Annotated in this window: 99 protein-coding genes, 4 tRNA genes and 1 pseudogene (1 of these 104 running past the window's edge); 27 read left to right on the top strand and 77 right to left on the bottom strand. The window is 60.1% G+C overall.

All coding sequences use genetic code 11. From position 1 onward, the window contains the following. The 3 genes from ygeW to dpaL form a co-directional block, all read right to left on the bottom strand. Nucleotides 1-125 carry the 5' end (the start) of a knotted carbamoyltransferase YgeW gene (ygeW, locus tag DWZ01_RS05360; protein WP_055287465.1) on the bottom strand. The gene continues 1,078 nt to the left of window position 1, outside the view, so 125 of the gene's 1,203 nt are visible here — the first part of the coding sequence; the start codon lies at nt 123-125; the stop codon falls past the left edge of the window. Between the two features lie 201 nt (nt 126-326). After that, on the bottom strand, nt 327-1,712 hold the full coding sequence (locus tag DWZ01_RS05355) for a YgeY family selenium metabolism-linked hydrolase (protein WP_117769415.1): 1,386 nt from the start codon (nt 1,710-1,712) through the stop codon (nt 327-329). Between the two features lie 74 nt (nt 1,713-1,786). Continuing rightward, entirely contained in the window at nt 1,787-3,001 is a 1,215-nt protein-coding gene (gene dpaL / locus DWZ01_RS05350; protein WP_117769413.1) for a diaminopropionate ammonia-lyase, read from the bottom strand. 277 nt (nt 3,002-3,278) lie between these two features. On the opposite strand from dpaL, the gene DWZ01_RS05345 reads away from it, so the two are divergent. The 3 genes from DWZ01_RS05345 (at nt 3,279) to DWZ01_RS05335 (ending at nt 5,476) form a co-directional block, all read left to right on the top strand. Then, the gene (locus tag DWZ01_RS05345) at nt 3,279-3,932 is read left to right on the top strand and encodes a transcriptional regulator (RefSeq protein ID WP_022094290.1); all 654 of its coding nucleotides are present in this window, start codon (nt 3,279-3,281) and stop codon (nt 3,930-3,932) included. Nucleotides 3,933-4,055: 123 nt separating this feature from the next. After that, a complete protein-coding gene (locus DWZ01_RS10805) occupies nt 4,056-5,045 on the top strand; it encodes a hypothetical protein (protein ID WP_117769409.1) in 990 nt (329 codons plus the stop codon). A gap of 149 nt (nt 5,046-5,194) precedes the next feature. After that, nucleotides 5,195-5,476: a hypothetical protein gene (locus DWZ01_RS05335; RefSeq protein WP_147332627.1), complete on the top strand. Its 282-nt coding sequence runs from the start codon at nt 5,195-5,197 to the stop codon at nt 5,474-5,476. Nucleotides 5,477-5,549: 73 nt separating this feature from the next. Here the strand turns inward: DWZ01_RS05335 and DWZ01_RS05330 are convergent, their stop codons facing one another. The 7 genes from DWZ01_RS05330 to DWZ01_RS05300 all read right to left on the bottom strand — a co-directional run bounded on the left by DWZ01_RS05330 (nt 5,550) and on the right by DWZ01_RS05300 (nt 15,708). Further along, nucleotides 5,550-7,667 carry a DUF262 domain-containing protein gene (locus tag DWZ01_RS05330; RefSeq protein WP_117769407.1) on the bottom strand — a complete coding sequence of 706 codons (2,118 nt, stop codon included), beginning with the start codon at nt 7,665-7,667 and terminating at the stop codon, nt 5,550-5,552. A 39-nt stretch (nt 7,668-7,706) separates the two neighbouring features. Beyond that, nucleotides 7,707-10,799: a type I restriction endonuclease subunit R gene (locus DWZ01_RS05325; protein WP_117848314.1), complete on the bottom strand. Its 3,093-nt coding sequence runs from the start codon at nt 10,797-10,799 to the stop codon at nt 7,707-7,709. A 1-nt stretch (nt 10,800) separates the two neighbouring features. Next, complete coding sequence (locus tag DWZ01_RS05320) at nt 10,801-11,364, bottom strand: hypothetical protein (RefSeq protein WP_117769403.1); 564 nt, start codon at nt 11,362-11,364, stop codon at nt 10,801-10,803. A 3-nt stretch (nt 11,365-11,367) separates the two neighbouring features. After that, nucleotides 11,368-12,642, bottom strand: a complete 1,275-nt coding sequence (locus DWZ01_RS05315; RefSeq protein ID WP_117848312.1) for a restriction endonuclease subunit S — start codon at nt 12,640-12,642, stop codon at nt 11,368-11,370. A 2-nt stretch (nt 12,643-12,644) separates the two neighbouring features. After that, a complete protein-coding gene (locus DWZ01_RS05310; RefSeq protein WP_117769399.1) occupies nt 12,645-14,441 on the bottom strand; it encodes a class I SAM-dependent DNA methyltransferase in 1,797 nt (598 codons plus the stop codon). 2 nt (nt 14,442-14,443) lie between these two features. Next, the gene (locus DWZ01_RS05305; RefSeq protein ID WP_117769397.1) at nt 14,444-14,650 is read right to left on the bottom strand and encodes a hypothetical protein; all 207 of its coding nucleotides are present in this window, start codon (nt 14,648-14,650) and stop codon (nt 14,444-14,446) included. Nucleotides 14,651-14,979: 329 nt separating this feature from the next. Continuing rightward, nucleotides 14,980-15,708 (bottom strand): 3'-5' exonuclease, encoded by a 729-nt coding sequence (locus DWZ01_RS05300; protein WP_117769396.1) that lies wholly within the window; start codon nt 15,706-15,708, stop codon nt 14,980-14,982. A gap of 469 nt (nt 15,709-16,177) precedes the next feature. Here DWZ01_RS05300 and DWZ01_RS10990 point away from each other — a divergent pair, with 469 nt between their 5' ends. Next, on the top strand, nt 16,178-16,303 hold the full coding sequence (locus tag DWZ01_RS10990) for a hypothetical protein (RefSeq protein ID WP_255412934.1): 126 nt from the start codon (nt 16,178-16,180) through the stop codon (nt 16,301-16,303). A gap of 487 nt (nt 16,304-16,790) precedes the next feature. Here DWZ01_RS10990 and DWZ01_RS05295 read toward each other — a convergent pair whose 3' ends face one another. Further along, a complete protein-coding gene (locus tag DWZ01_RS05295) occupies nt 16,791-18,182 on the bottom strand; it encodes an ATP-binding protein (protein ID WP_117769394.1) in 1,392 nt (463 codons plus the stop codon). 714 nt (nt 18,183-18,896) lie between these two features. Here DWZ01_RS05295 and DWZ01_RS05290 point away from each other — a divergent pair. Then, nucleotides 18,897-19,895 carry a hypothetical protein gene (locus tag DWZ01_RS05290; protein ID WP_117769392.1) on the top strand — a complete coding sequence of 333 codons (999 nt, stop codon included), beginning with the start codon at nt 18,897-18,899 and terminating at the stop codon, nt 19,893-19,895. 480 nt (nt 19,896-20,375) lie between these two features. Here DWZ01_RS05290 and xdh read toward each other — a convergent pair whose 3' ends face one another. From xdh to DWZ01_RS05265, 5 genes are all read right to left on the bottom strand, one after another. Continuing rightward, a complete protein-coding gene (xdh, locus tag DWZ01_RS05285; RefSeq protein WP_117769390.1) occupies nt 20,376-23,153 on the bottom strand; it encodes a selenium-dependent xanthine dehydrogenase in 2,778 nt (925 codons plus the stop codon). 12 nt (nt 23,154-23,165) lie between these two features. Continuing rightward, complete coding sequence (locus tag DWZ01_RS05280; protein ID WP_117848310.1) at nt 23,166-23,645, bottom strand: 4Fe-4S binding protein; 480 nt, start codon at nt 23,643-23,645, stop codon at nt 23,166-23,168. Between the two features lie 11 nt (nt 23,646-23,656). Continuing rightward, on the bottom strand, nt 23,657-26,656 hold the full coding sequence (gene ygfK / locus DWZ01_RS05275; protein WP_117769386.1) for a putative selenate reductase subunit YgfK: 3,000 nt from the start codon (nt 26,654-26,656) through the stop codon (nt 23,657-23,659). A 148-nt stretch (nt 26,657-26,804) separates the two neighbouring features. Continuing rightward, the gene (ssnA, locus tag DWZ01_RS05270; protein WP_117769385.1) at nt 26,805-28,160 is read right to left on the bottom strand and encodes a putative aminohydrolase SsnA; all 1,356 of its coding nucleotides are present in this window, start codon (nt 28,158-28,160) and stop codon (nt 26,805-26,807) included. A 195-nt stretch (nt 28,161-28,355) separates the two neighbouring features. Continuing rightward, a complete protein-coding gene (locus DWZ01_RS05265) occupies nt 28,356-29,750 on the bottom strand; it encodes a uracil-xanthine permease family protein (RefSeq protein WP_035137475.1) in 1,395 nt (464 codons plus the stop codon). 352 nt (nt 29,751-30,102) lie between these two features. Here DWZ01_RS05265 and DWZ01_RS05260 point away from each other — a divergent pair, with 352 nt between their 5' ends. Further along, on the top strand, nt 30,103-30,759 hold the full coding sequence (locus DWZ01_RS05260) for a transcriptional regulator (RefSeq protein WP_233506175.1): 657 nt from the start codon (nt 30,103-30,105) through the stop codon (nt 30,757-30,759). A 112-nt stretch (nt 30,760-30,871) separates the two neighbouring features. Here the strand turns inward: DWZ01_RS05260 and DWZ01_RS05255 are convergent, their stop codons facing one another. Next, nucleotides 30,872-31,249 (bottom strand): Rid family detoxifying hydrolase, encoded by a 378-nt coding sequence (locus DWZ01_RS05255; RefSeq protein ID WP_117769383.1) that lies wholly within the window; start codon nt 31,247-31,249, stop codon nt 30,872-30,874. Nucleotides 31,250-31,549: 300 nt separating this feature from the next. Here DWZ01_RS05255 and DWZ01_RS05250 point away from each other — a divergent pair, with 300 nt between their 5' ends. Continuing rightward, nucleotides 31,550-34,045 carry a U32 family peptidase gene (locus DWZ01_RS05250; protein WP_117848308.1) on the top strand — a complete coding sequence of 832 codons (2,496 nt, stop codon included), beginning with the start codon at nt 31,550-31,552 and terminating at the stop codon, nt 34,043-34,045. Between the two features lie 15 nt (nt 34,046-34,060). Then, entirely contained in the window at nt 34,061-34,720 is a 660-nt protein-coding gene (locus DWZ01_RS05245; protein ID WP_233504573.1) for an RluA family pseudouridine synthase, read from the top strand. A gap of 59 nt (nt 34,721-34,779) precedes the next feature. Here the strand turns inward: DWZ01_RS05245 and DWZ01_RS05240 are convergent, their stop codons facing one another. From DWZ01_RS05240 to DWZ01_RS05110, 27 genes and pseudogenes are all read right to left on the bottom strand, one after another. Then, nucleotides 34,780-35,526 (bottom strand): DeoR/GlpR family DNA-binding transcription regulator, encoded by a 747-nt coding sequence (locus DWZ01_RS05240; protein ID WP_117769379.1) that lies wholly within the window; start codon nt 35,524-35,526, stop codon nt 34,780-34,782. Between the two features lie 3 nt (nt 35,527-35,529). Next, nucleotides 35,530-36,609 (bottom strand): Gfo/Idh/MocA family protein, encoded by a 1,080-nt coding sequence (locus DWZ01_RS05235; protein ID WP_117769377.1) that lies wholly within the window; start codon nt 36,607-36,609, stop codon nt 35,530-35,532. A gap of 430 nt (nt 36,610-37,039) precedes the next feature. Beyond that, the gene (rplX, locus tag DWZ01_RS05230) at nt 37,040-37,345 is read right to left on the bottom strand and encodes a 50S ribosomal protein L24 (protein WP_006235043.1); all 306 of its coding nucleotides are present in this window, start codon (nt 37,343-37,345) and stop codon (nt 37,040-37,042) included. A 13-nt stretch (nt 37,346-37,358) separates the two neighbouring features. Beyond that, nucleotides 37,359-37,727 carry a 50S ribosomal protein L14 gene (gene rplN / locus DWZ01_RS05225; RefSeq protein ID WP_006235041.1) on the bottom strand — a complete coding sequence of 123 codons (369 nt, stop codon included), beginning with the start codon at nt 37,725-37,727 and terminating at the stop codon, nt 37,359-37,361. A 118-nt stretch (nt 37,728-37,845) separates the two neighbouring features. Next, nucleotides 37,846-38,106, bottom strand: a complete 261-nt coding sequence (rpsQ, locus tag DWZ01_RS05220) for a 30S ribosomal protein S17 (protein ID WP_006235040.1) — start codon at nt 38,104-38,106, stop codon at nt 37,846-37,848. Between the two features lie 16 nt (nt 38,107-38,122). Continuing rightward, entirely contained in the window at nt 38,123-38,338 is a 216-nt protein-coding gene (rpmC, locus tag DWZ01_RS05215) for a 50S ribosomal protein L29 (protein ID WP_006235039.1), read from the bottom strand. 107 nt (nt 38,339-38,445) lie between these two features. After that, a pseudogene (gene rplP, locus DWZ01_RS05210) lies at nt 38,446-38,841 on the bottom strand (50S ribosomal protein L16); the annotation flags it as partial. Further along, nucleotides 38,841-39,551, bottom strand: a complete 711-nt coding sequence (gene rpsC / locus DWZ01_RS05205) for a 30S ribosomal protein S3 (protein WP_006235037.1) — start codon at nt 39,549-39,551, stop codon at nt 38,841-38,843. The pseudogene rplP and the gene rpsC, both read right to left, overlap by 1 nt. 6 nt (nt 39,552-39,557) lie before the next feature. Further along, nucleotides 39,558-39,929 carry a 50S ribosomal protein L22 gene (gene rplV / locus DWZ01_RS05200; protein ID WP_006235036.1) on the bottom strand — a complete coding sequence of 124 codons (372 nt, stop codon included), beginning with the start codon at nt 39,927-39,929 and terminating at the stop codon, nt 39,558-39,560. Nucleotides 39,930-39,943: 14 nt separating this feature from the next. Continuing rightward, nucleotides 39,944-40,204: a 30S ribosomal protein S19 gene (gene rpsS / locus DWZ01_RS05195; protein ID WP_006235035.1), complete on the bottom strand. Its 261-nt coding sequence runs from the start codon at nt 40,202-40,204 to the stop codon at nt 39,944-39,946. 32 nt (nt 40,205-40,236) lie between these two features. After that, nucleotides 40,237-41,067, bottom strand: coding sequence for a 50S ribosomal protein L2 (rplB, locus tag DWZ01_RS05190; RefSeq protein WP_055250219.1), 831 nt, complete (start codon nt 41,065-41,067; stop codon nt 40,237-40,239). Between the two features lie 179 nt (nt 41,068-41,246). Further along, nucleotides 41,247-41,534: a 50S ribosomal protein L23 gene (gene rplW, locus DWZ01_RS05185; RefSeq protein ID WP_006235033.1), complete on the bottom strand. Its 288-nt coding sequence runs from the start codon at nt 41,532-41,534 to the stop codon at nt 41,247-41,249. Beyond that, nucleotides 41,535-42,161, bottom strand: a complete 627-nt coding sequence (rplD, locus tag DWZ01_RS05180; RefSeq protein ID WP_006235032.1) for a 50S ribosomal protein L4 — start codon at nt 42,159-42,161, stop codon at nt 41,535-41,537. Between the two features lie 46 nt (nt 42,162-42,207). Beyond that, nucleotides 42,208-42,828 carry a 50S ribosomal protein L3 gene (gene rplC / locus DWZ01_RS05175; protein ID WP_035137484.1) on the bottom strand — a complete coding sequence of 207 codons (621 nt, stop codon included), beginning with the start codon at nt 42,826-42,828 and terminating at the stop codon, nt 42,208-42,210. Nucleotides 42,829-43,287: 459 nt separating this feature from the next. Beyond that, nucleotides 43,288-43,914: a histidine phosphatase family protein gene (locus DWZ01_RS05170; RefSeq protein WP_117848306.1), complete on the bottom strand. Its 627-nt coding sequence runs from the start codon at nt 43,912-43,914 to the stop codon at nt 43,288-43,290. A 39-nt stretch (nt 43,915-43,953) separates the two neighbouring features. Beyond that, nucleotides 43,954-45,108, bottom strand: a complete 1,155-nt coding sequence (locus DWZ01_RS05165; RefSeq protein ID WP_117848305.1) for a cation diffusion facilitator family transporter — start codon at nt 45,106-45,108, stop codon at nt 43,954-43,956. 150 nt (nt 45,109-45,258) lie between these two features. Beyond that, nucleotides 45,259-46,473: a PTS transporter subunit EIIC gene (locus DWZ01_RS05160; RefSeq protein ID WP_117876610.1), complete on the bottom strand. Its 1,215-nt coding sequence runs from the start codon at nt 46,471-46,473 to the stop codon at nt 45,259-45,261. A gap of 40 nt (nt 46,474-46,513) precedes the next feature. Next, complete coding sequence (accD, locus tag DWZ01_RS05155; RefSeq protein ID WP_233506174.1) at nt 46,514-48,232, bottom strand: acetyl-CoA carboxylase, carboxyltransferase subunit beta; 1,719 nt, start codon at nt 48,230-48,232, stop codon at nt 46,514-46,516. Continuing rightward, nucleotides 48,225-49,568, bottom strand: coding sequence for an acetyl/propionyl/methylcrotonyl-CoA carboxylase subunit alpha (locus DWZ01_RS05150; protein ID WP_117769367.1), 1,344 nt, complete (start codon nt 49,566-49,568; stop codon nt 48,225-48,227). Before DWZ01_RS05150 ends, accD begins: the two co-directional genes overlap by 8 nt. A 10-nt stretch (nt 49,569-49,578) precedes the next feature. After that, the gene (fabZ, locus tag DWZ01_RS05145) at nt 49,579-50,001 is read right to left on the bottom strand and encodes a 3-hydroxyacyl-ACP dehydratase FabZ (protein ID WP_117848299.1); all 423 of its coding nucleotides are present in this window, start codon (nt 49,999-50,001) and stop codon (nt 49,579-49,581) included. Between the two features lie 9 nt (nt 50,002-50,010). Next, the gene (gene accB / locus DWZ01_RS05140; RefSeq protein ID WP_117769363.1) at nt 50,011-50,487 is read right to left on the bottom strand and encodes an acetyl-CoA carboxylase biotin carboxyl carrier protein; all 477 of its coding nucleotides are present in this window, start codon (nt 50,485-50,487) and stop codon (nt 50,011-50,013) included. A gap of 3 nt (nt 50,488-50,490) precedes the next feature. After that, nucleotides 50,491-51,741, bottom strand: a complete 1,251-nt coding sequence (gene fabF, locus DWZ01_RS05135) for a beta-ketoacyl-ACP synthase II (RefSeq protein WP_233506173.1) — start codon at nt 51,739-51,741, stop codon at nt 50,491-50,493. A gap of 36 nt (nt 51,742-51,777) precedes the next feature. Next, complete coding sequence (gene fabG / locus DWZ01_RS05130) at nt 51,778-52,551, bottom strand: 3-oxoacyl-[acyl-carrier-protein] reductase (RefSeq protein ID WP_117769359.1); 774 nt, start codon at nt 52,549-52,551, stop codon at nt 51,778-51,780. 30 nt (nt 52,552-52,581) lie between these two features. Beyond that, a complete protein-coding gene (locus DWZ01_RS05125) occupies nt 52,582-53,508 on the bottom strand; it encodes an ACP S-malonyltransferase (protein WP_117769357.1) in 927 nt (308 codons plus the stop codon). Beyond that, a complete protein-coding gene (gene fabK, locus DWZ01_RS05120; RefSeq protein ID WP_117769355.1) occupies nt 53,496-54,440 on the bottom strand; it encodes an enoyl-[acyl-carrier-protein] reductase FabK in 945 nt (314 codons plus the stop codon). Before fabK ends, DWZ01_RS05125 begins: the two co-directional genes overlap by 13 nt. Before the next feature lie 2 nt (nt 54,441-54,442). After that, the gene (locus tag DWZ01_RS05115; protein ID WP_006235019.1) at nt 54,443-54,679 is read right to left on the bottom strand and encodes an acyl carrier protein; all 237 of its coding nucleotides are present in this window, start codon (nt 54,677-54,679) and stop codon (nt 54,443-54,445) included. 51 nt (nt 54,680-54,730) lie between these two features. Further along, complete coding sequence (locus DWZ01_RS05110; protein WP_117769353.1) at nt 54,731-55,690, bottom strand: 3-oxoacyl-ACP synthase III family protein; 960 nt, start codon at nt 55,688-55,690, stop codon at nt 54,731-54,733. Between the two features lie 176 nt (nt 55,691-55,866). Between DWZ01_RS05110 and DWZ01_RS05105 the strand changes: the two genes are divergently transcribed. After that, a complete protein-coding gene (locus DWZ01_RS05105) occupies nt 55,867-56,643 on the top strand; it encodes a biotin--[acetyl-CoA-carboxylase] ligase (protein ID WP_117769351.1) in 777 nt (258 codons plus the stop codon). A 115-nt stretch (nt 56,644-56,758) separates the two neighbouring features. On the opposite strand, the gene rpsJ is transcribed toward DWZ01_RS05105, so the two are convergent. The 12 genes from rpsJ to DWZ01_RS05045 all read right to left on the bottom strand — a co-directional run bounded on the left by rpsJ (nt 56,759) and on the right by DWZ01_RS05045 (nt 74,705). Next, nucleotides 56,759-57,067, bottom strand: coding sequence for a 30S ribosomal protein S10 (rpsJ, locus tag DWZ01_RS05100; RefSeq protein ID WP_022094184.1), 309 nt, complete (start codon nt 57,065-57,067; stop codon nt 56,759-56,761). Between the two features lie 60 nt (nt 57,068-57,127). Further along, a complete protein-coding gene (gene fusA / locus DWZ01_RS05095; RefSeq protein WP_022094183.1) occupies nt 57,128-59,227 on the bottom strand; it encodes an elongation factor G in 2,100 nt (699 codons plus the stop codon). A gap of 19 nt (nt 59,228-59,246) precedes the next feature. Next, nucleotides 59,247-59,720, bottom strand: coding sequence for a 30S ribosomal protein S7 (gene rpsG, locus DWZ01_RS05090; protein ID WP_006235013.1), 474 nt, complete (start codon nt 59,718-59,720; stop codon nt 59,247-59,249). Nucleotides 59,721-59,793: 73 nt separating this feature from the next. Then, nucleotides 59,794-60,171: a 30S ribosomal protein S12 gene (rpsL, locus tag DWZ01_RS05085; protein WP_006235012.1), complete on the bottom strand. Its 378-nt coding sequence runs from the start codon at nt 60,169-60,171 to the stop codon at nt 59,794-59,796. Between the two features lie 552 nt (nt 60,172-60,723). Next, a complete protein-coding gene (locus tag DWZ01_RS05080) occupies nt 60,724-61,800 on the bottom strand; it encodes a DUF4179 domain-containing protein (protein WP_117769349.1) in 1,077 nt (358 codons plus the stop codon). Continuing rightward, on the bottom strand, nt 61,751-62,269 hold the full coding sequence (locus tag DWZ01_RS05075) for an RNA polymerase sigma factor (RefSeq protein ID WP_233506172.1): 519 nt from the start codon (nt 62,267-62,269) through the stop codon (nt 61,751-61,753). The genes DWZ01_RS05080 and DWZ01_RS05075 overlap by 50 nt, the downstream gene beginning before the upstream one ends. 308 nt (nt 62,270-62,577) lie before the next feature. Beyond that, nucleotides 62,578-67,056 carry a DNA-directed RNA polymerase subunit beta' gene (locus DWZ01_RS05070; protein ID WP_199412394.1) on the bottom strand — a complete coding sequence of 1,493 codons (4,479 nt, stop codon included), beginning with the start codon at nt 67,054-67,056 and terminating at the stop codon, nt 62,578-62,580. A gap of 6 nt (nt 67,057-67,062) precedes the next feature. Next, entirely contained in the window at nt 67,063-70,491 is a 3,429-nt protein-coding gene (locus DWZ01_RS05065) for a DNA-directed RNA polymerase subunit beta (RefSeq protein WP_233506176.1), read from the bottom strand. A gap of 349 nt (nt 70,492-70,840) precedes the next feature. Then, the gene (locus DWZ01_RS05060) at nt 70,841-71,749 is read right to left on the bottom strand and encodes a UTP--glucose-1-phosphate uridylyltransferase (protein ID WP_117786148.1); all 909 of its coding nucleotides are present in this window, start codon (nt 71,747-71,749) and stop codon (nt 70,841-70,843) included. Nucleotides 71,750-72,063: 314 nt separating this feature from the next. Further along, the gene (gene rplL / locus DWZ01_RS05055; protein WP_006235005.1) at nt 72,064-72,441 is read right to left on the bottom strand and encodes a 50S ribosomal protein L7/L12; all 378 of its coding nucleotides are present in this window, start codon (nt 72,439-72,441) and stop codon (nt 72,064-72,066) included. 102 nt (nt 72,442-72,543) lie between these two features. Then, nucleotides 72,544-73,065: a 50S ribosomal protein L10 gene (rplJ, locus tag DWZ01_RS05050; protein WP_055250258.1), complete on the bottom strand. Its 522-nt coding sequence runs from the start codon at nt 73,063-73,065 to the stop codon at nt 72,544-72,546. Between the two features lie 503 nt (nt 73,066-73,568). Then, nucleotides 73,569-74,705, bottom strand: coding sequence for a pyridoxal phosphate-dependent aminotransferase (locus tag DWZ01_RS05045; protein WP_117790127.1), 1,137 nt, complete (start codon nt 74,703-74,705; stop codon nt 73,569-73,571). A 93-nt stretch (nt 74,706-74,798) separates the two neighbouring features. Here DWZ01_RS05045 and DWZ01_RS05040 point away from each other — a divergent pair, with 93 nt between their 5' ends. Then, nucleotides 74,799-75,461 (top strand): hypothetical protein, encoded by a 663-nt coding sequence (locus DWZ01_RS05040; RefSeq protein ID WP_117790128.1) that lies wholly within the window; start codon nt 74,799-74,801, stop codon nt 75,459-75,461. A 1-nt stretch (nt 75,462) separates the two neighbouring features. On the opposite strand, the gene DWZ01_RS05035 is transcribed toward DWZ01_RS05040, so the two are convergent. From DWZ01_RS05035 to DWZ01_RS05015, 5 genes are all read right to left on the bottom strand, one after another. Beyond that, complete coding sequence (locus DWZ01_RS05035) at nt 75,463-76,026, bottom strand: DNA-deoxyinosine glycosylase (protein WP_117790129.1); 564 nt, start codon at nt 76,024-76,026, stop codon at nt 75,463-75,465. A gap of 3 nt (nt 76,027-76,029) precedes the next feature. Beyond that, a complete protein-coding gene (locus DWZ01_RS05030; protein WP_117848297.1) occupies nt 76,030-77,406 on the bottom strand; it encodes an alpha-amylase family glycosyl hydrolase in 1,377 nt (458 codons plus the stop codon). A gap of 153 nt (nt 77,407-77,559) precedes the next feature. Then, complete coding sequence (locus tag DWZ01_RS05025) at nt 77,560-78,756, bottom strand: MFS transporter (RefSeq protein WP_117583082.1); 1,197 nt, start codon at nt 78,754-78,756, stop codon at nt 77,560-77,562. Nucleotides 78,757-78,931: 175 nt separating this feature from the next. After that, on the bottom strand, nt 78,932-79,684 hold the full coding sequence (locus DWZ01_RS05020; protein WP_117583083.1) for a hypothetical protein: 753 nt from the start codon (nt 79,682-79,684) through the stop codon (nt 78,932-78,934). A gap of 165 nt (nt 79,685-79,849) precedes the next feature. Continuing rightward, nucleotides 79,850-81,223: a 6-phospho-beta-glucosidase gene (locus DWZ01_RS05015; protein WP_117583084.1), complete on the bottom strand. Its 1,374-nt coding sequence runs from the start codon at nt 81,221-81,223 to the stop codon at nt 79,850-79,852. A 175-nt stretch (nt 81,224-81,398) separates the two neighbouring features. Between DWZ01_RS05015 and DWZ01_RS05010 the strand changes: the two genes are divergently transcribed. Continuing rightward, on the top strand, nt 81,399-82,151 hold the full coding sequence (locus DWZ01_RS05010) for a MurR/RpiR family transcriptional regulator (RefSeq protein WP_158550125.1): 753 nt from the start codon (nt 81,399-81,401) through the stop codon (nt 82,149-82,151). A 62-nt stretch (nt 82,152-82,213) separates the two neighbouring features. On the opposite strand, the gene DWZ01_RS05005 is transcribed toward DWZ01_RS05010, so the two are convergent. The 4 genes from DWZ01_RS05005 to DWZ01_RS04990 form a co-directional block, all read right to left on the bottom strand. Next, nucleotides 82,214-83,878: a PTS transporter subunit EIIC gene (locus tag DWZ01_RS05005; protein WP_158551292.1), complete on the bottom strand. Its 1,665-nt coding sequence runs from the start codon at nt 83,876-83,878 to the stop codon at nt 82,214-82,216. 314 nt (nt 83,879-84,192) lie between these two features. Then, the gene (gene feoB / locus DWZ01_RS05000) at nt 84,193-86,604 is read right to left on the bottom strand and encodes a ferrous iron transport protein B (protein WP_117848296.1); all 2,412 of its coding nucleotides are present in this window, start codon (nt 86,602-86,604) and stop codon (nt 84,193-84,195) included. A 586-nt stretch (nt 86,605-87,190) separates the two neighbouring features. After that, nucleotides 87,191-88,654 carry a basic amino acid/polyamine antiporter gene (locus DWZ01_RS04995; protein ID WP_117583088.1) on the bottom strand — a complete coding sequence of 488 codons (1,464 nt, stop codon included), beginning with the start codon at nt 88,652-88,654 and terminating at the stop codon, nt 87,191-87,193. Between the two features lie 109 nt (nt 88,655-88,763). Continuing rightward, complete coding sequence (locus tag DWZ01_RS04990; RefSeq protein WP_117583089.1) at nt 88,764-89,540, bottom strand: dimethylarginine dimethylaminohydrolase family protein; 777 nt, start codon at nt 89,538-89,540, stop codon at nt 88,764-88,766. Between the two features lie 255 nt (nt 89,541-89,795). Between DWZ01_RS04990 and DWZ01_RS04985 the strand changes: the two genes are divergently transcribed. Further along, the gene (locus DWZ01_RS04985) at nt 89,796-90,446 is read left to right on the top strand and encodes a GntR family transcriptional regulator (RefSeq protein WP_117583090.1); all 651 of its coding nucleotides are present in this window, start codon (nt 89,796-89,798) and stop codon (nt 90,444-90,446) included. A gap of 112 nt (nt 90,447-90,558) precedes the next feature. On the opposite strand, the gene DWZ01_RS04980 is transcribed toward DWZ01_RS04985, so the two are convergent. Next, nucleotides 90,559-91,461 (bottom strand): alpha/beta hydrolase, encoded by a 903-nt coding sequence (locus DWZ01_RS04980; protein WP_117583091.1) that lies wholly within the window; start codon nt 91,459-91,461, stop codon nt 90,559-90,561. Nucleotides 91,462-91,707: 246 nt separating this feature from the next. Between DWZ01_RS04980 and DWZ01_RS04975 the strand changes: the two genes are divergently transcribed. The 10 genes from DWZ01_RS04975 to DWZ01_RS04930 all read left to right on the top strand — a co-directional run bounded on the left by DWZ01_RS04975 (nt 91,708) and on the right by DWZ01_RS04930 (nt 103,754). Continuing rightward, on the top strand, nt 91,708-92,271 hold the full coding sequence (locus DWZ01_RS04975; RefSeq protein WP_117583092.1) for a PTS glucose transporter subunit IIA: 564 nt from the start codon (nt 91,708-91,710) through the stop codon (nt 92,269-92,271). A gap of 180 nt (nt 92,272-92,451) precedes the next feature. After that, nucleotides 92,452-93,855, top strand: coding sequence for an asparagine--tRNA ligase (gene asnS, locus DWZ01_RS04970; protein WP_117848316.1), 1,404 nt, complete (start codon nt 92,452-92,454; stop codon nt 93,853-93,855). Nucleotides 93,856-94,113: 258 nt separating this feature from the next. Then, nucleotides 94,114-94,899 carry a hypothetical protein gene (locus tag DWZ01_RS04965; protein ID WP_117848294.1) on the top strand — a complete coding sequence of 262 codons (786 nt, stop codon included), beginning with the start codon at nt 94,114-94,116 and terminating at the stop codon, nt 94,897-94,899. 160 nt (nt 94,900-95,059) lie between these two features. Further along, nucleotides 95,060-96,040, top strand: a complete 981-nt coding sequence (locus DWZ01_RS04960) for an ABC transporter substrate-binding protein (protein WP_117848292.1) — start codon at nt 95,060-95,062, stop codon at nt 96,038-96,040. 204 nt (nt 96,041-96,244) lie between these two features. Further along, on the top strand, nt 96,245-97,168 hold the full coding sequence (locus tag DWZ01_RS04955; RefSeq protein ID WP_117655043.1) for an ABC transporter permease: 924 nt from the start codon (nt 96,245-96,247) through the stop codon (nt 97,166-97,168). Next, the gene (locus tag DWZ01_RS04950) at nt 97,161-97,955 is read left to right on the top strand and encodes an ABC transporter ATP-binding protein (RefSeq protein WP_117848290.1); all 795 of its coding nucleotides are present in this window, start codon (nt 97,161-97,163) and stop codon (nt 97,953-97,955) included. The genes DWZ01_RS04955 and DWZ01_RS04950 overlap by 8 nt, the downstream gene beginning before the upstream one ends. Nucleotides 97,956-98,112: 157 nt before the next feature. After that, the gene (locus DWZ01_RS04945) at nt 98,113-100,140 is read left to right on the top strand and encodes a bifunctional UDP-sugar hydrolase/5'-nucleotidase (RefSeq protein ID WP_117848288.1); all 2,028 of its coding nucleotides are present in this window, start codon (nt 98,113-98,115) and stop codon (nt 100,138-100,140) included. Nucleotides 100,141-100,269: 129 nt separating this feature from the next. Beyond that, entirely contained in the window at nt 100,270-101,037 is a 768-nt protein-coding gene (locus DWZ01_RS04940) for a mechanosensitive ion channel family protein (protein WP_117848287.1), read from the top strand. Between the two features lie 93 nt (nt 101,038-101,130). Beyond that, nucleotides 101,131-103,047: a BMP family ABC transporter substrate-binding protein gene (locus DWZ01_RS04935; protein ID WP_117848285.1), complete on the top strand. Its 1,917-nt coding sequence runs from the start codon at nt 101,131-101,133 to the stop codon at nt 103,045-103,047. Then, the gene (locus tag DWZ01_RS04930) at nt 103,044-103,754 is read left to right on the top strand and encodes a metallophosphoesterase (RefSeq protein WP_117848283.1); all 711 of its coding nucleotides are present in this window, start codon (nt 103,044-103,046) and stop codon (nt 103,752-103,754) included. The genes DWZ01_RS04935 and DWZ01_RS04930 overlap by 4 nt, the downstream gene beginning before the upstream one ends. A gap of 125 nt (nt 103,755-103,879) precedes the next feature. Here the strand turns inward: DWZ01_RS04930 and rplA are convergent, their stop codons facing one another. From rplA to DWZ01_RS04880, 10 genes are all read right to left on the bottom strand, one after another. Beyond that, nucleotides 103,880-104,587: a 50S ribosomal protein L1 gene (gene rplA, locus DWZ01_RS04925; protein WP_022093892.1), complete on the bottom strand. Its 708-nt coding sequence runs from the start codon at nt 104,585-104,587 to the stop codon at nt 103,880-103,882. Nucleotides 104,588-104,704: 117 nt separating this feature from the next. Beyond that, entirely contained in the window at nt 104,705-105,133 is a 429-nt protein-coding gene (rplK, locus tag DWZ01_RS04920) for a 50S ribosomal protein L11 (RefSeq protein WP_022093893.1), read from the bottom strand. Between the two features lie 120 nt (nt 105,134-105,253). Beyond that, on the bottom strand, nt 105,254-105,790 hold the full coding sequence (nusG, locus tag DWZ01_RS04915; protein WP_099432095.1) for a transcription termination/antitermination protein NusG: 537 nt from the start codon (nt 105,788-105,790) through the stop codon (nt 105,254-105,256). A 3-nt stretch (nt 105,791-105,793) separates the two neighbouring features. Then, the gene (gene secE / locus DWZ01_RS04910) at nt 105,794-106,132 is read right to left on the bottom strand and encodes a preprotein translocase subunit SecE (RefSeq protein ID WP_035137537.1); all 339 of its coding nucleotides are present in this window, start codon (nt 106,130-106,132) and stop codon (nt 105,794-105,796) included. A gap of 76 nt (nt 106,133-106,208) precedes the next feature. Then, nucleotides 106,209-106,284: transfer RNA gene (locus DWZ01_RS04905), tRNA-Trp, on the bottom strand. A gap of 13 nt (nt 106,285-106,297) precedes the next feature. After that, nucleotides 106,298-106,447: a 50S ribosomal protein L33 gene (rpmG, locus tag DWZ01_RS04900; protein WP_022093895.1), complete on the bottom strand. Its 150-nt coding sequence runs from the start codon at nt 106,445-106,447 to the stop codon at nt 106,298-106,300. A gap of 279 nt (nt 106,448-106,726) precedes the next feature. Further along, complete coding sequence (gene tuf / locus DWZ01_RS04895; protein WP_035137538.1) at nt 106,727-107,917, bottom strand: elongation factor Tu; 1,191 nt, start codon at nt 107,915-107,917, stop codon at nt 106,727-106,729. Between the two features lie 96 nt (nt 107,918-108,013). Next, nucleotides 108,014-108,090 (bottom strand) — tRNA-Met (locus tag DWZ01_RS04890). 3 nt (nt 108,091-108,093) lie between these two features. Next, nucleotides 108,094-108,169: transfer RNA gene (locus DWZ01_RS04885), tRNA-Thr, on the bottom strand. Between the two features lie 10 nt (nt 108,170-108,179). Next, a tRNA-Tyr gene (locus DWZ01_RS04880) sits at nt 108,180-108,261 on the bottom strand. A gap of 932 nt (nt 108,262-109,193) precedes the next feature. On the opposite strand from DWZ01_RS04880, the gene DWZ01_RS04875 reads away from it, so the two are divergent. The 5 genes from DWZ01_RS04875 (at nt 109,194) to DWZ01_RS04860 (ending at nt 114,655) form a co-directional block, all read left to right on the top strand. Continuing rightward, nucleotides 109,194-110,399, top strand: a complete 1,206-nt coding sequence (locus DWZ01_RS04875) for a tyrosine-type recombinase/integrase (protein WP_117848281.1) — start codon at nt 109,194-109,196, stop codon at nt 110,397-110,399. Nucleotides 110,400-110,594: 195 nt separating this feature from the next. Beyond that, complete coding sequence (locus DWZ01_RS04870; RefSeq protein ID WP_022093903.1) at nt 110,595-110,837, top strand: helix-turn-helix domain-containing protein; 243 nt, start codon at nt 110,595-110,597, stop codon at nt 110,835-110,837. Nucleotides 110,838-110,890: 53 nt separating this feature from the next. Continuing rightward, nucleotides 110,891-111,352: a hypothetical protein gene (locus DWZ01_RS04865; RefSeq protein ID WP_117848280.1), complete on the top strand. Its 462-nt coding sequence runs from the start codon at nt 110,891-110,893 to the stop codon at nt 111,350-111,352. Next, nucleotides 111,345-112,700, top strand: coding sequence for a relaxase MobL (locus tag DWZ01_RS10715; RefSeq protein WP_158556998.1), 1,356 nt, complete (start codon nt 111,345-111,347; stop codon nt 112,698-112,700). The genes DWZ01_RS04865 and DWZ01_RS10715 overlap by 8 nt, the downstream gene beginning before the upstream one ends. Next, entirely contained in the window at nt 112,697-114,655 is a 1,959-nt protein-coding gene (locus tag DWZ01_RS04860; RefSeq protein WP_158556997.1) for a type IV secretory system conjugative DNA transfer family protein, read from the top strand. Before DWZ01_RS10715 ends, DWZ01_RS04860 begins: the two co-directional genes overlap by 4 nt. 274 nt (nt 114,656-114,929) lie before the next feature. Here the strand turns inward: DWZ01_RS04860 and DWZ01_RS04855 are convergent, their stop codons facing one another. Then, nucleotides 114,930-115,238, bottom strand: coding sequence for a hypothetical protein (locus DWZ01_RS04855; RefSeq protein WP_147332626.1), 309 nt, complete (start codon nt 115,236-115,238; stop codon nt 114,930-114,932). Nucleotides 115,239-115,343 lie beyond the last annotated feature (105 nt).

The following is a 115,343-nucleotide window of genomic DNA, read 5'->3' as shown; positions in this document are numbered from 1 at the left end:
ACGATGTAGAGAGCCTTGAGCTCATCGGTAGTCTTGTCCCAGGTGTGCAGGAAGTCGCTGCCGTACATACCCTTAAAATCGAGGCCGTTCAGCTGCTCGACGAGCTCGGTAAACTTAGCGTCCATGGAAATGTCCTTTCTAAAGATGAAACGATCGCAATGAGTAGATGTGCTCCGGCATGCGCGTGTGGCTAGAACATGCAGAGCACCATGACGAGGACCCGCCACCGTTGAGGAAGCATGGGAGATAACGACCGCGGGCCCCAAGTCAACAGGGGGTGCCGGGGACACGAGCAGCCCCCGGCTCAACAAAATCGAGGAATGGGACTAATCAATCTTGTTGTTGGTCAGACCGGCGCGGAACACGGTGGCGTCGCCATCGGCCTTGCTCGGATCGTAGAGGTTCAGGGCAGCCACGTACATGGCAGCAGCGGTGACCAGGTCGTCCTTGTAGGTGACCTCGTTGGGAGCGTGAGCCTGAGACTCGGCACCCGGGCCAAAGCCCACGCAGGGGATGCCGTAGCGGCCCTGGATGGAAACGCAGTTCGTGGAAAAGGTCCACTTGTCGCACAGCGGGCGACCGGTGCGCTTGTCCATGCTGGGCTCGCAGCCGATGCGCTCGTCACCGAACATGGCCTTGTGGGCGTCGACGAGAGCCTTGACGTGCGGAGCGGTCTCCTTGTTGATCCACGTGGGGAAGTAAGCCTCGGTCTCGTAGACCTCGCCGGTCCAGGACGGACGGTCGTACATGTACATGGAGACCTTCACGTCGTCGCCGTACTTCTTGGCAGCCGGCAGGTTGCGGATCTCGTCCAGGCAGGACTCCCAGGTTTCACCGGCGGTCATGCGACGGTCGATGGAGATGGCGCAGGAGTCGGCCACGGCGCAACGGCTGGGGCTGGTGTAGAAGATCTGGCTGACGGTGCAGGTGCCGCGGCCCAGGAAGCGGGCATCCTCGAAGTGCTCGGGATTGTACTTGGGGTCGAGCATCTTGACGAGACCCTTGATGTCGGTCGACTCGTCGCAGCCGTTGTTGTTGAGGGCGCGGACGTCGGCGATGATGTCGGCCATCTTGTAGATGGCGTTGTCGCCGCGGTCGGGAGCGGAGCCGTGGCAGGAGGTGCCGTGAACGTCGACGCGGATCTCCATGCGGCCGCGGTGACCGCGGTAGATGCCGCCGTCGGTGGGCTCGGTGGAAATGACGAACTCGGGCTTAATGCCGTCCTTGTTGTAGATGTACTGCCAGCACATGCCGTCGCAGTCCTCTTCCTGGACGGTGCCGACGACCATGATCTTGTAGCCCTCGGGGATGAGGCCCATGTCCTTCATCATCTTGGCAGCGTAGGTAGCAGAAGCCATGCCGCCCTCCTGGTCGGAGCCGCCGCGGCCGTAGATGATCTCATCGGTCTCGTAGCCCTCGTAGGGATCGGCATCCCAGTTCTCGATGTTGCCGATGCCGACGGTGTCGATGTGGGAGTCGATGGCGATGATCTTGTCGCCCTCGCCCATAAAGCCCATAACGTTGCCCAGGCCGTCGACCTTGACCTCGTCATAGCCAAGGTTCTCCATCTCGGCCTTGATGCAAGCAACAACCTCACCCTCCTCGCAGGACTCAGAGGGATGGGAGATCATAGCGCGCAGGAAGCGAGTCATATCAGCACGATGAGACTCAGCAGCAGCCTTGATAGCGTCGAAATCGAGTTCTTTAGCCATTGTTCATAACCTTTCAAACGAAGGAATCTACCTTTGAGGTGGCGGAGCGATACCTATTTACTCCGCCCCAACGATTAGCAAGTGGGATATTCGCCTTCCCAAACAATGCGGCGATACTGGTCGGGATCCGTATCGCCCTCGGTGGAGAAGCAGAGCACGGAGCTCGTCTTGTCCAGGCCGATGAGTTCCTTGAGCTCGGCGTACTCGGGATCGAGCATGAGAGTCTCGACCAGACCGGTGGTCACAGCGCCGGACTCGCCGGAGATGACGCGCGGGTCGCCCTTCTCGGGAGCGCCCAGGGTGCGCATGCCGCGAGCGGTGACCCAGTCGGGGCAGGACACGAAGGCGGTGGCGTGGTTGCGCAGGATATCCCAGCCCAGGATGTTGGGCTCACCGCAGCACAGACCGGCCATGATGGAGGGCATGTCGCCGTCCACGATGCGCGGGTCACCGTCGCCGGCGGCAGCGCCCTTGTACAGGCAGGCGGCAGGCGCGCACTCAACCACGACGAAGGTGGGCGGGTTATCGGGATACAGGTTGGTGAAGTAGCCCACCACGGCGCCGGCGAGCGAGCCTACACCGGCCTGGACAAAGACGTGCGTCGGGCGGTTGATGGCCATCTCGCGCAGCTGCTCGGCAGCCTCGGAAGCCATGGTGCCGTAGCCCTCCATAATCCAAGACGGGATCTTCTCGTAGCCCTCCCAGGCGGTGTCCTGAACGATGACGCCGCGCTCGCAGGCGTCGGCCTCGGCGGCGGCCATGCGCACGCACTCGTCGTAGTTGACCTCTTCGATGGTCACCGTGGCGCCCTCAGCGGCGATGTTGTCGAAGCGGGGCTTGGTGGAACCCTTGGGCATGTGCACGACGGCCTTCTGACCCAGCTTGTTGGCAGCCCATGCCACGCCGCGGCCATGGTTGCCGTCGGTGGCGGTAAAGAAGGTGGCCTGGCCAAAGTCCTTGGCAAGCTGATCGGAAGTCAGGTAATCGAAGGTGCAGTCGGCAACGTCCTTGCCGGTCTCATCGGCAATGTAGTTGGCCATGGCAAACGAGCCGCCCAGAACCTTAAAGGCGTTGAGGCCAAAGCGATAGCTCTCGTCCTTAACGCACAGGTTGGACAGGCCTAGGCGCGCAGCCTGACCGTCCAGACGGGCAAGCGGAGTGACGGTATATTGAGGGAACGACTGGTGGAAGGCACGGGCCTTCTTCACGTGGTCGAGGCTCATGATTCCCAAGTGCTTGTCATCGCTCTTGGGCATCGTGTTGCCCGCCCACTGGATCTTATCGGCCATACGGTGAACTCCTTAAGTCCTCTCTTGCCGGCCCCCGCATACGCGTTTCAGCCCGATCCCATTCACACGGCTGAACTTTTATGTGGATGCCAAACAAAAAGTTTGTTAGTAATGTTCTATCACACTTTTTGATTGGCGTACCTAACGAATTGTTTGTTGCCGTAATCGGTACTTTTTCGCCGCCGAACGGTCATGAATTGCCTTGTTGATGGATTTGTTTGCGGTCAAGTGTGGTTTATGGCAAAGTGTGCCCAAACTAATTTTTAGGAAGGCACCCATGACCCCCGCACAGATTGAGTTTTACAAGCGCCTAGCACACGGCCTGGCGCTCCAATTTGGCCCCAACTGCGAAGTCGTCGTCCACGATCTGGAAACCGAGGACGTGGACCACTCCATCGTAGTGATCGAAAACGGCCACGTCAGCGGGCGCAAACTGGGTGACGGCCCCAGCCATATCGTGTTTGAGTCCATGCACGAGGGCACCACCGACGTGCACGACCGCGAGCCATACCTCACCAAAACCACCGATGGCAAGCTGCTCAAATCGTCGACGATCTTTATCCGCAACGACGAAGGCAAGCCCGTCGGCATTTTGGGCATTAACTTTGACATTACGCTCATGAAGGCTTTTGAGCGTTCGCTCGACGCCTTTACCGGCACCGGCGGCACGGGCTATACCGAGCCCGAGCCCATTACCAAGAACATCGGCGACCTGCTCGAGGACCTGCTGCACGAGTGCGAGCAGTTTGTGGGCAAGCCCGCGGCACTCATGACCAAAGACGAGCGCATTCGTGCCATTGGCTACCTCGACCGTCGCGGCGCCTTCCTCATTTCCAAGTCGAGCGAGCGCGCCTGCGAGTTCTTTGGCATCTCCAAGTACAGTTTTTATAGCTACCTCAATGAGGCCAAGGCGGCGGCCGGCGACAAGTAGGCGCTCGCCTGGATTGCCCCTCCCCTTTTGGGCGCGAGTTCTGGAAAGCACGAATCCAAGACCGAGCCACTTGGGAAGTTCCATATAATCGATGTCATTAGTATTTCGAAAGGATGGAACAGAATGGCGTTGAGCAAGGCATCATGCACCGGTCGCGGATTGATTCCGGCAATTGGTGGACATGTGCACCGCATGTTCGATGAGGGTGAAGACGACCTGTTTTCGCTGAGCCTTGACGATGTGATGGATGATCGCCCGTGGACCGCCGACGAACTCATGGGCGGCGGCGCGGCTCGCCCGTCAAGCCCCAATCCCGCACTTGCGCCTAAGACCGCATCTGCGCCGACTCCTGCGCAGTCGGCTGTTTCGACGCCCGCGCCTACACCCGCACCCACTTCGGCGCCCACGCCCGCTCCCCGCCCCGCAAGTGACCCATCCGAGACGGCGGCATTTCTCGCAGCAGCGACGCAGGGCAAATCGGCCGACAGCACTGTTATGTACAGCGCCCAGCAGTTGCCTGTTCCTGCGGCACGCAAGCCTCCGGTCGCAAGGCTCGATGAGCCCGTTGCCCATCAGGTTGCCTACGATTCCTGGGCTGCAACCGATCTGGATGAGACCTCTACCGGCATGCCGGCGCTCGACGTTCCAGTTAACCCGCTTTTTGCCGCCAACACGAGCGCCGCAGACTATGAGGGCGGTACGGCATATTCCGATTATTCCGATGGCTATGCTGGCAACAGTCGCATCGAGACCGAGGACTATGGCACCGCGTCGAGCGATTATCCCAACGATCCGTACGCTGCCACGCCCGCACCGGAATATGACCCGGAGGCCGCGTCCGCGCCGGCGTATACCAAAAGCACGGGCGAAGAGCGCTTCGCCGATTATTACGCCGAGGAAAAGGCACTGCGTTTCTCGGAATTTCCGCAGGCAGTCAAGGTTGCCTTTATCGCCATTATCATTGCCCTGCTCGGTGTCATTGCATTTGAGGGATTCCAGCTGTTCCGCGGCCCCACCCAAGCGGAGTCGGAGACCCAGCAAAAAGAGGACGATAACCAGTACCTGGACATCAACACCCTCAAGGGCGACCCCAACGACGGGGACGACGAGTAGCGAGGGCTGAAGGCGGCCACAGGATCCCGCATCCAGCACCAGCTTCTTAGTGCTGTTTTGTCATCCAGCTACACTTTTCCGAAGTTTTAAGGTGCCTATTTCGACACTTTTCCGGATTTTATACTCTGTCCCTCCAGATGCGCTTTACGGTGCAGGCGTTGGAAGAAGGGCCATGTGCCGCTGGCGGCCCACATGTTCTGCAGATCAAGCTGCTCGGAGACGGCTCGCGCGAGCCGTCCAGCTGGAAGCTTTTTGCCGACGGTGCGTGCGTTGCGGACGGATCCGGCGCCTTTGCCCGCGAGTGCTTCTGCGAGGGCGCCGAGGTGTTCCTGGACCTGTGTCGCGACGCCGTGCACGCGGCCGAGCTGCACCAGTGGAGCCAGAGGGAGTACGAGCTGCTGAGCGCGGCGCGCGGGATTGCGGGGGTGTAGGTGGGCAGATAAGCCATCGGCAATTCCGAGATGGCAAGGGCCGGGAATTAGATTCCCGGCCTTTAACCTAGCACTACTTTATAAGATCGAGCACCGCGGGAATGTCATCGGCATTACGAAGAGCAACATAGGTCGGTAGGCCTGGGCCAAATCCACCCTGCGTACGTTTGTCCTGGCACATGTCCTCTGGATCAATTAGGTCATCCACGCTCTTTGCCAGGCCGACGGCAATCCAGCCACCGTTGCTGGTCCTACCTTCTAACACGGCATGCAGTTTTCGCTTGCCCGACCTGAAGCCTACATAGTACTTGGCTATGTAGGACTCCCACGAAGGGTTACCACTCAGAACGGACTCGCGCACCTCATCGAAAAGCTTCTGGTTGAGCCCACCTTCGGCAAAGGTGGGGTGGTTCTCATGCAGAGTCCAGACAGGAGCCTCGTCAGGCTCCCCACGAGAAGGACGGTACTTGTCGACGACGTCTGCCGGAAGGTCGGGATACTTCCATATCTCGCACGCTTCTTTCGCCAGCTCGTCCGCGCGCTGCCCAATCTCTTCCTCACCCCATTTTTCATGCGAGACAATCGATTTGTTTAGGTAGAGCGGGCTGCACTTAAATCCGACGTCAGGCAGATTGAGCTTGTCCGAGAACGACCGGTTTGAGTACTCCTGGTTGTAGCCCGTCAGCGTAAGATTTCCCAAGTTGTTGCACAGCCTGTCGTGGACGTCTTCCCAGTTCTCACCAAGCGATTCCTTCCAGCCGTGCTCATCATCAATCGTCTGGGGCATGATGTGCTCGATCTGGTAATCGTCGGCTGAGATGGACTCCTTCGGGTGGTGCCAGTTCTCCATGCGTTCCAGGTAATAGCGCTTTTTAGAGAAGCGGTTGTAGCAGTCACGCGCCTTAAACTCCTCGACAAAATGCTCGTCTGTCGGAAAGTATGCGGTCATACCGCTGCTGTGGATAAGGAGCATCGCCGTAACGTACTCCTCGATATCGTCCTGCTGCTCGAGATTGCGATACATGCCGGCAAAGAAATTATTTAGGCCCGTGGTAAGTCTGCCGCAAACCGCTCGCCTGAACAGAAACGACTCGATAGTCTCGCAGATACGTAAAAACGCATTGCGGTCTAGTCCATTCCCCTCGTAAACCGAATAAAGCAACATTAAGAGGGGCCTTATCTGCTTCACGTCGAGGCTTACGATTCTGCCGAACACTCGGCGCAGTCCGTCGTCCTTCTCCTTACCAAGGAACAGACTGGCGTATCTATGTGCATACCCGCGCAGCTCCTTAAGCAGGCCCTCGGTGTCACCATCGTAGTCGTCGGCGAAATAGCGCTTAAACTCGTAGTAGGCCTCGTTCTCCTTCGGCATCCTATTGGGAACTTTAAGCCACAGCCAGTACCAGATAAATGCATTGAACTCGTCCTCGCCGCCTTTTCCGAACAAGCACTCGAGTGGATGCCAATAACCCTCATAAAGCTTGGTCTGTTCGTCGTTGGGAAGCGACATTAGAACGTAGTTACGGATGAGGTCAATGGGCGTGAGCGGCTTGCCCTTGGAGTTCATGGACTCAAATATGAGCTGGGCATTATCAACGCCAGCGGTGAGCTTAGTGTCGATGACCTGCACGCGGTTTAGCCCCGCCCAAAGCCTTGCCGGGTCAAATGATTTACCACGCATCTTCTCGCGGAAGAACGCATGGTTCTCGACAATCCGATCCGATTTTTCATCTGGCACGGGAGCCCCAGACACGATGGAGAACAGCGTCTCTTTATCGTCCTGCGAGAGCACCAGCTTGTAGCGTGCCAGACCGTTGTAGTCGTCATCGTTAAAGAGGTAATTTTTCCTCAGCGCCGAGATTTTGAGGTCGCCAAGGAAGCCAGCCTTGTCGGGGTTGCTCTCCAAATAGTCAGCCAAAGCTGCAATCATCAACGAAAACGTCGTCATGCGCTGCTGTCCGTCAATCAGAAGCACGCGCGAAATGCTCGTGGCAGAGCTCTCGGACTCGGGGATATAAAGCATTGACCCCACGAAGTGCGATACGCCATCACGACCCGCTCGCATGACGTCATCCCAAAGCACCTCGCACTCTTTTACACTCCACGAGTAAACTCGCTGGTACACGGGAATGACAAACTGCATCTTCGCCACGCCCATAAGGTCGAGTAGATTTGCCTCGGTTGCTTTCATTTGCGGTTGCCCCTTTTTCCAACATCAATCTCAGGAATCCTACTTGAATTTCTCAACCAGCAGCTGCCCGATGGCGCTCATCATGGCGCGATACTTCTCACTGTCCTCAAAGAGGCTGGTAAAGGAGTCCGTGTTCTCCACATAGGCGCGGCGAGCCTCCTCATCGAACACCTTGGGCAGCAGGCTTGATTCGAAGACCTGTCTGCCGTCGCGACGGATGGTGTCGGCGACCTGCGGGTTTTCGGCGATACGCTTCCACAGCGTGTCGATAACCACACGATCTCCCTCGGTGAAGTTGCCAGCCCACTGCTCGTTGAACTTATCCACGAGCACCTGCAGCGGGTCGCGCTTCTTATCGGGCGTCACGGTCTTGGCCGCGCCACCGGGATCGAGCACGCCGCCGCCAGGCTCAAGCGAAATGCTGCCCTCGAACTCCTGCTTGAGCTTGTAGAAGCGCATCTCGACCTTGTCGTCCACAGCCTCGACGGGGATCTTCTCGACCTTGAGGAGGTGGCGCAGATAGCTTAAATACACGTATTCCTTATGCAGGTCTCGGTCAAACATGCGCACGATCTGGGTGATGTAGGTGTACCACTTGCAGAAGCTACGCACCTTGCGACGAACCTGATAGCGTTCATCGTCGTTCAACTCGTTATAACGCGCGACCGCCGGCTTCAAAACGGCCGCGAGCTTACCCTGCACGTTGCTCTGCGATTTACCCTTGCCATCGGTGAAGACTATCTCGGCAGCGGCCTCAATGTCAGACTCGTCATAGAGCCCGTAACCGCGAATATCGGTCTGCACCTGATAGAGGAGGTCGGTGTTAATCTGCTCGGAAAGCGACGTCTCGGTGTAGAAGCGTTCGAAAGCCTTCTGGATGTCCTCGGGCTTGCTCACGAAGTCGAGGATGTAGGTGTCCTCCTTGTCCGGGTGGATGCGGTTGACGCGGCAGAGCGTCTGGACGGCCTTCACGTCCTTGAGCTTCTTGTCCACCACCAGCGTGTGCAGCAGCGGCTCGTCAAAGCCCGTCTGGTACTTCTCGGCAACAACAAGCACGTCCCCATAGTTGTGGAACTCGGCCTTCGTTTGGCTCTCGGCGACGCGTTGTCCATCGTGGCCGACGTTGATGACCGGCTCGGTGTACTCGGGACCGTCGGGGCCGTCAGCCGGGTCGCTAATGGCGCCCGAGAACGCCACCAGCACCTCGATATCATCGTAGCCCTTCTTCTGCATGTAGCGCTTGATCTCGTGGTAGTAGCGAACCGTCGCGAGGCGCGAGGCCGTGACCACCATCATCTTGCCCTTGCCGCGGATTTTGGTGCGTGTCACATTGCGGAATGTCTCCACGATGATCTCGGCTTTCTGGCCGAGGGCATAGGGGTGCAGCTCCTTATACTTGCGGAGCAGCTTGAGCGTGGGGCTGCTCGGTACGTCGGGATTGTCGGGGACCGTGCGTGCGAGCTCGACGGCCTCCGAATAACTCACGTAGTTGGCGAGGGGGTCCATAATGAAGCCCTCCTCTATCGCCTGGCGCATCGAGTAGACGTGGAACGGGCGGAAGGACCCGTCAGGCCACTCATCGCCGAAGATCTCGAGCGTCTGTTCCTTTGGCGTGGCGGTAAAGGCAACGAAGGTCAGGTTCTTGTGACGGCCGTGGCTCGCGAGCTCGTCGGCGAGCTGGTCCTCCCAATCGGCTGCGGCGTCCTCGGCTTCCGCCTCGATCTCAGCGTACTCCTCGAGCGCGTCGCGCTTGTCGGCAAGGGCGCTCTTGAGCTTGAGCGCGCTCGTTCCCGTCTGGGACGAATGTGCCTCGTCGACGATGATGGCGAAGCGCTTACCCTTGCTCTCGACCTGCTCGTAGATCACGGGGAACTTCTGAAGGGTCGAGACGATGAGACGAGCGCCGCCGTTGATGGCGTCCCGCAGGTCGGCCGAGGTCTTGTCCTTGCCGATGGTCACGACCGAGCCGATGGCGTGATCGAAGCCCGAGATGGTCTCCTGCAGCTGGCTGTCGAGCACTCGGCGGTCGGTGACGACGACCACGGAGTCGAACAGCGGGGTGTCATCCACAAAGAGGGATGCAAGGCGATAGGCCGTCCAGGCGATGCTGTTCGACTTGCCCGACCCCGCCGAATGCTGCACGAGGTAGTTCTTGCCCGTCCCGTTCGCGCGCACGTCGGCGATGACCTTACGCACGGAGTCGAGCTGGTGGTAACGGGGGAAGATGATGCGCTCCTTCTTGCGCTTCACCTCGTTGCCGCGCGCATCGAGCTCTGTCTCTTCCTTGACCTCCAGGTGGAGGAACTTGTTGACGATATCGAGCAGGCTGTCCTTCTGCAGGGCGACCTCCCACAAGTGGCTCGTGGCATAACCGTCGGGATTTGCGGGGTTGCCGGCGCCGCCGTCGTTTCCCGCCCCGGCGGAGCCCTGGTTGAACGGCAGGAAGAAGGTCTTCGCGCCCTCCAGCTTGGTGGTCATGTAGACATTTTCGAGATCGACGGCGAAAAAGGCCACCATGCGCGTGTTGAACTTGAGACAGCGACACCTCGGGTCGCGGTCCTCGCGCCACTGGCGCATGGCATTCTCAACGTCTTGGCCGGTGAACTGGTCCTTGAGCTCTATGCTCACCAGGGGGATGCCGTTCACGTCCAGGACCATGTCGATGGTCTGGTTGCCCGTCTCGGCGAAGTGGAACTGGCGGATGCAGCGGCAGACGTTCTTGGCATAGCGGTCGGCGGCGCTTTCGTTAAGCCCGCTCTCCGGCTTGAAGAATACGACCTTGAAAGGAATTCCTCGGTGCTTGAAGCCGTGTTTGAGCACCGCGACCATACCCAGGCGGTCGACGGCGTCGTTGAAGACCTTGGCGAACTTCGCCGTGGAATCGGAGTTGCACATGCGCTCGAAGCGATCCCACGCCTTGGGCTGCGTCGTCTGGATGAAGTTGACCAGGGTGGCGGCGTCGAGCGCACGGTCACGATGCTCCATGTAGCCGCCGCCGACCATCTGATAGGTGCCGTCCTCGACGTAGAGGAGCGAATGCCTGTCGTCGCACTTGAAGAAACCGCCCTCAGGCGAGCAGAGAAACGACTCGATGTCCTCTTCGAGGTTCTTTTCCTTTGTCTGCGCAGGCATGCTACAACCTCATCTCTCTCAACTCGCGACCAAAGAGAGCGAGCCACGGAAATATGCTCTTGTTTAGCACCATGTACATCTTCGCGCGCTGCTTTTCCGTCGGTGCCGTCCTCTTGTTGAACATATCCACCATGAACTCGTAATCGTTTCGACCGTCATAACCGTTGTACCTATTGGCCGGAAAGGCGCCCCTCTCGTAAAGGAAAGCGTAGAGGCGTCGAGAAAACAGATCCCTGTTCATGCCATCGAGTCGCACGCCCGGCTTCCTCGCCTCAAGGGCTTCCAGCAGCTTGATCGCTGCCTTCCAGCCCTCAACCTCGTTCTTGAGCTCATCATTTTCAAACTTAAGGATGCAGGTGGAGCCTATTGGCGAGAGCTCTTTCCCGTTGACGGAATTTTTGATTGTGAACTCATACCTGATGCCCTCATGCCCGCAAAGACACTCTCCGGAGGTGTTCCCATTGTCATGGCACCCCACCACGTGCCATTCGGAAACGGCAATATCCCACGTTTTCGACGACGACGCCTCCAGCACGATGCCCGGAAGACGATAGGAATCGCCCATTGGCTACACCTCCCGCTTTCCGGTGACGGTCTCGTAGATGAGCGACTGCTTGTACGCTTTGAGGTCGGTGATGATAGCCTGCTTGGCAGCGATATCGGCATCGATCTGGGTGCACTTCTCGTCCAAGTAGTCCGCAATGAGACGCTGTTCGGAGAGAGGGGGCAATGGCACAAACGCCCGAGCCAATACGTTAGCGGCAAGATTTGCGCTCGTTGCACCAATGGCAGTAGCCATGGCTTGATTGGTGGTAGATGAGCACGTAAGCGCATAGCTAAGCCACTCGGGAGCGCAGCAAATGGGTCTAGCGACAGTCAGCGAAGAAGCAACCGTGCCGCAGTTCTCCGTTCGGTTCAACGAGCATTTGCCAACGCTTCCGCGCAAACAAAAGACGACATCACCGCGCCGTAGCTTCACACCCTTAAGTGAATCGTACTTATCTTGCGAAATGTACTTCGAAAAGACGTCGGGAAGATAACGACCATTGAGGTCGCCAGACGTAATAAACGGAATTCCAGCCTCTTGAATGTCGTCGCCTGAAGGGTAGCTGTCACTTCTATCTCCGTTGAGAAATACAGCGAGACGCTTCACCATCACGAGGCCCCAGTTCGCATTCATTTTTCCTATCGCCGGGACTCCGCTTTCTTTCACTTTGAAAGCGTTACACGTACCGTAAACAATGGCTCGTTTAACCACATCGTTTTGATACGCCCTGTACTCTTCAATAGACTGCTCGGCGGTGGAGACGGCGCGGTCGATTTCGGCGCACTTATCGTCCAGGTATTCCGCGATGCGGCGCTGCTCATCGAGGGGAGGCATGGGTAGCACTTGGGCTGCAAAGTCCTCGAACTTGATTGTTTTGCCTTCGCGGATGCCCAACGTTAGTGAATTCATATGGTCAATAAACGACGGCGACTTAAACAAGTACTTATAGAACTGATAGTCGATTGGCTTTATTGAGCGAAACGTTTGGTAAGCAGGCGAACAGACCCCTTCGAAGTCGGAGCGCTCGAAGCCGCCCTGGAAGCTGCGCAGGCTGATTACAAAATCATTCCTGTGAACCGTACGGAATCTACTTAGGTCGGTATCGTCCTTAACGCGAACAACACCTTCAAGCCTATCCTGAGGCCACATGCCATGCTTCTGGGTCGCTGCCAAAAGCGTAAGGTCATCGTTGCCCCTGTCGTTGGTGAGTTTAAACAGGCGCTTAGCCCTATGCAATTTCCACCTCGAGGGGACCTCGCCGAGCCACTCGACGCCACTGTCCTTCATCTCCCGCATTGCTAACGCACCTCTCCGAAGAGGGCCTTGAGGCTCTTCTCGAGCGTCTTCTCGTGCTCGAGGATGCGCTTGGCGATCTCGTCAGCTGGCTCCAGCTCGGCGTACTTGTAGAACACGCGCGTGAACGGGACGGTGTAGCCCACCTTGGTCTTCTTCTTGTCCACCCAGGCGTACTTGTTGTACGGGCGTACCTCGCGCTCGATATAGGCGTCAATGTCCTGAGTGAGCGGGATGTCCTCGGTGTCCTCCTTGGCCTTGTCCGCCTGCATTTTCCCGCGTTTGTTAAGGACGGGTTCTCCGTCCTCGTCGACGACGGGGCTCTCCACGGCAACGCGGTTGAAGCCAAACTCGACCGTCTCCATCAGGCGCGCCTCGACGGAGACCTCTAGTCCGTTGGACCCGGCACCCGTCCAAGTGCCGTCGCGATACTCGGAGTACGCCTGGACGATAAGGTCGCGGCAGGACTTGGTGATGTCGTTCTTCTTGTCGCCAATGCCCTTGCGGCGCTTCTCGAAGCACCGGGAGGCGTCGATGAGCAGCACGTGGTCGCGATGCTCCGGTGCCTTCGCCTTGCTGAAGAGCCAAACGTAGGTGGCGATGCCGGTGTTGTAGAACGAGTCGCAGGGCAGCTGCACGATCGCGTCGAGCCAGTCGTTCTCCAACACGTATCGGCGGATGCTGTCCTCGCCGCTGCCGGGCTTGCCCTTGTAGAGCGGACTCGCGTCCTGGACAATCGCCATCACGCCGTCGTCCTTGAGCTTAGACAGGCCGTTGAGCACGAAGAGCATCTGACCATCGCCCTTGGCGGGAAGCTTCTCAACGGGGAAGCGTCCACCGCCGGCAGTCTTGAATTCCTTCTCCACCGAGGGGGCCTGAGGATTCCACGGGTCACCGAAGGGTGGATTGGAAATGCAGTAGTCGAACTTGAAGCCATCGAACTTATCGGCGGAGAGGGTATCTCCGAAGCGCATGTTGGCGTCGTCCTCGCCACGAATTAGCGCACTCGCCTTCGCGATGCCGAAAGTGAAGGGATTGAACTCCTGACCGTAGCAGGTTACACGGGCCTCGGCGTCGAGCTGGCGCAGGCGCTCCTCGGTGCAGCCGAGCATCTGCGAGGTTCCCATGGTCTGGTCGTAGACGGTCTTCGTGATGCGGTCGCCGTCGAAGACGTGCGGGTCCGCCTGAATGAGCAGGTCGGTCATGAGGTACACGATGTCGCGGCTCGTGAAGTGAGCGCCGGCGTCCTCGTCGTAGGACTCGGAGAAGCGCTGAATGAGGTTCTCGAAGATGTAGCCCATGTCCACAGCTTTGATCTTGTCGGGCGACATGTCGGCCTGCGGCTTGCAGAAGTCGCAGACGACCTGGTAGAGCAGCGGGGCGTCTGGGTCGGAGAGGCGTTCGATCTGGTCGGCGAACTTCATGCGTGCCAAGATGTCCTGCACGTTGTCCGAGAACCCGTTGATGTAGTCCTTGAAGTTGTCCTCGATGTTCTCCGGGTCGGCCTTGAGCGTCTCGAAGGTGAACTTAGAGGTGTTGTAGAAGGGGTAGCCGGAGGCATCGCGCAAAAAGCCGTCCTTCACGGAAAAGGCTTTGTATTTCTCAGCTGCGGCGAGAACGGCATCGTGCGTGGGCTCAAGGCAGTCGTGGAAGCGTTTGATAACGGTCATAGGAAGGATGACCAGGCCGTACTCATGAGGCTTGTAGGGGCCACGCAGGGTATCGGCGGCACTCCAAATGAGAGATGCCTTCTCTTGAATATTGGCGCCAACGGCCTTGATAAGATCGTCGCTATCCGCCACTGCTATTTCTCCTTCTTGGTCAGATATTCGATGAGGCTCATCTTTACCAGCGAGGTAAAGCTGATGCCAGAAAGCGCAGCGGCGTCCTTCGCCGCATCACGCATGTTTTTAGGTATGCGGATGGTCACGGCAACGTTCTCGCCATCCACAAGAAAGCTCTTGAGCTCGCCTGTCTTGGCCTCTCCGTCGACAAGCTCGGCGTATTTCATTGGCAACCCCCGCGATTGCATGATGCAATACAAATGTGCTTCTGATTCTAGCAAAGGAACAGAAGCCAATGACCATCTGACGCAGATAGAAGGGGAAGTCGAGAGTCAACGTTCTGCCCATTCGCGATGCCATGGAATCTTAGGTCCCGTAGGCTTGTCAGCCATTCGGTTAAACCTATAGATATGAATTTAGGACCGGTGACTTGAATCAGCGGTCATCCCGGGCCCATCGATATGCAGTGTACCCAGGGCTAGCAGGTTTAACAAATGGATTTTCGTTAGCGCGACCTCGACCGTCCCAACTGCCTCGGCTACCAACTGAACGCCCCCTACCTCCCCTCCGCCTTCAGCTTCAGCAGCAGGTCGCCCAGCTCGGGGCACTTGTTGGAAAGGCGCATCTGGGCTCGATCGCCCATCCCCCACCGCTGGCGGATCTCCTGAGCACGCGGACTCACGCGATAGCCCCCGTCCATCACCTGCTTGAGCAACTTGGCGGTCACGCGCGCGTCGGCTAGGGCACTGTGGGCGTGACCCGTCGACTCGTCAAACTCGATGCCAAACCACGTCGCCGCGTCATTCAAAGAGACGCACTCGTGGCTGCCCACGTCCATGATCGAGGTGTAAAACGCCTGCAGATCGGCCCAGTCCGTAGGAAATGCGGCAAGGTCGATTTGCTTTGCCTGGCACTCGGTCATAAGCTGTCGACGGTCCGTCCCGCTCCAGCAAACTATCTGGGCGGAGTAGCGGCCGATCCAATCGCTGAGCCTTTTGATCACCATGTAGAGCGGGTCGGCCATCGCGGTGTCCACGGCCGATATACCTGTGAGCTCGCGGACGGGAAACGCAACGCCTTCGGTAAATTCCGTCTGCACAAACTGCGAGAACTCGCCCATAACGTTGCCGTGGTAATCGAGCTTGACGGCGCCGACCTCGATAATCTCATTGCGCAGTCCACGGCGCTGGCGCTGCTTTGGCACCGGCGCAAACTCAAAGTCCAGCACAATCTGGCGCGCAAAGTTCGTCGTATCGATAGCCGAGATACCCGGCGTCTTTTTCAACTGACACGGTTAGGGCCTTTCTCCGTTGCCTGCCGCTTGCTACATAGGCGGCTACATTGCCGTAAGGATAGGTGGCCGCGCGGACATGAAAGCTGGGCGCAATACCATGCGCCAGGCACACGCCATGCAGACGGCCCCAAGAGAGTTGCCCGCTCTATTCAAATGCATGAAAAAGATTTAGGCCCGGTGACTTGAATCAGCGGTCATCCCGGGCCCATCAATATGCAGTGTACCTACAGAGGGCTGGTTAATCAAACGGGCTTTCGGTGACGAAGACCTGCGCGTCTAGCCCCAATCGCCCAGCGCCGTCTTCTGCCGCCCTTACGAAAGGCTGCTATTCGAGGGAATCACGTTGCTGTTATTATCGAACATATATTCGTATTTATGACCGCGCTTTGATAGAATGGCAGTTGTTGACGGCAGTTCCATGTGCCGGGCAGCGCCCTCCATGCGACGGGAGGTGATGCCCATGACCGATCTGATTGATTTCGTGAAGCTCCTGACCGCTTTGGTCTCGCTCCTCACGGCGCTTATCGGACTTTCCGAGGCACTTAAGCAGCGTACGAAGCAAAAGAAGAGGGGTCGACGCCGTTAAGGCATTGACCCCTTGAACTAAGTAACGGCGCTGCCCAGCTATCACCCTTGGGCTGCCGTCGACTTTATTCTACCTACGGTTGCCAGGTTTAACAAATGAATTTTCAGTAATGGAGCCCCGGAGCCCGCTCGCTCAACCACCTGGCCATCGGATTAGCCGGATTCTGGGACACGCCTTCCGTCCCAGGCCTCTACCGGAAAATGCGTCCCACCCTGAGGCTCAATTCCGGAACACGGTTTCCGTTTGAAGCCCCGATGGGAAAGCGTGTCCCGTTCCGAGAGCTCATTCCTGGATGCAGTTTCCGCTAGAGATGCCACCGGGAAAGCGTATCCCGTTTTGGAGCCAAATTCCGGGTCGTAGTTTCCGCCTGAGGGCCGATCCGGAAACGGCATCCCATTCTGAAGCCGAAATCTGGGACACGCTTTCCGCCAAGGGTTGCAAAAGGAAAGCGCATCCCATTCCGAGCATCACATCAGAGCGCGCTTGGTTATCTCCGCTCGCACATCTCGGCAAACGAAATCAGCTTGGCATCTCCCCTGCTCGCCGCAGCTTCCTGACATCCTTGCGTAAAGCCACGCTTCGAAAAGATCACGTAGCTTTTATGCTGCCGCCTAAAGAGCTCGCTTCGGTACACGAGCTTTTCCAGAACATCCTCGCCTACCGGTTCATTGCGCCATTTGCACTCCGCAAACAGCGCATCGCCCTCGCCATCGTCAACAATCAAGTCGATTTCTTCCTGCGTATGCGTACGATTATCCGTCCCCCACCAGCGCCCGACGCTCGCCGGAACCACATCGAGCTGGCCCGCCCGCGCGAGTTCGTACACGTATTGTCTGCATATGAGCTCAAAGACCGTACCCATGTAATCCGATACGTACGGCTCAATGCGCTTATACGCCATCTCGGCCATATCGTTTTGAATCAGCCCGATGTTCTGCGGAACAAACTTGTACCAGAACCTAAACATCTGATCGCTCAGCAGATACACGGCTCGCTTATTGCTCGTCTCGTTTAGGGGCAGCTCGCGCTCGACAATCCCAAGCGACGCCAGCTTATCCACATAGCTCTTTACGTTGCTCGCAGGGATTCCCGTAGAGCTCGCAATCTCCGAGATCTTCGAGCGCCCCTGAGCAATTGCTTGCACGATTGCATCATATTGCTCGGGATTGCGGCACTCTTGCAATAGCAGGTTACTCGGCTCCTCAAAGAGATAGCCCGTAGGAGTAAGAAAAAGACGTTTGATGTTGTCCTTGAGCGGTGCGGCAGGATCGACTTTCTCGATATATGCAGGAATGCCGCCCGTCATGCCATAGCAAACTGCAGCGTCTTCGCGACCCATGCTCTGCCACAGGCCGAGAGTCGTCATAAAATCGAGCGGCAAGATCTTAAACTGGGCCGTACGCCTACCGTATAGTGGGCTCTCGTAGCCCAACACCTGTTCCTCCATAAACGAAAGAGACGAGCCGCACAGGATAAGCATGAGCTTGGTCTCTTTGTACAAGTGATCGATCTTGTCTTGCAGCAACGAGCTGATCTCGGGATTCGATTGGGCGAGATAGGGATACTCGTCAATCACAACAATCAAACGTTCCGTGCGAGCCATGGTGGCCAATGCATCGAACGCCTCGTCAAAACTACGAAACGACACGCCTGCAGCACCAACCGAACCCGCAAGTATCGCCTGGCTAAAGCCGTGCAGGTTTGCCTCTGCATTGGTACGACGAGCTTGAAAGTAAATAGCCCTCTTGCCTTGGATGAACTCTGTGATAAGGCGCGTTTTACCCACGCGACGGCGGCCGTAAATCACAGGCATCTCAAAGGAGCCCGTGCCATACAGTCGATTGAGCTCGGACATTTCCGCTGTTCTTCCGATAAACATAGGGCCATCCTTCCTTTACGTTATAGCTAGCTATATTATACCTTCCTATAATATAGCTAGCTATAACGTAATTCGACAGGCAGCGCACGCAAAAGGGGCGGTACACCACCGCACGTGGACCGTTCCGGAAAATGCATCCCGTTCTGGAGCCAAAACTGGGCCGTAGTTTCCGCCAAGCATCCCATCCGGAAAGCGTGTCCCGTTCTGAGTGGCAATTCCGGGACACAGTTTCCGCATGCGGCCCGTTGGGAAAGTTCATCCCGCTCTGAAGGCTCGTTCCGGGATGCAATTTCCGTTTGAGGCCCGATCTGGAAACGGCATCCCACTCTGAGGCCGAAATCTGGGGTGTAGTTTCCGCTTGAAGGGCTGTCCGGAAAGCGCGTCCCATTCCGAGTGGCAATTCCGGGTCACAGTTTCCGCAGATACAAGGCGACAGTCCGCCGCCCTTATCACATGCCTTCAAATATGCGATCCAGAAACACAAAACAGCAGATAGAATGCTCTTTTTCAAAAAGTACACGTCCCGAAACTTACCAAGACTTCATATCCAGTTACCGTTCACGGTCGCCGATTACCGCCCACCGATTCAAACAAGAAATATGTTGCCAAAAGCAGGTCATCTACCTGCATGGTTAGATTTTGGTCAGCTTTTGGTCAGCTGAGCGGCAAGTTCCAGCTGATACGTTTTTGCTACCCAAAAGGAGGCGGTAGCTCATGACCCATTGCAATGACCAGCTCATCGACCAACTGCTCACTCAAGCCGAACAAGAGGGGCGCTGCCTGATTCCCCCGAGCACGGCGATCCGAAAAGCGCTCCTTCGGCGCACCGGCGGCACGGTTGTCTCGCCCATGCCGGGGTTGTTTGCGCGAAAAACGCGCTGGGATGAACTCAACCGAGCGCAACGCCATTGCGAAATCCTCCGCGCCCTTGCGATCATCCACCCCGATTGGACGTTCTGCTCGTTTTCGGCCGCCTGTCTGCTGGGGCTCGAGGTCTCGTGGCGACACCTGAATGTCGTGCATGTCTGCAGTACCACCAAGCCGTCGGCTCGTCCGGGCGCACATATTCAGCGGCACCAGATTGAGCCGGCCGGAGCAAAACGCAGAGCCGGCATATCGGTAACGCCGCCCATCCAAACGGTTACAGATTGCCTGTTGCAGACCGGTTTTGCCGACGGTATGCCCATTGCCGATTCGGCGATCTCAAAGCTCGTCCTTGTGCGGGAACAGCTGATGGAGGCCGTCGAGCAACGAGCAACTGCCCGCAATGGTCGCGCGATTCGTACGGCTCTCACAACGCTTCGATATGCCGACGCCCGCGCCGAGAGCGGCGGGGAATCGGTCGCCCGAGCCGTCATGATCGAGACGGGCTTTGCGCCCGATTGGCTTCAATACGAGCTGACGGACCCCTTCAATTCGGCCAAGCCCATACGAACGGACTTTGCCTGGGAGCGCCAGGCGCGGGAACTCACGCTGGGCGAGCTCGACGGGCTCATCAAATATACCGACCAGACCATGCTGGCCGGACGCACCACCGCCGAGGCGCTCGTTGCCGAACGACAGCGCGAGGCGCACCTATCGCTCTACGGTCACCCTCTGCTGCGCTTTACCATCAGCGAGGTCCGCTCGGCAGGAGTGCTCGCCAAAAAGCTACAGACGGCAGGCATCCGGCAGACCGCGCTGCCGACATGGCTCAACGAGGTGGACCTGTAGGAGCTGTTGAGCTTATGCCCGCCTGCCCATCAAACTGGGGCACACTTTCCAGTTGGCGGCACCGCGGAAACCATATCTCAGATTGAGTGCTCAGAATGGGATGCGCCTTCCATATGGCATACCTAGCGGAAACCGTGTCCCGGAATCAAGGCCCAGAACGGGACACGCTTTCCGGCTGAAGCGCCCAGCGGAAACTGCATCCCGGAATAGACGCTCAAACTGGGACGCAATTTCCGCTGAGGTTCCATCCGGAAACTGTGTCCCACTCCGAGCGTCAATTCTGGGATGAACTTTCCGCCAGAGGGTTCAGCCGGAAACGGCATCCCACTCTGAAGCGAAATTCTGGGACGCAGTTTCCGCATGCGGAGGCGCTCCAAACAAAAGGCCCCGACTCACGATGGAGCTGGGGCCAAAGGCGCAGCATATGCAGTTGATGTTGAGCGCGAACAGCTCGTCAGTAATGGCTGTCCGCGCCCTACCCTACCCGCGGTTGCGGACGCGGCTGTAGGGCGTATCCACCATGGGCAGATTTGGACGCAGCTTGCCGTCAAACGTGCGGTAGGCGTTCTGCACGGCGGGCGCCGTGGGGATCGTTGCGATCTCGCCGATGCCCTTGCCGCCGTATGCCACGGGCAACAGTTCGTCCTTCTCCACGTAGATGGCGTGGATATCCGGAATCTCGGGCGCGCGGAACAGCCCGAGCGTGCCGTACCTCGCCTGGGGCACGCAGTCCTTGAGCGGCCAATCCTCGGTAAGCGCATAGCCCATACCCATGAGCACGCCGCCTTCGATCTGACCCTGGATGGAGATGGGATTGACCACCTTGCCGGAATCGTGTGCGGCATAGACCTCGCTCACGCGGCCGTCGTCGTCCAAAATGACCACATGCGTGGCAAAGCCGTAGCAGATGTGACTCTTGGGGTTGGGAACATCCGCACCCAGCTTGTCGGTCGGCTCCAGGTACACGTAGCCAAACTCGCATCCCTCGAGTGCCTTGATAGCAGCCGCGGGATCTTGAGGATACATACCCTGGCCGGCGACGAGTTCCTGTGTGTGCAGCTGATAGGCGCGACCGTCGTCGTACTCGATCTTGATGCCATCACCATGGGCGCTCACAGGAGCATCGGGTGCATGCTTGCCGGCCTCGATGTCAAGCATGGCATCGCGCAGCAGGAAGGCGGCGCCGCGCACGGCCTCGCCGGTCACGACCGTCTGACGCGAGCCAGACGTGGTGCCGGAGTCGGGAGCGTTCTCGGTAGAGCACTCGCCATTGGCGATGCAGCGAAGCGGCAGGCCGCATGCCTCGGCAACGTCCTGCAAAAAGACCGTGTTGCAGCCCTGGCCGATGTCGGACGTGGCAGCATAGACCACGGCCACGCCGTTCTCGACGCGAATCTTGCAGCGGCCGGCATCGGGCAGGCCCACGCCCACGCCGGCGTTCTTCATGGCGCAGGCGATACCGGCGTGTCCGGGATGCGCATAGTAGGCATCCTTGACCTCGAGCAGCGTCTCCTTCAGCGCCGTGGAGCAGTCGGCAATCTGCCCGTTGGGCAGAACCTCGCCCGGCTCGATGGCGTTACGGTAGCGAATCTCCCACGGATCCAGGCCGACCTTCTCGGCCAGCAGGTCGATCAGGCTCTCGAGCGCAAACTCGGACTGGCAAACGCCAAAGCCGCGGTACGCGCCGGCGGGCGGGTTGTTGGTGTAGTAGCCAAAGCCGCGAATGTCGGTATTCTGGTACTTGTAGGGGCCGACGGCATGCGTACAGGCGCGCTCGAGCACCGGGCCGCACAGCGACGCGTAGGCGCCGGTATCAAAGTTGATCTCGCAATCCAGGCCGGTAAAGTTGCCCTCGGCGTCGCAGCCCAGTGTAAAGGTGCCGTCCATGGCGTGGCGCTTGGGATGGAACGCGAGCGACTCGGCACGCGCGAGCTTGCACTTCACGGGACGCTGGAACTTATATGCGGCGAGCGCGGCCAGGTGCTGGATGGACACGTCCTCCTTGCCGCCAAAGCCGCCGCCCACGAGCATGGTCTCGACGACCACGCGCTCGGGCTCGCTATCCCAGCCAAACATGTGGGCGCACTCTTTACGCGTGTCGTAGGCGCCCTGGTCGGTCGACTGCACCTTGACGCCGTTCTTGTACGGGAAGGCGACGGCGCACTCGGGCTCCAAGAAAGCATGCTCGGTAAAGGGCGTAGTAAAGCGCTGCGTCACGGTGAACGCGCTCTCCGCCAGCGCCTTGGCGGCGTCGCCACGCGTCACGTGACGGCTCTGGCATACGTTGTCCTTGAGCTCCACCGTGTTGCCAAAGGCAAAGAAGCTGTCGTGCAGGCGCGGAGCGTCGGCAGCCCTGGCCTCGGCGATGTTACGCACGGGTTCCAGAGGCTCGTAATCAACCTTGACGAGCTTCTTGGCCTTCTCGAGCGTCGCCTCGTCCTCGGCAACCACCAGCACGATGGCATCGCCCACGCAGCGGGTGATATCGCCCTGGGCGATCATGACGTCCCAGTCCTGGATAAGGTGGCCGACCTGGTTGACCGGCACGTCCTCGGCGCGCAGAATGCCCACCACGCCGGGCAGGGCCTCGGCCTTGGAGGTATCGATGGAGAGCACGCGGGCACGCGGGTACTTCGAGCGCACGGCGCTGGCATAGGTCAGGCCCGGCTGGTCGAGCTCGTCGATGTCGTCGGGGTACTTGCCCTCGCCGAGCACCTTCTTGCGCACGTCGATACGGAAGGCGCGCTTGCCCACGCCGTAGTCATCGCCGCGCTCCAGGTCCTCGTCGATCTGCTTTTCGCCGCGGAGCACCGCGGCTGCCAGCGAAATGCCCTCGATAATCTTCTTGTAGCCGGTGCAACGGCAGACGTTGCCGCGAATGGCGTACTTGATCTGTTCCTCGGTGGGCTCGGGGTCCTCGGCGATGAGTGCCGCACCCGCCATGACCATGCCGGGGATGCAAAAGCCGCACTGCACGGCGCCCACGGCGCCAAAGGCGTACACAAAGGCCTCGCGCACGTCCTCGGGCAGGCCCTCGACGGTTACGATGTTACGGCCGGCGGCAAGCGCGGTGGTCAGCACGCACGCCTTGACGGCCGCACCGTCCACGTGGATGGTGCAGGTACCGCACGCGCCCTCGGAGCAGCCGTCCTTGGCGGAGTGAATATGCAGGTCGTCCCGCAGGTAGCGCAGCAGCGGTTTGTTCTGAGTCGTCGTGCGCTCCACGCCGTTAACGGTAAAAGTGAATTCCTGTGCCATGGTGATTCCCTTCTACACGCCGGCGGCAATGCCGGTGCGGTCGTGAATGGCGCCATGCAGGCACACAACCGCGCACATGCCGCACGACAGGCAGTCCGCGCCGTCGATATGGGCGCAGTTGTCCTCGATGCGAATAGCGCCGGCAGGGCACTTTTTGGCGCACATGCCGCAACCGATGCAGCTCGTGTCGCAGATCTTGCGCGCAATGGCGCCCTTGTCGGTGTTGTTACAGCGCACCAGGATGTTCTGGTAGCCGGGAACGAAGGCAATCACGCGCTGCGGGCACGCCATGCCGCACAGGCCGCAGCCCGTGCACTTGGAGCGGTCCACGCGGGCAACGCCGTCGACCAGTGAGATGGCACCGTGGGGGCAAGCCGTGACGCAGGCGCCACAGCCAATGCAGCCTTCGCTGCAGCGGGCATCGCCGCCTGCGGAGGCGCAACCGCTTCCGCAGGCAACGTAGGGCACGTTATGTTGAATGGATTTGGCCATAAGAGACTCGCCTATTTCTTAAGAAGGTACGAATAGTTGTCGCGCACAGCCCTGATGGTCAGGCGGACGGCCTCGGGAAGACCGGTGTTGACGGCATCGACCGAGACGGTGCGGACCGTGCCGGCGACGCGAACCTTAAAGTGGTCCTCGTCCACGGCCAGGAAGCCCTCGTTCTCGGAGTTCTCCATGTCCTCCTCGCTCCAGAACAGGGTGAGCTTGTCCTTGTAGGGACGACCCTCCTGGTAAGGGCAGAACACGGCGCAGTTGCCGCACTCGTTGCACATGCCGTCGACATGGACGACCTGATGCTTGGCCAGGCCCGGCACCTTAATTGCCACGTTGGCGCGGTTGGGGCACACGTCGCAGCAGACCTCGCACACCGAGCCGCAGCCCAGGCAGCGGGTCTTGGTGCAGTTGCGTTTGTCGCGGCACAGCGACCCCTTGCGCTCGTAGCAGGTGTCCTCGCGGCCGGCCTGAGCATTCTGGTCGGCGTACTTGTTAAAGTCCACGCCGGCGATGGCACGGGCAACCTCGGCGGCATCGGCGATGGCCTCGACCACGGTGGCAGGACCGCGACGGCAGTCGCCCGCAGCCCAGACGCCCTCGACGCCGGTGGAGGTGGCGGCAAGGCGGCCGCGACGGTCGTGCTCGACGCCCGCGGCATCGTACAGGCTGGCGTCGATGCCCTCGCCCACGGCGCAGATCACCGTGGTGGCGGGAAGCTCGACGGTCTCGCCCGTGGCGACGGGGCTGCGACGGCCGCTTGCATCCGGCTCGCCAAGCTCCATAACATCGCAGGTCAGCACGGCGCCGTTGAGTGCCTTGGGCGCCAGCAGCTCGCAGAACTCAACGCCGTCGGCAAGAGCAAGATCAAGCTCTTCCTCGTCGGCGGGCATCTGCTTCTTGGTGCGGCGATACACCAGGCGCACGTTCTTCACACCAGCCAGGCGCTTGGCCACGCGGGCAGCATCCATGGCGGTGTTGCCGGCGCCGATGACCACGACGTCCTCGCCCAGCTCGAGCTTCTCGCCCTTCTTGGCGGTCTCGAGGAACTCCAGCACGTCGAGCTCGGCACCCTCGCCCAAGCCCGCAGAGCCGGGCATCCAGGCACCGGTGGCCACGACCACGTCGGTAAAGCCCTGGGCCTTGAGCTCTTCAATGGAATCCACGCGAGCGTTGAGCTGCACCTTGGCGCCAAAGGCCAGGCAGAGCTCGGCATCGTGGGAGATATCGTCGCTCGCAATACGGAACTCGGGGATCACGTGGCGGACCACGCCGCCGAGCGAATCGCGGGCCTCAAAGATAGTGACGGGCACGCCGGCACGCGTCAGGAAGAACGCCGTCGCCAGACCGGCCGGGCCGCCACCGATAACGGCAACGTTGTGCTCGCCGTCGTTGGCAATGGCCTGGGCGCGCAGCTTGGGCAGCACGGCGGTCATGGCCTCGCGGGCAGCCTTGAGCTTGCTGGCGCGAATCTGGGCACCCTCGGGCTCGTAGAACGCACGCTCGCAAGCGCGGCCGCAGGGATGCGGGCAGATGGTGCCGGTGATAAACGGCAGGGCGTTGCGCTCGATGATGATGTTGAGCGCGTCCTCGAAGCGGCCCTCGTCAACAGCCGCCAGATAGGCGGGAATATCCTGCTGGATGGGACAGCTCGTGCGGCACGGCGTGGTAAAGCAGTCGGAAAGCGGGCTCTTGCCGGCGACCTTGCGGTCGGGCAGCGGGCGCAGCGGCTTCTTGTAGAGCGGGTTGGTGAGCGAGTCGGTCTGAATCGCGGTCACGGCCTCGAGCGAGACGCCCGCAAACGGCTTGCCATCCAGGTCGGTAAACTCGCCGGCCATCTGGCTAAAGCGCTCGTAGCCACCGGGCTTGAGCACGTCGGTCGCCAGGGTGACGGGCCAAATGCCGGCATCATACAGGGCGCGGATGTTGTAGACCGTGGCACCACCGGAGTAGCTGATGCGCAGCTTACCGTCAAACTGCTCGGTAATGCGGCGGGCGGCCTCGATGGTCAGCGAGAACAGCGAACGGCCGGACATGTACATCTCGGTAGAGGGCAGCTCGTTTCTCGTCACGTCGACGGGGAAGGTGTTGGTCAGCTTGACGCCAAACTCCAGGCCGCGCTCGGCGCACAGGGCAATCAGGCGCTCGAACATAGGCACGGCATCGGCCCACTGCAGGTCCTCACGGAAGTGCGTGTCATCGAAAACGATGTAGTCAAAGCCCAGCTCGTTCAGACGCTGGCGGGCAAACTCATAGCCCAGCAGCGTGGGGTTGCACTTGATGTAGGTGTTGAGACCCTTCTCGGTAATCAGATAGGTCGCGATGCGCTCGATCTCCGCCGGCGGGCAGCCATGCAGCGTGGACTCGGTAATGGAGTTGGAGACGCGCGCCGGGATGGACTCGACAAACGCGGCATCGACATGCTCAAACTTGTCCAGGTTAGCGAGCGCCCACGTGCGGCACTCGTTCCAAACCTCGGAGCCGCTGGCGTCCTTCATGCCCTCAATGTACGCATCGACCTTGGGGCTCTTGATGCCCTCGAGGTCATAACCCACGGACATGTTGAAGACAAAACCATCCGGGCTGCCCAGGCCGTACTCGCGAGCGATCAGGTGGCAGGCAAACCATGCCTTCACGTACTCGGCAAAGGCCTGCGGAACCTCGAGCTCGGTCGACCACTCGCAGTTGTAGCACTCGTCCTGCGCCACGATGCAGGGCTTGTTCACACACTTGGAGAGCTCCTCGCCGTCCATAACCTGAACGGTCTTGAGCTCAAAGAAGCGGGAACCGGCCACGTAGGATGCCACGATGTTCTGGGCCAGCTGCGTATTGGGACCGGCGGCCGGGCCAAACGGAGTCTCGATGCGCTCGTCAAAAATGGGAAGCGCGCCCTCCTGGTTGGTCGTGACCATCTTGCGCACGCCAAAGACGGCGCCCTGAGTCTTGTGCTCCTCGATGATCCAGTTCATCAGCTGCGAAAACGGGATCGGCCTCATGATGTCGCTCATAATGAGCTCCTCTCTGTAACGCCCGGCGAGACCGCGCGACGGGCGCAAATACGGTGTAGCGCTAGCACAGCGCCGGCGACCCCGCGGAGGCCGCCTATACGCGCGTCGAACGCGGCGAAACATCCGACGCGCGTGAATCTACTTGTAATTAGTAGGTGCGTTCGTTGAGCGTGCTCCAGAGCTTCTTGGACTCAGCCATGGTCCACGCGTTGATCTTGTCCTCATCAATGCCAACGAACTCGCGATCCTTGTACAGGACGCGGCCGTTGATGATGGTGGTGCGGCAGTTTTTGCCCATCATGCCAAAGAGCATGTGGCCGTCGATGTTCTCCTCGCTCAGCGGCGTAAAGGGCTTGTAGTCCATGACGATGACGTCGGCGGCAGCGCCGGCCTCGAGCACACCGAGTTTGCGATCGAAGTACTTGCTGGCCATCTTGGCGTTGTTCTCGAACAGCATCGTCATTGCCTCGCACCAGCCCACGTTGGGCATAGCGGCGTTGTGACGCTGAATGATCAGGAAGACCTTGAGGCTCTCGAGCATATCGTGGGTGTAGGCATCGGTGCCCATGCACACGGGGATGCCGCGGCGGAAGAACTCGAGCACGGGGGCGCAGCCCACGGCGTTGCCCATATTGGATTCGGGGTTGTTGACGAGCCAGGTGCCGGACTCCTTGACGATATCCATCTCGGCAGGCGTCACGTGGATGCAGTGGCCCAGCATGGTGTCGGGACCCAGCAGGTTGTGCTGCAGCAGGCGCTCGACGGGGCTGATGCCGCCGCGGTTGAGGCGGGAATCCCACACGTCGTTCATGCCCTCGCACACATGGATGTGGAAGCCGGTCAGGCCGTTGTTGGCCTCGGCCATCTTATCCATGGTCTCGTCCGAAAGCGTAAAGGTGGCATGTCCGCCAAACATGGCGGCGATCATATGGTTGTCGTTATCGCGACGCTCCTTGGCGGCCCACTGGGCAAATTCGGCGTTCTCGGCAATGGCCTGGTCGCATTTTTCCTGGCCGCGGCGATCGGAGACCTCGTAGCACAGGCACGAACGCATGCCCAGCTCCTGAGCTGCGTCCTTAATGGTAAAGAGGCTACCCGGGATCTCACAGAAGCTCGCATGGTGATCGAAGATCGTGGTGACGCCGTCGCGGATGGAGTCCAAGATCGTGGCATAGGCGCTGGCCTTGGTGCCGTCGAGCGTCAGGTTGTCGTCGATCTTCCACCACTGCTGCTCAAGATTCTCCAGGAAGTTGGTGGGGTTGCAGCCCTTGATGGCAAGGCCGCGGGCTAGACCCGAATAGATGTGGGTGTGGCAGTTGATGAGTCCGGGCATGATGAGGTTGCCCTGGGCGTCGACGTACTCGGCATCCGGGTACTTGGCCTTGAGCTCGCACTCGGGGCCCACTTCGACGATCGTATCTCCGTCAATGGCGACCGCACCGTTTGGAATAAACGGGGTCTGAGCGTTGCGGGTAAAGACGGAACCGTTAGCGACCAGAAGCATGGATGCTCCCTTCGACATCAGAGGCGGGGTTTGACACCTCTGACATGGCGGAGTGCGAAGCGCCGGCCTACACCGGAAACGGGCCCTCTCCCGTCAACGCTTCACCAAAGGGACAAACCCTTTGAAGTGCGGCTTGGCGCCGCATGACGTCGGCGGACGAGGCGATGCGTCCGCCGACGAATAGCACCGAATTGGTTACTTCTTGCTCTCGGGCAAGACCAGATCCACGGCAGCGTCCTTGGCAGCATCGATGTGCTGGGCCACGACCGGCGTCTGCGGAAGGATCAGGTTAAGGACAATGGCCATGATGGCGGTGGGGGTTACGGCATTGGAGCCGATGACGGTGGAAACCCAGGTGGGCATACCCTCGCCGGCAAGGCAACCGCTGGCCATCCAGATACCCAGGCCAAAGACGACGGAGGTACCGACGATGGTGGTAGTGCGCTGCGTGAGGCCCTCGCGGGTGAACATGCGCACGCCGTTCATGGTGATGGTGCCAAAGACGCCGACGGTCGCGCCGCCGATGACGGGCTGCGGGATAGCGGAAAGGACGGCAGAGAGCTGCGGGAACAGACCGGCGATGGCAAAGACGGCCGCAATGATCACAAAGACCCACTTGTTGACGACCTTGTTGGAGCAGATGATGCCCACGTTCTGGCCAAGGGCGCTGGTGGGAAGACCGCCCAGCAGGCCGCCGACCATAGAGGTGAGGCCCTGGGACACAATAGCGCCGGAGAGCTCGCGCTCGGTGGGCATACGGTCGATGGAGCCCAGGCAGGCGGCGGAAACGTCACCGATAACCTGGATAGCAACCATGGGGAACACGACGGCGAGGGTAATGCAGACCTCGGGATCAAACTCGAGCGCGTAGGGCATGAGCTTGGGAAGGGCGAAGACCTGAGCGGTGGCGACGCTGGAGAAGTCGATCATGCCAAAGGGGATGGAGACGATCATGCCAACGATCATGCCAAAGAACACGGATCCCAGCTTGAGCGTGCCCTTGCCAAAGTTGGCGAGCGCAAAGACCACGGCGAAGGTGATAAGAGCGACGCACCAGGCCTGCGGGGTGCCCCACAGCGGCGTACCCATACCGCCGGCCATATACTTGACGGCCGTGGGATACAGCGAAACGCCGATGGAGAAGATGACCGTACCGGTCACGACGGGCGGGAACAGCCACTTGATCTTGCTGTAGGCCAGACCAAAGAGGACCGCGACGGCGCCGCCGACGATCTCGCCACCCAGCAGCGCACCAAAGCTAAAGCCCGAGGCACCCATGGCCTGCAGGGCCGGCAGGAACGCGAACGAAACGCCCATGACGATGGGCAGGCCGCCGCCGATGCGACGGAAGGGAGCGAAGGCCTGAAGGGCCGTGTCGATCGCCGAAAGAATGAGCGCGACCTGGATGATGTCGGTACTCTGCTGGCTATTAAAGCCGTAGACGCCGGCCATGATGACCGCCGGGGTAATGATGCCGGCAAACGATGCCAGTACGTGCTGAAGGGCACACGGGATCATTTCCTTAACGGGAGGCATGCCTTCGCGAGTGAACAGGGCTTCAGTGCCGTTCGTAACCGTCTCCTGGGTCATTTGACCACCAATCCTCGAAGTAGTTGTTTTCGCATCTAACGCTCTATTGTGACGCAGTGCGGGGTTGAGGTTGTGCCTTCATTGCATATCGTATTAAAGATGATTCTCATTCTCAATAATAATTTTTTGTTATCAGACTATTCTTCAGCTGAAATAACGCATTTCCGCAGGTCAGGAAAGTGTCTGGTCAAAATAACATCTAACTTTTCTTTTGGTCAACCGTTTACCGCTAAATTCCTACCGTTCGTCTGCATTACGCAATGTACCTGCGGATATACGAGATGATGGGCAGCGTGTTACCATGAGAAAAAATTGTTATGAACATTTCCGATTTCACCCAAAGGAGTTGCCCGTGAACGAGACCGTACGTCGCTTTTTGCCGATGGTCGATTTTCTGGAGCAGATACTCGGCAAAAACAGCGAAATCGTGCTGCACGATTTCTCGGATCCCGACCACGCCATCGTCGATATTCGCAACGGCATCGTAAGCGGCCGCAAGGTCGGCGGTCCCGCCACCGATCTGGCACTCAAGATCATGCACGACGCCAAGTATCGCGACCTGCCGTTTATTACGGGCTACGAGGGGCGCGGTGCCGGCGGCAAGACGTTGGAGTCAGCGACGTACTTTATCCGCGAGAATGATGAGATCGTCGGTATGCTCTGCGTCAACACCGACCTCTCGACCGTGCGCTCCATCAACGCCATGGCGCAGCAGCTCATGGCGTGCTTCGACGCGGCGCCGACGCGCACGGAGCCCGCCCCTATCGAGGTCGAAAGCCTTTCGGAGTCTACACAGGAGCTCATCGACCGCAGCATTGCCGAGTTGCTGAGCGCGCGCGGGCTGGATGTAGCGTCGCTTGGTCAGAGCGACCGCGTGGACGTCATTCGCCACCTCAACGGTAACGGGGTGTTCATGCTCAAGGGCGCCGTGGCCTGCGCCGCCGCCGCGCTGGGCATCTCAGAGCCCAGCGTCTACCGCTACCTGCAAAAAGTCCGCAAGGAAGGCTAACGAGCAAAATGGAGTGCGGCTCCACAAGCGATCCGTCACTTGATAAAAGACCCTGCAGCTCGCACGCGCTGCAGGGTCTTTTTGCATGTCATGTTTAGTTGTGGCCAACGCCTTAGAGAGCGGCAACGACCTCGATCTCGACCAGACCGCCAGCCGGAAGGGCGGCAACCTGGAAGGCGCTGCGCGCGGGGAACGGGGCCTCAAACTTGGAGGCGTAGATCTCGTTCACGGCGGCGAAGTCGACGATGTCGGCCAGGTAGACCGTGGTCTTGACGACATCGGCAAAGGTAGCGCCGGCAGCGGTCAGCAGGGCCTCGACGTTGGCGAGGGACTGCTTGGCCTGGGCCTCGACGCCCTCGGGCATCTTGCCGGTCGCGGGATCGATGCCCAGCTGGCCGGACAGGAACACCATGTTGCCGGCCTGGATACCGGGGGAATACGGGCCGATGGCTGCGGGTGCGTTATCGGAAGACACGACGGTCTTGCTCATGTTTTTCTCCTTACGATCAATTGAGAGAGCGTGAGCGCGGTGTTCGCACCGGGAGGCACAGTTCGGTCTGAACACCGCGCTTGATTGGGATAGTACTCAAGGTTTCTGTTTGATGCAAGAATATTATCAGCTTGCGAGAATATTTTATCGCCCAACGGTTTCCCCGAACCGCTGAACGGTTCTCATGTGGAGCAGCCAGTCCAAGCTGCTGAAGACTTTGTCCTGCTTAGGCTGCGGGCGTCGCCCACCGCAGCGACGCCACTATACTTTTGAGTATCTGAGCATTTTGAAAGGCAGGATATGACCGCAACCGCCAGTCGAACCACCAACCGCAGACCCGAGCTTTTGGCGCCCGCCGGAGGGCCCGAGCCTTTTGCCGCCGCGCTCGCTGCCGGGGCAGACGCCATCTACTGCGGCATGGGCAGCTTCAACGCCCGCCGCAAGGCAACAAACTTTACCGACGAGGCCTTTGAACAGGCCTGCCGTGCTGCACACCTGGCCGGCTCGCGCGTTTATGTCACGGTAAACATCGTCATCAAGCAGTCCGAGATGGGCGATGCGCTGCAGCTCATCCACCGCTGTTCCACGCTGGGCGCCGACGCCTTCATTATCCAGGACTGGGGCCTGTTCTTTGAGGTCAAGCGCACCATGCCCGGCATCGAGACACACATCTCGACCCAGGCGAACATCCATGACGACCGCGGGACTATTTGGTGCCGCGAGCAGGGCGCCGACCGCGTGACCCTCTCGCGCGAGCTCTCCATTGACGAGATCGCCGCCATCCACGACGCCGCGCCCGACGTCGACCTCGAGGTCTTTAGCCACGGTGCCATCTGCTTTTGCTACTCGGGTCTGTGCCTTCTCTCGAGTTTTGCCATGGCGGGCCGCTCGGCCAACCGCGGCATGTGCGCTCAGCCCTGTCGCCTGCCTTACGAGCTAATCGACGAGAACGGCCGCTCGCTCTCCCCTGCCGGTCGCGAACGCGCGCTATGCCCGCGCGACACCAATACCTCGCAGCTTGTTCGCCGTCTGTATGACGCCGGCGCCGCATCGCTCAAGCTCGAGGGCCGCATGAAGGCCCCCGATTACGTGTATTCCATCGTCGACGTGTATCGTCATCAGATTGATGACATGCTGGCCCATGTTTCGACCTCTAAGGATGAAGAGGCCGCCCGCCAGCGCCAACTCAAGCGCTGCTTTAACCGTGACTTTACGCACGCCTACCAAGACGGCACCTCGGGCGACGAGATGATGAGCTACGAGCGCTCCAACAACCGCGGCCAGATCGTGGGCACGGTGCTGGGCAGCCGCCTGGCCAACCGCGATGTGCGCGGGCTCAAGCCTGACGACCGTCGTCGCCGCGCCGCCATCGCCCGCATCGAGCTGTTTGAGCCCGTGGGCAAGGGCGACCTGCTGGAACTTCGTCACGACGATGAGTTCGACCAATTCCTGACCACCATCGCCGCCGATGATGCCGCTGCCGGCGACATCATCGAGTGCCGCGTGCCCCGTAGCATGCCCGAAGGTTGCCGCGTACGCGTGATTCGAAGCCAGCGCGCTATCGACGCCGCCGGCGCCGCGCTCAAGCGCGACGTGCTGCGCCGCCGCGCCGTAGACGTGTCCGTCGTGGCGCGCCTTGGCGAGCCTTTTACCGTGACGCTCACCTGCTGCGACGACCCCACGCTCACCGCCACGGCCACGGGCTTTACCGTCGAGGCCGCCAAGACCCGCGCGGTCGAGGCGTCCGATCTGGTTGAGCATGTAGGCCGCATGGGCTCCTCGCCCTTTGAGGCCGCGAGCTTTGATGTGACGCTCGATGAGGGCTGCGGCATGGGCTTTTCCGCCGTACATAAGGTGCGCACAGCCGCTTGCAAGGCGCTCGAGGAGGCCATTCTGGCACCGTACGCGAAGCGTGCCCGCACGCTCGAGCTGCCGGCGATTGTCACCAGTGATTCCCGCCCCATGCCCGAGCACTACCGCGATGAGCCGCAAATCTGCGCCACCGTCACCTCGTTCGAGGCCGCCGAGGCTGCTCGCGCCGAGGGTGCAACGCGCATCTACATGACCACCGACGCGCTTGATGCGGCCGAGCTCTCCCCCGCCGATGCGTTTGAGCAGGGCATCGTGCCCGTACTCGACGAGGTCTGCCGCGCCGTTGACCACGCACGCGTCGATCCCTGGATCAATGCCGGAGCCACCGTCGCCGTCGGCAATATCTCCGAGCTCGCCGTAGCCGCGCAGGCCGGCGCCACGGTCGAGATTCGCTCTTGCCTGCCGGTGCACAACACGCCCTGCATGGAGGCACTCGCCGAGCGCGGGGCCGGGGCGTTTTGGCTCTCGCCCGAGATCACGCTCGACGAGATTATCTCGCTTGGCACCTCCGCGCCCGCAGCCCTGGGCATCACCGTTTTCGGCCGCCCGCGCGTTATGACGAGCGAGCACTGCATCCTGCAGGTTGCCAACGGTTGTATCCACGATTGCGCCAATTGCCGCCTGCGCGCCCGCAAGCTGTCGCTCAAGAATATCGATGGCAAGGTCATGCCAGTGCGCACCGACGTCCACGGCCGCTCGCGCCTGTACGATGCCTACCCCATCGACCTCACGCCGCAGGTTCCGCAGCTGCTCGACGCCGGCGTGCGCCGTCTTATGGTTGACGGAACCCTGCTCGAGTCCGATGAGATTGGCCGCGCCGTCGCACGCGTCCGTCGCGCCATCGAGGCCGCGCAGGCCGGCCGTAAGCCCGCCGCCCGCCTGCACGGCGCCACCTCGGGCTGTATGTTTGTGGGAATTAGCTAACCGAAAGGCTTACACGTGAACGAAGAACCCCAAGTCCTCTACTGCGACGCCTGGCTCATGGCCATCGATAAGCCCGCCGGCATGATCGTCCACGGTGACGGCACCGGCGAGCGCACACTTACCGACTACGCCAGCGATCTGCTGCTGGCGATGGGCGACGGCTTTGCCGCGACCGACATGCAGCCGCTCAACCGCCTGGACCGCAACACCACCGGCGTGGTTCTGTTCTCGCTCGACAAACAGACGCAGCCCGCCTTTGACCAGATGGTGAACGACCACGCCTTCGAAAAGCACTATCTGGCGCTGGCCGAGGGCAAGATAGACTGGAACGAAAAGCTCATCGACAAGCCGATCGCCCGCGACCGCCACGATAGCCGCAAGATGCGCGTCGGTGCCAGCGGCAAGCCGTCTCAGACGCGCGTCAAGGTGCTCAAGCGCCTTAAGAGCCGTCGAGGCCTGCCCACGCGTTCGTATATCGATGTCGAGCTGCTCACCGGCCGCAAGCATCAGATTCGCGTCCATCTGGCCAGCGAGCACCATCCGCTGGTGGGCGACGACCTGTACGGAACGCCGCGCCCATGCGGATTGATGCTCCACGCCCACAGCGTGTCCTTTACGCATCCCGTTACCGGCGAGCACATCCACATCGAAGCCCCCTGCCCCTGGGAGCCCTAAACCACCACAATGGGGACAGGTACCTTCGCGGTGGTTTTGGCCTTAGCCTGCCCCTGCTTCTAGACCGTGATGACGTTGTCCATTGCCCGGTACTTGGCGGGGACCTCGCCCGCGGTAATAATCGTTGCATCGCGAAAATCCGCGAACTTGACGGGCGCCACCATGCCAAATTTACTGGCGTCCGAGATTACGAAGCGCTTGGCCGTATGGCGCATCGAGATACGCTTTACTTGCGCTTCCTCGATATCGGGCGCCGTGAAGCCCTGCTCGGCGGCAATGCCGTTAGAGCCCCAAAAGCCACAATTGAAGTTGTAGCGGTCTAGGGTTGCCAAGGCATCGGGGCCAACGAGCGCCTCGGTCTCGGGCTTGAGCTCGCCGCCCAGCACCACGGTACGCATGCCGCGCAAAGCGAGGTGCTGAGCATGGAGCACGGAATCGGTCACATAGGTGACATCTTCAAGGTGTGGAAGATGCTCGATGAGCTTGAGCGTCGTCGAGCCCGAGTCGATGTATACAAAGCTCTCGGGCTCCACAAGCGCCGCCGCACGGGCGCAGATACGCTCCTTGTCGTCGTTATGGAGGTCGCTGCGCTCGTTGAGTGTTAAGTCACGCGTCACGTGCGCGCGCTCAAGACTCGTCGCTCCACCGTGGACCTTAGCGATGCGGTGCGCTCGATCGAGCGTCTGCAGGTCGCGCCGAATGGTAGACGCCGTCACGCCCAGAGCCTCGGCAAGCTCCGGCACGGTAACCGAGCCGGCCTGCTGCACCATCGACACGATCGCGTTGAGCCTATCTTCCGCAAGCATCGCTTACTCCTCCTCGGGGTACACGACTCCCCAGTCGGTGCGAAGCTTGGTCATAAGCTCCATAACATCAGAAGCATAATCCAGTAGCTCGCGCTTGGAGTCGTCGCCGGCAACGGCCTTCTCAAGATCGGCCATCTCATAGCACAGGGCGTAAGCCTCGGTGCCGGCGTGGACCTCCTCGCGGTGGCCGTCCGCAGTCCACACGATGGTCGCGTGATCGGCACGCGGATACTCGTTGACCTCGATATAGCACTTGTCAAAGCTGATGACCGAGCGCTTGGGCTGCTTGGAGTGAAGCGTAAGGCTCACAACACCCAGCTGCTGCTCGGCATTACGGCAGACGATGCCGCCCGCAACGTCAACGCCGGTCTCACAGGTGTTGCCCAGCGAAACGACCTCAGCGGGCTGGCTTGCCATAAAGAGGCGCATAACGGACAGGGCATAGACGCCAATGTCGAGCATGGCACCGCCAGCAAGGTTGCGATTGTAGAAACGGTTGGTCAGGTCGCCGTACTCCTTGTAGCTGCCAAAGTTGAGTTGGGCGAGGTTCATGCGGCCAAACTCGCCGACATCCATGCGGCGGCGCAGCTCCTGATACAAGGGCATATGGAGCACCGTAGTGGCGTCCATGAGGATCACGTTATGCTCGTCGGCAATGGCACGCGCCTCGTCGAGCTCGGCGGAGTTGAGGGTGATGGCCTTCTCGCAAAGCACGTGCTTGCCAGCTGCCAGGGCCGCACGCAGATAGGTGATGTGCGTGTTATGCGGCGTGGTGATATAGATCGCGTCGATGTTCGGATCGGCATAGAGGTCCTCGACCGATTCGTAGACCTTCTCGATGCCATACTGATCGGCAAAAGCCTGAGCCTTGGACAGCGTGCGGTTGGCGACGCCCGCAAGCTTGCGGCCGGAAAGAGCGAGAGACTGGGCCATCTGGTTGGCGATAACACCGCACCCGATCACAGCCCAACGAAGCTCGGGAGCCGTAAAGATATCATCGGGGAATGGCTTGTCCTGGACCGAAGCGAACGCTGCCTTTGCGGCTGCCGCAGCATCAAGCGGAGCCTGTTTACAATCTGCCATATCTGCCTCCTGCGTCGTGAAAAGTCTTTTATTTCTGACAGCTCTATATTCGCACAAATGCGCGTGTATGTGCGTGCTTCTGCGTGTATTACCGCTAAATGGTCAAAATTCAGCAGCAGATGGCGCATATACAAGCACAATCACGCAATCCTACGCACGTAACTACACACAAATACGCATCACCTGATCCCTTGGGGACGGAGGAAAACGGATCAATTGAGGCGTCGCGCCAGCCAACAGTTGCCCTTTTAACCGTTGCCTCACCGAGTCCGCAGCAACGCACAAGCTGACCAACTGTCACGCCAGCCTTCGTGCGCGCAATCACTCATTTAAGCCTGTCCCCAATGAGTACCCAATGAATAGGGATCAAAAAAGGCCCGGGTGCCGTGGCATCCGGGCCTTTGCTAGCAACTTAACTGTTGCGGGCAGCTTAGAACTTGTGGCCGCACTTCTTGCAGACGCGCAGCTTGTTCTTGCCGTCCTTCTCGTGACCGACGCGGGTAACCTTACCGCACTCGGGGCAAACGAGATTGACGTTGGAGGCGTCGATGGGAGCCTCCTGCGAAACGATGCCGCCCTGCTGGTTGGCAGCGTTGGGCTTGACGGCCTTCTTGACGACCGAAACGCCCTCGACAACGACCTTGTTCTCGGCGGGGAGAGCACGCAGGACAACGCCCTGCTTGCCGCGATCCTTACCAGAGAGAACCTGGACCTTATCGCCCTTCTTGATATACATATATCTCCCCTAACTACAGGGTCTCGGGAGCGAGCGAGACGATCTTCATGTACTTCTTGTCACGAAGCTCGCGAGCGACGGGCCCGAAGATACGGGTGCCGACGGGCGAACCATCGTTGTTGATGACAACGCAGGCGTTCTCATCAAAGCGAATGTAGGAGCCATCCTTGCGGCGGATCTCCTTAACGGTACGAACGACGACGCAACGGACAACGTCCTTCTTCTTGACGTTGGCGCCAGGGGTAGCCTCCTGGACAGCACCGATGAACACATCGCCGATGCCTGCATAACGACGCTTGGAACCGCCAAGCACCTTGATGCAGCGAATCTTGCGAGCGCCGGAGTTGTCGGCGACGTTCAGCATGGTTTGCATCTGAATCATGGTAGATGTTCCTCCGAACTAAGAACCGAAGAGAGGTGCGCAGCCTTTATACGGCCCGTGGTATGCAAGCCAGGCATACGCACATCTTCGGAAACGTACAAGTCGTAAGAGCGACTGCTTATTTAGCGCGCTCGACGACCTCGATGAGGCGCCAACGCTTCATCTTGGACATAGGACGGGTCTCCATAACGCGGACGGTGTCGCCCACGCCAGCCGTGCACTCCTCGTCGTGAGCGTGCAGCTTCTTGGAGCTGGTCATCATCTTGCCGTACTTGGGGTGACGCTTGCGCTCGGTGATGGTGACAACAATGGTCTTGGCACCGGAGACGGAGGTAACGACACCCGTACGGACCTTACGCGAGTTACGCGAATCAGTCATGTTCTCTCCTTAGGTCCTACTCGGCGACAGCGGACTTCTCCGCTGCGATCTCACGGGCGCGCTGCTCCGTGAGGACGCGAGCGATGTCCTTCTTCACGGTGTTGACGCGAGCGGTGTTGTCCAGCTGGCTGGTGGCCATCTGGAAACGAAGGTTAAAGAGCTCGGCGCGCATTTCCTTCAGCTTCTCAACGAGCTGAGCGTCCGAGAGCTCACGAATCTCTGCGGGCTTCATTAGTTCTCCTCCTTGGCGGCGGCGGCGTCCTCAGCAGCCCACTTGGCCTCGAGAGCGGCCTCCTCAGCCATCTCCTTCTCGATGCGCTGCTCAGCGTTCTTGGCAGCAACAATCTTGGTCTTGATGGGAAGCTTGTGCTGTGCAAGACGCAGAGCCTCGCGAGCGACCTCCTCGGGCACGCCCTTGACCTCGAACATGATGCGGCCGGGCTTGACGACGGCCACCCACTCCTCGGGGTTACCCTTACCAGAACCCATGCGAGTCTCGGCAGGCTTCTTGGTGATGGGCTTATCGGGGAAGATCGTGATGTAGACACGACCGCCACGCTTCATGTAGCGGGTCATGGCAATACGAGCGGCCTCGATCTGACGGTTGGTGATCCAATGGGCCTCGAGAGCCTGGATACCAAACTCGCCGAAATGCAGCTCGGTATTACCCTTGGCCTGGCCCTTCATGGAGCCACGCTGCACCTTGCGGTGAAGAATACGCTTAGGGGCAAGCACTACTGACCCCTCCTCTCGGAGTTACGACGACGAGGACGGGAAGAGCCCTCGAGTGCAGGGTTGGGAACAGGCTGGCCCGGGAGCTTCTCGCCCAGGTAGATCCAGACCTTCACGCCACAGGCACCCATGGTGGTGCTGGCGACAGCCGTGCCGTAGTCGATCTTGGCACGGAGGGTGTGCAGAGGCACGCGACCCTCGCGGTACCACTCACGACGGCCCATCTCGGCACCGCCGAGACGACCGGAGCACTGGATACGGATGCCCTTGGCGCCGGCCTTGCGGGCGGACTGGACAGCCTTGCGCATAGCGCGACGGAAGGCAACGCGGCCCTCGAGCTGCTCAGCGATGGACTGAGCAACGAGGTTGGCGTCGAGCTCGGGACGCTTGATCTCGACAACGTCGACGGAGAGCTGGCCCTTGGAGACGCCAGCGACCTTCTCGAGCTCGGTGCGGAGGGTATCGATCTCGGCACCCTTCTTACCGATGACAACGCCGGGGCGAGCGGTGAGGATGATGACCTTCACCTTGTCGCCAGCGCGCTCGATCTCGACGCGGGAGACAGCTGCGCGGGAAAGACGCTTCTCGAGGTACTTGCGGATCTCGAGATCGTTACCGAGGGTCTTAGCGTAATCCTTCTCTGCGAACCAGCGGGAGCGCCAGTTCTCGGTGATGCCAAGACGGAAGCCGGTGGGGTAGACTTTCTGACCCATACAGCTTTACGCCTCCTTTCGAGGAGCAACGACGACGGTGATGTGGGAAGTACGCTTCAGAATGCGAGAAGCGGAACCCTTGGCGCGGGGACGGATGCGCTTAAGCGTCGGACCCTCGTCAACATAGGCAGCGGCGACAACCAGGTTGTCGGCACGCAGACCGTTGTTGTTCTCGGCGTTCGCAACGGCGGAACGGAGAACCTTCTCGACATCCACGGCGACGGCGCGGTCGCAGAAGTGGAGGATGTCGAAGGCCTGAGCGACAGGCTTGCGGCGGATCAGATCGACCACCAGGCGGGCCTTGCTGGGGGAAACACGCACGTACTTAGCGACGGCGCGAACCTCGGTGGCCTCAGTTTCAATAGACTTAGTTGCCATTTACGGTTAACCCCCTATTTGGCCTTGTGGCCACGGAACGTACGAGTCGGCGCGAACTCGCCGAGCTTGTGACCAACCATGGACTCGGTAACATACACGGGCACATGCTTGCGGCCGTCGTGGACGGCGATGGTGTGACCAACCATCTCGGGGAAGATGGTGGACGCGCGGGACCAGGTCTTCACGACGTCCTTCTTGCCAGCCTCGTTCATCGCGGTGATACGCGAGAGAAGGCGAGTCTCCACGAACGGGCCCTTTTTGAGACTTCTGCTCATAAGTGCTTTCTCCTAAAACTCGGTATCCGAAATTACTTCTTACGGCGACGAATGATGTGCTGGTTCGAGACCTTCTTCTTCTTGCGCGTACGAAGGCCCTTCGTCGGCTTACCCCAGGGGGTAACAGAGGGACGACCAGAGGTGTGGTTCTTGCCCTCGCCACCGCCGTGCGGGTGGTCGACAGGGTTCATGACGGTACCGCGGACGGTCGGGCGCACGTTCATGTGACGCTTACGGCCGGCCTTGCCGATGACGATGTTGGCGTGATCGGCATTGCCGACCTCACCGACGGTGGCGCGGCAGGTAACGAGGATGCGGCGCATCTCGGAGGAAGGCATACGGACGATAGCGTACTTGCCCTCCTTACCCATCAGCTGGCAGGAGTTACCGGCGGAACGGGCGATAGCGGCGCCCTTGCCCGGCTGGAACTCGACGGCGTGGATGAGCGTACCGACGGGGATGTCGGCGAGGGGCAGAGCGTTGCCCGGCTTGATGTCGGCGTCAGAACCGGACATGATGGTCTGACCGACCTCGAGGCCCTTGGGGGCCAGGATGTAGCGCTTCTCACCGTCAGCGTAGTGCAGCAGAGCGATGCGAGCGGAACGGTTCGGATCGTACTCGATCGTGGCAACCTTGGCGGGCACGCCGTCCTTGTTGCGCTTGAAGTCGATCACGCGGTAACGACGCTTCACGCCGCCGCCCTGGTGGCGGGTGGTGATGCGGCCGTTGTTGTTACGACCGGCCTTCTTGGGCAGGGGCTCGAGAAGAGACTTCTCGGGCTTGGTGCAGGTGATTTCGGAGAAGTCGGAGATCGTCTGCCAACGCCTACCAGCGGAGGTCGGCTTAAGGTGCTTTACAGCCATTACAATCCCTTTCAATAGGAATCCGTTAGCCATCGCAGACAGGGATTCGAGGTTCTGCCTCGGGTGCGATGACACCGGACGTATACACGGCTCCGGGCGTGTCCATTTTATACGCCCAAAACCTTGAGCTCTCGCCTCCCCTATTTGGGAGGCATGAGCTCACTCAACAGCAGCGAGTCTTAGGCCTGGTTGCCAAAGACCTCGATGGTGTCGCCCTCGGCCAGCGTGACGATGGCCTTCTTCCAAGAACGGGTCTTGCCGGCGACATAGCGCACGCGCTTGGTCTTGGGCTTGACCGTCAGGGTGTTCACGCGAACGACCTTGACGCCGAAGATCTCCTCGACAGCGTCCTTGATCTGATACTTGTTAGCATCCTTGGCGACCTCGAACGTGTACTTGTTCTGCTCCATGCCGGAGAAGGAACGCTCGGACACGATCGGACGGATGATGATCTCGTGGGCGGTCATTTATGCAAGCACCTCCCCGAAGTGAGCGGCGATGTCGGCGGGCATCAGCACAGCGTTGTTGTTGACGAGATCGTAGGTGTTGGCCTCGTCGGCAGTGATGATGAACGTCTTGGGAATGTTGCGGAACGACAGGTAGGCGTTGACGTCCTCATCGCGAACGATGATGGTCAGACGCTTGCCCTCAAGGCCGAGAGCCTTGAGCATGGCTACGGCAGCCTTGGTGGAAGGCTTCTCGAAGCCGTAGTCGTCGACGAGCACGAGCTCGCCATCGGCCAGCTTGGCGGACAGCGCGGAGCGCATAGCCAGCTTGACCTCCTTGTTGTTCATACGCTTAGCGTAGGAACGGGGCTTGGGGGCGAAGACAACGCCACCGTGACGCCACTGGGCAGCACGGATGGAACCCTGGCGGGCACGGCCGGTGCCCTTCTGACGCCAAGGCTTCTTGCCGCCACCGGAAACCTCAGAGCGGCCCTTAGCGGACTGGGTGCCCTGACGCCAAGAGGCCATCTGGCACTTGACGATGTGGTGCATAACGTGGATGTTCGGCTCGATGCCGTACACCTCAGCGGCGAGCTCGGCCTCGGCGACCTTCTTGCCCTCGCTGTTCTTTACTTCAAACTTTGCCATTTAAGTGTTCTCCTTGGTATGACGCTGGGCTAAATGGGCTGGGCCCTTAGGCCATACGGATGGCGACGAGACCATTCTTGGCACCCGGGACAGCGCCCTTGACCAAGATGAGGTTCTGCTCGGCATCGATGCGGACAACGGAAAGGTTCTTAACGGTAACGCGCTCGTTACCCATGTGACCGGCCATCTTGACGCCCTTGAGGACGCGCGCAGGATAGGCGCACTGACCGATAGAACCGGGGTGACGCTGGAAGTGAGAACCATGCGTCATAGGACCGCGGCGCTGACCCCAGCGCTTGATGCGACCCTGGAAGCCCTTACCCTTGGAGGTACCGATGACGTCGACCTTCTCGACATCAGCGAAATCAGCGACGGTGACGACCTCGCCGACCTTGTGCTCCTCGCCGTTCTCGACGCGGACCTCACGAAGGAAACGGACAGGCTCGACGCCAGCCTTAGCGAAGTGACCAGCCATGGGCTTGTTCACGTTCTTGGCCTTGATGTCGCCGAAACCGATCTGGACGGCGTCATAGCCGTCGGTTGCCTGAGTTTTAACCTGCGAGACAGCGCAGGGGCCAGCCTGGATGACCGTGACGGGAACGACGTTGTCGTCCTCGTCCCAAACCTGGGTCATGCCAATCTTGCGGCCGAGAATCATGCTGATCAAGATATGATCCCAACTCTCGCGTGGTCTTGGGACAATGCGTACACCACCGAGCGTACGCCCCTAGAGGACCACTACTTACACGACGTGCTCCCCAACCTTGTATTATGTCCGGACTACCTGACAACCCTATTAAGCAGGCATTTTGTCCAGCCAGAATACTCCCCTGGTTTCACACAGCTGTTTAGTATACACGGCTGCGGGCGTATCCATCGAGATTCATATTTCACTCACATTGTTTACGCAGGTAAAGTGCGTGGCACGTTCCCGGTGTGCGGCGGAGGGGGCGGGCCTGAGGCATATTAAGGTTGCTGCTCTACAGTCCTGCTCACGACGGAGAGCACATTAAGTGCTCTCCTGTTCGTGCGGAACTCGCGACAACCTTAATATGCCTCAGGCCCGCCCCCTCCGCCGCACACTGGGAACGCCACGTTGATGTCTGCTAAACCTTGCTCGTTCAGGCTAATGACTTTGTTTGGGGTCCACTATTTGCTGAAGGGTGAACTTGCATTGCATTGGCTCGCCCTCTGCTTGTGGCTTTGCCTCATCGAAATCGAAGATCATGATGGCGCAGTTGGGAAGTTTTGCTGGGAGCTCGAAGCCCTCTGGGGCTGCGGCCTTGATGAATTGGCGGCTGGCGCTGCCGTGGCTTACTGCTAAGAGGGTTTCGATGCCCTCGGAGCCCATGATATTGGTGAGGGTGGCTACCATGCGTTCTTGTAACGCTTTGCTTCCCTCTCCTCCGAAGGGGACCAGATCCTCGCCCGGATCCCAAACGTCGGTGGGTAGCGCGTCGTGGGGGCCTTCTTCGAAGGTGCCGTAGCAGCGCTCGATGATGCCTTCGCAGGGCTCGACAGCGGCGTCCGGGCCGAGAAGTTCGCGTGCGACGAGACTTGCCGTGTCCATGGCTCGGCCTAAGGGTGATGAGACCACTTTGTCGGGGACGACGCCGTGGGCCTTGAGCCATGCGGCTGCCGCCCGTGCCTGCTGACGGCCCAAATTGGTGAGCGGTGAATCGCAGCGGCCCTGGACCAGCTTTTTGACGTTGAATTCCGTCTGGCCGTGACGGAGTAGATAGAGACGCTTCATGCTCTCCCCTTCTGCTTCAGTTACCTTGCCGGCACAGCCCTACTCGTGGGTATGCCCTACGTAGTCTTCGTCGATCGTAATCTTGGCAATCGACTTGGGATATTCCGATTCGACTCGTTGTGCCAGCGCGTGCTTTACGTCTTCGGCACTCATCTGCAGATCCGAGGGACGCACGCAGTCAAAGATCACGTTGGTGTGCGTGGGACCCGGCACGCAACGAAGGTCGTGAATCGAAAGGCGGCTATCGATCTCCTGAGCCATTGCGTTGATACGCAGGCGCATGCTCGCCACCTTTGGATCGTCGGTCACGATGGGATCGTAATGGAGCGTGACGATCATGCCGTCCTCGTTCCTAAACGACTGCTCGATGTTATCGAGCGTGTCGTGGCTTTCCAGCGGGCTGGCCTCGGCCGCCATCTCGGCGTGCGCGCTTGCAAACTTCCTGCCCGGACCGTAATCGTGAACCATTAGGTCATGAACGCCCAAAACACCGGGGTAGCTCATGATCTTGTCTCGGATGTGCTTGACCAACTTGGGATCGGGTGCCTGACCCAAAAGCGGGCTCACCGTATCTTGGATAAGCTCAAAGCCGCTCCAGCCAATATAGGCGCCAACGGCAAGGCCGACCCATGCGTCAAGATTGATGTGCGTCACCTGGGAAACAATCGCGCACACTAACACGGCGCCTGTGGCAAGGACATCGTTCTTGGAATCCTGAGCGGTCGCATGTAGCGTCTCGGACTCAATGCGGTCACCGAGCTTTTGGTTGAGGGCCGCCATCCACAGCTTAACAACCATCGAAAGTGCCAGGACTACCACCAGGGCAAGCGAGAACTCGACAGGCTCGGGGTGGATGATGCGCTCAAACGAGGACTTGATAAGCTCAAGGCCGATCAGCAGCACGAGCGCCGCCACGACCAGACCCGAGAGATACTCGTAGCGGCCATGTCCGTAAGGATGCTCGGGGTCGGCCGGCTTGCTCGCCAGCTTAAAGCCCAGCACGCTCACGATATTCGAGCTGGCATCGGACAGGTTATTCATGGCATCCGCCACGATCGAAACCGATCCCGACAGCACGCCAATTGCGCCCTTCGCAGCGCATAGTGCCACATTGGCGAGAATACACACCACGCCCGTCAACGTGCCCACGCGCGCACGGTCGCCCTGCGCACGACGAACAATCCACTCGACCATCTACATCCGCCCCCACGGTACTACCTATATATCTATTGCTCAAACGGATTGTAGTGTAGCCACTTTGTCCCCCAGATACAAAAAGGCCGCAACCCACACGAGCCGCGGCCTTGGAACATGACAAAGGAATCGTCCTTTTGTTGCACAGGTTTATGCGCTTGCTTCAGCAGCGCTTGCCACTGTTTCGGGCGAACCGGCTCCATCCCCCGTCGCCCGCCCCTTCGCCGGCACCACGCCAAAGCAGTAGCTCAGCGCCGCAGACACCGCAAATGCCGTGCCGCCGGCAACGCAGCACCACAGCAGGTTCGAAATGCCGCCCGTGGCAAAGCCAATGACCATAAGAACATTCGTCATGCCGATGGTATAGGCCGTAACGTGGCCCACGGCCGCAACAAGGCCTCCTAAGGCGCCGCCAATGGCCATGCACGTCAGGCACCTTCCATATTTAAAGCCGCAACCGTACAGCGCCGGCTCGCTTACGCCGCCAAGCACGCCTGAGATTGAATAGCCCAGCATGAGCGCCTTCTCATCCTTACCCGCAACGCGGAGCGACGCGCCAAAGGGCATGCCCCAAACAGCGAACGTCGCCATTGTCGCGGCAATGAGAATGCACGAATCCGTTCCCACACTCATAAACTGCGCGTACGCAAGCGATAGGACAACGTTACTGACACCCACGATCTTAAGGAACTCCCAGCCCGCGGCAAGCCCCATGAGCGTGAGCAGCGACACGATACCACCGGAATTGCCAAGCATAAACATAAGCTGCCCCAACAGCATGCCCAGATAGCTGCCCGCCGGCGCCGTGATACACAGCGAAACCGGAACCATGACGAGCATGGTTGCAAACGGAACGAACGAAAACGCCACGGCCTTAGGGATAACGCGCCGAAAGAAACACTCCACTCGCCATAGCACGGGCACCGAGATGAGAACCGGAATAACAGTCGTCGTGTAATCGTTGACCGGCGCGGGAAGCAGACCATACACGGAAGTCATCGATGCCCCCGTCGTCGATGCGGCATCGACGAGCTTAAGCAGATCGGGCGCAATCAATACGCCGCCCAGCATCATGCCCAGCTGCTCCGAGCAACCGAGCTGGCGGGCGGCCGCCCAACCGAGATAAATGGGCAAAAAGTAGTAGCCGGCGTTATAGAGCCAACTGTAGAACAGGCGATAGATTTCGGAATCGGCAGACCACAGGCCCAGCATGCCCTCGCCCATAATGACGGCGACGGTGCGGAACAACGCCGCGCAGACAATGAATGGCAACGCCGACATCATGCTTTTAGACAGATAGTCCACCACGGCCATGGCGTTTGATGAAACCGTCGTTGTAAACGAGGTGTTAGAAACTTGTGACATGGAGCGCCTTTCCCAATGTGACATGTGGGCTGTCCCTTTGTCACATCGTGCGGTACTGACCGATTGCGCGGTACTTTTCGTAGCGGAGGTTTGTGAGGGTCGCGTCGTCGAGCCGTCCAAGCGTATCGAAGGCATCAAATGCCGAGGACATGACGGCACGGGCGATTTCCTCATGCGACAGGCCCCTATCGTCAACAATGCCGTCGATGATGCCGAGCGCCAACAGATCGGGGGCCGTGAGCTTAAGCGCCTCGGCGGCCTCATTCGCGCGCTCGGTATCCTTCCACAGGATCGACGCACAGGCCTCGGGGCTCACGACCGAATAGGCCGAGCTCGAAAGCATAAAAATGCGATCAGCCACGGACAGCGCCAGCGCGCCACCAGAGCCGCCCTCGCCTGTCACCACCGAGACAATCGGTGTCTTAAGGCCGCTCATCTCCATGAGATTCCGGGCAATCGCCTCGCCCTGGCCGCGCTCCTCGGCACCGATGCCGCAAAACGCACCCGAAGTATCGACCAGGCACAGAACCGGTCGACCAAACTTTTCGGCCTGGCGCATAAGGCGACGCGCTTTGCGATAGCCCTCGGGATGCGCCATGCCAAAGTTGCGGCGCATACGCTCTTTGGTCGTGGTGCCGCGCTCGATGGCGATGACCGTTACGGGGTGTCCGTCTTTCCAGCCAATGCCAGCCACCACAGCGGCGTCGTCGCCAAAGTAACGGTCGCCGTGCAACTCCACAAATCCGTCGAGGCCCAGCGAGATCATCTCACCCGCCGTGGCTCGATCTGCCGAGCGGGTCTGCTTGACAATCTCGAGCGCGGTTTTTGGTGCCGTCGAGCGCTTGAACAAGTGTCCCAGCTTTTTGCCGCGGCGACCCGTATGCACGATTTCATGCGGTGCCCCCAGGCCGGGTGCGTGCCCTTCGTGCAGCGCCAGCAGCTCGCCTACCGTGAGCGCAATCTCGCCACGCGGAACAACGGCATCGCAAAAGCCATGCTCCAGCAAAAACTCGGAGCGCTGGAATCCTTTGGGCAGGCGCTTGTGCATGTTCTGCTCGATCACGCGTGGACCGGCAAACGCCGTCAGGGCATCGGGCTCGGCCAGGATAATGTCGCCCTCCATGGCAAAACTCGCGGTTACGCCTCCGGTCGTGGGATCGGTGAGCACCGTGATATACAGGCCGCCCGCCTCACTGTGGCGCCTAACCGCCGCAGAAATCTTGGCCATCTGCATAAGCGATGTCACGCCCTCTTGCATGCGCGCGCCGCCCGAAACGGTAAAGCCGACAACTGACAATCCCAGCTCGGTCGCACGCTCAAATGCGTGGCAGATCTTCTCGCCCACCACGGAGCCCATCGAACCCATCATAAAGTTGGCATCCATAAAGAAGAGCGCGGTATCGCAGCCGCAGATTTTACCCTTGCCGCACACAACGGCATCGCGCTCGCCCGAACGCTCGCTCACGCTCTTGAGCTTGTCGGCATAGCCGGGAAACGAGAGGAAATCCTCCGACGCCAGATTGGCATCCCATTCCTCAAACGTGCCCTCGTCGACCGTCATGCGCATGCGCGCGCGACCGCTCACGCGAAAGTGTTTGCCGCAACGAGGGCAGACCTCAAGGTTGTCGTGCAGGCGTGCCTCATCGATCACGCGGCGGCACTCCGGACACTTGATAAATACGTGGCGCGCGGGAAACTCGGCGCACGACTCGGTCATCGGCCCCTCGAGGACGTTGACCGTCTTCGCTTTTCTATTCATCAGCATAGAGATGCCCCATCAGATCGGTGTGGTACATGCCCGACAAGAACTCATCGTTTGCCAGCACGTCGAGCTGAAGCTCGCTGTTTTCGCTCACGCCCTCAATCACGAGCTCGCCCAGGGCCGAGCGCATCTTGCGAATGGCGCCGTCGCGCGTGGGCGCACACACGATGAGCTTGCCGAGCATGGAATCGTAGTACGGCGGGACTTTCGCACCGGTAAACATGGCGGAATCCCAGCGCACGCGCGGACCACCCGGCACACGCAACGCGGTGACCGTTCCGCATGACGGCAGAAAGTCCGGCGTTTCGGCATTGATGCGGCACTCCATGGCGTGGTTGCGGACCGGTACGTCCTCCTGCTCAAAGGGCAGGGGCTGGCCGGCCGCCACGCGCAGCTGCCACTTGACCAAGTCGGTATCGGTCACAAACTCCGTAACCGGATGCTCCACCTGCAAGCGCGTGTTCATTTCCATAAAGTAGAAATTGCCGTCGTCCGAATACAGGAACTCGATGGTACCGGCTCCTTCGTAGCCGACGGCACGAGCCAGGTCACGCGCTGCCTTGTGCATGCGAGCACGAATGTCGTCGTGTCCGTCGAGGCACGGCGCGGGGCTCTCCTCGATTAGCTTTTGGTTGCGGCGCTGCACCGAGCACTCACGCTCGCCGAGCGAAAACACATGGCCCTGCTTATCGGCCATAATCTGCACCTCAACGTGGTGCGCCGGCGCGACGAACTTCTCCATGTAGCACTCGCCGTCGCCAAAAACGGCTTCCCCCTCGGCACGCGCCTCGATGAACGCCTTTGCCGCATCTTCCACGCGCTCGACCTTGCGAATGCCGCGACCGCCACCACCTGCACGCGCCTTAATAAGCACGGGGCAGCCAATGCGCTCGGCCTCGGCCGTTGCCTCCTCGGGGCTTTTGAGCAAATCACAGCCCGGCACGATGGGCACGTCCGCCGCGGCAGCCGTTCGACGCGCGGCGTCCTTGTCGCCCATGCTGTCGATCACCTCGGCCGAAGGACCGACAAACGCCAGGCCATACTTGTCGCAGTCGCGCACGAAGCTCGCCTTCTCGGAAAAGAAGCCATAACCGGGATGAATTGCCTTAGCTCCCGACTTTACGGCACAGGTGAGCACGGCATCGTCGTTGAGGTAGCTCTCGGCAAGACGCGGGCCGCCGATGCAATACGCCTCGTCGGCAAGCTGCACGTGCAGCGCGTCCGCATCGGCCGTGGAGTAGACGGCGACGGTCTTGATGCCCATATCGCGGCACGCGCGGATAACACGGACCGCGACCTCGCCGCGGTTGGCGATGAGCACTTTGTCGAACATGAAGCCTTCCTTAACTTTCGTGCATGAGTGCAAAAGACATATCGGCGCGACAGCAAACCTCACCGTTGACGCTCGCAGTACCCGTCGCAAAGCGGAACGGCCCGCGCGCACGCGTGATGGAGCACACCAGACCTACCGTGTCGCCCGGGCGCACCGGACGCTTAAAGCGCACCTTGTCCAGACTCGTGTAGAACGGTGTCGCACCGCGAGCTTCCTCATCGCCCATCAGCAGCACGCAGCAGTTCTGGGCGAGCATCTCGCACTGAATCACGCCGGGGACGACCGGGTTTCCCGGAAAATGCCCCTGCAAAAAGTACTCGTCGCCCGTAATCGTGATCTTGCCGTGGGCCTCGTTGCCCACCAGCTCGGCTTCGTCGAGCAAAAGCATCGGCTCGCGATGCGGCAACAGTTTCTTGAGCTCTTCTTTGTTCATGGATATCACCTATCCGATCCTCATGAGGCAGCTGCCAAACTCCACGAGGTCGCCGTCGGCCACGCAGATCTCGAGTACCTCGCCATCCGCCTCTGCCGTCACCTCGTTGAGAACCTTCATGGCCTCGATGATGCAGAGGGTCTCGCCGGCCTTGACCTTGGAGCCCACGTGCACAAACGGCTCGTCGCCCGGCGCCGGGGCAGCATAGAAAACGCCGACCATGGGAGCGGTCACCTCGGTGCCCTTGGGCTCCGGTGCGGCGGCAGGCGCCTGCGCGGCGGGCTCCGGTGCGGCGGCAGGCATGGCGACAGGAGCCACCGCCGGAGCAGTCACGGCACCCGGCATAGGCATGGGCACGGCAACCGGCCGCGCGGCGCTCGCGCGCTCGAGTTCGACCGCGGTGCCATCGGGCTCCTCAACGCGCACGCGCGTGAGGCCGCGGTCCTCCATAACATCAGCTATCTCAGCAAGTCTTTTGGAATCCATGCTCTAGCTCCTTGCATATCTACGCAGCGCGATGGCGGCATTGTGTCCGCCAAAGCCCAGATTGGTCGAAAGCGCCCAGGTAAGGTCGGCGCGAACCGCGCGATTGGGCGTGTAGTCAAGATCGCAGGCGGGATCGGGCGTGTGGTAGTTAATGGTCGGCGGCACCACACCCTGCTCGAGCGCCATGGCACAGGCCATGACCTCGATGGCGCCCGTGGCACCGATCATGTGGCCGGTCATCGACTTGGTCGACGAGACATGTGCGGCGCGCGCCGCGTCCTCGCCGAGCGCTCGTTTGATGCCCGCAGTCTCGGACGAATCGTTGAGCTTGGTCGAGGTGCCGTGGGCGTTGATGTAGAGGCCCTCGGAAGGCTTAACGTCGCCCTCGGCCACCGCCAACGATATCGCACGGGCGATACCTGCCGCGTCCGGGTCGGGACTCGTGATGTGGTAGGCGTCATCGGTGTTGCCGTAGCCCACGACCTCGGCGTAAATGTGCGCACCGCGAGCCTGTGCGTGCTCCATACCCTCGAGCACGAGCACGCAGGCGCCCTCGCCCATCACAAAGCCGTCGCGGTCTGCATCGAACGGGCGACAAGCCGTCGCGGGATCGGGGTTGGTGGTCAATGCGCGGCAGGACGTAAAGCCCGCAACGGCATCGGGGATAATGGCGGCCTCGGCGCCGCCGGCCAGGATTGCATCGGCATAGCCGTGCTTGATGGCGCGGAACGCCTCACCCACCGCATGGGCCGAGGTTGCGCACGCGGTCACCACGGGCAGGGTCGGGCCCTTTGCCTTATGGCGAATCGCGATGTTGCCCGAAGCCATGTTGGGGATCATCATCGCGATCATGTAGGGCGATGCGCGACGAGGCCCGCGATCGGCAATCGTGTGGACGTTGTCGACAAGCGTCTGCATGCCGCCCACGCCCGAGCCCACGTAGACGCCCAAGCGCTCGCGATCGATGGCGCCTTCGACATCAAAGCCCGCATCGTGCATGGCCTCGTCCGACGCCGCCATCGCAAACTGAACACAGGGGTCGAGATGCTTGGCGTCATGCTTGCCAAAGTACTCATTGCCGTCAAAACCCTTGACCTCGGCCGCCACCTTGACGGCAAATGCATCGGTATCAAAGTGCGTGATCGGACCGATGCCGCACGTGCCGGCGCACATGGCCGCCCAGGTGGCAAGCGCGGTGTTGCCGAGCGGCGATACGGCACCGATGCCGGTGATTGCAACTCTCTGTTCCATCATGGTCTCCTCATCCAAGCTGTTGTGTGGCTCTGGTTTCTACATCGCCATTCCGCCGTCGACGCGTATGACTTCGCCCGTAATGTAAGCAGCCGCATCGCTCACTAAAAAGCGCACCACACCGGCCACCTCCTCGGGCTGCGCCATACGCTTAAGGGGAATCTGCTCCTCGGTTGCCGCACGCACCTTCTCCGAGAGCTTTGCCGTCATATCCGTCTCGACAAACCCGGGGGCGACCGCGTTCACTCGTACGCCGCGGGGCGCAAGCTCGCGCGCCACCGCCTTGGTCAGGCCGATCACGCCCGCCTTGGAGGCAGCGTAGTTGGCTTGCCCGGCATTGCCAATCAGGCCCACGACCGAGCTCATGTTGACGACGCAGCCGCCGCGCTGGCGCATAAAGGTCTTGGTGAGCGCGCGCGTCGCATTGAACGTGCCCTTGAGATTGACATCGAGCACGCGGTCGAAGGCATCGTCGCCCATGCGCACGAGCAGGCCATCGCGGGTGATACCGGCGTTGTTGACGAGCGCCCAAATCGAACCAAAGTCGTTGAGCACGGCCTCAATGCACGCATTGACGGCATCGGGGTCGGCCACATCGCATTGATACGCGCGAGCTGTGGCACCAGCGGCCTCGCAGGCTTCGCACGTCTCGCGCGCCGCATCGACGCTACCGGCATAGACGACGGCGATATCAAAGCCGTCCTCCGCCAGGCCAACCGCACAAGCGCGGCCGATACCACGCGAGCCGCCCGTGACCAGTGCCACGCGACGTAAGTCGTTGCGCTCGAGCGTGCCGTTGTTCAAATTGCCCATGTCATTCCTTTCGGGTTACAGCCCTGTGGACTATGCGAGCTCGTCGGCAATAGCTGCGACCTGCTCGGCTGTTTCGCACGAATACACGCAAACGTCGCTCAGCGTACGCTTGACCAGGCCGGACAGCGTTTTGCCAGGGCCAACCTCAATAAACGTGTCGATGCCCTGATCCTGCAGAGTATGCAGCGTGTCGACCCAGCGCACGGCATGACTCACCTGGTTGGCCAAGACATCCGATGCCGCTCGCGGATCCGCCGGATAGGGCGCCGCCGTCATGTTTGCCATGACCGGAATCAGCAGCGGAGACGGCGCGTGGCCGGCTTGGATATACGTCGCCAGCCCCTCAGTCGCCTCGGTCATATAGGGACTATGGAATGCACCCGACACCGCGACTTTCATAGCGCGGCCGCCAGCCCCTTTTACTAGGACGTCGAGCTCCTGCAGCGCCTCGGGCGCTCCGGCAACAACCGTCTGCTGCGGGCTGTTGTAGTTGACCGGCCAGCAGTCCTCGCCGGCCTGTTTTGCCAGATTCTCGACTTGCTCCGCATCGAGCTTGATGACGGCGCGCATACCGCCCGGATGGCGCTCGGCAGCCGCGGCCATCAGCGCCGCGCGCTCGCACACGAGCTCAAAGCCCGCTCGCGTATCGAATGCCCCCGCAAAGGTGAGCGCGGCGACCTCGCCCAGCGAGAATCCCGCACAGGCGGCAGGCACCACGCCGCGCTCACGCAGAGCGGTAGCCGCTGCCAGGTCGTGAACGAACACGCACGGCTGCGTGTTCTCGGTCTGCGAGAGCTCCTCCTTGGAGGCGCTCCGGCACTGCTCGCTGGTCCCCGGGCGCACCTCGTCGACAATGGCGAACACCTCGGCGGCCGCCGGCGATGCCTCGATCAGGTCGACGCCCATCGCGGGGTGTTGGGCACCCTGGCCAGCAAACAGAAACGCTACGCTACCCATGCGGACGCACCCTTCAGGACGCGCTCGGCGCCATCGATCAGGTCGTCAACGATTTCACGTGCGCTCTGGCGCTCGTTGACCATGCCGGCAATCTGTCCACACAAAAACGAACCCTCTTCGTAATTGCCGTCCTTGGCGGCCTTGCGAAGGGCGCCCGTGCCCATGGCCCCGAGTTCCTCGACACTTACGCCCGCCGCCTCGCTCTTGGCGTAGGCGTTGGTAAAGGGGCTCTTGAGGGCGCGCACCGGGTGTCCCGTCGAGCGGCCGGTCGCACGCGTCGAGGTGTCGTTGGCCTTCAAGACCATCTCCTTGTACTGCTCCGATACGGTGCACTCGTCTGCGATCAGAAAGCGCGTACCCACCTGCACGCCGGCGGCGCCCAGCATAAAGGCGGCCGCCACGCCGCGGCCGTCGGCAATACCGCCAGCGGCCACAACGGGAATGTCGACCGCATCGACGACCTGCGGCACCAGTGCCATCGTCGAGGTCTCGCCAATATGGCCGCCCGATTCGGTACCCTCGGCAACAACCGCCGTGGCTCCACGACGTGCCACGAGGCGCGCCAGCGCCACCGAGGCAACGACCGGGACGACCTTGATGCCCGCCTCGTTCCACGCCTTCATGTACTTGGCGGGATTGCCGGCGCCCGTCACGACGACCGGCACTCGCTCGTCAATCACGACCTGCGCGACCTCGTCGGCAAACGGGCTCATGAGCATGACGTTGACGCCAAAGGGCTTATCCGTCTTGGCGCGCAGCTCATGAATCTGGTCGCGAAGCCAGTTGGCGTCGGCGTTCATGGCCGCGATGATGCCTAAGCCACCCGCCTCGGACACTGCGGACGCCAGCGAGGCATCGGCAATCCAGGCCATACCGCCCTGGAACACGGGCTTTTCGATGCCGAGCAGATCGCAGAGAGGAGTCTTGAGCATCTCTACTTCTCCAATGCCGCCTCGACCGTATCGGCGAACTCGCCGACCGTCTTGGGGTTCTCCTCGGTATCGAGCTGGATGCCAAACTCGTCCTCGACGGCGACGAGGATCTCGACGGTGCCCAGGCTGTCGAGACCAATCTCCTCGAGCGTGGACTCGGGCTTCATCTCGACATCGTCAAGACCGGCGGTCTCGCGGATAACGTCGCAAACGCGCTCGAAGGTCTTCTGATCTGCCATGGTAGTTCTCCTTTGGTTGTGCCCTAGGGCGTTTTTATTTCCTATGTGCGACTACTTCCAACGAAGCAGATAGCCACCTATATCCAGACCGGCGCCAAATCCAACCAAGGCGATGGTGTCGCCTGTGTGAAGTGCACCGGCGTTTGCCAGCCGGTCGAGGGCAAGCGGAATGCATGCGCTCGAAATGTTGCCGATCTCGCGCAGCGTTCGAACCACGCGCTCGTCTGGCACGCCGAGGCGCTTGACCGCCTGACTCAGGATTCGTTCGTTAGCCTGATGGAATACAAAATGGTCGATGTCTTCGACCGAAATGCCCGCATCGCCCGCAAGCTTATGGACCGTGTCGCAGATGGCGTTGACGCCGAACTTGAACACGCGGCGGCCATTCATGGACAGCACGCTCTCGCTATCTGCAGAGGCCTTAAACGGCGAGGTGCCGACCAGACCGGGTACGCGCAACGTCTCGACGTCGGGCGCCGTCGAAAGCTCAACGGCAAGGGGGTTGTCTCCCCCAGCTCCAATCACTGCGGCGCCTGCCCCATCGCCAAAGAGCACGCAGGTGGCGCGGTCGGTCCAGTCGAGCGTGCGCGTCATCTGCTCGGCAGCAACGACAAGCACGCGCTCGGCACGGCCGCGGGCGATATAGCCCTCGGCGACATCGAGCGCAAACACGAAGCCGGCACAAGCCGCCGAGACATCGAAGGCAGGGCACGTCGCGCCCAGACGCTCGGCTACGGCACACGCCTCGGCGGGAACAAGGTGGTCACCCGTTGTCGTCGAGCAGACGATTAGATCCAGCTGGCTCGCGTCGATTCCGGACACCTGGAGTGCCCGCTCGCTCGCCGCTACGGCAAGGTCGTCGAGTGACTCGGTGGTGCAGACGTGGCGGCTCTTGATACCGGTGCGGGTAAAAATCCACTCATCCGAGGTATCGAGGAACTCAGATAGCTCGTCATTGGAAACACTGCGCTCAGGAAGCGCCGAGCCTGTTCCAAGAATCGTGAAACCCATCACTAACCTCCTTTGAGTTGTTGACGTGTTTACATCGACCAAGAGAGGATAGCGCATTTTAGTCGTTGTTGACGTGTTAACATTAAATTGTCCAAATGCGACAAAGGCTTCACATTGTGTCTATCTCTCGACACCATTGCGCGATTGCCTTATTAACTTAGGAGGTAGCAGCTGTTATGGATTCTCGTTTAACGATAGTCGACGTAACCGGATCGACCAACGATGACCTGCTCGAAGCAGGAAAACAGGGAGAGCCGCACGGCACGGGACTTGCCGCCCGGACTCAGACGGCAGGACGCGGCCGGCGCGGCCACAAGTGGGATTCAACCGCCGGCAACCTATTGCTTTCGATTGTCCTGCGTCCATGCGTTAATCCTGCAAAGTACTCTGGTCTTGCCGCCATCAGCGGCTTAGCGGTGCTCGAGGCGCTCGAAAAGCAGGGTCTTGCAAACGAGATTGGCCTCAAATGGCCCAACGACCTGGTCGCGCGAGGACGCAAGCTCGGCGGCATTCTGGTCGAGGCCGCACGCGATAACGAAGGCAAACCTTTCGCCGTCTGCGGCATTGGCGTCAACGTAAACTACACGCCCCAAGAGGTGCCCGATGGCGGCCTGGCGGCAATTGGCCTCTCGGATCTCAACGAGAACGTTCCCGCCGTCGACATGCTCCTCGATGAGGTCTATCACGCAGTTATAGACGCTGTAGATGCCTGGGCAGAGCGCCTCACCGCCAAGGAAGAAGACGCCGGTCCGCTCGCGCCCGTCCACGATGAATATATCGCTCACCTCAATTGGATCGGGGAGCACGTTATCGCCCGCTCCCCCGCTGGGGACGAGCTGGCGCGTGGCATCTTTCAAACGGTCGATGGCTTTGGTCGCGCGTGCATCGAAACGGAAGACGGCTTTCGATCCTTCCATTTTGAGGAGGCATCGCTGCGTCCCTTGAGCGAATAGGGCGCCGCAACCACCTACTCGGCAGCATTACCCCACAGTCCAAACCATCATTCAAAACAAAAGGGCCCCGCTGCCGTAGCGGCAGCGGGGCCCTTTGAGCTATGAGCGATATCGCTTAGAGCTTGATGTCGATGTCGACGCCAGCGGGGAGGTCGAGACGCATGAGCGAATCAACGGTGCCCGAGGTGGGGTCGAGGATGTCGATGAGGCGCTTGTGGGTGCGCATCTCGAACTGCTCACGGGAGTCCTTGTTCACGTGCGGCGAGCGGATAACCGTGTACAGGTTGCGCTCGGTGGGCAGGGGGACAGGACCGGAAACGCGAGCGCCGGTCTTCTGAGCGGTCTCAACGATGAGCTTCGCGGACTGATCGACGACCTCGTGATCATAGCCCTTGAGGCGAATGCGGATCTTCTGGGTAGCCAACTTAAACCTCCAAAGAGTGCGAGAGATGTTCTCGCGGATTACGTAACAGGGAGCTCGAACTTAGGCGTTCTTGCTCATGACCTCGTCCACGATGGACTTGGGCGCCGGCTCATAAGAGTCGAACTGCATCGTGTAGGATGCACGGCCCTGGGTCTGGGAGCGAAGGTCGGTAGCGTAACCGAACATCTCGCCCAGCGGCACCTTGGCACGGATGAGCTTGCTGTTCTTGCGATCCTCCATGCCCTCGATCTTGCCGCGGCGACCGGAGAGGTTGCCCATAACGTCGCCCATGTACTGCTCGGGGGTCTCGACCTCGACAGCCATGATCGGCTCGAGCAGCTGCGGATCGGACTTCTTGAGGGCGTCCTTGATAGCCATGGAACCGGCGATCTTGAAGGCGGCCTCGGAGGAGTCGACCTCGTGGTAAGAACCGTCGAACAGGGTGACCTTAACGTCGAGGACCGGGAAGCCGGCGATAACACCGGTGTTCAGGGCCTCCTGGATGCCCTTGTCGATGGACGGGATGTACTCCTTGGGCACGACGCCGCCGACGATAGCGTTGACGAACTCGTAGCCGAAGCCCTCCTCCATCTTCTCGAGCTTAATGACGGCGTGGCCGTACTGACCGCGACCACCGGACTGACGGACGAACTTGCCCTCAGCCTTCTCGACGTCGTGACCAGCGGTCTCGCGGTAGGCAACCTGGGGCTTACCGACGTTAGCGTCAACCTTGAACTCGCGGAGCAGACGGTCGACGATAATCTCGAGGTGCAGCTCGCCCATGCCGGCAATGATGGTCTGGCCGGTCTCGTGGTTGGTGGACACCTGGAAGGTCGGGTCCTCCTCGGCGAGCTTGGTCAGAGCCAGGGACATCTTGTCCTGCTCGGCCTTGGTCTTGGGCTCAATGGCAACGTCGATAACGGGCTTGGCGAACTCGATCTTCTCGAGAACGATCTCCTTGCCCTCGGCGCACAGGGTGTCACCGGTGGTGGAGTTCTTGAAGCCGACGCAAGCGACGATGTCGCCGGCAGCGGCGTCGTCACGGTCGATACGCTCGGCGGCGTTCATCTCGAGGATGCGGCCGAGGCGCTCACGCTGACCGTTGGAAGCGTTGACCACGTAGGAGCCGGACTCGGCGCGACCGGAGTAAACGCGGACGTAGGTGAGCTTACCGACGAACGGGTCGGTCATGATCTTGAAGACCAGGCCGGAGAAGGGCTCGTCGAAGGAAGGATGACGCTGGATCTCCTCGCCGGTGTCCGGATCGGTACCGGTGACGGCCTCGACGTCGAGCGGGCTGGGCAGGTAGTCGACGACAGCGTCGAGCAGCTCCTGAACGCCCTTGTTCTTGTAGGCGGAGCCCACGAAGACGAGGTTGAGCTCGTTGGCCAGAACACCCTTACGCAGAGCAGCCTTGAGCTCCTCGACGGTGAAGTCCTCCTCCATGAGGATCTTCTCCATGAGCTCGTCGTCAAAGCTGGCAGCAGCGTCGAGGAGCTCCTCGCGCTTGGTGGCAGCGATGTCGGCAAACTCAGCTGGGATCTCGTCCATCGGCTCGGGGTAGGTCATACCCTTCTCGTCGGCCTTGAAGTCCCATGCGGTCATGGTGACCAGGTCGATGACGCCCCAGAAGTTGTCCTCGGCACCCATCGGGACCTGAGCGGCCACGGCGTTAGCGTCGAGACGATCCTTCATGGTCTCGATAGCGTTGAAGAAGTCAGCGCCCACGCGGTCATACTTGTTGATGAAGGCGATGCGGGGGACGTTGAAGGTAGAAGCCTGACGCCAAACGGTCTCAGACTGGGGCTGAACGCCGGCAACGGCGTCGAAGACGGCGACAGCGCCATCGAGGACGCGCAGGCAGCGCTCGACCTCGGCGGTGAAGTCAACGTGGCCCGGGGTGTCGATGATCTGGATGCGGTAGTCCTTACCGTCCTTGTTCCAGAAGCACGTGGTAGCAGCGGAGGTAATGGTTACGCCGCGCTCCTGCTCCTGAACCATCCAGTCCATGGTGGCAGCGCCCTCATGGACCTCACCGATCTTGTGGGTCTTACCGGTGTAGTAAAGAATACGCTCGGTCGTGGTGGTCTTACCGGCATCGATGTGGGCCATGATGCCGATGTTACGGGTATCGGAAAGCTTGTACTTAGGCTTAGCCATGTTAGTTCCTTACCTTAACTTACCAACGATAGTGAGAGAACGCGCGGTTGGCCTCGGCCATCTTGAAGACGTCCTCACGCTTCTTGACGGAAGCGCCCAGGCCGTTGGAAGCGTCGAGGATCTCGTTGGCGAGACGCTCGGCCATGGTCTTCTCCTTGCGAGCGCGGGAGAAGTTGACGATCCAGCGGATGCCCAGAGCGGTGGAACGACGGGAGTTGACCTCCATCGGGACCTGATAGGTAGCGCCACCGACACGCTTGGGCTTAACCTCGAGCGTGGGCTTGACGTTGTCCATAGCCTTCTTGAAGGTAGCGAGAGCGTCGCCACCCTCGGACTTCTCGGCAACGATCTCGAAAGCGGTGTAAACGATGCGCTCAGCGGTGGCCTTCTTGCCGTCAAGAAGGACCTTGTTGATGAGCTGAGTCACCAGGCGGTTGTTGTAAACGGCGTCAGGCTGAACCTCACGACGATTAGCTGCTGCACGACGCGGCATGTGAAATCTCCTTAAGTGTCTACCGTGCGGCGCTTAGGCGGCACACGGCGAAAGTATCAAAACGTTATCTGGCTTATTTGGCCTTGGGGCGCTTAGCACCGTACTTGGAACGGGCCTGCATACGGTTCTGGACCGGAGCAGCGTCGTAGGCGCCACGGATGACGTGATAACGGACACCAGGGAGGTCACGGACACGACCGCCGCGGACGAGCACGATGGAGTGCTCCTGCAGGTTGTGGCCCTCACCCGGGATGTAAGCAGTAACTTCGATGCCGTTGACAAGGCGAACACGGGCAACCTTACGAAGAGCCGAGTTCGGCTTCTTGGGGCTCGTGGTGAAGACGCGGGTGCACACGCCGCGCTTCTGGGAGTTGTGCTGCAGAGCAGCGTTCTTGGACTTCTTGGGCACGGAACGACGGCCCTGGCGAACCAGCTGGTTAATAGTAGGCAAAGCGTACTCCTTCTCGAATGATTCCAGCTTTCTGTAAAGTGCAACGGCTTGAATCGAGGGGTCAGCATCCCCCTACGAAACACGCAGTTCGATAGGATACGTGGCGTTAGCTGTGCCGTCAACAGACCACGCCGCCGGGCGTATCCAAAAATTGGTACATTTCCGCAAAGCCTACACAAAAGGAATCCCCTCCTGTGCGCTTGGGAGGATTCCCGGACCGGGCGGCCCAGGTTTTAAGTTTGCTGCTCTACAGTCCTGCGCAAGACGGAAAGCACATTAAGTGCTTTCCTTTGCGTGCGGAACTCGCGACAAACTTAAAACCTGGGCCGCCCGGTCCGGGAATCCGACGTGCTCGTTGGGGCAACGCCACCTGCCAAAAAGGGACAGGTTTATTTTGGTCGGTTTTATCTGGGGAAACGTCGCGCTCCGGCGGTGATCTGCTTTCGTCTTTCGCATGGAAATCGGCGGCGTTTTCGGAAGTATATCGCTCGGTCTAACCGTCCATTTAATGCAAAATGGGCCGCCTCCCCTAGTAGGAAGCGGCCCCAAATCTTACGAATAGATGATGGTAAAGGGTACTTCTGTTTCGGTCTCTCCTGTTGATGTGTATCTCGTGCCCTCAAGCGTTACTGAGACCACTTGATCGACATTGATCAGTTTTGTCGGCACCCAAATGTTCTCTCCGCTATTGCGTGCCATCGAAACATAGAAATTGTACGCCCCTGCGTCGTCATCTTCGATAATCTGCTCCGATCCATCCTTGTAGCTGACGGTCAGTTTATGATCAACTGCTTCATAGCCCAGATCATCGATGTGCGTCTGGATGGAAAACGGGCTAATCTCGAGAGGCGAGTCATCAGAGCGGAGTTCCTTTGTATCGACGTGCGCTCCGACGTTAAACTCTGGCGTCGATACCTCGATCACCTTCGCATCCTCACCTTTGCCCTCCGTCCAGCTGATATTCCAGGTGACCGCATGTCCCAAATCTCGCTCGCGATTCCACGAGGCAAAGTACATCGTGCCATTAATGACCGTGTCGCTTGATGTGTCCTTATCAATTGTGCAGCGTGTGTCAGCCCATTCCTCGCCGAAGTTCATGCTGGGTGTACCGATGCCTTGTTCTTCTTCACCATAGAGAACAAGTTCGCCTGTCTCTGCTGCCGGCTTGTAGTAGTTAACGCCATTTGGATTGGACAACGTAAACGTCACGGCTCCGCAGCCGTTTTGGTCAATAGCCATCTCATGGATATCAAGCGTATAGCCGTTACCCTCGACGGACAGATTAACCTCCTGGACTGCACCCTCCAGGCTTTGGGGCGCGATGCCATCACCAAACTCTCTGGTGTAGGTATATTTAGTTCCCGATGAGCCTCCGTTGGTCCAGGTAATGGAATCCCCATTGCCGTGGTTTCCCCAGGCTGAGGCAAAATAGCTGGAATTGACAACGGCGTAGGCGACCCCTCCGGTCGCCAACACTCCGGCAAGACATCCGATTACGGCAACATACAGAGGTTTCGCGTGACCCTTTCGACGAAGCGGCTTTCCAGCCGCAGCATCAATAACACGGTCGGCAAGATCGCTATCGGCTTGGATGGACTCGAAGGCCTGCTTGATTTGATTGGATTTCACGGTCGCCCTCCTCTAGGATGAATTTGAGCTTCGATCGACCACGAGCTAAACGCGTTCGAGCGGTCGCGGCTGGCACATGCAGTAACTCGGCAATTTCTGAAGTCGAGAAGCCCAGATAGTAATAGAGCACGATAGGAATACGGAATCGCTCCGGAAGTCGCATAACGTCTGACAGGACCGCCTTGGTCTCCTCCTGCGCCGTCGAAAGCGAATCGGCCAGATTCTCAATATCCTCCACGCGCCTCCACGGCTTTCGAAAGAGAGATTTACATTCATTGATCGTGACCCGGATAAGCCATCGACGAAGATGCTCCCAGTTTTCAAATTGCGCGTCGCTTTTGAGCAACTTAAGAAAGACGTCTTGAGCGACATCGTCGGCGTCAGCGCGATCACGCAGATACGTCAAGGCGATTCGGAACACGACATCTCGGTGATCCTCGACCGCCTGTCTAAAAGCTTGTTCTTCCATAATCACCTCCCGGTGACACTGATGGTTCTTGATGGGGCCCTCACCATAGATACGCTTTGACCAAACGGAATGTTTCAAATTCAAGCAGGAAAAACTACCAAAATAAACCTGTCCTTTTTTGCAAGTGATCAACGGAACGAAACAAGTTGAGCATACGCAAGCGAGCGGCCCCCAGAGCGTACAAGGTGGCATGAAAAAGGCAGGGCATTGACCTTTTGGTCATGCCCTGCCTTTTGAATGACAGATTGTAGCTCTGGGGGCCGCGCAGCGACGGAGGTCGCCGCCGTTCGTTAGAACGGCGGAACTAATTACTCCTCGTCGTTGTCCTTGGCCTCTTCGGCGTCGTCGGTGTCTACGAGCTGGTTGAGTAGCTCGTCGAGGGAAGCCATGTCCTCGTTGATGGCACCGTTGGCGGGAGCCTTCTTGTCGTCGATCGGGGCGCCCAGGAGCTCCTCGTCGGCGTCGGCGTGATGCGTCGGCGTGGCGGAGGTGCCCAGCAGGATGTCGTCCGGACCGTCGGGGCTAAAGACCATCTGCAGCAGCTGCGAGAGGTCTTCCTCGTCGGCAACGTCGTCGTTGTTCTCGAGGATGTAGAGCAGGTCGTGGGCCTCCAGGCCGTCACGGAGCTCCTCGATCGCCTTGGCACCGATGCCATCGATGCGCAGCAGATCCTCCTCGGACTTGCCGACCAGGTCGCCGACCGTCTCGATGCCGACCTCGCTGAACTTGTTGGTCCAGCGCTGCGACACGCCCAGGTCGTCGAACAGGTACAGGCGAGCCTTCTCAGCAGAGATGGTGTGGCCGTTGCGGGTGAACGAACCGTCAGCACCGCCGAACTCGTCGTAGCCGGCCCAGTCGAGCTGCTGCGGAAGCTGCTCGTCCAGGTCCTTGAGCTCCACAGGAGCCCACTCGGGCAGCGACTTGGCGTTGGGCGAAGCCGGACCATCGATGTCCACGTAGCCGTCGGCCGTGCGATACGTCAGCTTGGCGTTGGCGTACGGCTTGAGGCCGGTACCAGCCGGGATCTTCTTACCGACGATGACGTTGGACTTAAGGTCGAGCAGGTGGTCGACCTTGCCCTCAATAGCAGCCTCGGTAAGGACGCCGGCGGTACGGATGAACGAAGCGCTCGACAGCCAGGAGTCGATGTTGGACGCGACCTTGAGCGTACCCAGGATGACGGGCTCGGCCACGGGAGCCTGACCGCCCAGACGGGCAACGCGCTCGACCTCGTCAGCGAACTCGTAGCGGTCGACGTACTGACCAAGCAGGTACTTGGAGTCGCCGGGGTTGGTGATCTGAACGCGACGCAGCATCTGACGTGCGAGCACCTCGATGTGCTTGTCGTTCAGGTCGACGCCTTGGCTGGTGTAGACGTCCTTGACGCTCTCGACGAAGGTGTGCATCGTCGACTCGATGTCGGTCAGCTTGCGCAGGTTACGGAAGTTGACGAAGCCCTTGGTGATCTGGTCGCCGGCGCGAACCTCGCAGCCGTCCTCGATCTCGGGCATAAAGCGCACCGATGCGGGGACGCGGCGCTCGTCAAGGACACGGGTGTGGTCCTCGGAGTCGGTGAGCGTCAGCACGTACTCGGACTTCTCGGGCTTAATCGAGAGGTGGCCGGAATACGGAGCCAGCTCGGCCTCGCGACCCAAGATCTTCTCGTTGACGTTGCCGACGATATCGAACATACGGCTGACCGTAGGCAGACCCTGCGTAATATCGTCGACGCCAGCGACGCCGCCGGAGTGAATGGTACGCATCGTAAGCTGCGTACCGGGCTCGCCGATGGACTGGGCGGCAATAATGCCGACCGCGGTACCGATGGCGACCGGACGACGGGTGGAAAGATCCCAGCCGTAGCACTTCTGGCACACGCCGTACTTGGAGCGGCAGGTGAGCAGCGCGCGAAGCTTGACCTTCTTAAGGCCGGCATCGACCATCTTCTGGATGTCAGCGACCTTCTCGATGTAGCCGTCCTGCTCAAAGAGCACGGTGCCATCGGGGGCCACGACGTCCTCAATGAAGCAACGGCCGACGAGGTCGGTGTTGAGGTCGGTGGTGCCGGGGATGATGAGGTTGTAGGTGACGCCCTCGTGCGTACCGCAGTCCTCCTCACGGACGATGACGTCTTGGGCCACGTCGACCAGACGACGGGTCAGGTAACCAGAGTCCGAGGTGTGGGATGCGGTATCGACCAGGCCCTTACGGGCGCCGTAGGTCGAAATGAAGTACTCGAGCGGCAGCAGGCCCTCGCGGAAGTTCGCCTTAATGGGAAGGTCGATCGTCTCGCCGGACATGTCTGCCATCAGGCCACGCATGCCGCCGAGCTGACGCAGCTGGGTCTTAGAACCACGGGCGCCGGAGTCGGCCATCATGTAGAGCGGGTTCTCCTCGTCGAACAAGTCGAGCATGAGCGCTGCGACCTTGTCGGTACAAGCGGTCCACTCGTTAACGACTTCGATGTGGCGCTCCGTCTCGTTGATGAAGCCCTCCTCGAAGTACTCGTTGATCTGGTCGACGTTAGCCTGGGCGCGGTCGAGCAGCTCCTGCTTCTCGGCAGGGATGAGAGCGTCCCACACCGAGATGGTGAGGCCGGCGCGGGTAGCGTAGTGGAAGCCGGAGTACTTGATGGCGTCGAGGATCGGACCGACCTTGGCCTCGGGGTAACGATCGCAGCAGTCGGCAACCAGCTTGGCCACGTCGCCCTTGACCATCTTGTAGTTCATGAACTCATAGTCTTCGGGCAGGCACTGGCGGTTGAAGATGATGCGACCGATAGAGGTCTCGAAGCGTGCGGTCTTGTTACCGGTGACGTCGTAGTCGACAAACTCGTTCTTGCCATTCTTGACGCGGAAGATACGGGTGCCGTCCTCGTTGATGACGTTGGCGTTCTCGGCGGACACGCGGACCTGAATCTTGGCCTGCATGTCGACCTCGGAGCGGCAGTCATAGGCGTGCAGCGCGTCGTCGAAGCTCGAGAACACGTGGTTCTCGCCCGGCAGACCGTCGCGGACCTGGGTGAGGTAGTACACACCGATGATCATGTCCTGCGAGGGGATGTTGACCGGCTTGCCGGATGCCGGCGAGCGCAGGTTGTTCGCAGAGAGCATGAGCACGCGGGCCTCGGCCTGAGCCTGGCTGGACAGCGGCACGTGGACAGACATCTGGTCGCCGTCGAAGTCGGCGTTGAAGGGCGAGCAGACCAGCGGGTGCAGGTGGATAGCCTTGCCCTCGACCAGAACCGGCTCAAAGGCCTGGATGGACAGACGGTGCAGGGTCGGTGCGCGGTTGAGCAGCACGACGCGGCCGTCGATGACCTCTTCGAGGATATCCCACACAAAGGTGGCACCGCGGTCGATAGCGCGCTTGGCGCCCTTGATGTTCTCGACCTTGCCAAGCTCGACCAGGCGCTTCATGACGAAGGGCTTGAAGAGCTCCAGCGCCATGGTCTTGGGCAGACCGCACTGGTGCAGCAGCAGCTTGGGGTCGGTAACGATAACCGAACGGCCGGAGTAGTCGACACGCTTACCCAGCAGGTTCTGACGGAAACGGCCCTGCTTGCCCTTGAGGGCCTCGGCGAGCGACTTGAGCGGGCGACCGCCACGGCCAGAGACCGGGCGACCACGACGGCCGTTGTCGAACAGGGCGTCCACGGACTCCTGGAGCATGCGCTTCTCGTTGTTCACGATGATCGCAGGGGCGTCCAGGTCGAGCAGGCGCTTGAGTCGGTTGTTACGGTTGATCACGCGACGATACAGGTCGTTGAGGTCGGACGCGGCGAAGCGGCCGCCGTCGAGCTGGACCATCGGGCGCAGATCGGGCGGAATGACCGGGATGACGTCCAGGATCATGTTCGCGGGGCTGTTGCCACCCTTCAGGAAGGCGTCAACGACCTCAAGGCGCTTGACGGCCTTCTCGCGCTTCTGCTTCTGGGAATCCTCGTCGGCAATGATGGCCTTGAGCTTCTCGGCCTCGGAAGGAAGGTCGATGGCAGCGAGCAGGTCGCGGACGGCCTCGGCACCCATGCCACCCTTGAAGTACATGGAGTAGTAGCGGGTCATCTCGCGGAACAGCGGCTCATCGGAGATGAGGTCGCGCTCGGTGAGCTTCATGAAGGCGTTGAAGGCGTCCGTGCGGAGCTGCTTCTCGTCCTTGCACTCTTCCTCGATGTCGACGATGCCAGAGGCGATCTCCTCGGGGGTCAGCGGCTCCTCGTCGGAGAACTCGTCAAAGTTCTCGGGGTCGCCCTGCTCCTTGAGGGACTCGATCTGGCGGGCGCACTCGGCATCGATCTCTTCCAGATCGGCGGCGAGCTCCTCGCGCAGGTCGTCAGCGTCGGCCTCGCGAGCCTCGTAGTCAACCTCGGTGATGATGTAGCTGGCAAAGTACAGAACCTTCTCGAGGTCCTTGGACTTGATGTCGAGCATACGGCTCATCGGGAAGCTCGTGGGGCTCTTGAAGTACCAGATGTGGGACACGGGAGCGGCGAGCTCGATGTGGCCCATGCGGTCGCGACGCACCTTGGCCGAGGTGACCTCGACGCCGCAGCGCTCGCAGACGATGCCCTTAAAGCGGATGCCCTTGTACTTGCCGCAGGAGCACTCCCAGTCCTTGGCGGGACCGAAGATCTTCTCGCAGAACAGGCCGTCCTTCTCGGGCTTGAGGGTACGGTAATTGATGGTCTCCGGCTTCTTGACCTCACCGTGCGACCAGGAACGGATCTGGTCGGCGGAGGCAAGGGAGATCTTTACCGAGTCAAAATCAGTAGCTTCGAAATCTGCCACAGTCAACTACTCCTTATCAGTGGTCGTGGCGGCGACAGCCTCGGGTGCCTCGGCGGTCTCGGCATCCTCGGCCTCGACGTCGGTGTCAACGCCGGCGAGCGCAGCCAGGTCGTCGAGAGCAGAGGTCTCCTCGGCGGTCACAGGGGCGGAGGCGTCCTCGTCGGCATCGTGCATGGGCTCGATGTCCAGCGCGAGGGAGCGGATCTCCTTGACGAGAACCTTGAAGGACTCGGGGATACCCGGGACAGGAACGTTCTCGCCCTTGACGATGGACTCGTAGGTCTTGACGCGGCCCACGGTATCGTCGGACTTGACGGTCAGGATCTCCTGCAGGACGTTGGAAGCGCCGTAAGCGTACAGTGCCCAAACTTCCATCTCGCCGAAGCGCTGGCCGCCGAACTGGGCCTTGCCGCCCAGAGGCTGCTGGGTAACCAGGCTGTAAGGGCCAGTCGAACGGGCGTGGATCTTGTCGTCGACCATGTGGCCGAGCTTGAGGATGTAGGACGTACCCACGGTAATGGGCTCGCGGAACTCCTCGCCGGTACGGCCGTCGAACAGACGGGTCTTGCCGCGCTCGTCAAGCTGGGTGACGAACTCGGGGCGCATGTGATCGCCAAAGGCAGCGGTGGCCTTGTTGAGCATGTTCTTGTTGGCACGACGGATGACCTCGGCGATCTCGTCCTCCTTGGCGCCGTCGAAGACGGGCGTCGCGGTGAAGAACGGACCGGGGACGTACTTGTCGGAGTCGGCCTGCTCGGTATCCCAACCGCAGGCAGCAGCCCAGCCAAGGTGGCACTCGAGCAGCTGGCCGACGTTCATACGCGAAGGAACGCCCAGCGGGTTGAGGATAACGTCGATCGGGGTACCGTCAGCCATGTAGGGCATGTCCTCGACCGGCAGAACGTTACAAATAACACCCTTGTTGCCGTGGCGACCGGCGATCTTATCGCCCTGCTGGATCTTACGACGCTGGGCGACGTAGACGCGCACCTGCTCGTTGACGCCGGGGGCCAGGTCGTCGCCGTTCTCGCGGCTAAAGCGGACAACGTCGATAACGCGGCCGTAAGCGCCGTGAGGCATCTTAAGGGAGGTGTCGCGGACGTCGTGGGCCTTGGCGCCGAAGATGGCGCGCAGCAGGCGCTCCTCGGCGGTCAGAGCGCTCTCGCCCTTAGGCGTGACCTTGCCGACCAGGATGTCGCCAGGGCCGACCTCGGCGCCGATGCGGATGATGCCGTCCTCGTCGAGGTTGGCAAGCATGTCCTCGGAGAGGTTCGGGATCTCGCGGGTGATCTCCTCGGGGCCAAGCTTGGTGTCGCGGGCGTCGATCTCGTGACGGGTGATGTTGATGGTCGTCAGCAGGTCCTCGGCCACCAGGCGCTCGGACACGACGATACCGTCCTCGTAGTTAAAGCCTTCCCACGGCATGTATGCCACGGTGAGGTTCTGGCCCAGTGCGAGCTCGCCATGATCGGTCGAAGGACCGTCAGCCAGGGGCTCGCCCTGCTCAACGGTGTCACCGACGCGCACGAGCGGACGGTGGTTGATGCAGGTGGACTGGTTGGAGCGCTGGTACTTGGCCAGGTGATACTCGTCCATGCCACCGGCATGCTTGACGATGATCTTGGCGGCGTCGGCAAAGATGACCTCGCCGGCGTTCTTGGCCAGGGTGACCTCGCCGGAGTCCAGAGCGGCGCGGCGCTCCATGCCGGTACCGACATAGGGAGCGGCGGGGTGAACCAGCGGCACGGCCTGACGCTGCATGTTAGCGCCCATCAGCGTACGCTTAGCGTCGTCGTGCTCGAGGAACGGAATCAGCGTGGCTGCGACGGAGAGCATCTGACGCGGCGAGACGTCCATGTAGTCAACGTCCTCGACGGGCACGTCGGCGGGAGCGCCGAAGGAGCCGTCGAAGTCGCGGGTACGGGCGATCACGGTGTGCGGGCGGACAAGCTTGCCCTCGGCATCGGTCGTGATGAACTCGTTGGTCTTGGGATCGAGCGGCGTGTTGGCCGGCGCGATGACGTGCTTCTCTTCCTCGTCAGCGGTCATCCAGTCGATCTGGTCGGTGGCAACGCCGTTCTCGACGCGACGGAACGGAGCCTCGATGAAGCCGTACTCGTTGACGCGGGCGTAGAGGGCGAGCGAGCCGATCAGGCCGATGTTGGGGCCTTCGGGGGTCTCGATCGGGCACATGCGGCTGTAGTGCGAGTTGTGAACGTCGCGGACGGCCGTCGGCACGTTGGTGCGGCGGCTGGAGCCGGACTTGTGGCCGGCAAGACCACCAGGGCCGAGCGCGGACAGACGGCGCTTGTGGGTCAGACCGGTCAGGGGGTTCGCCTGGTCCATGAACTGCGAGAGCTGCGAGGAACCGAAGAACTCCTTGATGGAGGCCACGATCGGGCGGATGTTGATGAGCGACTGCGGGGTGATCTCGTCGATGTCCTGGGAGCTCATGCGCTCACGGACGACGCGCTCCATACGGCTCATGCCGATACGGAACTGGTTGGCGACGAGCTCGCCGACGGTACGGATGCGGCGGTTGCCAAAGTGGTCGATGTCGTCTACCTTGAAGCCCTGCTCGCCGGCAGCGAGGGACAGCAGGTAGCGCAGCGTAGCGACGATATCCTCGTCGGTGAGCACCGTGACCTCTTCCTCGGTGGTGAGGTTGAGCTTCTTGTTGACCTTGTAACGACCGACGCGGGCCAGATCGTAGCGCTGCGGGTTAAAGAGCAGACCCTCGAGCAGGCTGCGGGAAGCGTCCACGGTGGGAGGCTCACCCGGGCGCAGGCGACGGTAGATCTCGATGAGGGCGTCCTCGCGAGTGAGGGCGGTGTCGCGCTCCAGGGTGCGCTTGATCACATCGGAGTTGCCGAGCAGCTCGATGATGTCGTCGTTGGTGACGGCGATGCCAAGGGCGCGCAGGAACATCGTGGCGCTCTGCTTGCGCTTACGGTCGATGGAGACCATGAGCTGGTCGCGCTTGTCGACCTCAAACTCAAGCCAGGCACCGCGGGACGGGATGATCTGGGCCTTGTAGATCTGCTTGCCCGAATCCATCTCGGAGCTGTAGTACACGCCCGGGGAGCGGACGAGCTGCGAGACGACGATACGCTCGGTACCGTTGATGATGAAGGTGCCCTGATCGGTCATCATGGGGAAGTCGCCCATGAAGACGAGCTGCTCCTTGATCTCGCCGGTCTCCTTGTTGGTGAGACGGACGTCGGTCAGAAGCGGAGCCTGATAGGTCATATCCTTCTCGCGGCACTCCTCGACGGTGTGCGCGGGGTCGCCGAACTGATGCTCGCCGAAGGTAACCTCGAGAACATGGTTCTGGCTCTGGATGGGGCTGGATTCCTTGAACGCCTCACGAAGGCCCTCGTCCTTAAAACGCTCAAAGGATTCCCTTTGAACAGAGATAAGGTTGGGGAGCTCCATGGCCTCCGGGATTTTCCCGAAGCTGACGCGCTTGCGCTCAGTGGCAGTGTATGCGTAGGTCACCAGGTTTTTCCTCCTTCACGGAAATGCTCGGTGGGTTGGCGAGGCATGGCTTCGCCAGTTATCGCAACCTAATAGTTTATCAGGTACCGACTGTTGGGCAAGAAAAGTCTTGACGCGATTGAGTTTTTGGAGTAGCAAAGTTTTTCGACAGAAAACACGCAGGTAGATGTATGTATATCGAACATCTGTTCATATATTTTCTGTGAACAGAGAGCAGCAATCGCAGCTCTTATAAAAAACGGGCGCGAACCGAGGTCCACGCCCGTAAATGTCGGTGCCCGAAGGCTTACTTGCGCATCAATCCGCCGCGCTCGTCGATGGCGTCCCAGAAGGCATCGGCAAAGCGGGGGTCGTTTGCAGCCATGAGGGCGTTAGTGGCCATCCAACCAGAGGGAGTGCCAGTGTCGTAGCCCGACAGCGGGTCGATGACGACGGCGTACATGGCCTCGCGGTCGAGCGAACGGGCCATGGCGTCGGTGAGCTGGATCTCGCCGCCCTTGCCGGCCTGCTGATCTGCCAGCAAGTCCATGACCAGCGGGCTCAGCAGGTAGCGACCGACGATGTACAGGTTGGACGGAGCCGCCTCGGGAGCGGGCTTCTCGACCAGACCGCCGATGCGCCAGACAGCGCCCGGCTCGGCATCGGCAACGCCCTCGGCGCCCTCGAGCGAACCGACGCGCTCGCCGGCGATAACGCCGTAGCGGCTGACTTCCTCGGGCGAGCAAGCAGCGACGGCGATAACCGAAGCGCCACCGTGCTCCTTGGAAACGGCGAGCATCTTGTCGCAGATGTCGCGATTAGGCACAACGTAGTCGCCCAGAAGAACCAGGAAGTTCTCCCCTGCCACGGCGTCGGCAGCAGAGCGAATAGCATGGCCGAGGCCCTTGGGCTCGTACTGATAACGGAAGTCGACCGGCATACCGCCAGCGTGGGCGACGGCATCGGCATAGGCGTTCTTGCCGCGCTCGCGCAGCAGGTTCTCGAGCGAGCGATCAGGCTGGAAGTAGTTCAGTAGCTCGGGCTTACCGGGAGAAGTAACGATGATGGCATCGTCGACCTCCTCGGGCTCGAGCGCCTCCTCGACGACGTACTGAATGACGGGCTTGTCGAGCACCGGCAGCATCTCTTTGGGCGTGCACTTGGTGCCAGGCAGAAAACGCGTGCCAAGACCGGCGGCGGGGATGATTGCCTTCATGTTATTCAAAGATCCTTTCGCAGGCGCAAAAGCGCCCCATGCGTGCGGCACACAGCCGCAGACCAAATTGCGATACTCAAGCATCTTACCGCTGGAACTATATGTCGCTACAAGGCAGAGACAATTCTTCAGCAGGTCAACGCAAATTATTGCTCGAATGGTGCAATTTTATTGCCCAACGGCAGGGCACCCGATACGACCCAAATCACAGAACATGGCAGTTTGAGCAACCGATGCCGAGGGACCGATAAACAAAAAAGACGGGGCTCGCAATGCGAACCCCGTCTGCAAAGGAATCTGGCGAGAAAGCCTGATTACTTGAGGGTGACAGCAGCGCCAGCAGCCTCGAGCTTCTCCTTGGCAGCCTCGGCGTCCTCCTTCTTGGCACCCTCGAGAACAGCCTTGGGAGCGCCCTCGACGACCTCCTTGGCCTCCTTCAGGCCAAGGTTGGTGAGCTCACGGACGGCCTTGATGACCTGGATCTTGTTGTCGCCGAAGCCCTCGAGCACGACGTCAAACTCGGTCTTCTCCTCGGCCTCAGCAGCGCCAGCAGCGGGAGCGGCGACAACAGCAGCAGGAGCAGCGGCGGAAACGCCGAAGGTGTCCTCGATAGCCTTGACGAGCTCGGAAGCCTCGAGAAGGGTCATTTCCTTAAGAGCATCGATGATCTCATCGGTGGTAAGCTTAGCCATTTCTAAGTCCTTTCGGTTTCCGTGCGGATGCACGGAGATCAGTTAAAACACGGCGCGAATGCGCCAGGGGTGCGGCGTTGCCGCCGCGGGTGAAAACAGCAACTAGGCTGCCTTCTGCTCGGAGACCTGCTGGATCGAACGAGCGAGACCAGAGGAAACGCCGTTGACGCAGACAGCGATGTCGCGAGCGAAACCGGAGATGAGACCGGCAATCTGGCCGAGAAGCTGATCCTTGGTGGGCAGCTCGGCGATAGCCTTAACATCATCAGCGGAAACGGCCTTGCCGTCGGAGATACCGCCCTTGATCTCAAGGACGCCCTTGGACTTAGCAGAGAAGTCCTTAAGGGCCTTAGCGGCCTCGACCGGCTCGGTCTCGTAGAACACATAAGCGACGGGGCCGGCGAGGATCTCGTCGATCTCGGGCTGCTCCTGGTTCTTGAGAGCGATCTTGACCAGGTTGTTCTTGTAGACCTTCATCTCGGCGCCGCACTCGCGAAGCTGATGACGCAGCTCCTGAGCCTGCTTAACCGTCAGACCGTTGTAGTTGACGACGAACAGACCGGCGTTCTCGGCGATACGGGACTCGATCTCTGCAACCTTGTCGATTTTGTACTGCTGGGGCATGAATTACACCTCCTCGAATTCTTTCCGGGCACGGTCCGCCACAAGGACGTGACGGGGGCATGTCCAAAAAGAAAGCCCCCGCGCTGCATGAGCGACGGGGGCGAGAAGACATATCTACTCGACCACCTCGGCTGGCGGGATATCCCATTAAGCTCGCGGGCGATGCCCGTTTGCACCGGCTGTCTCTGGCAGCGGATTCGTGCGTGAACCGAAAGTATTATGTCGGGGACCCTGGCGTCGGTCAACGGGTGCGAGGATTCGTACACAAACCCTGCATACGCTCCGGTCCGAGGGGCCGGGTTGAGATTTTCGCTCGGTCAAGTCCTGGCTCGCACGAAGGCCACATTAAGTGGCCTTCGGCTCGTGCGGAATCTACGAAAATCTCAACCCGGCCCCTCGGACCGGAGCTGCGGTAACTTTGCTGCGAATCCTCGCGCCCGTTGAGCGACGCGCCCCACGCATAACCCTTATGTCGGTAGGCTGATGCGTTGCGTCCCTGATGGCTACAGGGTTGAAACGAAGGTGGACAGGCGGTGGAGGCCTTCGTCTAGGTCTTTGTCGGAGACGCAGTAGCTTAGGCGGATATGACCTTCGGTGCCGAAGCAGTCGCCCGGGACTAGGGCTACGTTGGCCTCTTTGATGGCTTTGATGCAGAAGTCTTCGCTTGTCAGGCCGAATTGTTTGATGCTGGGGAAGGCGTAGAAGGCGCCTGCCGGTTCCACTACGTCGAGGCCCATGGCGTCTAAGGCTGCGAGTACGCGTTCGCGGCGGGCTCGGTAGACTTTGAGCATGGGGGTTGGGTCGACAGTCAGGGCTCGGGCTGCGGCGTCCATCTCGAAGGAGACGGCGCTCGATACTAGGTATTGGTGAGCTTTTGCGATCTCGGCGATGACGGGTGCCGCTGCCGCGAGCCAACCCAGGCGCCAGCCGGTCATGGCCCAGGGCTTGGAGAAGCTCTCGATGACGACCGTCTGCTCGCGCAGCTCCGGGCGTCGCTGGGCGAAGCGCTCGTAGCCGTCCACATAGACGAGGCGGTTGTATACGTCGTCGCAGACTACGTAGATGCCCGCCTGGTCTGCCACGCGCGCCACGGCGTCGAGCGACGCCGTATTGAGGATGCAACCCGTAGGATTGTTGGGCGAGCAGATGACGATGGCCTTGGTCGCCGGCGTAACGCAAGCGCGCAGCGCTTCCTCATCGATCTGGAATTGCGCAGGCTCCGTATCCAAAAAGACCGCCTTGGCGTGGTTGGCCACGACGATGCTTTCGTACAGGCCAAAGGCCGGCGTGGGGATAATGACCTCGTCGCCGGGGTTGAGCATAGCCATGAATGTTGCCGACAGGGCCTCGGTCGCGCCATCAGTCAGGATGACCTCGTCGGCCGAAAACGCAAGGCCCGCGTCCCCCATGTAGGCAGATAACGCCTCGCGCAGGGCGGGGCGACCGTTGTTCGGCGGATAGTGCGTGTCACCGCGGTCCAGTGCGGCGGTCACCTCGGCGCTAATCACATCGGGCGTGGGAAAATCGGGCTCGCCGAGCGCGAGCGCGATGCACCCCGGATGCTGGGCGGCGAGCGCGTTGATCCGGCGGATACCGGAGGGCTTGAGCGTGGCAAGCGAGGTATTCATGGGCAGACGCATGGCGTTCCTTTCGTAAGGGTTGCACTAGGATAGCGCGGCGGGGCGCCACCAGACGGTGTAACCTAAACGGAAACGAGCCGGAAAGGAGATGGCATGGAGACGACCGCGCGCGGCGATGTACCAAAAACGCTGCAAACCATTGCGTATATCAGCATTCCCAATAGCGCCGATCTTGAGTTTTTGCTTTGGGACCTGCAGGATGCCATCGCCGCCTATGCACAGCTTTCCGGCACTACACTCCCCCTCCCAGTCGACTTGAAGGCAAATGACGCCGGCAGCGTTGCCGATGGCATCGTGCTGGCCATTGAAGATGTGGCTGACGATGAGACGTTGACAGCTATCGAGCAGACGCTCGAGCGCTTTGGCGGTACGGGAACGCGCGTCTATGCCGCGATTCGAGCCGCACAAGAGGGCACTGAGCAGGCGCGTGGGGCCGCCGTTCGCCTGCACAAGGCATGTGAGCGCCATGACCAATTGTGGTGTGGCGGCGTTGCCATCTGCGCCGGCAGCGGCATTGCGGCGCTTCGTCGCTCCCCGCGCATGGGACTCTTGCGGCGACCGTTTTCGGAAGCGATGGATAAGCTTGTGGGCGCTGTGCGCATGGGCTGCTCCGTCAAGCATGCACAGCGACTTGGCGGTGGCAATGCCGCCAACGTCGACGCCGACGGCATGGTTTGCGCCGAGCCAGCCGTGCCCGCGCCGATCTGGCGAGGCGTTCTAAAACGTCTGGGCACCCACGCTCAAACAAAAATCTAAATTAAATAACAGCCCAGTCAACGGCTTCGTGCCAACGCTCAACAAGACGCTCCAGGCGCCAGGCGGCATTGGCGGGACTTGTCGAGGGCAGGACGATAGCGGGCAGCCCGGTGTGTTCTTGTAGATAGCGCTTGTAGAGCCGGCCAGCTGTACCACCGTTGCATATCACCTGCTCAATGGGGGCTGCGCCGGTAATGCGCTCGATATGTGCCGGCACAACGTTGCGAATGCTCGCGTCGCTTGAGCCCTTGATATCACAGCTCTCGATCACGTCCCACAGGGCCACACCGCCGTTGAGCAGCATGGATCGCTTGGCAGCAATCGAGGCGTCGAGCGTCGCGGGCTCGCCGCTCGCCAAAAAGTCTCCCTCGTTGGGCGGCACGGGCACACCGAGGCACGCGGCCATCACGCGCCAAAAGCGATTCTGAGGGTTGCCGTAATAAAAGGCATTGGCACGCGAGAGCACCGAGGGAAACGACCCCAGCACCAAAACGCGCGAGCGCTCGTCAAACATGGGTTCAAACCCATGCTCAATATGTTGATAGCCCTCGTCGGCAGCAGCCATGGCCTAGGCCCTCAACAGATAACGCACCTCGTAGGGCGCAAGCTCAAGGGAGCCAGCCAGCTCGACCGTGGGTGCATCGTCGGCAAGCAAATCGACAAAGGAGCCGTTGAGCTCGCCGGCGCCAAAGGTGTAAGGCTCGTCCACGGCGTTCACCGCCACGAGCACCGTCGCGCCGTCACAGGCGCGCTCAAACAACAGTTGCTTGTTCTGAATCACCACGTTGCGGTACGCGCCGTAGTTGAGAGCGCGTGCCGCCGCATCGTCGGCCGAGCGCAGGTGCGCGAGCTGCGTGATGAACGCCGTCAGCTCGTTGGGCGCGGGCTCATCGAGCGCAGGCCGCAGCGCCCAGTCGCCATCGGGGCCGCCCTTTCCGCCAGCGATTCCCCACTCGCTGCCATAGTAGACGCACGGGATGCCCGGCATGCCAAAGAGCATGCCATAGGCGGGACGCAGGCACGACTTGTCGGTGAGGATGCTTGCCAGGCGCGGCACGTCGTGGTTGTCGACAAACGACAGCAGGTGTTTGCCACGGTAGATGCACCACGGATCGCCGCCAAACTGGCGATGCAGCGAATGAGCGATCTCGAACATGTTGACCGAGTTAAAGCTGGAGTACAGGCCCTTGTAGCACTCGTAGTTGGTGCAGGAGTCGAGCATCTCGTCGTTGACGATTTGGTTGTAGTCGCCGTGGAGTGTCTCGCCGATCAGCACGAAATCAGGCTTGAGCTCACGGGCAAAGCTATGCAGACGACGCATGAAATCGCGGTCGAGCATGTAGGCGACGTCCAGGCGCAGACCGTCGACGCCAAAGACCTCGGCCCAGCGGCGTACGGACTCGAGCAGGTAATCGACCACAGCGGGATTTTGCAGATTGAGCTTCACAAGCTCAAAATGGCCCTCCCAGCCCTCGTACCAAAAGCCGTCGCCATAGCACGAGTCGCCGTCAAAGCTGATGTGGAACCAATCCTTGTAAGGCGAGTCCCACTTGTGCTCCTGCACATCGCGGAAGGCCCAAAAGCCACGACCGACGTGGTTGAAGACGGCGTCGAGCACCACGCGGATGCCGTGGGCATGCAGCGTGCCGCATACGGCGGCAAAGTCGGCATCCCCGCCCAAGCGACGGTCGATATGGCGCAGGCTGCGCGTGTCGTAGCCGTGGCTATCAGACTCGAGCGGCGGGTTGATCAGCACGGCGCCAATACCGAGTTTTTGCAGGTAGTCGGCCCATTGGGCGATCTTCATGATGGGCGCATCGGGGTTGGGCGCGGCGTTGGCAGCCTGGGCGAGCTCATCCTCGGCAACGGGCGCGGCGTTTTCGCGCGGAGCTCCGCAAAAGCCCAGCGGATAGATTTGATAGAACGTCGTCTCGTATGCCCACATAACAGCCTCCCAGTAAGCTCAACACAACGCTACCCATTGTATGCCCAGCTTGCATCCCCTTCCCCAAAATAAGTTGCGGTGAAATAGTTCCTGCTTGGGCCTTCAGGGGCCTTAAACAGGAACTATTCCACCGCAACTGATGAGGGGACGTGATTAGGCGACGGGCTTGGCACGGCGGATGGCTGGGAGCAGCACGGTGATGGCGAGGATGACGCCCACGACGGCAATCGCCCCGCCCGCGAAGCCAATCCAAGCGATACCGGGGCCCGACACCACGGCGCCGCCGATCGCGGTGCCCGTGCCGATACCCAGATTGAACAGGCCCGAGAAGATCGACATGGCGACGGCCGACGAATCCGCCGGCGTGTACTTGATGAGCTCGGCCTGGAACGCCACGTTAAAGGCCGTGGAGCAGCAGCCCCATAGCGCGCAGACGGCAAGCACCGCCGCGAGCGACGATGCGGCCGGACCCATGAGCAGCAGGGCCGCCGGCACACCGGAGAGCGTAATAGCCAAGAATGGGAACCGGTGCCCGTCGAACAGGCGGCCAAACAGCCAGCTGCCCACCAGACCGGAGAAGCCAAACGCCGTCAGCGTCATGGTGATGGCGCCCGCATCGACGTGCGCGACCTGCGCCAGGAAGGGCTCGATATAGCTGTAGCTTGCGTAATAGCCGGTCGCCATAAAGACCGTGACCGCGTAGAGCGCGATCAGGAACGGGTTCTTGAGCAGCTCGGGCAGCTGCTTAACGGTAAAGCGCTCACCCGCCGGCATGGCCGGGAACACCGCTGCCTGGTACACCACCGCGGCGGCAGAGAAGGCCCCGACCACGGCAAACGTCATACGCCAGCCCACGGCCAGGCCAATGGCGCGGCCGAGGGGCAGGCCAAAGATCTGTGCGATGGAAGAGCCCGTGGCGATCATGCTGATGGCGAGTGCCCCATGGCGCGTGTCAACCAGACGCGACGCCATGATCGAGGCGACCGACCAGAACACGGCGTGCGCGCAGGCAACCACCAGGCGTGCGCAGACCAGAATGGGATAGGTCGGCGCCACGGCGGACAGGAACTGGCCCAGCGAGAACACGGCAAGCACGCCCAGCAGCATCCGCTTGAACTCAAAGCGCGAGGCAAACACCATAAGCGGCAGCGACAGCAGCATGACGCCCCAAGCATAGACCGAGATCATGATGCCTGCCTGGGCCTCGGTGAGCGAGAACGATGCGGCGATATCAGTCAGAAGGCCGATGGGCATAAACTCCGACGTGTTGAACACGAACGCGCAGCAGGCGAGCCCGATAAGCGGGAGCCACTGCCTGAGTGCGATACCACCTTGCTTTGTTTGAGCCATATAGGAAAACCTCTCCGATCATCTAGAGCGGTGGGCGATTATAGCAATGAGAAGTCTATAAAATGAGCAACAAAAGAATTCTTGGAAAACGATCGTTAACAGATGGCGCGCCAATTCTGCTTAGAAAGCAAGGTACGCAGAAACTCAATGTCGAAAACGCGGCTTCATCTTCGGGCTATCGCGCCTGCTCGGATACGCACAAGGACACCCCCATGAGCACGTCAATTTCGAGCCAACTCGCAACCGCACAATGAACTAGCAAAAGCAGCATATAAGCAAACGCCCCATAATAAAGTCCCTCATGTACAAGCGCCGTCACTGAAAGTGCCGACGGCAGCGCCGCACTCGAAACTACCCATCCAACAAGAACCTGGATAGCGCAACTTGCAACCAGGTTCCATGCCACCAGCAGCGTTGCGGGACGCGCGATTTCCCTGCAGGAGGAACGAAGCACCGTGACCGAACGCATGATGTAGCGTGGTGCAAACCGAATGCCTCGTAGTCCCCTCTGCTCCACGTCCGCATCTTCAATTAACACGAATACGAACGACGCGGAAAGAAGCGTCACGATTACTGCCACCACAAGCGAGCACAACACCCCGAGCTGGCTGCTCGCAAGCGAGGCAAAGACTACAATTGCCGATAAAATCAAGTGAACCAAATAAATTAGCAGCGCCCCAGAAATCTGGAGGGGAACCGTCGAGGCCAAGAGATAAACCGGAGGGGTTCGAGCAGGTTGCACCGTCTCTTTGGACCGGTCGACGGCAAATAATGAAAAAGCCACATTCGATAGAAGCAGGTTTAAAAAGGCCGCGACCACAGTGCAAATAAGCGTAATGGACGGATTGATATAGGCGAGCTCAGTTGCAACGTTTGATACACCAATTTGAAGCGCGCTCATAACAAACAAGGGGATATATAACGCCATCGTGCAGCCACTCCGGCATCCCTTCGCCCGATCGCCCGATTCCAGAAAGACATTGAAGTTCTCTCGCAAGTTCACTCTATACCCGTTTTCTTACTAGGCAGGGCGAACGAGCGCCAATATAAACGCCGGTCCGCCCATCCATGATTTCTAGTTTTAACGTCCAGACTAGTCTGTCCAGCCGTCGATGTAGTCGCGGTTAAGCTCAAAGTACTGCGCGGCGATATCTTTCGCCAAGGAGTACGAATTAACGAGCGGGTGCATCGCGAGGCTCTCGACAATGTCGCGCTTCGATCGGTTAACGATGCCACGCGCCACGGTGCGCTCGTAGTACTTGACGCGACGAATCAATTCGAGGTTTCCCGCGGGCACAGAATCGGCTTCGACGCGATGCGGTACACAGCCATCGGTGGAGATATCGCACGTTGACTCAATGACATCTGTATCGAGAAGGCCGGGGATGGCGCCATTGTTGGGGGTGCACAGGATCATCTGCTGCGTCTTGCCAGAGCGAGCAATATCCATGAAACGGAGCGCGACACCTGCGTATCCGCCAGCATCTTTGCCGTACACGTCAAACGTCCACGGCTTGTCGCGATGAATACCCGTCTCGGCCGCCATGTAATTGTTTTCGCGCATTCCGTACCACTTCTCAAAGCACGCGAGGCCTTTTTCGAAGTCGTTCTCAATATCGATAGATGCAAGCTCGCTCGTCATTTCTCGATTAATTTCTTCAATTAGTTCGCCGCGCGTCTGGGGCGAAGAGAGAACGTTGGCAACGGCGCGCTCGCGATAGTAGAAATAGTATAGGTACTCATTTGGCACGCATCCGCGATTTAGGACGAGGTCCTTCTCGAAGAACCTAAGATCTGTATGAGCATATGCCCCGTCGTCGTGGATCAAGTCGGGCATGATGTCCTCGCCGTCAACCGTCACATTGCGGAAGAACGAGAGGTGGTTGAGTCCATAGCACTCGCCCTGAACCGATGCGGGATCAACGCCTTTATACTCGGCAAACTGATGCAACATGCCCGAGGGGGCATCGCAAATGCCATAAGTAAAATCATAGCCCATATCGCGTAGGGCCTGAGATACGACGCCAGCGGGATTAGTAAAGTTAAACACCTTGACGCCCGGCTTTGCGTACTTCTTGATTAACTCGCAATACGAAGCAAGCGCAGGGACGGAGCGCATGGCAAAAGACACGCCGGCTGCGCCAGTCGTCTCCTGGCCAAGAACCCCATGTGAAAGAGCAATGCGCTCATCGCGAACGCGCATATGGTCCCCACCGACGCGAATCGTCGTGATCACGTAATCGGCGTCCTTAACGGCCTCGACTGCATCGCCCGTCAGTGAAAAATTAAGCGTGGGGCAAAGCATGCCCGAGACATGGGCGGCAAGGCCACCGTAGATGCGCAGCTTCTCGGGATCATTGTCCATAAACACAAGTTCATCGATTCCAAGCGATGACGCCTGCTGGGCTATGCTCTTTGCCAAAAACATGGAGCGGACGCCACCGCCCCCTATGACCGTAAGTTTCATATCGAAACCCCCAATTAGCACATTCAATATTGCATGGTTCGCCTGTGTATGGATATTGTATCCAGCATGGAGGGCCGCTTCCCGCCCCGGCTGCAAGGCAGGAAAGGAATTCCCCAAGGAGTTATTATTTACGCAACGGAAGCGGCCGCACACGTCCGGCGGGAAGGGAGCACCGATGGTTGATAAAAAGCAGATTTCCAAGCTCTACTCAGCCGCAAAGCTATCCGAAACCGAGCAAAGCGTACTCGAATACCTACTCAACAATATCGACACCCTCGATGATATTGGCATAAAACCCGTCGCCATGGCATGCTTTACCAGCATGACGACAGTCATCAGGCTTTCGAAAAAGCTCGGCTACCGTGGCTACCGCGAAATGATGTACGATCTCAAGCACCTTCAGCATGTCTCCCGCGAAATGAATCAATCACTCAAAGACAGTAGCGTCCACTTCGTATGCCACACCGGAGATGTAGACGTATTCATCGCCGCCCTGCATCGCAACAGAATGATCGGAGTAAACGGAGAGGGCTTCTCACGCATCGTCGCGCAGTACATGGCGACCAAGCTCGTTGGACTTGGCTTTTTGGCCGTTATACAGGACTTCCTAGAAACCGATCAGTTTGTCGAATCCAACCGAAATACGCTCAGCTGCATGATGCTCATATCCAAATCGGGCCAGACAGAAGCCATCCTGGAAACCGCAAGGGCATGCCACGACGCGGGCATTACGACCCTCGCGTTTACCGGCAACGAAGACAGCGAGCTCGCCAAGACGGCAGACGCGATCTTTACGATACATGACGATCACCCAATGGATCTTAAGAACGTTAAGCCTAACTGCTTTACCGGAAGTTGTATTCTCGCATTCGAAGAACTATTGAGTATCTGCCTTGACAATCTAAAACAAGAAGGCTTGGCTCCCTAAATCATGCGATAGGAAGCCAAGCCCTGGAATTGCGCTATGCAATTGAAAGCCACTTGCGCGTTTTACTCGTCACCGAGAACTTCGTGCACCTCAGAAGCGACTTCGCCGACACGAGGACCGTAAATGACCTGGATTGCCTTGTCGCTCAGGCGGATAACGCCCATAGCTTCAAGATTCTTGGTGAACACCTCGTCGTCTGCAACCTTAGAACCATCCTTGACAATCACGCGAAGACGTGAGATGCAGTTGTCAAGATCATCAATGTTGTCGGCTCCACCAAGCGCTTCGACAATGCCAACAGCAAGCGCGCTGTCCTTGGTCGCACGGCCCTGGACTGCCTTCTCGGGAGTGCTATCAGACTCGCCCTTTGCCTCAGCGGCCTTTGCCTCGAACTCGGCTCTGCTGTTGATCAACTCAATATCGTCACCATCGTCTCGACCGGGCGTCTTGATATCGAACTTAGTAATAAAGAACCGGAAGAGGAAGAAAGCTGCCAGGAAAAAGGCGGGGAGCAGAATAAGGTACGGAAGCAGATTAAGCTTCTCGGGGCGGAATAAGAATGGGATCAGATCCTTGATATTTCCCTGGTACACCGAAACGCCCATTGCCTCCGAGAGAACTTCACCCAGTCCGGAAAGCGGAGCGTAAACGCCAAAGTAGAGCCAGGGGGCGGCAAACAGGAACGTAAAGAGAATAGGCTCCGTAACGCCAAAGAAAACAGTCGAAATCACTGTGGGGATTAAAAGACCAGCAACCTTCTTGCGGTTCTGGGGCTTGGCACAAGACCACATAGCAAGGGCGATGCCCGGGAACAACGCGTAATCGTTAATGCCATAGCCAGCCATGAAGGCCCTAACCAAGAGCTTGTCGCTACTGGGAGAAGCGAGCTGTGCAAGCTGAATAGCGCTATTGCCCACCACGCGCGTTCCGTCGACGACCATGGAGCCGCCAAGCTCAGTCCAATACATGGGCGTCTCGAGCAGCGGATGCAAGCCAAACGGCACAAGGCTCTCGAGCACCCAGCGATAGACAAACGTACCGACCAGACCGGAGCCTTTCACGAACGTCGCAATACCCGAGAAGCATCCACCGATGACGGGCCAAACGAAGTACATGATGCCGCCCAGGACGCCACCGGCGACCAGCGATACAATGGGAACCGTTCGACTGCCCGCAAAAAACGCCAGCGCCGTTGGAAGCTTGGTCTTGTAAAAACGGCCGGTGATCCAGGCGACCAGGCAGCCCACGATAATGCCGCCAAAGACACCAGAGCTGTAGCCAAAAAAGCCGAGCGAGGTAGTGTAGAGTGCGGACTGCTCACTCGCCTGAATGGACGTAAGGCCGACCTTCTGAAGAGCTTCCACCGTTGTATTGTCGGCAGCCAAGCCAGCTGCTCCAAGCAGAATCTCAACCGTCTTGAGCATGGTGAGATAGCAGACAAGGGCAGAAAAGGCAGCCCAGCCCTTCTCTTTGCGAGACAAGGAGAAGGCGCAGCCGACGGCAAACAAAACACCGAGGTTTCCAATGATTACCTCGCCGAGACCCTTAAATACCGAGAAGAACGTAAAGAGCGGCGAAGCGGCATACCAGTCCCAATTAACGCCAAGGGACACAAGGGTCAGTTCGGTCGTAAAAACGCTACCGATACCCAAAAAGAGACCGGAAATGGCAATGAGCGTAATCGGAACGAGCATTGCCTTTCCGAACGATTGGAATTTTTCTTTCATCAATTCCCTCCTCAATGAGCCTCTACAAACGACTATTGCACCCCACGTCCCCACACAGGCGAAACGGAAGACATGTTCGGCAATAGACACAAAGTGATTGTAGAAAGGGGCACACAAAATGCGCATCGGCATCGCGTAATGCGGTTAAATCGACCGACGATTGCAAGTATTTACGAATCCGTAAACGGCAGCAAATAGGCAGCGAACGGCAACCTGCAGCGTAGGACAGTCCCCGCAGGCCGACAATTACCGGTATTTTGGCTCATATTTATTGAATTGTTGCTCGCCCAAAAGCGCGGAGCATCAACGCGCCCCTAAGCCAACCCCAGCAATATGCCCGCCGAATGCACGACAAACGCCACGATCCAGGCGACCGTCACCTGAAACGCGAACACGGCAACGGCATAGCGCGCGCCCAACTCGCTCTTGACGGCGCCGATGGACGCCACGCAAGGCGGGTACAGCAGCGTAAAGACCAAGAACACGTAGGCGGTAAACGGCGAAAACATGGCTGACAGTGCCGCGGGAGAGGTTGCGCCCAAAAGCACCGTGAGCGTCGAGATGACGCTCTCTTTGGCAATAAGTCCCGTGACGAGCGCCGTGGATGCACGCCAGTCGCCAAAACCGAGCGGGGCCAACACCGGCGCGATGATGCTACCCAGACCGGCAAGCAAGCTTTGCGACTGATCGGCGACCACATTAAAGCGAATGTCGAACGTCTGAAGGAACCAGATGACCACGGTAGCGGCAAAGATGATGGTGAAGGCCTTGGTGATAAAGTCCTTTGCCTTATCCCATGCCAGCATCACCGTCGTCTTGACGCTCGGCAGGCGGTAGTTGGGAAGCTCCATGATAAACGGTACCGGGTCGCCCTTAAATGCCGTGCGATTGAGCACCAAAGCCGCGATGCAACCGACCGCGATGCCGATCAGATAGAGCGAGACCATGGCGGGTACCGTCGCCTGCGGGAAAAACGCCCCGCACAGCAGACCGTAGACCGGCAACTTGGCCGAGCAGCTCATGAACGGCGTGAGCATGACCGTCATCTTGCGGTCGTGCTCGGATGGGAGCGTACGGGTCGACATGATAGCCGGCACGGTGCAGCCAAAACCAACGAGCATGGGCACGAAGCTGCGGCCCGACAGACCAAAGCGGCGCAGCACCTTATCCATGACAAAGGCCACACGCGCCATGTAGCCGGAGTCTTCCAGAATGGAGAGGAACAAGAAGAGCACGACGATGATCGGCAGGAAGGCCAGCACGCTGCCCACGCCCGTAAGCACGCCGTCGACAGCCAGCGAGCGCACCACATCGTTGGTGCCGAACGCTTTGAGACCCGCATCGGCCGAGGCGATGATGGCAGCGATGCCGTCCTCCATGAGTCCCTGCAACGCCGCGCCGATCACGCCAAACGTCAGCCAAAAAACGAGGCCCATGATCACCAGGAACGCCGGGATGGCCGTATAGCGACCCGTCAGGATGCGGTCGATCTTGACGGAGCGCACGTGCTCGCGGCTCTCGTGCGGCTTGACGACGCAACGCCCGCACACGTCGCCGATAAAGCTAAAGCGCATATCGGCCAGCGCGGACAGGCGATCGGTGCCGGCCTCGCCCTCCATCTGGGTAATGATGTGCTCGATGGCGTCGAGTTCGTTGCGATCCAGGTGAAGTGCCTCGGTTACCAGCTCGTCGCCCTCAACCAGCTTGGTCGCCGCAAAACGCACCGGAATATGCGCCGTCGCGGCATGGTCCTCGATAAGGTTCGCGATGCCGTGGATGCAGCGATGCAGCGCGCCGCCGTCCGGGCCATCGGGCGCGCAGAAGTCCAGGCGACCGGGGCGCTCGCGGAACCGCGCCACGTGCAAGGCATGATCAACCAACTCGCCGATGCCCTCGTTGCGGGCAGCGCTAATGGGGACAACAGGCACGCCCAACAGGCTCTCGAGCAGGTTGACGTCCACGGCGCCGCCGTTGGCCGTCACCTCGTCCATCATGTTGAGCGCGATGACCATGGGGCGATCGAGCTCCATAAGCTGCAGCGTCAGGTACAAATTGCGCTCGATGTTGGTAGCGTCGATGATGTCGATGATGGCGTCGGGATGCTCATCCAGGATAAATTGACGGCTGACGACTTCCTCGCCCGTGTATGGCGACAGCGAATAAATACCAGGTAGGTCGGTGACGCTCGCCTCGGGGTGGTTACGGATGGCGCCGTCTTTGCGGTCGACCGTCACGCCGGGAAAGTTGCCGACGTGCTGGTTGGAACCCGTCAGCTGGTTGAACAGCGTGGTCTTACCGCAGTTTTGGTTGCCGGCGAGGGCAAAATGCAGCGGTGCGCCCTCGGGCACAGCCGTCTTTGCCGCACGGGGCGAATACGTCCCCTCGCCGAGTGCCGGGTGCTCCGTCGTACCGATTGCGGCGTTAACGCGCGGGCCGGTATCGGTGTCGTGCACGCCCACGAGCTCGATGCGCGCGGCATCGTCTTTGCGCAGCGTGAGCTCGTAGCCACGCAAGCGAATCTCGAGCGGGTCGCCCATGGGGGCGTACTTCATCATGGTGACTTCGGTGCCCGGCGTTAGGCCCATGTCCAAAATATGCTGTCGGAGTGCCTGATCGTCCGATGCCACCGATGCGACAACGGCGTCCTTTCCAATCTCGAGTGTATCGAGCTTCACGTCCGTGTTCCTCCCCCGGCGCCCATAGGGCGTTGTATTTATGTTCACCATGGCTAACCGTTTGCCATGGCTAACCAATTTTAACCATGCATGATAGCGCGAACATGCAACGATGTTCAATCAACAGATCGGTGCAGGGGGGATTCTGGGCCATTGCTTCCCAGACGGGCCTGCTGCGGAAACCGAATCCCACTCCGGAACACCTAAACGGGATGGGCTTTCCGGTTGAGGCATCTAGCGGAAACTGCAGCCCGGAATCGGCGCTCAGACTGGGATGCAATTTCCCAATGGAGCCCTCGGGGAAACTGCGGCCCGGAATCTGCTCTCGAAACGGGACGCGGTTTCCCCGAGGACCGAAGCAGCCGCCCGCCCCTCGACAAAATGATCCGTTCCCTCCGTCGCATGCGGAACATCCAAGGAGTGTCCCAGGGTGCCGGCACAATAGGAACGTCCCCAGCTGCCGGCAGCATTTCGCCGCAACAACAAAAGCCCGCGCTGGCAACAAATGTCACCTGCGCGGGCTTGGTGGGCGCTCACAAAGGCACGTTACAGAGGCCCACGTCAGTTATGGATTACCGAACGGCACCGGCACGCGATGCCTCCGTCGGCTTACCAAGCGATGAAGCTTGCCGCAGTCTTAGACTATCGGCGCAATGCCGGCAAAGTGCAGATACAGCGAAATGATTGCCACGACAATGACCACCGCTGCGATCAGCTTGTCGTGCAGATGCGGAAGCACCGGTTTACCGCGGCCTCGCTCGCCCAGCATATAAACGGGAATGGCCGGAGCAAAAAGAATCGTCGTGATCATAACGCCCTGAAGACCCGTCGACCACACCAGGAACAATGTGTAGATGAAGCCGAGCGTACCGAAGAAGCGGGCTTTGCCGACGCTGGGCGCATGCGGCCCGTCCAGATGCTCGTTCTTCCAGCCAATCACCATGTAATAGGCAGCCGAGCAGACATACGGAACCAGAATCGTGTTGACTGCGCAGCTATAGAAGAACTGGTAGGTGCTCGCCGCCACATACGACACGATCAAGAAGAGCTGCGTAATGCCGGAGCTCACGAGAACCGTTACCACCGGGGCGTCGTGCTTGTTCGTCTTGGCAAACGCCAGCGGGAAGGATCCCTGGCGCGCCGCCTCGAACGGCGTCTCGGACGCAATGATGACATAGCCCAGCAGCGCGCCGACCAACGAAAGGATAACGCCAAGGTTTACGATGGCAGCACCAACCGGACCGATTGCGCACTCGAGAATTCCCGCCATGGAGGGCGTTGCAAGCTGTGCCATCTCCTCTCGCGGCATAATGCCGAGCGACAGCATAGAAATAATCAAATACAGGACAAAGACCGCCGCAAATCCGAGCGCCGTCGAGCGACCGACGTCACGCACGTACTTTGCGCGGCCCGAGATGACAACGGCGCCCTCGATGCCCGTGAAGACCCAGACAAGGGCAATCATGGTCGAGACAACCTGCTCGCCAAAGCCAGGACCAGCCGGCTCTCCCCAGAAGTTGTCCATAAAGATATCGACGTTGAACTTGCCCAGGAGCACAATGCTCAGCACAAAGAGTCCCAGCGGCACCAGCTTCGCCAAGGTGACAATCGTGTTAATGCCCGCAGCCTCCTTAACGCCACGAAGCACAAGGGCGGTAAGGAACCACAAAAACACGCTGGCGCAGACGATAGAAAGCAGGTTGTTGCCCGCGCCAAACGCAGGGAAGAAATAGCCCAGCGCGCTAAACAGCAAAAGTGCAAAGCTCACGTTGGAAAGGCATGCGCTGATCCAGTAGCCCCAGGCGGAGTTGAATCCAATGTAATCGCCAAAACCGGCCGCAGCGTATGCATAGATGCCACCGGTCAGGTCGGGACGGGCTTGAGACAAACCGTTGAACACCATCATCAACGCAAAGACGCCAATAAAGCAAATTCCCCACGAGACGATAACCGCACCGGTATTGGCTCCGCCTGCCGCCATATCGCCGGCAAGAGAAAAGATACCGCCGCAGATGCTCGCAGTGATGACCATCATGGTCAGACGGAAGAGATCCAGACCATTGGGGTCGATAATCTCGTCGTTAGAAGTTTTAGAGGCCATTGTATGTGCACCCCCTTCATCATGTGATCGAACGAAAGATGGCCCGGACGTCCCGAATCGGGTGCCGGGCCATCGGTCAAGCGATCATCAGACTGTTACAGCTATCGCGTTAGAAGCGCAGCGACAGGCAAGAAAGGCCGCCGTCGACCTTGCGATACTCGGAGGTGTCGACGACGAGTGTCTTGTAGCCCAGATCCTGCACGGCCTTGAGCACAGTCGGATAGCCCTCGGCAACGATGACCGTACCGTTGACCCAGATGCAGTTGGCGCCGTACGCCTCGTCCTCGGGCACGACGATCTTGTTGTACTGGGCAAAGTCAGGCTTATCGATGAACTCACCAGAGACGAGCATGTTGTTGTCCTCGATGTAGTTGACGCCCGTCTTGAGGTGCAGGACCTCCTCCAGCGGAACCTCAGAACCCTCGAGGCCCCAGCCCTCGAGAATCTCACAGAACTGGCGAATGCCCTCTTCGTTGGTACGAGCGGAGCGACCGACGTAGAAATGGTCACCGACCATCATGACGTCGCCGCCGTCAAGCGTGCCCGGAGAAACGATGTGCTTGACATGCTCGTCGTCAAAGAAGCGACGGACGGCCGGCTCAATCTCGTCCTTCTCGCCGTTGCGGCTATCGGCGCCGGGGTTGGTAATGATGGCGCCGCAGCGAGTGATAACGGCCGGATCTTCGACGAAGCAGCTGTCGGGATACTGCTCGAGTGCCGGCAGCACCGACACGTCAACGCCGCACTGCTCGAGCGCATGCTCATAATCGTAGTGCTCCTCGATGGCGCGCTCGTAGATGGGCTGGCCAAGCTCGGGGGCACTCGTGATGCCATTGCTCAGGGACTTGCCGGGGCGGCGGATGATGACGTGGCTGAACTTGGTCATGATGATCCTCCTTGGATCTCTTAGCAGAGAGCGGGACTTCTTCGCGCCCGCCTTCCTTTCGATGGCTTTATCTTAGGGCGGTTTTCCTGTTTTGTATATTGTATACAATCCTGAACGGTAGGTATTCTTCGGTAAGCGTATTCTTACGTATCGGCGCAAAGTAGCATGATTTAGCTGGTCGTTCTATAATTCAACTGAGCTATTCAAGTGAAACGTATTTGCTTTTAGAAATATACCGTTAAGGAACATAGGCTCATGGAAACGCTCAGAAAGCCCCTGAAGGACCACGTATACGACTATATTTCGAGCCGTATTGACGCCGGCGAGCTTTCGGCCGGCGACCGGCTGAGCGAGCAGGCGATCTGCGATGCCATGGGCGTGTCGCGCACGCCGGTCCGCGAAGCGCTCATCCAGCTCGCAAGCGACGGCTATCTGGACAATCTCCCCCGCCGCGGATTCCGCGTCCGTGGGTTCGATCAGCAAAACGCCGTTGAAGTCTTTGAGATTATGGGGCCGCTCGACGGGCAGGCCGCATATCTCGCCTGTCCGAATCTAACTGACGACGATATTACGCAGCTGAAATTTCTCGTCGGCTCCATGGACCTCGCGATCCAAGGCGGTCTCATCCGTAAGTATGACGACATTCAGCGAGACTTTCACCTTACGTACTTCAACCGCTGTGGCAACGACCGTCTGCGCGATATGATCTCGCAGCTCGAGCGTTGCTTTATCAAGCGCGATTACGAGACTGTTGACCAAGAGACGGCTTGCAAACTGCTCAATAAAGCCAACAACGAACATGCTCATATTCTTGAGTTGTTCGAAGCACGAGACGCGACGGGCGTGCGCGACTACGTTCGCGATGTCCATTGGAACACGGAAAACGCCCAGTTCACCGTTTGGTAGAAATACAACAAGGAAAGCTATCAGACGCCCATCTCACGAGAGTGGATAATCCCCCGTTTTTGTCGAAAAGCAGACCAAAAATGGGAGATTATCCACTCTCGTGCTGCGCGGTCTAGAAACCGTGGCGCTCCAGGAAGCGGAAGGCTAGGCGAATCCATGGACGGACCGCCACCTGCTTGTCCTCGTTATCGACCGCGGTATTGGCGTTGCCGAGCGAAAGGCCGTGACCACCTTGGTCAAAGACGTGCATCTCGCATACGACGCCCTCCTCGGCCATGCGCTGGGCAAACGGGTAGACCTGTGCGATCGGCGCCGTCTTGTCGTCGGACACGCCCCACACAAAGGTTGGCGGCATCTGACGCGAAACATGTGTGGTGGGGCAGATATCGGCCAAATGCTCGTCAGTTGCCTCGCCACCCGTCACCATCGACAGGTAGTCGTTGAGCAGATCGCGCCCCGTCTTGCCACCCGTCTTGGGCACGCGCAGGTCGATGCGCGGGTCGCGCGTCTGCATGTCGCGCACATAGGCAAAGTCGAGCAGCGGATAGCCCAGCACTACGGCATCGGGACGAATGTCGTCCGGACGCGCCCCTGCCAGGCCCGCGAAGGGACCAGCCTTCCATTGTGTTGCCAGCGAGGCGCAGATCATACCGCCCGCAGAAAAGCCCACGACGCACACGCGCTTGGGATCGACATGCCACTCGTCGGCATTCGCACGCACCGTGGCGACCATCTTGGCAAGATCTGCCTGCGGGTGCGGAAAACTTACGTCACCCGTGCCGCTCGTCACATAGTTGAGCACAAAGGCCTGGTAACCGTGATCCAAAAACGCAAACGCCACGGGATCCTGCTCATGCGGAGCGATATGCGTAAACGCACCTCCGCCGCAGATAATCACCGCGGGGCGGCGGCCATTGGGCTTGTCGGGCAGCGGCTCGGCACCCAGATACGTAAACGTCGCCGGATAATCCTCGGTCGGCTCCTCGCCCCACAGCGCATGGTTCTCAATAATCATAGGTGCTCCCTCCGTGCGATTCGTGCGCACTCGTTTTTCGCACCTTAGCGTACCCCACTTGAGCCCGCGGCGCAGAAACACCCCCGCAATAAGTTGGCCTTCAACTGATATATCACAAAATCGCTGTTCAGAGGTATCGTTGGACAGCGTAAAATAGGAGCGCTGACCGTGCTGGGAAACACGTACGAAACGTTTCCGGCAAACCACACGCGTGCAACATGCGCGCCTGATACGTTGGAGGCATCTATGGGTCTGCTCGATTCGCTCAAGTCCACGTTCACTTCGTCGGGCGAGGCGTCCGTTCCGCCCGCAGCAAGCTTCGCCACCCGCGAAGGCGTCATCTACGCTCCTGTCAACGGCGTGCTCGTCAATCTGAGTGAGGTTCCCGACGAGACCATCGCCTCGGGCATGCTCGGCCAGGGCTACGGCATCGAGCCCATTACCGGCACCATTTACGCCCCCGCTAACGGCCGTATCGGCGCCACCACCGTCACCAACCACTCCATCGGCATGATCACCGAGGACGGTCTTCGCGTGTTCATCCATGTTGGCCTGGGCACCGTGGAAATGAACGGCAAGGGTTTTGCCCGCTTCGTCGAGATGGGCGACACGGTCAAGGCCGGCCAGCCGCTCATCAGCTTCGACCGCGACGCTATCAAGGCCGCCGGTCACGAGGACATCGTGACCGTCATCATCTCTGAGCTCGACCGCCTCAAGAGCATCGACCACGTCGGCGAGTCTGGCACGCTTATCGGCGGCAACCCGCTCGTCAAGCTTGGCGACCCGCTGCTGGTAGCCAAGACCAAGTAGCCAGGTCCCGCGCACACAGCCAAAAGGCACCTCGTCAAGCGCCCGCGACCATTTGGCCGCGGGCGCTTTTCGTTTGAAAAACCATCCCGCCAATGCCTTATCTGTATAGCCCAAATGAGCCGAGCTGCTAGAATATCGAACTGTATGGATAACTATCATTCAACCGTTATGGGAGGATACGTGAACCGCACCAAAATCGCGCAGCTCTATGCCGATGCCGAGTCGCTCGGCGGCCAAACCGTCACCGTTGCCGGCTGGGTCAAGTCCGTCCGCGACATGAAGAACTTTGGCTTCGTTACGCTCAACGACGGCAGCTGCTTCCGCGACCTGCAGGTCGTCATGAACCGCGATGCACTCGACAACTACGACGAGATCGCCCATCAAAACGTCTCGGCCGCACTCATTTGCACCGGCACCGTCAAGCTGACCCCCGATGCGCCCCAGCCTTTCGAGCTTTCTGCCACCTCCATCGAGGTCGAGGGCACGAGCGCCCCGGATTACCCGCTGCAGAAGAAGCACGCAACCGTCGAGTTCCTGCGCACCCAGCAGCACCTGCGCCCGCGCACCAACCTGTTCCGCGCCGTGTTCCGCATCCGCTCTGTCGCGGCTGCCGCCATTCACCGCTTCTTCCAGGAGCAGGGCTTTGTCTACGTCAACACCCCCATCATCACCACGAGTGACTGCGAGGGCGCCGGCGAGATGTTCCGCGTGACCACGCTCGACCCCAAAAATCCGCCCCTCACCGAGTCCGGCGAGGTCGACTGGAGCCAGGACTTCTTTGGCAAGCATGCAAGCCTCACCGTGTCCGGCCAGCTCAATGCCGAGAACTTTGCCATGGCCTTTGGCGACGTGTACACCTTTGGCCCCACCTTCCGTGCCGAGAACTCCAACACCACGCGCCACGCCGCCGAGTTTTGGATGATCGAGCCCGAGATGGCCTTTGCCGACCTGAACGACTACATGGATAACGCCGAGGCCATGCTCAAGTACGTCCTCAAGGACGTTATGGCAACCTGCCCCGACGAGCTCAATATGCTCAACAAGTTTGTGGACAAGGGTCTGCTCGAGCGCCTGGACCATGTCGCCAACTCCGACTTTGCCCGCGTTACCTACACCGAGGCCGTCGAGATCCTGGAGCAGGCAGTCGCTGCTGGCCACCAGTTTGATTACCCCGTGAGCTGGGGCATCGACCTGCAGACCGAGCACGAGCGCTTCCTGACCGAGGAGCACTTTAAGCGACCGACTTTTGTGACCGACTACCCGGCCGAGATCAAGGCGTTCTACATGCGCATGAACGAGGACGGCAAGACCGTCGCCGCCGCCGACTGCCTGGTGCCCGGTATCGGCGAGATTATCGGCGGCTCCCAGCGCGAGGAGCGCCTGGATCTGCTCGAGGCCCGCATCAAGGACCTGGGCATGAATCCCGAGCAGTACAAGTACTACCTTGACCTGCGCCGCTACGGTTCCTGCAAGCACGCCGGCTACGGTCTGGGCTTCGAGCGCTTGGTCATGTATCTGACCGGCGTGGGCAACATCCGCGACGTCCTGCCGCACCCGCGCACCGTGGGCAACGCCGACTTCTAATCGTCGGACGCTAGCTCGCGTCGCCACACGCCAATGCTCATCGCATAAGCGTCTCTCGACATCAGTCGAGAGACGCTTTTTTCAACAGCATCCGTCAAGCTTTTGGCAAGGTTTTGGTCAGTTGAGCAGGGCTGTTGAAAACTCAACCCGCCGTTTGCCGACGACTACCGACCGCCCAGAGCGCTCTGCGCCCCTGGGAAAGCCCCACGTCCTAGGCTCCATACCGTCGCCACCCAAAACGGAAAGGACGTGGGCACGATGACCGAAGCCGCTGTTGAAACCTACGACACCACGACGAGAGGCGCCGCCTCGATGGCAGCCTATCGCGCCGTTCGTATCCTGCAGCTCTTGAGCGAAAACACCGGCGAAGACAAGGCCATGCTTTCCGATGAGTTGATCCGGCGCCTCGCCCATCCCGACGACCCCGCCCGCATGCCCATCTCGGCGGCGCGGCGCAGCATCTACACCGCCATCTCCGCGCTTCGCCATGCCGGATACGAAATTGAGTACAAACGCGGCGTGGGCTACAAACTTCTTACCCGTCCGCTCACCGACGAAGAGATCATCCGGCTCCACGGCATGGTCATGCGCAACCGCTCTACGCCCATCGCCATTCGAAAAAGCATGGCGCAGCACCTGGTCGCCATGGCGAGTGCCGACGTTCGCGGCTACCTCGATGCACCCGAGCCTGCTCCAAGCGCAGGCGACAAATCCACCAAGGCCATACGCAAGCCCGTCAAGCGCATCGATGCCTGCGAGCTCATCGAGCAGGCCATCGACCACGGAACCACGGTGAGTTTTGATATTTCGAGTGTCACGGCACGCGGAGAGGTCGAAGTGGCGCGGATGACACTCCGGCCCTTTGCCATCAAGCAACGAGACGGCATCTCGTATTTGCTGGGAACGGTCTATGACGCGCGAGGCGCCGACGACACGCTGCGTACCGTTGAGATCGGCCGCATGAGAAACGTCACCACACGTCTCCTCGACGGCAAGAAGCTCTTCGCCGTCCTGGACGAGGACGATGCCTCCTCCGCCGCATAAGACCCTCCGCCGCCCATTCGACTACCCGTACCGCCCATCCGATTCTGTATTAAAAAACCCGCCAGGCTGTTGTAAAAATGGACATCAGCGCTACTATAGTTCCACTTGCACTTTGTCCCAGTGCAGTGTTTCCAGCCATTTTTATACTGGGGGTAATGATATGAAGGACATCACCATCAGCCGCAGGAGCCTTCTGGTCTCCGCCGGTCTGCTCGCGCTCGCCCCGCTCGCCGGATGCGGCGGCAACTCTGGTTCCGGCTCTGCTGCCGCCGGTTCCGACTACACCATCGGCGTTCTGCAACTCACCGAGCACTCCGCACTCGATGCCGCCAACGACGGCTTTGTCAAGGCCATCAAGGAGAGCGGCCTTAAGGTCAAGATCGACCAGAAGAACGCCCAGAACGACCAGTCCACGTGTAAGTCCATTGCCGACAAGTTTGTGGGCGACAACGTCAACCTGATTTATGCCATCGCCACGCCCGCCGCGCAGGCTGCCGCCGGCGCCACGGCCGATATCCCCATCGTGGGCTGTGCCATCACCGACTACGCCGCCTCCGGCCTGGTCCAGGACAACGACAAGCCCAGCACCAACGTCACGGGCGCTTCCGACCTCACCCCAGTCGCCGAGCAGCTCGAGATGATGCAGAAGGTCCTGCCCGACGTTAAAAAGGTCGGCCTGCTCTACTGCACCGCCGAGTCCAACTCCGACGTCCAGATCAAAGCCGCCAAGAAGGAGCTCAACAAGCTGGGCCTCGAGTACACCGATTTCACCGTCTCGAGCTCCAACGAGATTCAGTCCGTCGTCGAGTCTGCCGTGGGCAAGGTCGACGCGCTGTACTCCCCCACTGACAACACCATCGCCGCGGGCGCTTCGCAGGTCGGCCAGATCTGCAAGGAGAATAAGCTCCCCTTCGTGACCGGCGAGGAGGGTATGTGCATGGCCGGCGGCCTGTTCACCCTCTCCATCAACTATAAGGACCTGGGCTACGCCGCGGGCGAGATGGCCGTTAAGATCCTGAAGGGCGAGGCCAAGCCCGAGGATATGCCGATCAAGCACCTCTCGAGCAAGGACCTGGTCGTCGTCAAGAACGACGAGATGGCCGAGGCTCTGGGTATCGACCTTTCCGCTCTGGACGAGTAGCGCCGTGCGCGGTAACGCGTCTAGGGCCCGCACGCGCGCCACAGCCGCGTTATTCAATATCTGAGTCCTTGGGGCGAACGCTAAAGACCGGCGTTCGCCCTGCTTGTTTCGGATGAGACAAAACATCCGTCCGCAGCTCTTTTATGCATTGGTACCGCTATTATGGAAAATCACGTGTCCACCCTATCCTAGGAGGTATGAAGCATGCTCATTGCATTGCAGGGCGCCGTTTCGCAGGGCGTCCTCTGGGGCATTATGGTGCTTGGCGTGTTTATCACGTTCCGCCTGCTCGACATCCCCGATATGACCTGCGACGGCAGCTTTGCCCTCGGCGGCTGTGTCTGCGCCGTACTCATCGTCAACAATAACGTCGACCCCTTGCTCGCCGTGCTGGCCGGCATGTGCGCCGGCGCCATCGCGGGCGCCGTCACGGGCATCTTGACCACCGTCTTTGAGATTCCCGCAATCCTCGCCGGAATCCTTACGCAGATCAGTCTGTGGTCCATCAACCTGCGCATCATGGGCAAGTCCAACACGCCCATCCTTGCCAAGGGCACTATCTTCTCATCCGTCAGCAACATGACGGGCCTGCCGCAGTCCACTGTTGCCATTATCCTAGGCATTGTGCTGGCCGTGGCCATCGTCGCCATCCTGTACTGGTTCTTTGGCACCGAGATCGGCTCGGCGCTGCGTGCCACCGGCAACAACGAGTACATGATCCGCGCCCTAGGCGTCAACACCAACTCCACCAAAATGATCGCCCTCGTGCTCTCCAACGCCCTCATTGGCCTTTCGGGTGCGCTCATCTGCCAGAGCCAGAAGTATGCCGACATTGGCATGGGTACCGGCGCCATCGTTATCGGTCTTGCCGCCATCGTCATCGGCGAGGTGCTCGGCCGCCTGCTGCCCGGCGGTCTCACGCAGTTCTCCGTCCGTCTGGCCTCCGCCGTCTTTGGCTCCGTGGTGTACTTCCTCATCCGCGCCATCGTGCTGCAACTGGGCATGGACGCCAACGACATGAAGCTGCTCTCCGCCGTGATCGTCGCCGTGGCCCTGTGCGTGCCCGTGGTTTGGGAGCGCTATAAGCTCCGCAGCTCCTACACGAAGGGAGATGAGGCAGATGCTTAAGCTCTCGCACGTCAAGAAGACCTTTAACAAGGGCACCGTCACCGAGAAGCGCGCGCTCACCGACGTCGACCTCACCCTCAACGATGGCGACTTTGTAACCGTGATTGGCGGCAACGGCGCCGGCAAGTCCACGCTGCTCAATATGATCGCCGGCGTGTATCCGCTTGATTCGGGTGTTATTGAGCTCGACGGCACCGACATCTCGCGTCTGAGCGAGTCGCAGCGCGCCAAGTACCTGGGCCGTGTGTTCCAGGACCCCATGCGCGGCACCGCAGCCGACATGCAAATTGCCGAAAACCTGGCCCTCGCCAAGCGCCGCGGCCAGCGTCGCGGTCTTTCGTGGGGCGTCACCAAGGCCGAGAAGGACGAGTACGTTGAGCTGCTCAAGCGCCTGGACCTTGGTCTGGACACGCGTCTCAACGCCAAGGTCGGCCTGCTCTCGGGCGGCCAACGCCAGGCGCTCACCCTGCTGATGGCCACGCTCACCAGGCCGCGCCTGCTGCTGCTCGACGAGCACACCGCGGCCCTCGACCCCAAGACGGCCTCTAAGGTGCTCAACCTGACCGAGGAGATCGTCGACGAGAACCACCTGACCACGCTCATGGTCACGCACAACATGAACGACGCTATCCGTCTGGGCAACCGTCTGATCATGATGCACGAAGGCCACGTGATCTACGACGTGGCCGGTGACGAGAAGAAGTCGCTCACCGTGGCCGACCTGCTGCAGAAGTTCGAGGAGGTCTCGGGCGGCGAGCTCGCCAACGACCGCATGCTGCTAAGCTAAACCTACCAAAAAGGGACAGGTTTATTTTGGCAGGTTTTATCTGCGCAAACGTCAAAACCGCCGCAAAGGGACAGACGCCCTTGCGGCGGTTTTCGCATATTATGTCGATAATCCGATATTCAACCAGACATTCTGGCTAAGAACTAAGGAAACTGCCATGAAAAGACTCCCCCGCTTTGCGTTGGCCGCCGCGTTGTTTGCCGGCGCGCTCGCAGGCATCCCAAGCCTCGCTTTCGCGGGAAACCTGCCCGCCGCTATTGACGGCTCCGTGGCCGTCATGCACACCAACGATATCCACGGCAGCTACAAGTACAGCTACAACGCAAGCAAGGGCACCGGCACTGTGGGCTTTGACGGACTGGCGGTTCTCTATAGCGCCCAAAGCAGCGCCCCCGATCTTTTACTCGATGCGGGCGACACCTTCCACGGACAGTCCTTCGCCACCATGAGCGAGGGCAAGAGCATCGCCGAGCTCATGGACACCTTCTACGCCGACGGCTACGACGCAACCACGCCAGGCAACCACGACTGGAGCTACGGCGCGGACAAACTCCGCACCATGACCGGCTACAGCACCACCGGCACGCCCTTCGCCATGCTCTGCGCGAATGCAACGTCCTCGAACGGCGCATGGAGCTCGAGCATCACGAAGACGCTCGATCGCACCTGGGAGGATAGCGAGGATCACTCCACATTCGACTACAAAATCAAGGTCGGCGTCGTCGGAGCCATGGATGAGTCGCTAGGTTCCTCGCTGCGCGCGGACCTGGTCGCGGGCACCAGCTTCTCGAGTGCCGCGAACGCCATCAATGCCGAGGCAGAGCAGCTGCGCAAGGAGGGCTGCGATGTTGTTGTGTGTATCGCGCACACGCTCGACGCAAAGACCTTTGCCACGCGGCTCCGTGGCGTCGATGCCCTTATCGCAGGCCACGAGCACATCAACCTTAACGAGAAGGTGACGGGAGCCGACGGCAAGACAATCCACGTTGTCGAGGCGGGCAGTGCCTTTGCCGAGGTGGGACTGCTTTCCATTCCGTACAAATACGACACGAATGGCACCGAGACGACCGACGATGACACGGTCACGGTCCCTGCAGACGACAGCGACGAGAAGCTCTACACCGCCAAGAACGTCAACGACCTTTTGGCAGACCCCAACAAGGGCTCCACCTATCAGAGCATCCTTGATGAGGTCCACAACAACAAAATCAAGCCACTCGACGATGCCTTTAGCGCCGCATCGAGCGAGGTGCTCGGCACGAGCTCTGCCAATTATTTCTACGGCGAGAACGCATCTGGCACGCACGTCTGGGAGATGGTGCGCACCACCGATTTCCGCCCCAGTAAGGAGGGCGACACCACCAAGGCCCAGACCATCGGCCATGTGATTTGCGGCTCCTATCTTGCCCTGACGAGCGCAGACCTCGCTATCGAGAACGCTGGCGGCATCCGCGGCGGTATCGCGGCGGGCAACGTGACCGCCGGCAACGTCATCGCTATCTCGCCCTACGGCAACACCGTGGAGACCTGGACCATGACCGGCGCGGACTTCCTCGCAGCGCTCGAGCACTCGCTACAAATTAGCGACGATTGCAACGACAGCTACGAGCTTCAGCAGGCTTATGTGGCGGCCGGTCACACCGAGCAGGAGGCGCAAGACAAGTACAAGTGGCGCGATGACTCTGGCAGCGTTCTCTCCTTTGGCGGCATCAACGTGACGATTGATTGGACGCAGCCCGAAGGCAAGCGCATTGTGAGTGCCACACTCACCAAAGACGGCAGCACGCTCGACCCCGCCAAGACCTATACCGTCGCCACCAACAACTACATCATTACCAACACGACCGACTTTCCCACCTTTGCACACGCCACCAAGTACACCGAGTGGAGCACGTGCGAGGCGGCGCTGAGGGCGCTGATTGGGCAGAACGGCTGGGAGAGCAAGATGGCCGGGCTCGCCGGCACCATCGGCTTCGGCTCCGCAGCCGTGGACCCCACGCCCACACCGGCCCCGACGCCTAAGCCCTCGCCTAAGACGGACACGACGACCACGAAGGTCATCACCAAGAAGACGACCGGTAAGCTCGCCGCAACGGGAGACCACACGCTGGCAGTAGTTGGCGCGTGCCTTGTCGGCGGCATCATCGTCATCATCCTCGGCATTATCTGGAAGCGTCGACGCTAAGCTACACCGCCGGGCCTTGCAGCCCCGCCGCGTAAACCTTATATCGAGCACAGAAGCCCGTCCGAATTTGATCGGACGGGCTTCTTGGTGGGTATCATGGTTGGACGATCATAAGGAGGTTTTCCCTACATGGAATTGTTTGAGCCGATTCTTCATTTCTTTGAGCAACGGTGGGTCCACAACATCATCTGGGCCGTCATCTTGGCGATAGGCACCGCCGTCGCCGCCAAGGTCGTATCCAAGACCCTGAATCATCTGCTTAACCGAGACGATAACCCGCTTCCGGCATCGAGTATCTTCATCAACATCGCGCGCGCCGTCATCTGGATGATTGGCGGCAGCTTTATCCTCGACAACTGCTTTGGCATTAACGCAAACGCGCTCGTCGCCGCTCTTGGCGTCGGCGGCATCGCCATCTCGCTCGGCTTTCAGGACACGCTATCAAACCTTATCGGCGGCATGCAGGTGACCTTTATGGGCATCATCAAACCCGGCGACAATATCGAGGTCGGCGGCGTATCCGGCGTTGTCCAAGACATCACTTGGCGCCATACAACGATTGAGGATGCCTGTGGACAGACCATCATTGTGCCCAATTCCAACATCTCCAAGAACACGCTCGTGCATTTGATGCCCTTTGGGCGCGTGGCCGTGCCCGTTGCCGTAAAGGACACGTCTAAGTGGGCTTCCCTTGACGTGCTGGCAGACGAGCTGACCAGCGCAACCAAGGCCGCCGTGCTTCCCATCTCGGGCTTTGACAAGGAGCCCTACGTACTCTTTAGCGAAATCGGCGACTTTGGCATCAAAGGAAAGATCATCTTTATCGTCAGCGACGACAGCACTACTTTCACGGCAGCCGACGCCTGCATCCGCGCCATCGCCCCCATCATCGCCTAAACCACCGCAAAGGGGACAGGCATCTTTGTAGTGGTTTTCATTCGTGGTACCATGGTTCATATCGTTGTTTAAACGACTAAGGGAGTAGACACCATGGAAGAGGCCTATCGTCAAGCACGCAAGCGCGGCGAGCAGGGACGCCGTCGCGCCATTAGCCAAAGCGAGCATCCATACCTTACGGACCTCGATAGCTTGGTTGCTCAGCTCCCCTTAGGTCAGCGAGTGAGCGTCGGCCTGCGGGATATTCCGCTCGAAATGGTCGTCGGCACGGTCACCAAAGGCCGTCAGTCCGCCTTTTCATGCAACTTTATGCCCCTGCTGCCGTTTAACACCGAGTTCGCCCGCAAGTGGTCCAACCTCTACGACATCCAGGTAACCGAGGGCTATCGCGACCCCATCATCGTCACCGAGTTCATGCATCGGTTCTATGTCCAGGAAGGCAACAAACGCGTCAGTGTCCTCAAATTCCTGGACGCTCCAACGGTTTCGGTCAGGGTCACCCGTCTCTACCCCGGCACATGGGATTCCGTCGAAAGCCGCCTGTACGGTGAATTCTGCGCGTTTTGGCGCGTCTGCCCCCTATACGAGATCGAGTTCTCGCGTGAGGGAAGCTACGAGACGCTCGCCAAGATGCTCGGTCAGAACCTTATCGAAAAATGGCCGCAGAAAAAGGTCGACTACCTGCGCCACACCTTCCTGCTCTTTAAGCGCGCCTACCTTCGCGCAGGCGGCGACCACCTGGACATTACGCCCGCCGACGCCATGCTCGTCTACCTCAATGTGTACAACCAGGACCGCCTACTGGATACGCCGACGGATATCGTCGTAAACCGCCTGTGCAAGATTTGGCGCGAGCTGGTCATTGCCGGCAAAAATGACGAGGACAAGGTCGATCTTGTCGAAGCGCCGAGCGTCGATGAGGAGGAGTCGCCCGCCAAGTCCACCTCCGGCGTGCTCAACTTCTTTATGGGCAAGACTGTCTATTCGGCGGCCAACCCCCTGCGTATCGCCTTTATCCATGAGTTCCCCTGTGCGGCGTCGAGCTGGGACAGTCTGCACGACCAAGGACGTCAGTATCTCGATGAGCACTTTGACGGTATCGTGCGCACCGAGGCGTTCGAGGACTGTCACGATCCGGACGTGTTCTACGCCGCCGTGGAAACGGCTGTCAAACATAGAGACAGCGTCATCTTCTCGACCTCGCACCGCCTGATGGAATACACGCTCAGAGCTGCCGTTGAGTATCCCCAGGTTCGGTTCCTTAACTGCTCTATCGGCCTTCCCCACCAAAGCGTTCGTTCGTACTTTGGCAAGATGTACGAGGCCAAGTTCCTCCTGGGCGCCCTTGCCGCCAGCATGGCGGACAACCATCGCATCGGCTACCACGCGTCGGTCTTCGCATCCGGCGCGCTCAGCGAGATCAATGCCTTTGCCATCGGCGCCTCGCTGCTCGACCCCCGCGCGCAAATTATCCTCACCTGGGGCGATGTGCCCGCCGGCGGTCTTGCCGAGGCCATGTGCCGCGAAGGCGTGAGCGTCATGACCGGCGCTGACATGTCAAAGTCGCTCGAAGACCCCACGGCCTACGGACTCCACCGCCTGGTCGATGGCAAGGTTTCCGGCATCGCCATGCCGGTATGGAACTGGGGCCGTTACTACGAGCTCATCGTTCGCAGCCTTCTGCACGGCACGTGGGACGAGACCAGCGATGACAACCAAGCGCGCGCCGTCAACTACTGGTACGGCATGAGCTCCGGCGTTATCGACATCCGTTACGCTCCGGGCCTACCCTACCAGACGCGCAAACTCGTGCAGTTGCTCCGCAACGGCATTGTCGAGGGATCCATCAACCCCTTTGGCGGCGAGCTCCACAGCCAGAACGGCGTGGTACAGATCGAAGGCTTCCCTCCGCTGCCGAGCACGCAGATTGTCGAGATGAATTGGCTGGCGGATAACGTGGTAGGCACCATTCCGCAGCTCGACGATGAGCCGAAAGTCCCTGCCCTATGAAAATCCTTGCCATAGCCGATACCGAAGAACGATGCCTTTGGGAGTGCTTTCGCAAGGAACGCTTTGAAGGAGTCGACCTGATTTTGTCCGCCGGCGATCTGGACCCGGACTATCTTGAGTTTTTGGTTACGGTCATCAACAAACCGCTCATCTACGTGCGTGGCAATCACGATGACCGCTACGCACGTCATGCACCGGGCGGATGTATCTGCGTAGAAGACAGCGTGTACACGTACCGAGGGATTCGCATTGCGGGCCTTGGCGGGTCCATGCGTTATCGCGACGGCGCCAACATGTACACCGAACGCGAGATGTCCAAGCGCATGCGTAAGCTGTCGCGTAAGGTTAGGATGGTCGGCGGGTGCGACATTCTGCTTACCCATGCACCCGCCGCCGGTATGGGTGATCTGGACGATCTGCCGCATCGAGGGTTTGAGTGCTTTAACACGGCGCTTGAGTCCTGGGGGGCCGACTACATGGTGCATGGGCATGTACACCAAAGCTACGGTTACGATTTTCAGCGCAAGCGGCAGCATGAGTGTGGAACGACGATCATCAACGCCTGTGGCTATACGCAGTTTGAGCTCGACCAGACGCGCTACCCCATCCGTGGCTGGCAGGCAGCCTGGCTCAATTCGCAAACCATGCGCCGCGAGCTCAAACGCCACGATGCCATCGAGTCCTCAACAGCCAGAACACCCTGGTAACCACCACAAAGGGGAGACCGTCCCCTTTGTGGTGGTTTTGACGCGATAGCAAGAAACCCGGTCCTGCACAAGGCAGAACCGGGTTTCTTTAGCAATGCTTGCTTTGCTCAGGCAGTAACTAGCAGTTACTCAGCCAGGAAGTCACGCTGGACAGCGGGATCGACCTTGACGCCAGGGCCCATGGTGGAAGACACGGAGATGGACTTGACGTACTTGCCCTTAGCAGAAGAGGGCTTGACGCGCAGGATCTCGGTGTACAGGGCAGCGTAGTTCTCGACGAGCTGCTGCTCAGAGAAGGACTTCTTGCCCAGGGGCACGTGGCAGATGCCGTAGCGGTCGGCGCGGTACTCAACGCGGCCAGCCTTGAGCTCGGAGACCATCTTGGCGACGTCCATGGTCACGGTGCCGAGCTTGGGGTTCGGCATGAGGCCACGGGGACCAAGGATCTTACCGATGCGGCCAACCTTGGCCATCATGTTCGGCGTAGCGATAGCGGCGTCGAAGTTGATCTCGCCCTTCTGGATCTGGGCGACGAGCTCGTCGGAACCGATGATGTCGGCGCCGGCAGCCTCGGCCTCGCGGGCCTTCTCACCCTCGGCGAAGACGGCAACACGAACGGTCTTGCCGGTGCCGTGAGGCAGGGAGATGGAACCACGGATGTTCTGGTCAGCCTTACGAGTATCGATGCCCAGACGGAAGTGGGCCTCGACGGTCTCGTCGAACTTGGCGGTGTCGAGCTCCTTGATGAGCTTGGCAGCCTGAAGGGGGGTGTAGAGCGTGGCGCGGTCGATCTTCTCGGCAGCGGCGTTATAGCTCTTACCATGCTTAGCCATGTGCATTACCTCCTGTGGTTAAACGGGCGTGAGCCCTCCCACATCGTATCGTGTGCCCTATTGCACACATTTAACGGGCGCCCCGGTCGGAGCACCCGCCGTTACCATAAGAAATCGCTACTCAGCGATGGTGACGCCCATGGAACGGGCGGTACCGGCGATGATCTTCTTGGCGGCGTCAATGTCGTTGGCATTGAGGTCCGGCATCTTGATCTCGGCGATCTTGGTGAGCTGCTCCTGGGAGAGCTGACCAACCTTGTCAGCCTGGGGCTTAGCGGAACCAGACTTGAGGTTCAGCTCCTTCTTGATAAGGTGAGCCGCCGGCGGGGTCTTGGTGATGAAGGAGAAGGACTTGTCCTCGTAGACAGAGATCTCAACGGGGATGATGTCACCCTTCTTGTCCTGCGTCTCGGCGTTAAAGGCCTGGCAGAACTGCATGATGTTCACGCCAGCAGCGCCCAGGGCGGGGCCGACGGGAGGAGCGGGGTTTGCTGCACCAGCAGGAATCTGGAGCTTAATGACGTTGGCAACCTTCTTCTCAGCCATGGTCATTCCTTTCGAATCACGAGTGTGAAGTACTTGCTATATCGTAAGCACGCACGTGTTAGAAGCACTCCTGAGATGAGCAGTCACAGAAGAAGCACGCTCGCGCGAACGGACGAAAACTTAAGCGATGACAGCGACCTGGTTAAAGTCGAGCTCGACCGGCGTCTCGCGGCCAAAGATCATCAGCGTGACCTTGAGCTTGCCAGCCTCGGTGTTAACCTCGGAGACCTTGCCATCAAAGTCGGTAAGCGGGCCATCGGTGACGCGGACGGACGTACCGACCTCAATATCAACCGAGGTGCGCTTGGGCGAATCGCCCTTACCGGGACGACGAGTCATCTTGTTGTACTCGTCGCGGGAAAGCGGAGCGGGCTTGCCGTTGCCGCCTAGGAAACCGGTGACGCCAGGCGTGTTACGAACACACGTCCAAGCATCGTCATCCATCTCCATGCGGACCAGGACATAACCCGGGAAGATCTTGGAATCCTTGGTCTCACGCTTGCCACCCTCTTTAATCTCGGTGACGCGCTCCATAGGAATCTCGATATCAAAGATACGGTCCTGCATGCCCATAGTCTCGATGCGATGCTCGAGATCGGACTTAACGCGGTTCTCGTATCCAGAGTAAGTGTGAACGACGTACCAACGCTTAGACATGGTTTAGCCCCTCAATCCAGAGAACAGAGCAAGAGCCTCGCCAAAGCCAGCATCGAGCAGAGCGATGACGACGCCGACGACGATCAGAGAAGCGCAAACAACAACCGAGTAGTTCACGAGCTCCTTCTTATCGGGCCACGTGACACGCTTCATCTCGGACTTGACCGAAGCGAAATACTTCTTGGTGCGGGCGAAGAAACCAGGCTTCTCGTTCTTCTTGGACTTCGCAGCCTTCTCGTTCTTCTTGGCAACGGCCTTCTTGGCCTCAACCTTGGAGTTGGCGGCAGCTTTGTTGGCAGGTGCCGGCTGCTGAGCCTTCTTCTTGTTCTTCTTGTTGGCCATTTGGGTTACCTCCGCGCAATGCGCTTATACATGAGTAAACCGTAAGCCCCCAAGTGGGAGCTTACGGAATAATGACTGGCACGCCAGGAAGGACTCGAACCCTCAACACTCGGTTTTGGAGACCGATGCTCTACCAATTGAACTACTGGCGTATGTGACTAGAGACTAGCGAGTCTCTTTGTGCAGCGTGTGGTGACGGCACCAGGGGCAATACTTCTTGATCTCCATACGATCAGGCATGGTCGACTTGTTCTTGGTGGTCGTATAGTTGCGGCGCTTGCACTCAGTGCACGCAAGAGTAACTAGAGTACGCATGTATCCTGAACCTTTCATTTCCGCCCCGTACGGGCACGAGTTGATACTTTATCAGCTCCACGTAAGTGCTGTCAATGAAAACCTCGAGTCAATTGGTTCTCGGTGGATCCATTCATATTTGGAACACATCAATGAAGCCATCGAGAGCTAATCGACGGTGCATCCAGGACCATTATCGATCCTCTCGACACCAGCAACGGCTCAATATCCATTGCAGAAAAGAACCCGGCACCCATATAAGTGCCGGGTTCTCTAAGTCAGCTATATCAAAGAGCTAATTTACTCAATGATCGTGGAGACGATGCCCGAACCGACGGTGTGGCCACCCTCGCGGATAGCGAAGCGCAGGCCCTCCTCCATGGCGATCGGGTGGATGAGGTCGCCCTCGATGGTGATGTGGTCACCAGGCATAGCCATCTCGGTGCCCTCGGGGAGCTTGACCGTACCGGTAACGTCGGTGGTACGGAAGTAGAACTGAGGACGATAACCATCGAAGAACGGGGTGTGACGGCCGCCCTCCTCCTTGGTCAGAACGTAGATCTCGCCGGTGAACTTGGTGTGCGGGGTAACCGAACCGGGCTTGCAGAGAACCTGGCCGCGCTCGATGTCCTCACGCTTGATGCCGCGGAGCAGCAGACCGACGTTGTCGCCAGCCTCGCAGAAGTCCATGGACTTACGGAACATCTCGATACCGGTAACGACGGTGTTCTGGGTATCCTTGATGCCGACGATCTCGACGGGCTCGTTGAGCTTGAGCTCACCGCGCTCGACACGGCCAGTAGCAACGGTACCACGGCCGGAGATGGTCATAACGTCCTCAACGGCCATCAGGAACGGGAGGTCGTTGTTACGAGCAGGCGTCGGGATGTACTCGTCGACGGCCTTCATGAGCTCGCGAATGGCGTCCATCCACTTGGCGTCGCCCTCGAGAGCGCCCAGAGCGGAGCCACGGATGACGGGGATGTCGTCGCCGGGGAAATCGTACTCGGAGAGGAGCTCACGGGTCTCCATCTCGACGAGGTCGATGAGCTCGTCATCGTCGACCATGTCGCACTTGTTCAGGAAGACGACGATGTAGGGAACGCCGACCTGACGGGCGAGCAGGATGTGCTCGCGGGTCTGAGCCATGGGGCCGTCGGTAGCAGCGATGACCAGGATAGCGCCGTCCATCTGAGCAGCGCCGGAGATCATGTTCTTGACGTAGTCAGCGTGGCCCGGGCAGTCAACGTGAGCGTAGTGACGGGCAGCGGTCTCGTACTCAACGTGGGAGACGGAAATCGTGATGCCGCGCTCGCGCTCCTCGGGAGCCTTGTCGATGTTCTCGAACGCAGTGAAGTCAGCCTTGCAGCCCTCGGTCTCGGAGAGAACCTTGGTGATGGCAGCGGTCAGCGTGGTCTTGCCGTGGTCGACGTGACCAATGGTGCCGATGTTAACATGCGGCTTAGTGCGCTCAAACTTCTCTTTGGCCATAAAGCCCTCCTCTAAACAGGTCGTCCCCGGACGGGACTTTGCCTTTATACCATAGTGGCCTCTCAACATACTATTGAGAAGCCACCGTGTTACCTATGGTAGCGGTGACTGGATTCGAACCAGTGACGCCACGGGTATGAACCGTGTGCTCTAACCAACTGAGCTACACCGCCGGATGGAGCCTGCAACCAGACTTGAACTGGTGACCTCTTCGTTACCAACGAAGTGCTCTACCGACTGAGCTATACAGGCACTTGACGGGTGGGAGCTATAGGATTCGAACCTATGTAGGCAGAGCCAACGGGTTTACAGCCCGTCCCCATTAACCACTCGGGCAAACTCCCAATCGTTCAAGTATCCGCAGGTCCTTTGGTCTTTTGGACCGCCGCCCCCGCGAACGAAAAAGATAATACGATGCAACCTTGGGGGCTGTCAACGAAAACCTCTAGATACACGGTGCCGGGCGTATCTATATAGCTGTGACCTGCGGTTTTGTTGAGTTTGGATATGAAGGACGGTGGTTTTGAATACTGAGGTGACGTTTCCCGAGGTAACACTTTGGTGTAGTGGAGTACACCTTCAGGATCGAACTTCGATAATGGCTTATTTGCACCTATATATAGGTCGAGATCGGGGCTTCCCAGACAGAATCGAGCGTGGATAATCTCCCACTTTTGGCGTGGCTTCGAGTCCAAAGTGGGAGATTATCCACCCTCGTATGTCCGGAAATCCTCACTCGACCAGGATGACTGGGACCGGTCCGGCCTTTGTCTCGATCTGTAACAGTAAGAGGGTTATTCCTCCCCCATCTGTTACAGATCGAGATATTACGCAGAGACACCAGCTTACGTCTCATTCTGTAACAGTAAGAACGGTTTCAGCCTCTTCGTGTTACAGATCGAGATATTATCGGCCAACCCTTGGCATTGTCTCAATCTGTAACTATAAGGAGGGTTTTCAGCCCACCCGTGTTACAGATCGAGACAAACCTGAAGCTTGGTGGGAGTCAAACCCGCTTACATGTCGACATAAATAGAAACGGGCCCTGTCCCAATTGGAGACAGAGCCCGAAACTCTCATGGAGCCAGTGACAGGAATCGAACCTGCAACCCACTGATTACATCGCTTTCCATTCTGGTTAATAGCGTCCATCTGCGACTATAGCGACCGTAACCTCGCCTTTTACTTTCGTTTTCCGCTTATAGTCTCACTTGAGACGTCTCCGAAACAGTCAAATTGCACACTCATTGCACACGCGATTGCACACGGAGGGACAATGGAAGAGAAATACACCACCTCGTCTATTTATAAGTTTAAGGACGATCGCTGGCGCGCACAGTTCCCCTATTTGGAGAACGGCATCTGGCATAAGAAGACTCAGCTCTTGGAACATCGAGGGCGCGATAAAGGCAGAAGCCATAAGCATCGCGATGCCGCCATGCTCGAGGCCGAATCCATCCGCGCATCTCTCAATGAGAAGGCCACCGCAGAAGCAGCTAAACCCAAGGGGCTTGGTATCACCGTTTCAAAGCTCGTGACATGCTATATCGATATCGAGTGCGCGGACGTCGCGCGCTCCACGGCGACCGGATACCACGGCATGCTCCGCCGGAATATCGAACCGTATCTCGGTGATGTCCCATTGGAAGACCTTACGGAAGAGGATGTTCAGGAATGGATAACGGCGATCGCCACAACCCACGCACGGTCCACCGCCTGCAATTCCCTACGGTTGTTACGAGGCTCGCTCAAATATGGAATGCGAAAGAAATGGATTGACGAAAACGTGGCCTCTTGGGCAAAAGTCCCCAAAAATGAAGACGCGAACTACGGTCTACCGAATTCGCTTACAACCAAAGAGCGAACCAGGGTCTTGAACACTCTGAACGCCTCCATAGATATCCCAGCGATGCTTGCAGCCAAGATAGCGCTCTACACGGGATTGCGGCGCGGCGAGCTTTGCGCCCTGAAATGGAAAAACGTGGACTTTAAATCCGCAACGATCCGAGTCGAGGCCGCGATTGGGCACACAGATAACGAATTCTATATCAAGGGCCCCAAGAGCATTAGCAGCCGGCGCGCTATCCCCAACTGCCCGAAAGACCTTATGAAAGACCTTGCGAAGCGCGAGGCCGACATGAAGTCCGAATGCGCGAATCTGGGCGTTGAGTTCAGCGACGAACTGTTTGTCCTCGGCTTTCCGGACGGCTCCTTCTTGAAACCGCCCAGGATCAACGACGCTTGGCGGGCCCTGGCAAAGGCCTTGAAGCTCCATGGTGTCTTGAACAAGAACACCGTCACCTTCCACGACCTCAGGCACAGTTTTGCAACGTACGCCGTTTCCAACGGAATCGACCCGAGGACTCTCGCAAGCCTCATGGGGCACTCGAAGGCGTCGATGACACTCGACAGATACGCCAGCGCCGACCCAGTAGCCACCGCATCGGCTATGAGAACTCTTGGACGCTTATATAAAGAGTGATTTGCTTCGTCGCAAGCAAAGAAGTCAACAGTGGCTCGGAGGCCCGGCTTTAACCGGGCCTTTTCTTGTTGCCTCGACCCTTCAACGTCTTTTTTGTCCATAGCGTCCGCCCTGCCCGTACTTTGACGAATGCCGGCAGCGGCGTGTCAGACTGCGAAATAAGAGAAATCGGCAAATTCCAGAAAGGAGACCGAAATGAAATTCAAAGAAAAGCGTATCGGAGTCGACGACTTCCGCAGTATGCCGGATATCGTCGATCCGCTGCCGGTCGCGTACCTGCTCGGCATCAGCGATCGCTCTGTCTACCGCCTCTGCCAGAACGGGACGTTCAAAGCCGTGAAGTGCGGCAAGTTATGGCGAATCAACCGCGACAGCGTGCTCAGCTATATCGGAGTCACTATCGACCGAACTGAATGCCCGTCAACCAACATCAATTAAAAACGACCATTACATGGGGTCCGAGAGGCCCCTCTTTGTTATAAGGAGGCCCTATGGTCGGAACTAAAACAGTCAGCGTGAAGCTCGATTCAAGGCTCTATACCGCCCTCAAGACGCGGGCCGAGCTCGACAAGTCCAACGTCAGCGATGTGATCCGGTCGCTCCTGTGCTCGGCGCTCGCCGCGGAGGAGCTCGACCTCTACGGCAACGAGGTCGCGGGCTTCATACGCGGCGTCGTCGACGCGCGGATGGACGTCGCCACACTCGACATCGAGCGCAAGCTCGACGCCGCCGAGGACCGCATCGCCGCGGTCCTCTCGCGGCCCATGACCGCCGCCATCATGGCCGGCCTCATGTCGGCCGACGTCCTCAAGGCCTCCTACGCCTCGCTCGACGACGTCCCCGTCGCGGACATCTGGAAGAACTACCTCGCGCAGGCCGGCGAGCTCAGCCGCGCAGGCCTCGGCCGCATCGACGAGGTGAAGCTCCACGCGCGCGAGCGCGCCGATGGCTAGCCCGCCCGTCATCGTCAACCACTCCGTCGTCCGCGCGGGGACGTCCGCGAGGGCGTCCGCCGCGGGCCTGGCGGCATACGCCGGCACACGCCGCGGAGTCGTCATCGAGGTCAGCGAGGCCGACGGCAGGAGGCTCGGCGTGGACGGCCTGGCCGCCTACGCCGCGAACAGGACCGGCTCGACCGGCGGCCTCTGGGGCGCGGACGGCCCGGTCCCCGTGGCGGAGGCCAGGCGCGCCATCGCCCAAAACGGCGGCGCGGTGCTCACCACCGTCGTCACGGTCCCGAACGAAATCGCCCCCGGCGCCGGCCTCGACCGCCTGGACGCGTGGCAGGCCCTGGTACGCTCCGAGTGGCCGCGGCTCTTCTCCGAGATGACCGGTGTGCCCGAGAGCCGCGTGGAGTTCTACGCGGCGATGCACGTCAACGGCACGAGCCACCACGTCCACATCCTCACGGTCGACCGCGAGGGCGGCTGGGACTCCCTGTTGCCCAAGGGGAAGATGGAGGCGGCGCGGCTCGAGATCTCCTCGAAGGCAATGGCGCCGCTGCTGCGGGAGGCCTACATCGAGCGCGACCTCGCGAGGGAGGCCGCGCTGGACGCCGTCGCCCGCATCGACCGGAACCGTTTCGATATCGAGCTGCCGCCGGACGGAAGGATCGAGGCCGCCCACCTCAGGCGTTTCCACCCGGAGGTCTCCGCCGCGCTGAGGGAGGCCCTCGACCGGGCGGCATCTGACTCCCCCGAGCTCGCCGGCGCGCTGGACCGCCACAGGAAGGCGGTCGAGAGGTGCGCCGACCTCAAGTGCCTGACCGGAGAGGCGCGGGACGTCTACACCCGCAAGGCGGCCGCCGGCCTCGGCCTCCGGTGCGAGAACGCGGCACTGCGAGTCATGGTCCCGGACAGAACGCCGATTCGCGAACAAATACCGGCGCGACGCGCCGCCCCGGCAGCCGGCCCGGCGACGGATAGGCGGAGGGAGGCCGGGTTCGCCACCGAAGCCCGAGCCTGCATCCCGAAGGCGCGCCTCGAAAGGCTCACGCGAAAGGTCGCGCACGGCAGGACCCTCGAGCCGGCAGACCTCAGGGGATGTCCCACGGCAGACCGGGCCTTCAGGCATGCGCCGTCGCCCGGTCCGGCCCTCGGGCGGGCAGCCGCGATGGCGGCACTGGTCGCCAGGGAGACCGCACGGGACGCCGGGGGGCGCGACATGGGGGACGAGGCCGGCGAGAAGGCGCTGCGGCTCATCGCCGCGGCCCTGAGGATCCTCGCCTCCGGCGGCACCAGGCAAACGAACGTCCCCGCAGTGAAGATAGCGAACAGGATAGAGAGGACGATCACGAGATGAAACCGAAATCCTTCAACCGCAACATGAAAAGGGAGCTCATCAGCACGCTCGCGGGCCACGGCATCGCCGCCGGCGTCGCCTGCGTCGCGACCGTCAGCGCCTGGGCCTACGCCAGATGGTGGACCGTATCCCTCATCTCGGGCCTCTCCGCCCTACTGCGGCTGCCCGCGGGCGACCCGGGCCCCGAGCCCGCCCACGTCTTCAGCAACCCCCTCGAAGCGGCCGCCGACGCGGCGGCGTCGGGCGAGATGGGAGAGATGCTCGCGGCCCTCGCCCTCGTCGCGGCAGCCGTCCTCATCCTCGGCCTCGTTTCTTGGGCCCGCTCATGGGCGAGTCTCCACGACGGGACGTTCGCCGGCGACCGCGCGCCCACACGCACGCACGGGGACGCCTGGCTCGAGTCGAGGCCGTCCAGGGTCGCGAGGCGCTGCCCTCCCTGGGACGGGAAGGCCGCCGCGGAGGGGCTCGTGGCGGCCGGCTGCATCGGTGGCGGGATCGCGATGGTCCCCGCCGTCCACTGCCTCATAAGGGCGGGCAGCGGCGCAGGCAAGACGAGGAGATCTCTTGCCGTCAGCGTGGCCGCGGCGATCGACCGCAACGCCCACGGGATCCCGACGTCCGTCATCGTCCACGACCCGAAGTCCGAGATCCGCGCATGGACCGAGCCGCTCGCCAGGAGGACCGGGATGGAGGTCGTCGCCATCCGGCTCGACGAGCCCGTCAAGTCGGCGAGGTTCAACCCCCTCGACCGCGCCATCGCGGCACTCGGGACCGAGAGCGTCGCCGGTGCCGTGGCCGAGCTCCGCGAGCTGTCGTCCGCCATCGTGCCCGACGCCTTCTCCTCTGGCCAGAGGTTCTTCACGGACGCCAGCCGCAACCTGCTGACCGGCCTCTGCCTGCTCGCGATTACGGACGGGCGGATCCCCGACGGCGCGCGGAACCTCTCGACCGTGCTCGCGCTCCTGGAGCCCCGCGACGGGAAGAGCGCGGTCAAGTCGCTGGAGGAGCTCGCCGCGGACCTGCCGGCGGGAAACCCGGCGCGCCAGTTCCTCCTCGTCGCCTCGTCGAACGGCGGCGGAGGCGAGGCCCTCGTCTCCACCGCGCGCAACTACCTCATGTCCTTCTGCGACGACGACGTCAGCCGCATGCTCTGGGACGGCGAGGTCGACCTCGCATCGGTCGGGCGCAAGCCGACCATCCTCTACATCGCCAGCGCGACGGACAGGGGCGACCGCGGCGCGCTCGTCTCGTGCATCTTCTCGCAGGCGCTGTCGGCGCTGCGCGAGACCGCGCGCCTGTCCGGCGGCAGGCTGCCGGCGGAGACCCTGCTCGCCATCGACGAGGGGTCCGGGATCCCCAAGATCCCCCGCCTCCTCGGCGATCTCGCGGAGGTCCGCAGCATCGGGCTGCACGTCGTCTTCGTGCTCCAGAACACCCATCTGCTCGAGGCGCGGTGCGGCTACTCCAGGGCAGAGTCGGACGCGCTGCTGGCGCTGCTCGGCACCCAGGTCGTCCTCTCGGTAGAGTCCGTCGGCGAGGCGGAGGAGATCAGCAAGCGACTCGGCGACTACAGTGTCAAGACGACCGGGCAGAGCTCAACCAAGGGGACGCAGAGCTCCTCGTCCGGCAAGTCGTTCTCCGTGGCGCGCCGTCCGTTGATCACCCCGTCGGAGCTCATGGCCTGGAGCGCGCGCGAGAACGGCGCGCTCGTGATCGACGCGGAGGGACCGATGGCGCTCGCCAGCCGCGACATCACCGAGACGTTCTTGGGGCCGCTGCTGGGCATGACGTCGCCGGAGGCCGAGGGCGCGCTGCTCGCGCGGGCGCTCGAGGGGGAGGTCCGCAATGACGCCCCGGCACCGGTCTGGCGTATCCCGGAGAAACCGAAAAAGCCCAAGGGGTCGCCGTCCGGCGGCAGGAAGCGCAAGGTGTCCGCGGCGCCCGACGGGTTCTGACGCGTCATACGGCCCTGCCCGCGCAAACGGCCCTCCGTCATACGGCGCTCGGGGCGCGTATGACGGAGGGCCGCCGTCGCCTTTCCGGCTTGACCGGCAATGCTGCCAGCGGAAACGAACTCGGCCCGCCGAGTTGCACCGCAAAATCCCGGGCGCCCGTAGTGCGCCCTTATCCTGCTCCCACCGTCCAAGGCACTTGGGCGGCGGGAGTTCCGCATCCCCGGGAAAAGAAAAGCGCGGCCCATCCGGACCGCGCTTGCGCTCTCCTCCTATTTCACCCCGCGACGTAGACCGTCCGGCCCGTCTCACAGTCGATGGTCTCGGCATCCCCGAAACCGACCCGGACGGCCGCCCATCCGCCGGCGGTTGCCAACGCATCAGCCTCGGACCTCGCGGCGGCGATGAGGCGCTCGAGCTCGGCCGAGCCCGCCGGCGCGGTCCCCGCCTCGAACGCGCCGCCGTCGCCGCCTGACTCGTACTCGACGACGACCGTCGAGCCGAGCGCCTCCTCGAGGGTCTCGGTCAGGCCGCCCATGCCGTCGAGGGCGTGCCCGGCGACCGTGGCCAGCGGGTAGCGGGCCATCCCGGACGCAGCCGAGCGGCCGACCATCCGGAGTATGCCGGCGGCCACGAGTTGTTAGCGCTAATCTAAAATTAACCACTTTCGCAAACGCATCTCGCCGAATGC

This window comes from Collinsella sp. AF28-5AC (genome assembly GCF_003457875.1).
Lineage (GTDB): Bacteria > Actinomycetota > Coriobacteriia > Coriobacteriales > Coriobacteriaceae > Collinsella.
This window is presented reverse-complemented; position numbering and strand designations above follow the sequence as displayed.

Coding starts and splice junctions, on each gene's coding strand:
- DWZ01_RS05265 (WP_035137475.1), bottom strand. CDS start 29,750: ATGACCCAGGAGACGGTTACGAACGGCACTGAAGCCCTGTTCACTCGC.
- rplA (WP_022093892.1), bottom strand. CDS start 104,587: ATGGCTAAGCATGGTAAGAGCTATAACGCCGCTGCCGAGAAGATCGAC.
- DWZ01_RS05250 (WP_117848308.1), top strand. CDS start 31,550: ATGACCGCAACCGCCAGTCGAACCACCAACCGCAGACCCGAGCTTTTG.
- rplK (WP_022093893.1), bottom strand. CDS start 105,133: ATGGCTGAGAAGAAGGTTGCCAACGTCATTAAGCTCCAGATTCCTGCT.
- DWZ01_RS04980 (WP_117583091.1), bottom strand. CDS start 91,461: ATGATTATTGAGAACCATGCGCTGTGGGGCGAGGAGCCGACCGAGGAT.
- DWZ01_RS04860 (WP_158556997.1), top strand. CDS start 112,697: ATGAAACCGAAATCCTTCAACCGCAACATGAAAAGGGAGCTCATCAGC.
- DWZ01_RS05320 (WP_117769403.1), bottom strand. CDS start 11,364: ATGGGCGATTCCTATCGTCTTCCGGGCATCGTGCTGGAGGCGTCGTCG.
- DWZ01_RS05170 (WP_117848306.1), bottom strand. CDS start 43,914: ATGAAGCGTCTCTATCTACTCCGTCACGGCCAGACGGAATTCAACGTC.
- DWZ01_RS05060 (WP_117786148.1), bottom strand. CDS start 71,749: ATGAAGGCAATCATCCCCGCCGCCGGTCTTGGCACGCGTTTTCTGCCT.
- DWZ01_RS05110 (WP_117769353.1), bottom strand. CDS start 55,690: ATGGGTTTCACGATTCTTGGAACAGGCTCGGCGCTTCCTGAGCGCAGT.
- DWZ01_RS04990 (WP_117583089.1), bottom strand. CDS start 89,540: ATGACCAAGTTCAGCCACGTCATCATCCGCCGCCCCGGCAAGTCCCTG.
- DWZ01_RS05315 (WP_117848312.1), bottom strand. CDS start 12,642: ATGCGGGAGATGAAGGACAGTGGCGTCGAGTGGCTCGGCGAGGTCCCC.
- DWZ01_RS05115 (WP_006235019.1), bottom strand. CDS start 54,679: ATGGCAGATCAGAAGACCTTCGAGCGCGTTTGCGACGTTATCCGCGAG.
- DWZ01_RS05125 (WP_117769357.1), bottom strand. CDS start 53,508: ATGGGTAGCGTAGCGTTTCTGTTTGCTGGCCAGGGTGCCCAACACCCC.
- DWZ01_RS05290 (WP_117769392.1), top strand. CDS start 18,897: ATGACCCATTGCAATGACCAGCTCATCGACCAACTGCTCACTCAAGCC.
- DWZ01_RS04875 (WP_117848281.1), top strand. CDS start 109,194: ATGGAAGAGAAATACACCACCTCGTCTATTTATAAGTTTAAGGACGAT.
- fabG (WP_117769359.1), bottom strand. CDS start 52,551: ATGGGCAATTTGAACAACGGCACGCTCGAGCGCAACGACTTACGTCGC.
- secE (WP_035137537.1), bottom strand. CDS start 106,132: ATGGCCAACAAGAAGAACAAGAAGAAGGCTCAGCAGCCGGCACCTGCC.
- DWZ01_RS05280 (WP_117848310.1), bottom strand. CDS start 23,645: ATGGCCAAATCCATTCAACATAACGTGCCCTACGTTGCCTGCGGAAGC.
- DWZ01_RS05015 (WP_117583084.1), bottom strand. CDS start 81,223: ATGAAACTTACGGTCATAGGGGGCGGTGGCGTCCGCTCCATGTTTTTG.
- DWZ01_RS04930 (WP_117848283.1), top strand. CDS start 103,044: ATGAAAATCCTTGCCATAGCCGATACCGAAGAACGATGCCTTTGGGAG.
- DWZ01_RS04960 (WP_117848292.1), top strand. CDS start 95,060: ATGAAGGACATCACCATCAGCCGCAGGAGCCTTCTGGTCTCCGCCGGT.
- nusG (WP_099432095.1), bottom strand. CDS start 105,790: ATGTCTAAGCGTTGGTACGTCGTTCACACTTACTCTGGATACGAGAAC.
- DWZ01_RS04855 (WP_147332626.1), bottom strand. CDS start 115,238: ATGGCCCGCTACCCGCTGGCCACGGTCGCCGGGCACGCCCTCGACGGC.
- dpaL (WP_117769413.1), bottom strand. CDS start 3,001: ATGGCCGATAAGATCCAGTGGGCGGGCAACACGATGCCCAAGAGCGAT.
- tuf (WP_035137538.1), bottom strand. CDS start 107,917: ATGGCCAAAGAGAAGTTTGAGCGCACTAAGCCGCATGTTAACATCGGC.
- rplD (WP_006235032.1), bottom strand. CDS start 42,161: ATGGCAAAGTTTGAAGTAAAGAACAGCGAGGGCAAGAAGGTCGCCGAG.
- rpsG (WP_006235013.1), bottom strand. CDS start 59,720: ATGCCGCGTCGTGCAGCAGCTAATCGTCGTGAGGTTCAGCCTGACGCC.
- DWZ01_RS05040 (WP_117790128.1), top strand. CDS start 74,799: ATGGAGACGACCGCGCGCGGCGATGTACCAAAAACGCTGCAAACCATT.
- DWZ01_RS05295 (WP_117769394.1), bottom strand. CDS start 18,182: ATGTTTATCGGAAGAACAGCGGAAATGTCCGAGCTCAATCGACTGTAT.
- DWZ01_RS04985 (WP_117583090.1), top strand. CDS start 89,796: ATGGAAACGCTCAGAAAGCCCCTGAAGGACCACGTATACGACTATATT.
- fabF (WP_233506173.1), bottom strand. CDS start 51,741: ATGATGGAACAGAGAGTTGCAATCACCGGCATCGGTGCCGTATCGCCG.
- DWZ01_RS04965 (WP_117848294.1), top strand. CDS start 94,114: ATGACCGAAGCCGCTGTTGAAACCTACGACACCACGACGAGAGGCGCC.
- DWZ01_RS05105 (WP_117769351.1), top strand. CDS start 55,867: ATGGATTCTCGTTTAACGATAGTCGACGTAACCGGATCGACCAACGAT.
- accD (WP_233506174.1), bottom strand. CDS start 48,232: ATGAATAGAAAAGCGAAGACGGTCAACGTCCTCGAGGGGCCGATGACC.
- DWZ01_RS05255 (WP_117769383.1), bottom strand. CDS start 31,249: ATGAGCAAGACCGTCGTGTCTTCCGATAACGCACCCGCAGCCATCGGC.
- DWZ01_RS05045 (WP_117790127.1), bottom strand. CDS start 74,705: ATGCGTCTGCCCATGAATACCTCGCTTGCCACGCTCAAGCCCTCCGGT.
- DWZ01_RS05165 (WP_117848305.1), bottom strand. CDS start 45,108: ATGGTCGAGTGGATTGTTCGTCGTGCGCAGGGCGACCGTGCGCGCGTG.
- rplJ (WP_055250258.1), bottom strand. CDS start 73,065: ATGCCCCAGCAGTACAAAATCGACAAGGTTGCAGAGATCGAGTCCCGT.
- DWZ01_RS05075 (WP_233506172.1), bottom strand. CDS start 62,269: ATGGAAGAACAAGCTTTTAGACAGGCGGTCGAGGATCACCGAGATGTC.
- DWZ01_RS05030 (WP_117848297.1), bottom strand. CDS start 77,406: ATGTGGGCATACGAGACGACGTTCTATCAAATCTATCCGCTGGGCTTT.
- rplV (WP_006235036.1), bottom strand. CDS start 39,929: ATGGCAACTAAGTCTATTGAAACTGAGGCCACCGAGGTTCGCGCCGTC.
- rpmC (WP_006235039.1), bottom strand. CDS start 38,338: ATGAAGCCCGCAGAGATTCGTGAGCTCTCGGACGCTCAGCTCGTTGAG.
- rplX (WP_006235043.1), bottom strand. CDS start 37,345: ATGTATATCAAGAAGGGCGATAAGGTCCAGGTTCTCTCTGGTAAGGAT.
- DWZ01_RS04940 (WP_117848287.1), top strand. CDS start 100,270: ATGGAATTGTTTGAGCCGATTCTTCATTTCTTTGAGCAACGGTGGGTC.
- rplN (WP_006235041.1), bottom strand. CDS start 37,727: ATGATTCAGATGCAAACCATGCTGAACGTCGCCGACAACTCCGGCGCT.
- rpmG (WP_022093895.1), bottom strand. CDS start 106,447: ATGCGTACTCTAGTTACTCTTGCGTGCACTGAGTGCAAGCGCCGCAAC.
- fabK (WP_117769355.1), bottom strand. CDS start 54,440: ATGCTCAAGACTCCTCTCTGCGATCTGCTCGGCATCGAAAAGCCCGTG.
- DWZ01_RS04865 (WP_117848280.1), top strand. CDS start 110,891: ATGGTCGGAACTAAAACAGTCAGCGTGAAGCTCGATTCAAGGCTCTAT.
- DWZ01_RS05010 (WP_158550125.1), top strand. CDS start 81,399: ATGGTTGATAAAAAGCAGATTTCCAAGCTCTACTCAGCCGCAAAGCTA.
- DWZ01_RS05330 (WP_117769407.1), bottom strand. CDS start 7,667: ATGAAAGCAACCGAGGCAAATCTACTCGACCTTATGGGCGTGGCGAAG.
- DWZ01_RS04995 (WP_117583088.1), bottom strand. CDS start 88,654: ATGGCCTCTAAAACTTCTAACGACGAGATTATCGACCCCAATGGTCTG.
- rpsC (WP_006235037.1), bottom strand. CDS start 39,551: ATGGGTCAGAAAGTCTACCCCACCGGCTTCCGTCTTGGCATCACCGAG.
- DWZ01_RS05150 (WP_117769367.1), bottom strand. CDS start 49,568: ATGTTCGACAAAGTGCTCATCGCCAACCGCGGCGAGGTCGCGGTCCGT.
- xdh (WP_117769390.1), bottom strand. CDS start 23,153: ATGGCACAGGAATTCACTTTTACCGTTAACGGCGTGGAGCGCACGACG.
- DWZ01_RS05345 (WP_022094290.1), top strand. CDS start 3,279: ATGACCCCCGCACAGATTGAGTTTTACAAGCGCCTAGCACACGGCCTG.
- ygfK (WP_117769386.1), bottom strand. CDS start 26,656: ATGAGCGACATCATGAGGCCGATCCCGTTTTCGCAGCTGATGAACTGG.
- DWZ01_RS10805 (WP_117769409.1), top strand. CDS start 4,056: ATGGCGTTGAGCAAGGCATCATGCACCGGTCGCGGATTGATTCCGGCA.
- ssnA (WP_117769385.1), bottom strand. CDS start 28,160: ATGCTTCTGGTCGCTAACGGTTCCGTCTTTACCCGCAACGCTCAGACC.
- DWZ01_RS05160 (WP_117876610.1), bottom strand. CDS start 46,473: ATGTCACAAGTTTCTAACACCTCGTTTACAACGACGGTTTCATCAAAC.
- DWZ01_RS05065 (WP_233506176.1), bottom strand. CDS start 70,491: ATGGAGCTCCCCAACCTTATCTCTGTTCAAAGGGAATCCTTTGAGCGT.
- rplW (WP_006235033.1), bottom strand. CDS start 41,534: ATGACCGCCCACGAGATCATCATCCGTCCGATCGTGTCCGAGCGTTCC.
- DWZ01_RS05305 (WP_117769397.1), bottom strand. CDS start 14,650: ATGAAATACGCCGAGCTTGTCGACGGAGAGGCCAAGACAGGCGAGCTC.
- DWZ01_RS10990 (WP_255412934.1), top strand. CDS start 16,178: ATGACCGATCTGATTGATTTCGTGAAGCTCCTGACCGCTTTGGTCTCG.
- DWZ01_RS05325 (WP_117848314.1), bottom strand. CDS start 10,799: ATGCCTGCGCAGACAAAGGAAAAGAACCTCGAAGAGGACATCGAGTCG.
- DWZ01_RS05355 (WP_117769415.1), bottom strand. CDS start 1,712: ATGGCTAAAGAACTCGATTTCGACGCTATCAAGGCTGCTGCTGAGTCT.
- rplB (WP_055250219.1), bottom strand. CDS start 41,067: ATGGCTGTAAAGCACCTTAAGCCGACCTCCGCTGGTAGGCGTTGGCAG.
- rpsS (WP_006235035.1), bottom strand. CDS start 40,204: ATGAGCAGAAGTCTCAAAAAGGGCCCGTTCGTGGAGACTCGCCTTCTC.
- DWZ01_RS04870 (WP_022093903.1), top strand. CDS start 110,595: ATGAAATTCAAAGAAAAGCGTATCGGAGTCGACGACTTCCGCAGTATG.
- fusA (WP_022094183.1), bottom strand. CDS start 59,227: ATGGCTAAGCCTAAGTACAAGCTTTCCGATACCCGTAACATCGGCATC.
- DWZ01_RS04945 (WP_117848288.1), top strand. CDS start 98,113: ATGAAAAGACTCCCCCGCTTTGCGTTGGCCGCCGCGTTGTTTGCCGGC.
- DWZ01_RS05035 (WP_117790129.1), bottom strand. CDS start 76,026: ATGGCTGCTGCCGACGAGGGCTATCAACATATTGAGCATGGGTTTGAA.
- fabZ (WP_117848299.1), bottom strand. CDS start 50,001: ATGAACAAAGAAGAGCTCAAGAAACTGTTGCCGCATCGCGAGCCGATG.
- DWZ01_RS05025 (WP_117583082.1), bottom strand. CDS start 78,756: ATGGCTCAAACAAAGCAAGGTGGTATCGCACTCAGGCAGTGGCTCCCG.
- rpsQ (WP_006235040.1), bottom strand. CDS start 38,106: ATGACTGATTCGCGTAACTCGCGTAAGGTCCGTACGGGTGTCGTTACC.
- rplL (WP_006235005.1), bottom strand. CDS start 72,441: ATGGCTAAGCTTACCACCGATGAGATCATCGATGCTCTTAAGGAAATG.
- DWZ01_RS05235 (WP_117769377.1), bottom strand. CDS start 36,609: ATGGCAGATTGTAAACAGGCTCCGCTTGATGCTGCGGCAGCCGCAAAG.
- DWZ01_RS05005 (WP_158551292.1), bottom strand. CDS start 83,878: ATGAAAGAAAAATTCCAATCGTTCGGAAAGGCAATGCTCGTTCCGATT.
- DWZ01_RS05240 (WP_117769379.1), bottom strand. CDS start 35,526: ATGCTTGCGGAAGATAGGCTCAACGCGATCGTGTCGATGGTGCAGCAG.
- feoB (WP_117848296.1), bottom strand. CDS start 86,604: ATGGTGAACATAAATACAACGCCCTATGGGCGCCGGGGGAGGAACACG.
- DWZ01_RS04955 (WP_117655043.1), top strand. CDS start 96,245: ATGCTCATTGCATTGCAGGGCGCCGTTTCGCAGGGCGTCCTCTGGGGC.
- DWZ01_RS04975 (WP_117583092.1), top strand. CDS start 91,708: ATGGGTCTGCTCGATTCGCTCAAGTCCACGTTCACTTCGTCGGGCGAG.
- DWZ01_RS04935 (WP_117848285.1), top strand. CDS start 101,131: ATGGAAGAGGCCTATCGTCAAGCACGCAAGCGCGGCGAGCAGGGACGC.
- DWZ01_RS05020 (WP_117583083.1), bottom strand. CDS start 79,684: ATGGCGTTATATATCCCCTTGTTTGTTATGAGCGCGCTTCAAATTGGT.
- accB (WP_117769363.1), bottom strand. CDS start 50,487: ATGGATTCCAAAAGACTTGCTGAGATAGCTGATGTTATGGAGGACCGC.
- DWZ01_RS10715 (WP_158556998.1), top strand. CDS start 111,345: ATGGCTAGCCCGCCCGTCATCGTCAACCACTCCGTCGTCCGCGCGGGG.
- DWZ01_RS04950 (WP_117848290.1), top strand. CDS start 97,161: ATGCTTAAGCTCTCGCACGTCAAGAAGACCTTTAACAAGGGCACCGTC.